Here is a 115,343-nt window from a genome sequence, read left to right as displayed (position 1 = left end):
AGCGTCGGCTTGCCGGGCTTCACGTTGTCGAGCCCGACCCCTTCGGCGACGACGGTGAACTCCGGCGACTGCATGGTGCGCGAGGCCTCGCGGACGCCGCCGTAGTAGGGGTCGCCCGCCAGCGTGGCCGTCATGATGCGCAGCGTGTAGGAGCCCTCGCGGAAGGCCGGGGTGGTGTTGGTGCGGTCCGGCAGCGGGATGTTCACATCGAAGCTGCCGTCGTCGCGCGCCTCGATCACGTACCAGATCGTCTTGTTGGTCGTGCAGGCGTCCGCGGCGCACAGGCCGGTCTCCCGGCCGAGTTCGGCGTTGAAGACCTTCGCCGAGGCGCTGCCCTTGTGCGAGAAGGCGCCGTCGTTGATCTTGATCGCGATGTAGGAGCCGCGGCCGGTCACGGTATTGCACCACTTCTGGCCGGTGAGCCGGATGGTCCCGCCCACGTTCGCCGCGGGCACCGCCATCCCGGGGGCCAACTGGTACACCGCCTCGCCGGGCGCCGCGGTGCAGCCCTCGGTGACCGGAGCGGTCCAGGGCGTCCCGTCGACGGTGAGCGGCTTCGAGGTCCACTCGCGCGCGACATCGCCACGCGGCGTGCCGTCGTCCTCGCTGCGCAGTTGCACGGCCAGGTAGGAGCCCGCCGTCACCGAGGCGGGCAGGTCGATCCGGGTGTCGAGCACCCCGGTGGACCGCACGTGGACGCGCTGCCACACCGTGGGGTCATCGGGGTCCGCGTGCGGATCCTCCGCGGTACCCGCACGCCGGTAGTGGCCGCCGTTCTCGTTGGTCAGCCGGATCTCGACGACCGAGCCGGCCGCGTGGTCCTTGGTCAGCCAGCCCGTCCCGGTCAGCGGCACGGGCAGCCCCGAGTCGGCGGTGCTGGGCACCCAGGCGACCGCCCGGTCACCCGCCGATGTGGCGGTGAGGGTCTCGTGCGGGTAGATCGGCTCGGCCACCGGGACCTGATCGTTCAGGTCACCGACGACGGTGAAGTACCAGGTGGCGCCGCGCTGGATATCGGGGGGCGTGTTCAGCAGCGAGCCCGACAGCATCCGCACCGCATGCGTGGTGCCCGGGGCGAACCGTCGGTCCAGGTCGGCCTGGGTGAAGTCGGCGATCCCGTCCTGGGCGGGCGACACGGCGCCGACCGACGGCCACGGGATGGTCGCCGTCCAGGTGCCGTCGCCGGAGGCCTGCACCATCGCGTGGGTGCGGCGGTCGTCCACCGGGCTGCCGGTGACCGGATGCGCCACCGGCTGCTTGACGTAGATCGTGCGGGGATCGCCGGAGTAGAGCGCGTCGAGGAAGAAGTTCACCACCGACCCGGTCGCGCCGTCGGTGGCGAGATAGCCGCCGGTCCCCCGGATCACGATGTCCTGGCCGGGCATGACCTTCTCGGGACCGGAGAAGCAGAACCGCTCCCCCTCGTACCCGCTCGGGCCGTAGGAGAGCCCGCAGTATTCGCGGACGTTCTCGCGCGGGGTGACGGTGAGCGAGGCGGCCTGGGTAAGGACGCCCTCGGCGTTGCCCGGGTTGGTGAAGCGCGCCCGGTAGGTCCAGTCGGCGTCGTCGGCGAGCACCGGCTCGATCACGTAGATCGGGCCCAGCGCCCCGCGGATCGCCTCCCAGGTCACCCCGTCACGGCTGCGCTCCCATTGGGTCGAGATCTCCGAGCCGGTCGCGATGGCGGTGAAGCGCGCCCGCTCGCCGGCCTCGGCGCTCTGATCGGCCGGATGCGTGGCGACCCCGATGCCGCTGGCGGCGACGGTGAGGGTCGCGTGCGCGCTGGTCACCGAGCCGGCCGAGTTGGTGAAGACGGCGCGGTACTGGGTGCCGGACGAGGTGGTGGTCACCCCGTCGAGGCGCAGCGTCTCGCCGGTCGCACCGGCGATCGGGGCCCAGGCTCCCGCGGGGGTCCGGGATTCCCACTGCACCGACGGCGCCGGCCGTCCGGACGCCGCGGCGGTGAAGGTTGCGGTGTCGCCGGCGGTCACGGACGCGTCCGCGGGCTGCGCGGTCATCTGGGGCGCGGACGCCGGTTCGGTCGCCGAGCCGACCACCGTGAACCGCACCGAGATGCCGCGCTGGTAGTCGCCGGTCAGCTGCGATCCGCTGAGGATCCGGACGAAGTGCTGGCTTCCCTCGCCCCAGTTCTGGGCGAAGAAGGCGGCGTCCCGGTCGGTATTGCTCGCGTCCGGCCACGGGATCTCCAACCGCCAGCGCCCGTCGGCGCCCGCCTGCACCATGCCGTGCGAGCGGGGGTCGGCGAACTCCTCGCCGGTGGCGGGGTTGATGATGGTGCGGGTGCTGTTCAGCGTATTCGGATCGCCGGAGTAGCCGGCGTCGACCATGACGTTGACCACCGAGCCGGTGCGGCCGTCGGTGTGCAGGTAGCCCTCGCCCTCGATCACGATCGCGCGGCCCTTGACGACGGCGTTCGGCGCGGTCACGGCGAACGGGCTGGGGGCGAAGCCCGGCGGACCGTAGGACTCCCCCCGCACGGTCAGGCGTCCGTTGGTGTCGAGCCGCTCGTACAACTGCAATTGCGCGGGCTGCGACTCGACCGACCCGGCGGCATTGCTGAAGACGGCCCGGTAGAAGGTGCCGTGGTCGGAGGTGGCCACGTCGGCCACCGTCAGCTCCTCGCCGGTGGCTTGGGCCACATCGGCCCAGGTCGCGCCGTCGGGATCGCCGTTGGGCAGCGCCGTCTTGGTGGACTGCCAGCGCACGTTCATCGGGCCCTCGCTGGACGCGGCGGCGCGGAAGGTGGCGCTCTGGCCGGCGCGTACCGTCTGACCGGCCGGCTGCCGGGTCATGGTCGGCGCAGGAAGGATGGTGAGCTTGACCGCCCTGGTGGTGGCGGTGGTGCCGTCCGCATCGGTGAACACGGCGCGGTACCACCGGTTGCCCTGGTGCGGGGTGGCTCCGGCGTTGAAGGTGAAGGTCGGGGTGACCGCGCGGTCCAGTCCGCTGGTCGTCCAGCGGGTGGGCTCGGCGGCCGCGCTCAGCGTGGTGCTGCGCTCCCATTGCACCGTCACGGGCGCGGTACCGCCGCTCGACAGCGCCGAGAGCCGGACGTTGCCGCCCTGGGCGGCGCTGACATGCTCGGGCTGCTGCGCGATGCTGAGCCGCTCCGCGGCCAGCACGCCGACGCGCGCGGCGTCCGTGGCGGGCCGCGAGGCCACCGGGGGCGTCTCAGACGCCGGCGTGACCACGGCCGGGGACGAGTCCCGCACCGGCTCGGCCTCGGCGCTGGGCGACGCTGCGTCAGCATCTTCGGCCACCGGCACGGACCCGGGCTCGGATGCCGGGGCGTCCGCGTCCTCGTTCGCCTCCAGGCCAGCGGGGGTGGGGGTGGCCGTCTCGCCGGACGCCACCGGGGTGGACGCCGCAGGGCTGGGCGTGGCGACGTCCTCGGCGCTGGCGGCGCTCGCGCCGCCGGCCAGCAGCGTCAGCGCGATCACCGCGGCGACCGCTGATCTCAGCCGCGCGCTCACAGCAGCGCCTTCTCGACGAATTCGATGATTCCGGTCATCAGCAGCGGGCCGCCGGTCGAGGTCCACAGCGACCCGTCGACCAGGATCACATGCCCGTCGCGGTAGGCGTTGAGCTCGCGGAAACCGGGCACGCCCTGGGCCTCCTGGTAGGCCTGTTCGGCCCCGCTGAGGTCGGCGGTGCCTCCGGCCACCGGGTTGCTGGCGCTGGACCCGCCCAGGGTGCCGAAGAACATGTAGTCGGCGTCCGCGTCGGCGAGGTTCTCCAGCGAGATCGGCTCCGAGTGGCCGCGTCCTTCCTTGTCCTGGGCCGGCGGGCGACGCAGGCCGATGGTCTCCAGGGCCATGCCGGGGGGAAGGTCCTTCAGGATCAGCGACGCGTTCGACCCTTGCCAGCGCACGATCGAGAACGTTTTCTCGCCGTAGCCGGCCGCGTACAGCGCGTCCTTGACCTTCTGGGCGTAGGCGTCGAACTTCTCCAGCTCCTGCTCGGCCTGGCCGGCCTTGTTGAGGGCGTTCGCCACGTTGCGGAAGGTCGTCTTCCATTCCGCACCGGCGTAGCCGACGAAGTACACCGGCGCGATCTGCTTCATGATCTCGATCGTCTCGGGATTGTTGCCGCCGGAGGCGTAGGTGAGGATCAGGTCGGGCTTGAGCGCGGCGATCGCCTCGTAGTTGAACTGCGCCACCGAGCCCACCGCCGGGATTCCCTCGGCCTTGTCGAGCAGGTAGTTCGGCATGGTGGTCTGGCCGCGTCCGTTGACCGATCCGACCGGCCGGACGCCGAGGGCGAGCGCGCCGTCCAGCGTCGGCTCGCTGAGCGTCACCACCCGCTGCGGGTCGACCGGAACGGCCACCGCGTCGTGCTTGACGTCCTCGATGACCCGGAACGGCGTGCCGTCGGCGAGGCCGGGAATTCCCTGCGCGACCCCTTCGCCTCCGACGGCGACCCCGTAGGCCCCCGCCGGCGACTCGGTGGGCGCGCTGACGCCGCCGTTCGCGCAGGCACCGAGCAGGAGCGTGAGCGCGAACGCCCCGATCGCCCTCAGCAACACCCGTGGCTTCATTCAGCAGCTCCCTTTCGCACGCAGACTTAGATAAGTTTACCCTTACCTAATTTTAAGTGGTGACCCCGCGCTCGCCATGCGGGATTCCTCGATGGCCCTCGCCACGGCCCGGCATCCCCGGCCACGTCGCCGCCGCGCCTGGCGGCACGCGCACGGATTACAGTGCGTTCATGCGTCCCGAACACCTGCCCCTGTTGGTCACCGTGGGGGCACCGACCGTCCATCCCGAGGGAGCCTTCGCGCTCGTCGCGGCGTCCCGGGCCAGTTTCGAGGCCGACGACTACACCTCGCAGCTGTGGCGGGTCCCGATCGCCGGCGGCACACCCCGCCGGCTGACCCGCGGATTCGCCGACTCCGCGCCCCGGATCAGCCCCGACGGTCGCCTGGTCGCGTTCCTGCGCCGCGAGCCGGACGCCCGCGCGCAGCTGTTCGTCGCCCCCGCCGAGGGCGGCGAGGCCGCGCAGGCGAGTGACGCGAAGCTGGGCGTGAGCGAGTTCTGCTGGTCCCCCGACTCCCGCACCCTCGCGTTCGTCGCGCGCGTGCCCGAGGACGGCCGCTACGGCACCTGGGAGGGAGTCGGCGCCGGGCAGGAGGATGCCCGGCGGATCACCGGCAACCAGTTCCAGGCCAACGGCCTGGGCTGGTCCCGTGACCGGGCCAAGCAGTTGTTCATCGTCGCCGCCCCCGACCCGTGGGACGAGCCGCCCATCAAACCGATCGGGCGCGCCGCGCGGGCCACCGGCACCGCCACGAGCGGTATCGCCGCGGCGTCCGCCTGGAAGGTGCCGCCGGCGCGGCAGCTCACCGACGGGCCGTGGGATGTCGGCCAGCCCGTCTTCACCCCCGACGGCGGCCAGATCGTGGTCACCTCGCGCCGCGGTGACGATGCCGACGACCATCTGCGCAGCGCCCTGCACCGCGTCGATCTCACCACCGGCGAGAGGGCGGTCGCGCTCGCCGACGCGCGGGTGTCGTTCTCCTCGGCGTGCTACTCCGGCGACGGCACCCTGTTCGCGCTCGGCGAGGACCTGGGCACCGACGGCCTGCAGTTCGTCGCCACCAACGACGCGCTCTACGTGGTGCGCGACGGCGCCCCGGTCCGGCTCACCGACCCCGAGACCGTCGAGCTGACCGGCCCACTCGCCATCGCGGGCGAGGACGCCGTGCTCGCCGTGCGCGCCCACCGCGGCGGCGCCGAGGTGCTTCGGGTGGACACCGCCGGCGCGGTCCGCACCGTGCATGCCGGCACCCCGGCGGCGCTCGCCGTCGCGTCCGTGCCCGGGACCGGCGCTGTCGTCGCCTCGGTGCTGCCGGCCGACTCCGCGGGCGAGGTCGCGCTGATCGCGGACGGGGCGGCCCGCACCCTGACCGATTTCGGCGCCGCGCTCCGGGACCAGACGACGATCGTGCCGGCGTCCGAACTCACCGCCACCGCGCCGGACGGCTACCCGGTGCACGGTTGGGTATGGGTGCCGCAGGGCGACGGCCCGCATCCGGTGCTGCTCGCGATCCACGGCGGCCCGTACTCCCACTACGGGCCCGAGTTCTTCGACGAGTTCCAGACCTACACCGCGGCCGGATACGCGGTGGTGGCCTGCAATCCGCGCGGGTCGGCCTCCTACGGGCAGGCGCACGGCGCCGCGATCACCGGTGACTTCGGCACCCTGGACACCGCCGACGTCCTCGCCTTCCTCGACCACGCACTGGCCACCGTCGAGGGTCTGGACGCCGGCCGCGTCGGCATCCAGGGCGGCAGCTACGGCGGCTACCTGACCGCGTGGATCATCGCCCACCATCACCGGTTCGCGGGCGCGATCGTCGAGCGCGGTTTCCTCGACCCGGCCTCGTTCCTGGGCTCCTCCGACATCGGCTGGTTCTTCATGCCCGCCTACAACGGCCGCGACCGGGCCAGCCAGGACCGGCAGTCCCCCATGCTGGTCGCCGGTCAGGTACGCACACCCACCCTGGTGGTGCATTCCGAGGACGATCTGCGCTGTCCGATCGCGCAGGGCCTGCGCTATTACGCCGAACTCAAGGCGTCCGGAGTGCCGACCGAACTGCTGGTGTTTCCCGGCGAGACGCACGAACTGTCCCGCTCGGGCACGCCGTGGCACCGGCGGCAGCGCTTCGAGGCCATTCTCCAGTGGTGGGCGCGGCACCTTCCGGTAGGCGGCGCGGGGGCCGGCGGGTAGTCTCGCCCAGGTGAGAACCCCCGCGCGCGCCGCCTTGGTCGCGCTGGTGGCGATGGTCGCGGCGGCGTGCTCGCCGGCCGGATCCACGCCGCCGGCGTCGCCGGACGCGCCCGCCTCCGAGGGTTCGGCGACCGCGACCCCGGTACCGTCCGGCGGTGCGGCCAGCGCGTCCGCCACCCCCACGCCCGGCCAACTCGACCTGACCGTCCCCGGCACCGCCGAGGAACTGGTCGCCCGCCTGGTCGAGGCCGCCGGCGGCAGCGACGTGCTCATGGTCACCGTCACTGCCACCGACGCCTCCGTGGTCGTGGTGAAGAACGGTGCCGCCCAGGCCTGGGCGTGGCGCGGCGGCCGGATCCAGCAGATCCCCTCCGACGTCACCTACGTCGCCCAGCGCGCGTTCGATCCGGCCGACTTCTCTTTTCACGACCTGGGGGCGCTGTTCCGGCTCGCCGAGTCGGTGTCGGGCTCCCGGCAGGGCCAGTCGCTGCAGATCGTCGACTATTCGGCCGGCCTGGTCTCGATGTCGGTGTCGACCAATCCCGAGTCGCGGCCGGTGTTCTTCCAGCCCGACGGCACGCTGCTGCCCACCCTCGACTTCACCAGCGAGTGGGGGCTCACCGAGGGCTACCGGGACGTCGTCGGCCCGCGCGTGGGCGCGTCCTCGATGGGTTTCGGGTCGGCCACCGGCGTCTACCTCGATTCGGTGCCGGACGCCGGCGGCTCCTTCCAGCGCCGCCAGCGGATGGCGCGGACGCCGGTGATCGCGACGCCCCGCACCGCGTCAGAGACACTGCGCCGGTTCGATCCCGGACGCGTGCAGCCGGCGGTGGTGTGGTCGGTGCTGCAGGAACTCCGTGAGGACGGCGCGTTCACCCTGGACACGCCGTGGACCTGCGTCGTCGAGGACCGCGCGGGCACCGGCACCCCGCTGATGTACTTCACCGTCGGCGAGCGCAGCTTCGTCACCACCCTCAACGGCGTCCGCCGCTGAGGTTCGCTCGCGGCAGGCGCCCCTCAGCGCCGGGTGAGAGCGTCGGCGGCGAAGGTGGTGCACTGGTTGGGGTCGCCGGTGGAGAAGCCGCGGTTGAGCCAATAACGGCGCTGCTCCGACGAGCCGTGCGTCCACGACTCGGGCCGGATCCGGCCGGTCTGGGTCTTCTGGATGTGATCGTCGCCGACCGCCTGGGCGGCGTCCAGAGCGGTGTAGAGGTCGGACCGGTTCACCTCTTTGATGATCCCGTTCGGGTCATTGGCCGCGTACGCGATCCAGGTGCCGGCGTAGCAGTCGGCCTGCAGTTCCAGGCGCACCTGCGGCGAATCCGGGCCGGACTGGTTGCCCGCCGACTGCACCTTGGCCATCATCCCGGTCAGATTCTGGATGTGATGGCCGTACTCGTGGGCGACGACATAGGCCTCGGCGGCCAGCCCGCCCTTGGCGCCCATCCGGGGCAGCATCAGCTCGAAGAAGCTGTCGTCGAAGTAGACCGTCTCATCGGCCGGGCAGTAGAACGGCCCCAGGTCGGAGGACGCCTGCCCGCAGCCGGTGCTCACCGCGCCGGAGAAGACCACCGTCTTGGCCGGCCGATAGCCCGACAGCACCTGCCCCCAATAGGCCTGGATCGAGTTCGTGTACGCCACCCAGCGGCAGTCGGGGTTCTGGGCGATGTCGGCGCCGGTGCGACAGCCGGCGAACCGGGTGTCCGACTGCGCGAGACCACCGGGTTGACTCCCCGCCCGGGTCTCGGCATGGTACGGGTCGGACGCCGCCAGCAGCTCGGCGGGATTGAAGCCGAAGATCACCGCGAGGATCAGCACGACGATGCTCGCCCCGCCGCCGACCGCGATGGTGCCGCCGCGGCGTCCACCACCACCGCCGCCCATTTGCGAAGGATCGAGTGAAGCGTTCGGGTTGAACTGCATGATGGCCTCCAGTCGCCGCGCCCCGTGGGCTACGAGGATAGTCGGACTAGACTGGACAGATGGAGATTGTGGGGGTTGAGATTCCGGGCGGCGCCCCGGCGCTCTCCTTCACGCTCGGCCACGGCGAGGATCCCTACCAGGTGGCGTGGGAGGCCGGATACCGGGTGCTGCGGCCCTTGTCGGCGTCCGGCACCCTCGAAGACCTCGTCGTCACCTTGCTGATCACCCGGCACGGACGCCGCATCGTGCCCCGCGGCCCGCAGCGCGTCCGCAACAGCCTGCGGCCCGGCCTGGACGTGGGCGAACCGGTGGTGCGGCAGCGGCTGGCCGCCTACGCGCTCGTCGTCTCCGACCGCGGCTTGCTCGCCACCGAGTTTTCCGACCGGACGGCCGTGCCCGGCATGTGGGGCCTGCCCGGCGGCGGCATCGACCCCGGCGAGAACCCGTCCACCACCGTGCAGCGTGAGGTCTTCGAGGAGACCGGCCAGGTGGCCGAGGTGACCCGCTTCCTCGACGTCCAGTCCGACCACTGGATCGGGCACTCCCCCACCGGCGTCGTGGAAGACTTTCACGCCGTCCGGCTGATCTATGCCGCCCGCTGCGAAGACCCGGGCGACCCCGTCGTCCACGACCGGGGCGGCACCACCGCGAGCTGCCGCTGGGTGTCAGCGGACGCGATGAACGAGGTCGCCTGGATCAACGGCTCCCGCGCCCTGCTCGGCAAGCACGCCTCCTCACTGCTGCGCACCGTCCCCCGCCGGGCGAGCGCCTGACCTTACCCACCTCCGACAACGCAGAGTCCCCGCCCGGAAACCCGGACGGGGACTCTGTTGGTTCGGATCAGGTCAGTTCGACCGGCTGAGCTCCTGCTCCGGTCGACTAGTTCGACCGGAAGTACGACAGGATGCGCAGCAGTTCGGTGTAGAGCCAGACCATCGTGACGGTCAGGCCGAAGGCGCCGCGCCACGACTCGGAGGCCGGCAGGCGGTTGCGGACGCCCTGCTCGATGTAGTCGAAGTCCATGATCAGGTTGGCCACGGCCAGCACGACGGCGACCAGCGAGATCAGGATCGCCATCGCGTTGAAGCCGCCGCCCACGGTGCGCACACCCAGGTTGATGCCGAACAGCGACAGCACGAGGTTGACCAGGACGAGGCCCGCGAACGCGAAGGTCGCCATGGTGACGATCCGGCGGAACTGGTTGGTGACCCGGACCCGGAGCACCTTGTAGGCGGCCAAGGTGGCGCCGGCGGCGACGAAGGTGGCCAGCACCGCCTGGATCACGATGCTCGGGTCGAACATCATCGCGAACAGCAGGCTGAACGCGCCGATGAAAACGCCCTCGATCGCGGAGTAGGCCAGCACGAACGCCGGGTTGATCTTGCGGCGCAACGACACCATCAGCACCGTGACGAAGCCGACGATGCCGCTGACGATCAGCGCCGGGTACAGCAGCGCCTGCGGGATGAACATGAAGGTGATCGCCGCCGTGAGGACGAGCACGCCCATGGTGACCGCGGTCTTGGTGATGACATCGTCGATCGTCATCACGCCTTCGGGCGCGGTCTGCTGTGGCGCGGGCTGCGCCCACGGCTCGGGACCGTAGCCCGGCTGGCCGTAGGGCTGCTGGCCGTAACCCGACGTGGGGTAACCCTGCGGCGCGGGCTGGGTAAAGTTCTGGCTCCGCGTGAAGACGGGGTTGGTGCTCTGCATGGAAGGTCTCGCCTTTCTCGGTGGACTCACCGTCCACTATAGGCAACGCTCCCAGCCGGTCGGGCTATTCCTCGCCGAGCACGCCGCGGGGATGCCCCGCGCCACCACCGAGGCGGGGTCGCGCCGGACCGATCCGGCGCGACCGGACACACCTCAGGCGTCCAGGGTGAGGACGCCGTCCGCCTCGGTGTAGGTCTCGCCGGTCTCGGGGCAGCGCCAGTGGCCCTCGCCCTCGTCGACGAGCGGGAAGCCGGCGCGGCCGACCCACTTGAGGCGGCGTGCAGGAACGCCCGCCACCAGCGCGAAGTCGGGCACGTCCTTGTTGACGACCGATCCGGCCGCCACGGTCGCCCAGCGGCCGACCGTCACCGGGGCGATGCACACGGCGCGGGCGCCGATCGAGCAGCCTTCGCGCAGCGTCACGCCGACGCACTCCCAGTCCTCGCCCGACTTCAGCGACCCGTCGGGATTCACCGCGCGCGGGAAGAGATCGTTGGTCAGCACGGCCGCCGGACCGACGAACACGCCGTCCTCGAGGACCGCGGGCTCGTACACGAGGGCATAGTTCTGCAGCTTGCAGTTGGCACCCATCTGGACGCCGGGGCCGACGTAGGAACCGCGGCCCAGCGTGCAGCCGGCGCCGACGACGGCGTCCTCGCGGATCTGCGCCAGGTGCCAGACGACGACGTTGTCGCCGAGGGTTGCGCGGTCATCGACATCTGCGCTGGCTGCGATGCGTGCCATCTCAGTGCTCCATTTCATGGTTGGGGTGGGGACGGGTCGCATCCGGCCGACCCGCGGTATGGCTCGCACTCTCCCACGCGTCGACCGCGGACGCCAAGCCCAGCGTGGCGTACCCAAGCACCAGCGCGGAAGCCACCGAGGCGAGCGTGGCCGCCGCGAGCGCACGCTCGGGCGCGAAGCCCGGAACGAGGCCGCCGTTCGTCAGCAGCAGCGCCGCGATCCCCGCCGAGGCGAGCGCCACGAGCAGCAGCGCAGTCGCCCCGCGCGAGCCGACCGAGGCGGGCATCACCGGCGAGATCACCGCGACGCAGGCGCGCGCGACCAGCACCCAGGCGATCGTCACCGTCATCGCGATCACGATGTCGGCGGCATCGTGCCAGCGGGAGGCGAGGATGCCCACGCACATGCCCACCAGCAGAACCCCGGCCACCGCTGTGCCCAGCGGTCGGCGCCGTGGGCTCACCGCCAGCACGATCGCGACGAACGCCGAGGACGCCATCGCCACATGGCCCGACATCTCCCGGGTCTGGTCGATCCGGTAGGCCGGGAACGCCAGGTACCCCAGCTTGATCGCCTCGACGGTCACGAAGGCTCCTGCGGCGACGACCGCGGCGGCGTAAGCCGTTCTGCGGCGTCCGCCGCGGACCAGGGCCACCAGCATCGCGAGGACGCCCACGGCCACCACCGGCGGCGAGAGCCACTTCAGGCCTCCGCGCAGGATCCGCCAGCCCCCGTGCTCCCACCCGCCGACCGCGACCTGGACGGCGCGCGTCCACTCGTGGGCCGGCTCGGTGGCGAACAGCAGCCCCGCGGCCAGCGGCAGCGCAGCGCCGGCCAGCGCCACCACGACGAGGGCCGCCAACCGGCCCGCCGAGGCGCGGGCGCTCCCCCGTTCGCGCTCACCGGTGATGTCGGTGACCGCCATGTCGCCACCGATCACAAAGTGATCCGCTCGACCGCTGCGACCTTCTTGATCTCACGCGAGGCCGCCGCCTCCGCGTCCGCCCAGGAGAAGCTCTCCAGCGACGGAGCGACGGCGAGGCCGCGCTGCACGAGCATGAGTGCGATCTGCTCCTGGTGGTCGTCGATGTGCTCACCGAACCGCTGACGGCGGACGAGCAGGACCGGCGCCTTGCCCACGTCGAGCGCGGCCAGCGCCGACCCCACCCCCGCATGCACGAAGACGACGTCCGCCTCACGCATGAGCGCGACCAGATCGCTGGACGGGAACCAGTCCTGCGCCCCCTCCAGCCCGGCGGCGGGGGTCGATCCGGTCTGCCAGACCACCTCGACGCCCTCGGGCACGGCGGCCCGGATCCGCTCGATCGCGCGCGGGAACGGGAAGCGCTCCCCGCCCAGCGACACCACCACGCGACGAATCTCGGGCGTCGTGCGGGGCTCGGCCATGTAGCCGTCGAACACCGAGGCCAGCCGCCGCCACCGGGGGCCCAGGACCGGCTGGGCCTGGCAGTACAACCGCACGCGCGGCAGCGCCGCGGCGATGCGCCCCGTCAGCGACGGAGCCACCTGACGCGCCGCGCTCTCGATGAACGTGATCGGCAGCCGGAGCAGGGCACCGGCGAGCATGTAGGGAACAGCCATGGCCGCGCCCGTGGTCACCACGTGCTGAACCTTGTTCCGCCGCAGCGCACGCACGGCGCCGGGGACGGCGGCCAGCGCACGCCCCAAATGACGAGGACCGATATGGGCGACGAACTCCACGTCACGTCCTTGCAGACGGGAACGGGTTTGCGCCGACTCGGCGGTCATCCACAACACCGGCGTATCGCCGGTATCGATCTGTTCCTCAAGTCGTAGGAGTTCGTCGATATGCCCGCCCGAACTCGCAATGAATAGATAACACCCCTGCGCGCTTCCCGCACGCACGCCAGATCGTTGCACCGAGTAGCCTCCCCCCAAGCTCCTGTACGAGAACGAGGGTATAGCGACGACACACATCACGTAAACGCATGCTTGGTGATGGGCAGAACATGAGACGCGGTTTGCATCAACGTGCACGACCGGGCACGATCAAGCGACCAACCGACTGTGACCGTGATCAGCACGGCCGACGGAGGACACCCCGTGCCTACTAGCTTCGTGACCGACGCCTCGACGGCGGACGTGAGCGTCATCGTTGTCACCTACAACAACCACGCCGAGATCGATTCTCTGCTGTCGTCGCTGCGACACGAGGCCGAGCAGCTGAGGATTCGGGTGGTGATCGCCGACAACGCCTCGGCCGACGGCACTCTCGACGCCGTCCGGCGGCACCCCGACGTGGTGGCCGTCGAGTCGGGCGGCAATATCGGCTACGCCGGCGGCATCAACGCGGGACTGCGCGCCATGGGCCCGACCCGGGCGGTGCTGATCCTGAACCCCGACCTCGAGGTCGTCCCCGGCTGCATCCGGGCACTGCTGGCGCGGTTGGAGGAGTCGGACGCCGGCGTGGTCGTTCCGCGCATCGAGGACGCCGACGGCCACCGCTACCCGTCCCTGCGGCGGGAGCCGTCGCTCACCCGGGCGATGGGCGATGCCGCACTCGGGCGGCGGGTTCCGCACCGGCTGACGGCCTGGACCGAGAACATCCACGACCCCGAGCCGTACCAGACGGCGCACCAGATCGAGTGGGCGACCGGGGCGGCCCTGCTCATCGACGCCGAGGCCGCGCACCGCATCGGGCCGTGGGATGAGCGCTTCTTCCTCTACTCCGAAGAGACCGACTTCTTCCGGCGGGCCCGCGACCTCGGCTACGCCGTCTGGTACGAGCCGACCGCCGTCGTCCGGCACGCCCAGGGCGGCTCCGGGTCGGCCCCCGAGCTGGACGCCCTGCGCGCCGTGAACCGGGTGCGCTATTTCGCCAAGTACCACGCCCCGCTCCCGACCGCGATGTTCTACGCGGTCACGGTCGTGCACGAGGGCATCCGCGCGGTCCGGCCGCGCCAGCGCCGGGTCGCGCGCCTGGTGGCCGACCGCCGCGGCTGGCCGAACCTGCCGCATGCCACCCGCGAGGCCTCCCCCGCGCGCATCGCCGCCGCCCGGGGGTCGATCGTGATCCCGGCGCACAACGAGGCCGCGGTGATCGGCCGGACGCTGCGCTCGCTGGGCCCGCTGCTCGGCGCACCGGGCATCGAGGTCGTGGTGGCGGCCAACGCCTGCACCGACGACACGGTCGCGATCGCTTCCTCGTTCGAGGGCGTGCAGGTGATCGACACACCCGAGGCGTCCAAGCCCGGCGCGATCAACGCCGCCGAAGCCGTGGCCACGCAGTGGCCCCGGCTCTACCTCGACGCGGACATCGAGATCAGTCCGGCGGCCGTGCTCGACATCCTGGACGCGCTCGCCTCCGGCGATCCGCTGGCCGGCCGTCCGCCCTACCGATGGGATCTGTCCGGGACCACCTGGCCCGTGCGCACCTACTACCGCGCCCGCGGCCGGATGCAGCGCGGCGAGGTCGCGCTGTGGGGGGCGGGCGCCTACGCGCTGTCACGCCAAGGCCGTGAGCGCTTCGGCGCCTTTCCCAAAGTGACCGGCGACGACCTCTTCGTCGACCAGCAGTTCTCCTCCGACGAGAAGCGGATCATCCAGACCGACGCGGTCGTGGTCCGGGTTCCGCGGACGAGCAGCAACCTGATGAACATCCTCCGGCGGCAGAAGCGCGGCGGGGCCGAGCTCGGCGTCTCGTCGGCCGGCAGCACCGTGAGGGATCTGCTGCGCACGGTCTCAGGACCGGTGAGCGCCTTCGACGCGGCCGTTTATGCGGCCTTCGCGATGTGGTCGCGGCGGTCGGCCCGCGCGTCGTCGGGGGCATGGGAGCGGGACAGTTCCAGTCGTGTCGCCGACCAGGACGCCGCGGGCGACGCCTGATCCTGATCGGCGACCCGGCCGGGTCGATCGAGGCGGCCTAGGAGACGACGACGCGTCGGCTCGCGGCGAGACGACGACGCAGGCGCCAGCGATCGATCAGGACCGCGCTGGAGAGGGTGCCGATCAGCCCGGCCGCGGCGACGGCAGCGAGCGCACGGATGGTGCCCTGGTCGTTGGACCCCACGTAGTTGACCTTCGGCCGAGCCGCGATCGGGGATGCCGTGATCCGTGCGTCCCAGGGGACCCCGGCCTCGTCCTGGACCTCGTTCGACAACCGCCGCAGTTCCTCCACCGTCTGGTCGTGGAGGGCGATCAGGGCGTCGGGATCGTTCCCGTTCACCTCCACCGACAGCGCCGGGCGCAGAAAGGCGTTCACCCACTGATTGCCGAGGTTCGGCAGGGTGACGAACACGCCCTCCCGCTTACCGGCGCCGTACATGGGCGCGTCGGGACGGCTGAGCCGGAACACCGGCCCACGGTTGTACCGGCGCTCCACCACCGCGGCGAATGCCGCCAGTTCCTGGGTCACCGCGTCGTCGGCGGGGCTGGCCAGCGTGGCGCCCGGGGCGACGAAGACGAGATCGTTCTGGATCGAATACGACGGCTGAGGCCACGCCATCCAGACGCCGGTGAAGACGGTGAGGATCACGCCGACCACGACGACACGCCAGCGGCGGCGCAACACGGCACCGAGGGTCACGACGCCCGCCCCTCGGCCCTGACGCCTGCACGCTGTCGGTATTCGGACCTCACGGCGGCCACCCTATCAGCAGCCCGAACCTGGGCTCCGTCAGCCAACCCTTGCCCAAACATGTAAAGATGGGCTCAGCATAATTTGGGGGGGTTATGGAGATTCGTGACATCGTGGCGAGCCTGGTTCGCCGTTGGTATGTCCTCGTGGCCGGCATCGTGATCGCCGCCGCAGCCGTTGCCGGGGTGTCCACCAGCGTTCCGGCGAGCTACACGCAGATATCGAGCGCGGTGCTGATCCCGGCCAAGGGCGTCTTCCCCGAGGGCGGGAACCCGTTCCTGTATCTCGGCGGTCTTACCCAGCAGCGCGACCTACTGGTGCGGACGATGCTGTCCGACGACGTGATGAGCCGGGTCGTCAACGGCGATCCGCAGGCTGAGTTGGTCGTGGAGATCGACGGCACCACCGCCGGCCCGGTCGTCGTCCTGCAAGCGACCTCGTCGAGCCCGGACGGGGCGACCAGCCTGCTGCAGCGCGCGAACGACGCCCTGGTCATCGAACTCGGCCGCCTGCAGGCGGAGGTGGACACACCGCCGTCGGCGCAGACCACGCTGCTGCCGCTGGCGCAAGACGCCGAGCCGGATCGCTCCCTCAAGGCCCAGCTTCAGCTGTCGGTGGTGGTCGGCGGCGGCATCCTGCTCATCACGCTGATCGCCGCCGTGTGGCTCGACGGACGCAGTCCGCGCCGCGTGGCACCCTCGGACGAGGAGTCCGGGGACTCCCGGATCGCCGACCCGGTCACCCGATCGTGACCACTCCGGCGCGGTCGGTATCGCCCGTAGCCAAGAAGAAGAAACACCCCTTCGATGCCGTGTCGCTGCTGACCATCTATCTGGTGGCGCTGTATGCGTTTCCGTCGGCGGGGGCGATCGCGGCCATCGGCTCGGTCGGACGTCCGTCGACGCTGATCGGGCTGGTGTGCCTGGCCTGGTGGATCCTGGCGACAATCCAGCGCCGCCGGCCGCGTCTGGGCCCCGCACAGCCGGTGCGCATCGCGCTGGCGGTCTTCTTGATCATCGCGCTGCTCAGCTACGCGGCAGCGCACGCGCGCGGGCTGCCTCCGGGCGAGACGACGGTCACCGACTCCGGCCTGATCCGCCTGGCCTCCTTCGCCGGCGTGGCGCTTCTCACCATGGACGGCATCCAGTCGAAGGAGCGCTTCCTGACGCTGTTGCAGCGGGTGGCGATCGGCGGGGCCGCGACGGCGACCCTGGGCATCCTCCAGTTCGCCACCGGCGAGCAGCTCCTGGCCGGCGTGGCGCTGCCCGGATTCACCAGCAACGGGTTCGGGCTGGAAGAGCGTGGCGACCTGATTCGTGCCAGCGCCATGGCGGCGCATCCGCTCGAGTACGCCGCCGTGCTGGGCTGCGCTCTGCCCCTGGCACTCAATCGCGCGCTGTTCGTGTCGACGGCCACCGCCGCCGTCCGGTGGTACTCGAGCGCGGCGATCCTGGTGGCCTCGCTGTTCGCCGTGTCACGCTCCGCCGTCTTGTCGGTGGTGCTGGGCGTGGCCTTCTTGTTCCCCTCCTGGCCGAAGAAGACCCGCGGGTATCTGATGATCGCCGCCGTCTTCCTGCTGGGTGTGGTGTATGTGCTGGTGCCGGGCATGTTCGGCACCCTCCGCAGCCTGTTCGCCGGCAGCGACGCCAGCACCAACTCACGGCTGCACAGCTGGGGCCCGGCCCTCGAGATCTGGAGCGCGCACCCGTTCATCGGCCGAGGATTCGGCACGCTCCTGCCCCGCTACCGCATCCTCGACAACGCCTACTTGGGCTTGCTGGTCGAACTCGGCGTCCTCGGGCTGGCGGCATTCGTCGCGCTCGTGGTGGCCGCATTCGTGGTCAGTCTGCGCGCCAGCCGTCGCACCGCCGATGTGGCGTTGCGCACGCAGACACGGGCCCTCACGGCCTCACTCAGCGTGGCGGCCCTTCTGGTAGCACTTTTTGACGCTTTTTCGTTCACGATGGCCGCCGGAACTCTGGCCTTGATCGTCGGTCTGTGCGGTGCATCATCGGTTGTCTGCGCCACTTCGCGGCCCGCATCAAAAGACACGAATCACGGCGGGACAGTTCCCACGTCTTGATGTCCACGCACAGGCCAGTTTGACATCACCCGCGTGCGCTCCTGCATACTCTTAGGGCACCTGGGGGGGAGAGCAAACGACTGTCGAAAGGCCAGCCAGTGCGCAATCGAACCATCCAGAATGACCACCAGGAGACCAACTCTCCGTGTGACAGACCTCGCCGGATTGCCGGCACCCTCTTCACTCTCGGACTCGCGACCACCATCGCCCTCGTGGCCACCGCACAACCCGTGTCAGCGGCCACCACATCCGCTTTCAGCGACAATGTCCGCCCGCAACTCGCAGCAGATCCCGAAACTCGCTGGGTCGAACTCGGGTTCCGTTTCAGCGTGACCAAGCCGGTGACTGCCCTCGGCGTCCAGGTCCCGTTCGCAGAACGCCACCACCAGCGGAACCACCGCCACGTTGTGGGACGCGAACGGCACCCGCCTCGCGCAGACCCGCCTCAGCGGCAACGGCGGTCTCGTCCAGGCCAACTTCGCCACGGGCGTGCCGCTGCAGACCGGGCGCACCTACACGGTGTCCTACACCGCGCCCAAGGGGCAGTACCCGGCTGACGAGCTCGCTTTCACGCGGCCGACGACCAGCGGTGTCTTCAACATTCCGCAGGACGCGGGCGTCTACACCTACGAGCAGGGAAGCGTCCCGACGAACACCTACCGCTCGTCGAACTACCACGTGGACCTCCTCGTGTCCGACACGCCGGGGACCACCACGCCGGCTCCGACCGCGCCTCGGCCTTCGACGCCCGCCAAGCCGACGATGACGCCGTCGCGCACCGCGGACCCCGCGCCGGAGAAGCCTCAGTCCAAGCCGACGGTGCCCAACAACGACGCGACCGCGGCCGGCCTCAACCTGCCGCGCGTTCCCTGGGAAGGCGGCCCCAACTACTGGGCCCAGTTCTCGGATGCTTCGGAGTGGACCGATCCGTCCTTCTTCCCCATCGGCATCTGGCACGAGTCGATCTCGTCCGACGCCGAGGTGCAGTGGGACAAGAGCCAAGGCATCAACTACTACGCCGGCTTGTGGGAAGGGACCGACTTCGGTCTGTTCGAGCGCAACGACATGTACTGGCTGGGCAGCAAGCTCAACAGCACTTTCAAGGATCACTCGCCGAACTGGCCCGGTGTCTTCCTGGACGACGAGGTGGACGGACGCTTCAGCCCGAATGAGGGCACTTCGATGATCCAGAACATGCACAACGAGTGGAAGGGCTCGGGCAAGTTCACCTACGCCAACTACACGCAGCTGGTGACGGGCATCGATATCGATGTCAAGGCGCAAGAGAAGTATGTGAACACGCCGGACGTCTCCTCGGTCGACATGTACTGGTACTCCCTCTACAACTGCGACTGGTCGCAGTTCCGCGGTCACCTCTACGCCGACCCGGTGTCCAAGGAGACCTGCCGGACGTCGTCCAGCTACGGCAAGACGACGAACGCGCTGACGATCCGTGACGCCGCGGACGGACGGATTCAGCCTCGCTGGATGTTCATCGAGAACCTCAACGGGCTGTCCACCGCCGACCAGCACCGTCCGTACATCACGCCCGGCCAGGTCAAGGGCGCCGCGATGAACTCCGTCATCAACGAAGCCCGCGGCCTGATCTACTTCAACCAGTCCTACACCGGCAACTGCCAGACGGCAGGCGCCCTGCGGAGCGCGCAGCGCCAGGGTTCCTCCTTCTGCGGCTACCCGCAGATCAAGGCGATGGGTGAGGTGAACAACCTCATTCACAAGCTGGCGCGGGTGATCAACACGCAGTCCTACGTGTGGACCTTCGGGAGCGGCCTGGACACGATGTTGAAGACCTACGGTGGCGACGCCTACATCTTCGCGATGACGGACGGCAAGACCGGTTCCCGCACGTTCACCCTTCCCCCCGGTGTCAAGGGCACCTCGGTGGAGGTGTACGGCGAGGGCCGGACGCTGAAGGTGACCGATGGTCGCTTCACCGACAACTTCGCCAACGAGTACGACTACCACATCTACAAGGTCTCGCTCGCCTGAGCGATCCTGAAGACGGCTGACGCCGCTGACGACCTGGTCGTCAGCGGCGTCAGCCGTTGTGGTCAGGAATCGAGCAGCTCGATGAAGGCGCGGGCGCGGGCGTCCCAGCCGTGGGTGCGCGCGAACGCGATCCGGTCCGCCTCGCCGGGGTGCGGGCCGGGGTGCCCGTCGGTCTCCTCGATCGCCGCCGCCACCAGCGCGGCGAACCCGGCGGGGTCGCCGGCGATCCGCACATGCGGCGTGTCCAGCCAATGTGAAGCCGGAAGATCGGTCGAGACGACCGGCACGCCGGCGGCCAGGTATTCCAGCGTCTTCAGCGGGAAGCTCGCCTCGTTGAACACCGAGTCGGCATAGGCGGTGAGGCCGACGCTCATCCGAGAAAGCTCCGCGGCGAGTTCCTCGGTGCCGAGAACACCGAGCCAGGTGACGTTCGGGTGCCGCAGTAGCGCCTCGAAGCGCCGGCCGAACTCGGGGTCACGATCGGCGCGCGGACCCATGATGCGCACCCGGACGCCTGCCTCGGCGACAGCCTCCAGGCAGGCCAGGTCGGTGCGTTCGTTGATCTGGCCGACCACCCCGGCCACCGGTTCGCGATGCCCCGGGGAGACCTCCACCACCGGAGCGCCGTTGGGCAGCAGCGCCACCGGCACCTGGTCGTCCAGGCCCAGCTCGCGGGCCTGAGCCACCAGTGGCTCGGTGATGGCGGCGAACCGCTCGCTCTGGGACGCCTTGCGGCCGAGCCGCTCGGTGACCCATCGCGTCGACAGGCCCATCAGCCCGGCGCCGGCGATCCAGTCGTCGGTCACGTAGAGCACCTTGGTGCCCGCGACCCCGGCGGGGAAGGGCCAGATCGGGTTGGCGACCACGACGGCGCGAGGCCGTCCGCGGCCGCGCAGGACCAGCCGCACGCAGCGCGCGGTGAGCAGGTCGGTCAGGTAGCGGATCGGCCAGCGGGTGAAGCCGGGCAGCGCCGGGATGCGAGCGCGCAGCACGCCCGGAGCCACCGATTCGACGGCCGGCGCGGTGCCGCGCAGCCAGCCCCGCCAGGCGTGCTTGCGCGGCGCATCGACCCAGATGACCTCATGCTCGCGCCCCAGCACCAGTACGAGTTGCTTGTCGGTGCCCGGCACGTCGTCCCAGCCGACGCCGGCAACCCAGACGATCGGGCCGCCGGTCATCGCCGGGCGCCCTTCTTGTCCCGGTTGCGCGCGGTGACGGTCCGCGAGTTGAAGTCGTCGGTGCGCTCCCGGCCGATGGCGCGCCGGACGCGCTTGTCGACGAAGTAGCTGGTGTAGCGGGCCAAGGCGGCGAGTTCGGGACCCGCGTTCCCCCAGCCCCGCGGTGCGGCACAGGCGCGCTCATAGAGTTCCAGCTGCCGCTCCGACGCCCGGGTGAGCGAGAAGCGCTCGCGCACCGTGCGCAGACCGAACGCGCCCAAGCTGGCACGCCGTTCCTGCTGCGCCAGCAGCGGGCGGAGTTCGCCGGCCAGGGTCTGCGCGCCGTGTGCGCTCCCCTCGCCGATGCCGTACCACCCGGTCCACAGGAATTGGTCGAGCGTTTCGGGGGTGAGCGTGCGCCAGAATCCGCGTTCGCCCTGGACGATGAGCGGCTTGCCGTAGGCCAGCGCGCGCAGCGCCGAGCCTCCCATGCCGATCGAGATGTCCGCAGCGGCGTACGCCGGACGGGGATCGTCGAGGCGTCCGACCAGCACGATGGTGCCCGCCCCGGCCCGTGCGTTCACGCGCGCGGCGGCGTCCTCCACCTCGGCGCGGGCGGGGCCGTCGCCGACCACCACGAGCCGCACCGGCAGGGTCGCGGCCAGATCGCCGATCACCTCGATCGCGGTCAGCAGACCCTCGAGCTTGAGTTCGTGCGCGAGCCGGGAGACCGACACGACCGCGACCTTCCCGTCGTCGAGGCCGTACCGGCTGCGGAACTCCTGCCGCCCCGGGTCAGCGTCGATGTCGTTGAAGCTCAGGTCGACCGGCGGTTCGATGGTCGTCACGAGCGAGCGATGGCGTTCGGCGTCCTCGATCTCTTTCGTGCCGACGACCAGTGGCGTGTTCGACGGGATGAAGGGCGGAACCGACATCGACATGACGGTACCGACCGTGGCCGCACCGCAGCGGTGCGAGGCCAGCACCGAGTCCAGGATCGGCGGCCACTCGTAGCCGTGGAAGACATCGAAGCCGCGCTCACGGGCCAGCCGGGTGAGGGCGGCCGCGGTCGGCAAGGACGGACGCTTGCCCTGCGGGGGTGCCTCGATGAACTCCAGGCCCAGCTGGCCGATGCGCTCGAGCAGGTCGCCGGGGCGTCCGAACACGGCCACTTCGTGCCCCAGATCGCGCACTCCTGCCGCGAGTTCGATCGCGTTGAGCTGGCTGCCGCCGATCTCGAGCGTGTGCGGATAGACGAGCACCCTCATGCCAGGGCCTCCTTCGGCTGGTCGGTGGTGGCCGGGGCAGGGTTGCGCCAGGCGACAAGCACCTCACGGAAGGCCTTGCGATCCAGCAGAATGGCGACGGCGAGGGTGACCAGGCCGATGGCGAAGCACACCCCGAAGGCCGCCAGGGCATCCGGGACGGTCGCCGACACGATCAAGGCGGCTGCGAGTCCCGCGCCACCCACGAGCAACGAGGGAAGGCTGCGCGCCAGCGCGCCCATCAGCGCCACACCACTGCGGTGGACGCCCCACAGGTAGAGCGGGAGCACGATCACGACGCCGATGACGAGCTGGGCCGCCGCGATCCCGGCGATGCCGGACTGCGCGCCCACCCAGACCCCCGCGCCGAGGGCGAGGATCCAGATCAGCTGAACGGTGAGCACCCAGCCGGTCTTGCGCACCACGACCAGGAAGTCGTAGGAGAGCTCGAACATGATCCGGACGGCCGCGAACCCGGCGAGCCATTGCAGCGCGACGGCGGCCGGAAGCCATTCCTCGCCGTACACGATGGCGATGATCGGCTCGGCGCTGCCGGCGATCACCAGACAGGCCGGGATCGCCAGCGCGGCCATCGCGCGGAACACCACCTGGAAGTTGGCGCTCAGCGCCGCGGGGTCGTCCTGGATGCGCGCGAACGCGGCCGGGGCGACCGCGCGCAGCGGCTGCGAGAACATCGTCACCGGCCAGCTGGCCAGGTTGAACGCCAGCACGTAGTAGCCCAGCGCGACGGTGCCCAGGATCGCGCCCGCCGCGATCTGATCGACGTAGCCGATCAGGAACACCGCGATGCTGGCGCCGGCCAGGGGCAGGCCGAAACGGATCAGCTTGCCGGCCACCTCACGGTTGTAGCCGAAGCGCACCGGGAGCGGCGACGCGACCACGAACATGACGCCCGAGACCACCGACCCGACGATCCGTCCGGCCGCCAGGCTCATCGCGCCCCAGCCCAGCAGGGCGAGCACGATGGACACGGCCGCGCCGAGCCAGGTGTTCACCTGGTCGATCGCCGTCCGGACGCCCTGGCGGAACTCGCGCTGGAGCAGGGCGGCCGGGGCCGCCACCACCCCGTTGACCACGACCGCGACCAGGAGCCACCGCACCACGGGCGTCGCCTCCGGCGATCCCATCATCGACGAGAACGCCGGTGCCGCGAAGTAGCCCGCCGCGTAGAAGGCCAGGCTGGCGAGCACCGAGATGGTGGTCACCGTCGGCACGATCTCGCGCGGATCGGAGCGCCAGCGCACGATGGCCAGGCTGACGCCGAGCTCGCTGAAGCTGAGCACCGCCATCAGGGCGACCATCGCGACGGCGAAGGTACCGAACTGCTCGGGCCCCAGGAGCCTGGCGAGCACGATACCGATCGCCATCCCGCCGATCTTCGAGAACGCGGTGTTGGCGAAGCTCCACACCAGCGCGCGCGCCGGCGAGCCCGGCGCTTTCGGACGCCGTGCCACGGGCGCGCCTCTCAGGCCTTCGCGCCCGAAGCCACCGATGCCCGCAGCACCTCGACGACGCGCTCCTGCTGGGCGGCGGTCAGGTGGGGGAACATCGGCAGCGACAGGATGCGTCCCGCGGTGCTCTCGGCGACCGGGAACTGGCCCTTGACGTAGCCGAGGTCGCGGTAGGCATCGGTGAGGTGCAGCGGGGTCGGGTAGTGCAGCGCGGCACCCACGCCCGCCTCGTTCAACTCGGCGAGCACGCGGTCGCGGTCGTCCACCTGGACGACGTAGAGGTGCCACACATCGGTGTTACCCGGGCGCGAGGCCGGCACCGTCACACCGGGGACGTCGGCCAGCAGCGCGGCGTAGCGGGCGGCGGCCTCACGGCGGGCCTCGTTCCAGCCTTCGAGGCGGCGCAGCTTGGCCCGCAGCACCGTTGCCTGGACGGCGTCCAGGCGGGAGTTGAAGCCCACCACTTCGTGCACGTACTTCACCGCACTGCCGTGCGCGGCCACCGTGCGGACGAAGCGGGCGATCTCGGGATCGTCGGTCGTGACCGCGCCGGCGTCGCCCGCCGCACCCAGGTTCTTGCCGGGGTAGAAGCTGGTCGCCGCCACCCGTCCGAGCGCGCCCGCACGGCCCGCGCTGGAGGAGGCGCCCTGCGACTGCGCGGCGTCCTCGACGATGGCCAGGCCGTGCTTGTCGGCCAGCGGCCGCAGCGCTTCGACCGGGGCCGCCTGACCGTACAGGTGCACCGGCACGATGGCGCGGGTCCGCTCGGTGACGGCCGCCTCGACGGCGTCGGTGTCGAGGAGGAGGTACTGGGGGTCGCAGTCGACGAGCACCGGCGTGGCACCGATGCGCGAGGCGGCCTCGGCGGTGGCGATGAACGTGTTGGCCGGGACGATCACCTCGTCGCCCGCCTGCACGCCCACCGCACGCAGTGCGAGCTCGACGGCGTCAGTGCCGTTGGCGACGCCCACGCAGAACTGGGTGCCGATGTATTCGGCGTACTCGGCCTCGAAAGCGGACACTTCCGGCCCGCCGACGAAACCGGCAGACAGCAGCTGCTCCTGCCAACGGGGCAGCACTTCATCGGCGATCTCGGCGGACTGCGCCGCCAGATCCAAGAACGGAACCTTCATGATTGACCTCCCAAAGAACGGGCCGGCACTCCGGCCCACGTCTCGCCGTCGGGAACATCCGACAGCACCACGGCGCCCATCCCTACGACGGCGCCCCTACCAATGGCCCGTCCGGGCAGAACGGTCGCGTTCATACCCAGATAGGCGTTTTGTCCTACATGCACGCTGCCGCCGAGGCTGACTCCCCCGGCGAAGGTCGCGCCTTCGTCGATCACGCAGTCGTGCGTGAAGATCACATTCGGCATCGCCACCACCGACGCACCCATGCTCACGTCCGCGGTGAGCACGACCCCGGCGAACAGGATCGAGCCCGCGCCGATCGGGCACCCGGCCGGGTTGCGCACCGACGGGTCCACCACGGTGAGGTAGCGGGACTCCTCGACGCCCAGCGCCTCCAGCCGGGCGCGCACGGCGGCGCGACCGGGGCTGGAGCCCACGCACAGCACCAGGTCGGTGCCGGCGTGGGCGACGACATCGTCGATGCCACCCAACAGGGGAAGCCCCGCGTACGTGCCCCCCAACTGGGCGTGCCGGTCGTCCAGCACCCCGATCGGTTCGATAGCGCGCTCCCGCAGCAGCGGTAGTACCTCGCGCGCCAAGCCGCTGGCGCCGACGATGAGCGCGGCCATGTCAGCCTTGCCCGGCGCTGACGATCACCGCCACCACCCGCTGGAGGTCTTCCTCGGTCAGCTGGTGGTAGAGCGGAAGGATCAAGGTGTTGTCGTTGAGATGCTCGGTGACCGGCAGCGGCATGTCGCCGGTGTCGCGATCGGCGTAAGCGGGCTGGCGGTGAGACGCCATGATCCCGCGGCGCGCCGACACCCCGGCCTCGGCCAGCGCGAGAAGCAGCCCCTCGCGGTCGAGCGGGTACTCCGGACCGACCTCCAGCCACAGCGACTGGTAGTTGCAGGTGCCCCACTCCGGGTCGGCCACCAGACGGATGCCGGCGACGTCGGCCAGCAGCGCGCGGTAGCGATCAGCAAGCTCACGGCGGCGTGCGGTGACCTCGGGCAGCTTGGCCAGCTGCACGAGCCCCACGGCGGCCTGCAGGTCCGTCATGCGGTAGTTGAAGCCGACCTCGCCGTACTCCTCAGGAGGAGACACCAGGCTGGCGTGGCGTTCCGCCGCCGACACGCTCATCGCGTGCTCGCGCAACCGCCGGGCGCGCGCCGCCCACTCCTCGTGCTGGGTGGTGAGCATCCCGCCCTCACCGGTGGTGAGGATCTTGCGCGGATGGAACGACCACGCGGCCACATCCGCGCCGGCACCCACCGGGCGTCCGCGGTAGGTCGCGCCGGCGCCACAGGCCGCGTCCTCGACCACCACGATCCCCCGCGGGTCGCACACCTCACGGATCGAGCCGAGATCCACCGGAACGCCACCCTGATCGACGACGATGACCGCGCGCGTGGCGGGCGTCAGCGCCGCCTCGACCGTCGCGGCGGTCAGGTTGCCGGTCAACGGATCGACGTCGGCGAACACCGGACGCGCCCCGACGTAGGTGGGAGCATTCGCCGTCGCGATGAACGAGAAGGAGGGCACGACCACGTCGTCCCCGGCCTCGACCCCGGCGACCACCAGTGCGAGGTGGAGCGCGGTGGTGCAGTTCGAGGTGGCCACCGCGAAGGGGGCCTCGACCGCCTCGGCGAACGCCTTCTCGAAGGCCACCACGCGGGGGCCCTGCGCGACCCAGCCGGACGCGATGACCTCGGTCACCGCGTCGGCCTCTTCCTGGCCGAACCAGGGCTTCATGACATTGATGCGGGGCAACTCGCTCATGCAGACACCCCGCGGGACGCCGCGATCTCCTCGCGCAGCGGCCGCCACCACTCCACCAGCTCCGCCAGGCCCTGTTCCAGGCCGATGGTCGGCTCCCAGCCGAGGTCGCGGCGAGCAGCGGAGATGTCGGCGATGCGGCGCACCACGCTGTTGACCGAGCGCTCGGGGCCGTGCTCGACGCCGAGGTCGGAGCCCATCACGCGCAGCAGCGCCTCGGCCAGCTCGAGCAGGCTGGTCTCGGACTGGCTCGCGATGTTGTACACGCCGTCGACGACGTCGCTGGACGCCGCCAGCACGTTGGCGCGGGCGATGTCGGGCACGCAGACGAAGTCCATCGTGGCCTTGCCGTCGCCGAAGATCAGCGGCGCCTTTCCGTCGGCGATGCGCTCCATCCAGCGCACCAGCACCTCGGTGTAGAAACCGTGCACATCCATGCGCGGGCCGTACACGTTGAAGTAGCGCAGCACGACGTAGTCGAGGCCCTTCATCGCGCGGAAGCTGCGGATCAATCCCTCGTTGAAGGACTTCGACGCGCCGTAGAGGGTGTCGTTGTTGTGATGGTGGTGACGTTCGGTGGTCGGGAACTCCTCGGCCATGCCGTACACGGACGCGCTGGAGGCGGCGATGAGCTTGTCCACGCCGTGTTCGGCGGCGGCCTCGACGACATTGAAAGTGCCGTCGACCAGCACCTCCAGGGCGAGGCGAGGCTCTTCGGCGCACTGGGTGATCCGAATGGCCGCCTGGTGGAAGACCAGGTCCTTGCCGCGGGTCAGGTCGTGGACCAGGTCGCGGTCGCGGATGTCACCCTCGACGAGGGTCACCTTGCCGGAGGCGAGCGCGCCGTCCAGATTGGCGCGGCGTCCGCGGACGAGATTGTCGATGACCTCGACATGCCCCACACCGGCCTCGACCAGCTGGTCCACCAGCGTCGATCCGATGGTCCCCGCACCTCCGGTGACCAGGACGTTTGCTCCCTTGAGCTGACTCATGCGCGTGCTCCGTTCATCGTTGCCGTGGCTTCTTCAAGGACGCGGAGGACCCGCAGACCGGCCTCACCGTCGGTGCGGGCCGGTCGCCCCTCGCGGATCGCGGCCGCAAATTCGTTCACCATCTCCCGCAGCGCCTCGCGCTCCGGGAGGGCCGGCGACCAGGTGTCGCCCAGGCGGTAGGACACCTTGGCCGCGGCCTTGGCGTCGCCGTCGAGTTCGGTGGCGGACTGGCTTTCCAGCGTCACGCCGCGGTCGAACACGCTGAGCCGCTGAACCGGGTTGAGATCGTCCCAGATCAGCGTCCGGCGCGAACCGCCGATCGTCATCTGGCGCACCTTCGTCGGGCTGAGCCAGTTCACATGCACGCTGGCGACGGCACCGTCGCCGATCGGCAGGACCAGGTGGCCGACACAGGCCTTGCCCGCGCCGATCGGGTCACCACCGTGGGCCGCGACATACTCCGGCTTGAGCCCGCCGGGCAGCACGAAATCGAGAATGGACAGGTCATGGGGCGCGAGATCCCAGAACACGTCCACGTCGGGCTGGACCAGCCCCAGGTTGATCCGCACGGAATCCACGAACAAGATGTCGCCGAGATCGCCGTTCTCGATCAGTTCGCGGATCTTCGCGACCACCGGCGTGTAGCAGAAGGTGTGATCGGTCATCAGGACCAGGCCGCGGCGCTTGGCCTCGTCGACCATCTCCTGAGCCTTCTCGATGCTGTCGGCGATCGGCTTCTCGACCACCACGTGCTTGCCGGCGCGCAGCGCGGCCAGCGTCAGCGGATGGTGCGTGGCGGCCGGCGTGGCGATCGCCACCGCGTCGAGATCATCGCGCGCGAGCAGCTCGTCGACCGACGTCTCCACGTCGACGTGCCCGACCGCGGCGGCCAGCTTCGACGCGCGCGCCTCGTCACGGTCGCACACCGCGACCAGCGTCCACTCCGGCGACGCGGCAAAGTTACGAGCAAGATTCGGACCCCAGTAGCCTGCGCCGATGACGGCGACCCGAGGCGTAGTGGCAGTATCCATATTTAGCTTTCCCCCCTCTGGCACCATTCGGACCACCGGATCATGATCCGCTCTCTGTGTGCCAAAACCCGCAGGTTAGAATAGGTGCGCCGCGAGCCGGTCCGCAAACCCTTCCTTAGAGCGAGACAGCAACGCGCGTGAGTCCGATAAACTGAGTGCGATGACCGCGTCGCGCTATGCGGTCAGGCGCACCGTAGTGGGGAGCTGCGGGCGCAAGAAGGGGGAATCATGCGCAAAACCATGCCCATTCTTGCTCTGACTGGGACAGTCGTTGTCGCATTCGGGATCACCGCCTGCAGCGCTGCGCTACCGGCGCCGGGCGACCCGCGGGGCCCCTCGCCCTCGCCGAGCATTCCCGTCGTGCAGGGCAGCAGCGGCGGCCAGAGCGGCGGCGCCGGCAGCGAGGTCCTGCCGCTCCCGGCCAGCACGCCGCAGCACCTCAGCGAGCTGATCGACGAGCAGGCCGGAGCAGGCGCCTTGACCGAAGCGCCGCCCGGCGGATCCGCCGATCGCCTGGTCGACGGCTTCCCGACCGAGGTGATCGCCATTCCTGAGGACTTCACCGTGCGTACCAGCGAGGTCAGCACCGACTCCGGCCGGGCGCAGGTGACGCTCACGGCCGGCACGGCCCGCGCCTGCGCTGGAGTGCTCGTCGACTACCGCGGCTGGTTCACCCGCGGCGGGTTCACCGAGTCCGCCACCCACGAGCGTCCGGCGGGGGCACGCGTCGCCTTCGACCGTGATCACGACCGAGTCACCGTGACCACCACGCCGGACGGCGACGGGTGCGCCATCGCGCTGCTCGCCGCGCTGGAAGTCGGTCGCCGATGACCCCCGAACCAGCCACGGCCGCAGCCCGTCCGGCCCTCGGAGCAGGCTCCGTTCCCGACTCGGAACCCGCGCCGGCCACCGCCCGGCGCTCCTCGGCATCGACCAAGGGCCGGGTCTCCTCGACCGTGGTCAGCCTCGGCGTCGTCTCGCTGATGACCGATATCTCCTCCGAGGCGGTCGCCGCGATCCTGCCGCTGTACATGACCGCGGCGCTCGGGTTGTCGACGGTGGCCTACGGCTTCGTCGACGGCATCCTGCAGGGGGCGAGCTCGCTGGTCCGGATCGCCGCCGGATGGGCGGCCGACAAGGGCGGGCGACCGAAGTGGGTCGCGTTCGCCGGGTACTTCCTCTCGATGCTGACCCGGGTGGGACTGCTGCTCTTCACCAGCGCGGGCGCCATGGTGGCCCTGATCACCGCCGACCGGATCGGCAAGGGCATCCGCACCTCACCCCGCGACGCGCTGATCGCCGCCTCGTCGACTCCGCGGACCATCGGCCGGTCCTTCGGCGTCCATCGCGCCCTCGACACGGCCGGCGCGGCGCTCGGCCCGCTGCTGGCCTTCGTCATCTTGTGGCTGATCCCGGACGGCTACGGCACCGTCTTCGTCGTCTCGCTGGGCGCGGCGGTGATCGGTGTCGCCGTGCTGCTGCTGATGGTGCCCGACCTGCAGCCCCGCCGGGCGTCCTGGCTGGCCAAGCACCGTGACCGCCAGGAACGCAAGCTGCCCAAATGCAAGGGATGCAGCTGCGACGCTCCCGGGCTGGAGCTGGTCTCCGGTCCGCGGTTCTCCTGGTCCTTCCTGCGCGATCCCGCCATGCGCCGGACGATCGTGGTCGCCGGCGTGCTCGCGCTCCTCACCGTGGGTGACGGGTTCATCTACCTGTCGCTGCTCGAACGCGACGGCTTCGCCGCGCAGTGGTTCCCGCTGCTGTACGTCGGCACGAACGCGTTCTATATGGCGCTGGCCGTCCCCTTCGGTCAGCTCGCCGACCGCTTCGGGCGCACCCGCGTCTTCGTCGCCGGGCACCTCGCGTTGTTGCTGGCCTATCTCGGCGCGGCGGTGCCCGGCTCGTGGCTGCTGTCGCTCGGCGTCCTGGCGCTGCTCGGTGCCTTCTACGCGGCCACCGACGGCGTCCTGGCGGCGCTCGCCGGCGCGATGGTGGCGCCGCAGGTGCGGGCGTCCGCCATCGGCACCGTGCAGACCGCCGTCGCCGTCGGACGGCTGCTGTCGTCGGTGGCCTTCGGATTGCTGTGGTACACGCTGGGTCGCGGGGAGGCGCTGATGACGGTGGCCGTGCTGCTCGCACTCGCCGTCCCGGTCGGCTACCTGCTGCTGCGCCGCTTCGCGCATGCGGTCTACGACCCCGCCGAGTCCCAAGACACGGCACCGTCCTTCGCGCGTCCGGACGCCAACGCGTGAGGGGCCGCAGTCGCGGCGTCCTGCTCGCCGCCATCGTGCTGGTCGTCGTCGTGGCGGTGGTCATCGTCGCCGTCAACGAAGGCCGCCGGACGCACGCCGAGATCAACGCGCCCACCGACGTGACCCGCGCCGCGGCGGGCGCGTTCGACGGCCGCCCCCGGATCGTCTTCCGGAGCACCGCACCCGGGCAGCTGTTCGGCAAGGTGTCCGTGGTGGCCCTGGATGACCCTCAGGGCCCGCGCGACGTCACCGACGTCGCGTGCGACCGGGTGGACGCCATCGATGGGCGCGCCTCATGCCTGCGCACCGAGCGCAGCGTCCTCACCAGCTTCGCCGCGATCATGCTCGACGGATCCTGGCAGGAGGTGTCGCGCTGGCCGCTTCCGGGCATCCCCAGCCGCACACGGTTGTCGCCGGACGGAACACGGGTGACCACCACCGCCTTCGTCACCGGTCATTCCTACTCGACCGCCGGATTTTCCACCGAGACGGTCATCCATGGGCTGGAGGATCCCGCCGCCCCGCGCGATCTGGGCAACATCGAGTTCTACACCTTGACCGTCGACGGCGCGACGATCGCCCCGGTCGACCGGAATATGTGGGGCATCACCTTCGTCGACGACACCACCTTCTATGCGACCACGCAGTCGACGACGCTGGGCAAGACCTGGCTGGTGCGCGGCAATGCGGCCGACCAGACCCTGGAGGCCATCGCCGAAGGGGTGGAATGCCCCTCGCTGTCGCCCGACCGCACCCGGCTGGCCTTCAAGGCGACGACCGCCACCCGGGGCGGAACCCCGCATTGGACGCCGGCCGTGCTCGATCTCGGCACGGGACAGGTCACCGTCCTGACCGGCGAGCGCACCTCTCTCGACGACCAGATCGCCTGGCTCGACGACGACACGATCCTCTACGGTCTGCCGCGCGCCGACCAGGCCGGCGTCACCGACGTCTGGGCGCTGTCGGCGACCCGGCCGGACGCCACGCCTGAGTTGTTCCTTCCCCAGGCGTGGTCGCCCGCGATCATCCGCTGAGCACCCCGGTCGCCGAACTCACGGCGCGGGCGTGAACACGATGTCGGTCCAGTAGGCGTGCGCCGAGGTCGCCGACGGGAAGCCGGCGCCGTACACGTAGGTACCACCGCGCTCGAGCGATTGGACCGGCCCGGCACTGACCGGGAACTCCAGCCCCTTCGAGGTGAACGCGTAGTGCCCTCGCGGCGCCACGTAGGACACGACGAGTTCGGTTCCCGCGCTCACCGTCACCGGCGTGCTGAACGCGAGCGTCTGCCAGCCCGAGGCCGTCTCACCGGTGAACGTGCCCGAGGCGAGCAGGCGTCCGTCGATCGACCACAGGTTGCCGACGTGGGTGCCCGTGTTGCCCTCGCCCTTGTAGAAGCGCATGCCCGGGATCGTGCCGTCCTGCGTCACCTTGAGCCGGGTGCCCACCTGGACGTAGTCGGTATCCGTGCTGGCGGCTACGGCGGGAACGTCGTCGAGCGACCACAGCCCGCGCCCGGCGAGCACCGGGGCCGGTCCTTCGGTTCCGGTGCCTGGATCCGAAGCCGGTTCCAGCAGCAGGTCGACCCAGAAGCTGTGCGGCGAGGTGCCGGTCGGGAAGGCCGTCGACCCGTAGGCGAAGACGCCGCCGGGAGCCAGCGAGGTCAGCCCGTCCACCGACCGCTGACGCGCGAGCGCCTCGGCGGTGACCGCGTAGTGCCCGTTCGGGGCGTAGTAGGACACGACGAGTTCCGTGCCCGCGGTCACCTCCACCGGTGTGCCGAGCTGCAGGGTCTGCCAGCCCTCGGCGGATTCACGGGTGAAGGTGCCCGAGCCGAGCAGCTGGCCGGATGCGCTCCACACGTATCCGGTATGGGTGCCGGTATTGCCCGCACCCTTGTAGAACCGGACGCCGGCCACCGTGCCGTCGACTTCCACCCTCACCCGGGTGCCGACCTGGATCGCCGCCGAGTCGTCCCAGCTGGGGACGGCCGGGGTGTCGGCGTCCGACCACAGGCTCTGCAGGTCGGTGTAGACCCGCGTCTGCCCGGTGGTGAAGGTCCAGCTCGCCAGCGTCTCGCCAGCCAGCGTCACGGTGGCGGTGAACGTCGTCAGCTCGGCCAATTGGCCCGCGGGCGTGAAGGTCACCGACTGGGTGCCCGAGTCGAAGCTGCTCGTGCCCGCGACCGGCTGGTTGGCGGCCGTCAGCGCGATCTGTGGCGTACTGCCCACCGGCAACTGGCTGAGCCGGGCGGACACGGTCGCAAACCGGTCCACCCCGGTCTCGCCCTGCGCGGGGGCCTGGTCGACGACGCTCAGTTCCCCTTCGGTGAACACGGCGTCGACGTAGTAGTTCGTGCCGTTCCAGGAGAACACCGGGAACCCGCCGCCGTAGACGTAGCGGCCCGCGCCGGCCGGGGTGCGGAACGGCCCGACCGCGCGCTCGGCGGTGAAGTAGGCCGCGTCGGCGGAGTAGTGGCCCTGGGGCGCCAGGTAGGACACGACGTAGGTCCGTCCCTTGACGACCGCGACAGGGTTGTCGAACGAGGCGGTCTGCCAGCCGGACTGAGTCTCGTTGGAGAACGTCGTGGTGGCCAGCCGGTTCCCGCCGCCGTCCCACAGCGAGCCGGTGTGGGTACCGGTGTTGGCGGCCGACTTGTAGAACCGCACGCCGGTGATCCATCCGTCCCGCTCGGGAATGAACGTCATGCCCAGTTCGGTGGCGGCACCGTCATTCGAGTCGACCCCCTGTGGGGTGACCGAACCGAATCCGGTGCAGGGGCACTGCCCCGGCGGCGCCGCGGTGGTGAAGCTCCATTCGGTGGCCGGGAACGCGGCACCGTCCTCGGCGCGCTGGCCGGTGAAGGCGGCGTGGTAGGTCGCCGACTCCCCCAGCGGACGCTTCGGCACGAAGGTGACGGTGCGGCCGTCCGCGCTCGTGCTGGTGGTCCCCTCCACCGCATGATCGAGGGCATCGACGAGGGTGAGGGTCGCCCCCGGGGCGAGCGGCGCGGACACCTTGACCGTCAGCTGACTGGAGGCGGGCACGTCGATGGCGCCGCGCGACGGTGTCAGCGACAGCACCGACGGCGCGGCCTCGACCGGGGTGTAGAGCACGTCCACGAGGTAGGAGGTGGAGACCTGGGCATCGGGGTAGCCGGTGCCGTAGGTGAAGCCGCCGGCCTTCTCGGGCGTGCGCAGCAGCCCGGCGGTGACCGGCGTGGAGAGGCGCCCGAGCGTGACCGGGTAGACGCCCGCAGACGTCCGGTACCCCACGGTGTACTCGGCGCCCTCGGCGATCACGACCGGCGTGTCGAACAGGACGCGCTGCCAGCCGGCGGCGACCTGATCGGTCACCGGCGCCGAGGCCAGCACGGCGTGGTCGGGCCCCCACAGGAAGACCGTCACGTCGCCGTTGTCCGCGGCCCCCTTGTAGTACTCGACGCCGGACACCTCACCCGCGTTCGACGCGATGAAGCGGGTGGCGACGGTGAGCGGACGCCCGTCGTTGGCGTCGGCCATCCCGGGCACCTCGGATTCGGCGAACAGCCCGCAGGGGCAGGCGTCCGAGTCCGGGCGCTGGGTCCGGAAGCTCCAGGTGCCGCCCTCGGCGATCGGCTGGCCGTCCCCGGTGGTGGTGGCGGTCACGCTCGCCCTGAACTCCACGAAGGCCGCCAGCGGGGAGGCCGGCGTGAAGGTGGCCGTGCGGGTCGGCGCGTCGTAGCTCGTCGTCCCTTCGACCGCGCGATCGGCCGAATCGACCAGCGTCATCGCGACCGATGCCGGGTCGACATTGCGGGACAACGTGACGCTGACCGTGCTGGCCGGGGCCACGCTGACCGCGCGATCGGCGGGCGCATGACCGAAGGCGGTGAGCGGGGAATCGTCGACCGTGCTGAACTGCACGTCCACGAAGTAGGACGGCCGGCCGTAGGAGCGGTCCGGGAACTGCCCCGGGGCGCTGAAAACGCTGGCCACCTCCGAACCGAAACCGCCGGAGACGGTCAGCACGCCGGTGTCGATGCCGTCGTAGTAGAACACGTCCTCGGAGGCGGCATACCCGCCCGCGGGCGCGGTGTAGGAGACGACGAGCTTCTGGCCGGCCGACACCGCGACCGGGCGGCTGAACCGGGCCACCTGCCAGCCGGTCGCCGTCTCGTCGGTGAACGTGACCGAGGCCAGCTGCTGGCCGGTCGCGCTCCACAGCCGCCCCACGTGCGGGCCGGTGTTGGCCGGCCCCTTGTAGAACCGGACGCCCTGGACGTACCCGTCGACCGACGGGGTGAAGCGGAGGCCCAGTTCCAAGGCCCCCGGATCGGCCGTCGAGGGCCGGTCGGGCACCTGCTGGCCGTAGATGCTGGTGGGTCCCGCCACGGTGACCGCCACCTCGGCGGGCGCGCCGAGGTTGACGCTGTCGTCGATAGCGCGGGCCCGGATCGATCCGGCCCCGATTCCGTTGATCAGACCGGTGTAGCTCCAGTTCTGGCGGCCCTCGGCCGGATGCCAGGTGCGGCCGCCGTCGAGCGACACTTCGACTCCGGCCACCTTGCCACCCACGTCGGCGGCCGTGCCGGTCACGGTCACGGCGCTGCCGCTGGCGAGCGAGGTGCCGGCGGCCGGCGCGGTGATGGTCGCCGTCGGGGCGGCGGCGTCGGTGGTGCGGGTGGCCGCGACCAGATCGTCGGCCAAGGTCGCCGGCTGGACGCCCATATCAGCGAACAGGTTGAGCGTCGCCTGCCGCATCCGGACGTCGGCGGCCGGGCGCTCGCCATCGTGCATCGAATCCAGGCCCCAGCTCCACTGGACCGACCCGGCCGAGAAGACGAGCGCCCCGCTGGTCGCGCGGTACAGCGTGATGTGGTGGGTGGTCTCCCCCGGCGCCACGACGCTGCCGAAGTCTTGGAGGTATTCCGAGACCATGCCCTTGGTGGTCGACATCCGGATCAGCCCGGCCGGCCGGAAGCCGTTGTCGATGTCCTCGTCCGATTCGTACCCCACCGTGTGCGGCGTCAGGGCGGTCGACGTGCCCGGGGCCTGGGCATCCAGGCCGGTGTTGCGCCACAGCCGGAGCTTGCCCTCCTCGTCGTTCACCGTGACGGGCAGGTCGGAGTAGTTGACCATGTACATGGTTCCGGTCAGGGCGTTCTCCGGCACGCCACCGCCGTCTGCCTGGTTGGAGAACCGCGGGTCGCGGAAGGTGCCCGTCCACTCGGTCGACGGGTCGATCTTGCGATGGTTGAAGGTCTCCTTGTAGGAGACGAAGGTGCGGTAGTCGGTCGGCGTACCGGCGACCGACGGCTCCCACCGTCCGCGCCAGTACATCTCGTTGCCGCTGAAGAATGCGAGGTTGACCCCCGCATCCCGCGCGGCCTCGACGTTGGCGCGCTGGCGCCCGGACCAGTATTCGTCGTGCCCGATCGAGATGAACGTCTTGTGGTTGAGCAGTCGCTCGCCGCTGCGGTCGGTGTCGACCCCGGCGATGTAGGTGACGTCGTAGCCGTTCTGCTCCAGGAAGCGCACCATCGGATACTCGGCGCCGAAGTAGAAGTCGCGCTCCTCGATGCCGCCGCGGGTGGCGAACGGACGGTTGTAGCTCACCTTGTAGGCACGGCCGTTGATGGCGCCCTGGTAGAAGTCGGAACCGCCGTAGGTGTTGTAGGCATGCCAGGTGGTGTCGGAGGTCTGCAGCACCATGTCGGCGGTGGATCCGTCATCGCGCACCACGAAGGTGATGTGGCTCGAACCGCCCGTATCGGTGCGGATGAGTTTCGCCACATAGACGCCCGACACGGCATTCGCAGGAACGTCCCAGTGCGCGGAGACCGCCCAGGCGCCGCAGTCGTACAACTCGGTGCTCAGATCGTTGAGGCATTCCGGCTGGTTCTGCGGCAGCGACACATCGGGGCGGACCGAACCCCACAGCCGCGCACCCAGGCCCTGGTAGTAGCCGGTGCGGTAGATGTCGATGCGGTAGTCGGTCGCGTCGGTATCGATCTTGAAGTCGATCCGGTGTCCCGCGTCCACGCTGATCTCGGTCGAATACCCCTGAATCGAGTGGTCGCCGACGCCCGAAATGTCCCACACGTCCGCGTGCACGCCGGGCTTGGCGTTCTCGCAGACGATGGCATTGCCGCCGTCCTCGCACGGCGCAGCGGCGGCGGCGGTGAGGCCGGTGACGATCGCGCTCGCGAACGCCAGCGCCACCGCGAGCACCGTCACGAGCGGCCGAGACGACCGGCGCTTAGACGGACGCGGATGCATTGAATCGAACACGAGAGATCCTCCCCCAGATCCTCACACGCGCCACCGGAATGGGCACGGGATATCGATACTTGCAGCATAGACATTTAAGTCTTGAAAGGTTACGCCGTATCGCGCCCTCAGGCCTGATTTCACACTTTCGATGTATTTCAGTTTTCAGTTCCGCCGAGCGGTGTGGGGCGGCAAGGAGCCTTCAGTTTTCAATTCCACCGGCTGCGAAGCCGGCGTGGGAAGCTTTCAGTTTTCAATTGCACCGAACGCGAGGCCAATGGGGGACGATTTTCAGTTTTCAATTGAGCGACCGGCCGGACTGGGCTTGGCAAACGAATCGGGAGCCCTCAATCTGAGAGCTCCCGAGACGCATCGATGAATCGCCGCCTATCGCCGCCAGGGGCGCAGCGGGTCAGACACGACCGTCAGCTGGTCGCCCACCTCCAGGCGGCTGCCCTCGGGGCTTTGCGAGGTCTCCAGCCGGATGGCCGGCTCGGCGAGATAGGAGGCGAGCTCGGGGAAGCTGGAGTAGTGCGGACCGATGATGTGCGCCGAACTCGCCAGCAGGTACAGGTCGACGAGCGAGGCCTGCAGCGCCTGAAGGCTGTTGTACGCACCCTTGTCGCCCAGCCCGACCGAGCCGGGGAAGGCCTCGCGGACCGCAGCCTCGCCGGCCACGGTGTCTGCGGAGACGTAGAACGGAATATCGCCGTGCTCCCGGCGGATCTGGGCCAGGCGCTCCAGATACCACTCCAGGGGAGAGTCCTTCAGGGTGTTCTCGTGCGACACGGAGTGGGTGCGGACCATCACCCCCACGTAGGGACGGCCGCGCAGATGCTCATCGAAGACGGCCATGATCCGCTCCTGGATCTCGGGCACCGGCACTAGGCCGCGCAGCAACGGGTGCCACTCATCGATGCCTTCGGGGAAGGCGATCGGCTGCGACGTCCTGATCTGCCACAGGTTGTCGCTGGTCGCCGTGGGCAGCCAATCCAGCGAAGCATCGCGGTAGGGATGCCTGCGCGCCAACAGCCACGAGCGAGCCGGCGAGATCCGCCGCTCGTCCACCTGCCACAGCTGGTCCAGGCGGGCGCCGAAATGGCGCCCGGTCGGCCAGACGTAGGCGAAGGACCGCCCGTGACGTTCGGCCAGCAACTGGCCCGAGAGCACCACCCTGATCCTGTTCCCCAGGCCATGGTAGGGCCTCGTCACCATGACCACTCCAGGTCGCTTCACCGTCCGGCCCTCCCCTTGATCCCGTCCCGCAGCCCCCGCGCGAGCGCGATCCAAGGCCCTGCGGCCTTCAGCGCTCCGCGGCGTTCGCCGCCCCACACGGTCTGCACCCCCGCGCGAAGACTCGACCGGCGCCACGCACGACGGGCGTCCGGGTCGAGGTTCTTGCCCGCGTACAGCAGCCGGTTCCTGATGTTGTAGTAGTAGAACAGGTTGGATCGGCGCTGGGCGCTGTCGGCCGTGCGCTGCGTACCCCCCTCATCATGGGTGGCCAGAATCGAATGATCGACGACCAGCTCCCCGCCCGCGGCCAGCACCCGGTAGGAGAGATCAACGTCCTCCCAATAGAGGAAGTAGTCCTCGTCGAATCCACCGATCCGGCGCCACAGCTGCGCCGAGATCGCAAAGCAGGCGCCCGAGAGCCAACGCCGCCGCGGCCTGCCTGGGTGCCGCGCCCGGAACCTCTCGGCGGCGATCGAGCCGTCGTCGAGATGCAGGTCCATCGCCTCTGCCCAGGTGCTGCCATCCGGGCGCACCACCCGCGGCGCGACCATCGACATCGGCTCGCGGTTCACGGCCTCGATCAGCCCGAGCACCGCGCAGCGATCGAGAACGGCATCGGGATTGAGCACGAGAAGCACCTCCGCGCCTCGCGACAACGCCAGTTCGGCCCCGCGGTTGACGCCGGCCCCGAAACCCACGTTCTCGCTGAGCAGCACGGGATGCCATCCGCACCCTTCGGCCAGGTCTCCGACCGCCGCCTGCTCCGCTTCGGTGGAAAAACAGTCGACAACATAAACCGCGATCTCGGGCACCGCCGTGGAAACCGCACGCAAGTTCTGGCGCAGGAGTTCACTCGAGCCGTAGTTCACGACGATCAGTGCGCTATTCGGCACAATCCACCTCACCGACGATCGGATTGCCGGCCGACAGCCCTAATACTTGACGACATCCAGCCTTGCCACACGCCACTCGCGCAACTACCACCAGCTCCCCCTCTGTGTCCAATCCGGCCCGCCACAGCGCTGAGCGCTCGGAAAACCTCGTCGGGACTATATAGTAACGGCGATACTCATTAACGTTGTTACCCGAGGAGCAGACAAGCGTGGCCAACACGAACCTGCGTGTGATGCACTCATTCCGCCGGCCCCGACCGACGTCGAACCCCTACATCCACATGCTAGACGAGGCGCTCGTCAACACCCCCGGTTTGGATCATCTGCGATTCTCTTGGCGGGAGGCGTTCTTCGGGCGCTACGACGCTATCCATTTCCACTGGCCCGAGGTGTTCCTGGGCGGCCGCACACGACTGCGGCGCGTGGTGAAAGCCGCCAGATTCCAGTTGCTGCTGTGGCGACTGCGCATCACCCGGACGGCGATCGTCCGGACGGTGCACAACCTGGAATTGCCCACCGATCTCAACGGCTGGGAGACGCGGATGCTCCGCTTCATCCAGCAGCGGCCGGCCATGAGCATCACTCTGAACGACCAGACGCAGGTGGCCGCGCCCACCGCGCTGATCCCCCACGGGCACTACGTCGACTGGTTCCGCGATATGCCGCAGAATGAGGCCATTCCTGGTCGCATCGGGTTCGTCGGCCTCGTTCGCCGCTACAAGGGCGTGGAATCGCTGCTCGCCGCATTCGAGGAACTGCGCCAGCAGCGAGACGACGTCACCTTGGCGATCTCCGGGCGTCCGACCTCGGACGAGATCCGGCAGGAGCTCGAAAGCCTCGCCGCGCGGGCGCCGGGCGTCTCGTTGCGGCTGGAATACCTGTCCGAGGAAGACTTCGCCCAGGCGGTCACCGGATCGTCGCTGATCGTGCTGCCGTACGTCCATATGCACAATTCCGGCTCGGCGCTCGCGGCGCTCTCGCTCGCACGTCCGGTCCTGGTTCCCGACAACGCCGTCAATCGCGCCCTGCGCGAGGAGGTGGGTGAAGGCTGGGTGCACCTGTTCGCCGGCACGCTCAGCGCTCAGGACGTCGACCAGGCCCTCCAGTCCGGGATTCCCGGTTCGCTGCCGGACCTGTCGGCGCGAGGATGGTCCGAGGCGGGCACCGCCCATCGGGACGCCTACCGGCGCGCCGTCGAAGCGACGAGGACCAAGCGGTGACCACCCCGGCCCCAGCACGCCCCGTCCTGGTGGCGATCACCACCTACCGGCGCATGCCACTGCTCCCGCCGCTCGTCGAGGTGATCGGTGCGCAAGCCGAGGCCCTGGGCCGCCGGTGCGCCATCGCCGTCATCGACAACGACCCGGAGCGCTCGGCTGAGGAGACCGCCCGGTCGCTGGGTGTGCGCTACGTTCACGAACCCACCCCTGGCATCGGCGCCGCGAGACGAGCGGCGCTGGGCAGCGCGGATGACGACGATCTGCTGGTCATGGTCGACGACGACGTCATGCCCGAGGAGCGCTGGCTCGCCGAACTGGTCGCCACCTGGGAGGCCTACCGACCCTCGGTCGTCAAGGGGTGGGTGCGCTATGCCTGGCCCGCCGACTGCGACCCGTGGATCAGCGCGGGCGGTTTCATGCGCCGTGACCGGCACGCGACGGGCACGCGCCTGACCAGCCTCTCCACCGGCAACGTCCTCATCGACGTCGCCGACGTGCGCCGGCGCGGCGTGGATTTCGATCCGGGCCAAGGGCTCGCCGGCGGTGAGGACACCCTCTTCGGCGAGGCCCTGCTGGCCGCTGGGGGAACCATCGTCGCCTCGGCGGACTCCATCGTCCTCGACGAGGTCCCCCGCGACCGCGCCACCGTGGCGTTCGTCCGCCGGCGCACGATCGCACACGGCGTCACCCATTCGTCCCTTCGGCTTCGCGGACGGTCCGGACTCGCGGCCGTCCGGGCCCGCGCTGCGGCCCTGGCCGGCGGTGCGGTGCGGATGGTGGCGTTCCAGGCCGTCCATGTCGTGGGCAAGCTGACCCGCAACGTGTCGATGGACGCCGTCGGCAAGCGCCGCTACTGGTTCGCGATCGGACGCATCAAGGGTGCGCTCGATGTGCGCGTGGATGAGTATGCGCGAGGCTGAGCTGAGCCTCGCCCCCACCGCCGCCTAGGCGGGAGCGGCGGCGCTCCGCACGGTCAGATCACCTAGCGAGCGTCGTGGTGGCCCCAGGGCGGGCTCATCCGCCATCGGGGCGAGCATCGCGAGCGCCAGGACGATCATGCGCACCGTGGAGGGGTAGAAGGGCCCGAAGAAGATCTCCCAGATGACCAGGATCGCGATCAGGACCGCCAGCCCGCTGGCGCGGTTGCGCGCGACACGGCTCAGGACTCCGCCGAGGATGACGACCAGGAACGCCACGACCAGGATCAGCCCGAACACTCCGCACCGCAGCCACAGGTCGCCGATGATCGAATGGACCTCGAATCCGTTGCCGAACATGTAGCGCTCGACGTAGCCATTGTTCGGTTCGTAGTGCAGCGACGCCATGCCCGACTTGGCCACGTAGACGTCTCGGGAGTTCGGCACCGCCCCCAGGCCGTAGCCCATCGGCTTCTCCAGCAGCAAGGCGAACGTGGCTCCCATCTCCGGGCGTCCACCGAGCAGCAGCGACCCGCTGGTGCGCAGCTGCGACTCGCTGCGCTCGAGTGCGTCCTGACCCAGGTATCCGTCGAGGATGAACGCCTGCATCATGAAGTACGAGCCGGTCGCGATGATCGCCAGCACCAAAGCGACGCGCAGCGGTGTCGATTGCCTCTCCAGCGCCGTCCTGAACCGTTGCCACACCACGATCGCCAAGGTCATCGCCGCCATCGACGCCGCCGACCTGGAATCGTTCAACGCCGAAACGCCGATCAACCCCAGCAGCACCGCGACCTCGAGCTTGAAGCTCCGCCTCCACCACGCGACGGAAAGGCAGCACACCGCCACCGGCAGGAAGAGGCTGAACTTCCAGGGATTCGTGGCATTGAGACCGCTCAGCACCTGGCTGGCCAGGACGCCGATGCCGAAACTCAGCCCGGCAGCAGGCGCTCCCACCACCTTGCGCACCCAGTACAGGGCTCCGGCCGCGACCGCCACCTCCAGCACGAAGGCGATTTGAGCCCGTGTCTGGTTGCCTGAGATCACATGCATGGGAGCGGACGCCTCGTTGAGCAGAAGCCCGTTTCCGATCGCGGCGACGCCGATCGCGGCGACGACCCTGAGGCTGGTCGGCGTGCTGCGCATCCACACCGGCGCCAGGGCCAAGGGGGCGAGCAACGCGAGCGACAGCGGCCCGGTCAGCCTCAGCTGCGAACCGATCGCGAAGGCGAGCGCGACCGCGACCACGGCGTCCAGCGTCGACTCACGCGACGGCATCAGGGGCGTGGCGCGCGGGGGGTGCGCGGTCATGACGCCTCGCTCTGCCACAGCCTCGCCCGGTTCCGGTGAATGTAGATGCTGAACGGGATCACCTGGGCGAACACAACGCAGACCACATTGCTCAGCAGCGGGCCGATGGCCCCCATGGTCGGAGTCACCAGGATCGACAGGAACAACGAACTGAAGGCCATGATCAGGGTCGGGGCGACCTGGAACCGGATCCCCTGAACGTCCATGATGAACATGCCCAGCGGATACAGCGCCGCCTGGGCGATGAGCATCAGGCTGAATGCGATCGCCGTGCTGGCCTGCACGTGCACCTCACCCTTGGTGGTGAACCAGAACACCGGATCACGGACGAGGAAGAACATGGCCAAGGCGGCGGTGCAGGCAACGGCGAAATAGATGCTGAGCCGGTAGGGGCTGGTCCGCAGCGTCCCGGCCGCCCGCTGGCGCGCGAACGACGGCCACAACGCCACTCCCGCCGCCGAGATCATCCCCAGCAGCGAGAGATAGATCTGCGCGGCGGCGGTGTACTCGGCAACCTGGACGGTGGTCGCGGACTGCGCGAGCACGTAGCGCTGCGCCGAAATCGACAGCGGAGTCGACAGCATCTGCGCCATCATCGGCCAGCCGACATCCATGACCCGCACGCCCGGGTAACGCTTCGGGAACCACACCTGCCGCACGGCCAGCAGGCTGGCACCCCAGATCTGGCGAACAGCCACGGCCAGGCCTGTCACCGCGACCACGAAGGTGGACAGGTAGGTGGCCATGCCCGCGAACGCGTACATCGCGGGGCCCCCTTGCAGGATCAACCAGACGAAGACGAAGTTGAGCGGCGGGATGACCCCCTGGATCAGGATGATCAGATAGTTCTTGTTCAGCCCCAGCAGCACCCGCTGCCAGATGCCCATCGGCACGCTGATCGCCCAGACGGAGATGCAGGAGAAGGCCGCCAGCCGCGCCCCGTCGAGGCTTCCCGCCTCACCGAGGACGAAGCTCCAGCCGCCGGTGAGGAAGAGAACCAGGTTCACGATCAGGACGACGCCGGAGAAACAGATCATGATCCGCCAGACCGACATCAGGGTGGAGGCGATCGCCTGCTCCGGATCGCCTTCCTTCCTCGTCGCGATGGCGTTGACCAAGGCGGCCCCCGCACCGAGATCCTGAAACTGCATCAGCGCGGGAAGCGTGGTGATGAGCGCGTAGAGGGCGAAGAACTCGATTCCGGCGTCGCCGAGGATCATGCGCGCGGTCAGGATCCCCATGACCGCGGACAAGATCGTTGTCAGCCCACGCGCGGCCAGTGCTTGGAGCATGGGCCGTTACCGCCCCCGACTGTCCGACTTGCCGTTGCCGTAGGTGGCCGGACGGCTCGACGGCAACCAGGGCCGCTGCTTGGCGTTCTGCCCGTAGGTGCCGTGGTAGCGGCTGTCCACCGTCATCACGGCGCCATTGAGCACCAGCCCGAGCACGGCCGTGCCCGTTGCGGCCATCGCGCTCAGCGCGGCACGGATGGCGCGGCTGGGCGTCTTACTCGCTCGCGCGACGAGAATCACACCGTCCGAGGACGGCGCGAGCCACATGGCGTCGCTGACCGGAAGAACGGGCGGAGTGTCGATGATCACCGCGTCGTACTCACCCCGCGCGATAGCGATCACTTCAGCCAGCCGCCCCGAGGAAATCAACTGCCCGGGATTGGGAACCAGCGGCCCGCCCGCGAGCACGTGCAAATTCTCGTGCCCCCACGGCTGGACGGCCTCTTCGAAGTCGCAATCGTGCAGCAGAACGGTGCTCAGGCCGATGCCGGGCTCCACGCCGGTGAGTCGCGCGATGGACGGATTGCGCAGATCGGCATCGATCACCAGCGTCCGCCGGCCCGCCTCGGCGAAGGTCAGCGCCAAGGCAGCAGACACGCTCGTCTTGCCGTCCGAGGGCCGGGCCGATGTCACGATCAACGTCTGAACCTGCTGGTTGACCGACACGAACCGCAAACTCGCCGCGAGCGCCCGCAGGCCTTCGGCGACCGGTCCGTCGGGCGCCTTCAGCATGGCCGAGGGCAGATTCGCGCTATCGCGGGGAAGACGGGGAATCTCGCCCAGCACCGGGAGGTCGGTGAACTCGGACAGATCATCGGAGTTCCGCGGACGCGAGCGAAGGAACTCGCGCAGAAAGGCCGCCAGGACGGCCACGACCAGGCCCGCAGCGCCACCGCTGAGCGCATAGATTCGATTGTCCGGGGACACGTGCGACACCGGAAGGCTGGCGGGCGAAATCAGCGTCAGCCGCACCGAGGATTGATTGCCGATCCTGGGCGATAGTTCGCTGACCGCCTTGATCAGCGACCGGGAGACCGCCTCGTTCTTGGCCCGCGCCTCCTCGGGCGAGCCTGCGGTCACGGCGAGCTCAAGGATCGTCGTGTTGAGCGGGGTCTCCACGATGACGCTCCGCGCGAGTTGGATGGGGGTCTCCTCCAGCCCGAGTTCATCGATCACCGGCTGCAGCACGTACGGCGACGTGGCCAGCAACGCATACGATTCGACGATGCCGGCGACATAGTTCGACCCCTGAACGATCTCAAGCGTGGTCTGTCCTTGCTCGGGGACGACCATCACCGAGGAAAAAGACCGGTAGAGCTTGGGGAGCGTATTCGCGTACAGGTAACTGCCCACACCACCCAGCAGCACGAGGATGAAAATCAGAAGCACATGCCGCTTCAGGACAGTCAGGTACTGGGCCACTGTCAATGGAGGACTCCCGTCCGAGCGAAAAAACAATCTTGGCGCCGAAGGCCGCGCCCGATCATATGAGTCGATTGTGGACGGCGGTCAGCTCGATTGTCCGAGTCTAGCCGACCTGAAGACGCCCGCTTGACCACGTTCACCGGCGCCACAACCAGCGCGAAGGCGGGTTCTCCGTGGCACCGATCGGTACCACGGAGAACCCGCCTTCGATAAGCAATCCGGCTGTTAATTCTCCCCAGCGAACGCGCCGGTCAGTGATGCGCTGACATCATCGGCCGAGTGGCGCCATTCAGGACTGACGAGGGTTCGGCGCCTCGCCCGGTGCGGCCTCCACCGACCGGACACCCTGGAACGCCGCGTCGGCGACTCCGGCACCCTTCACCGTGGCGCTCCAGTTGTCGATGCGGTAGCGCGAGGATCCCTTCGCAGCACCGCTCTCGTAGGCGATGACGCCTGTCGACCCCGCGGCCTGAAGACTCGCCGCATTGTCGGCCACCACGATCTGCCAGTTCGAGGGCTCGGCGGAGTTCACCGGCCAGGCCTTGGCGCGCACGGTGGTGGACGCCGTTCCCGTGACCTCGACCTTCATGTTGTAGACGGCCCCGGGGGTGAACTTGCCCGCGACCGGTGCACTCTCGCCCAGGCCCGTGTCGTGACGCAGCGCGTACAGACGCGCCGACCCGTCGGCCGAGACCCGCAGGTGCGCGCCGTAGTAGGCGGAGCCGATCTGCCGGCCGACCAGGGTGATCCCGGACGTGCCTTGGGTCTGCAGGCGATCCAGCGAGACCTGAGCGCTCACGACCGCCGACGTGCCGCTGGGAGACCGCAGCGAGGCCGCACGCGTGTCACCAGGGGACAGATCGATGGCGCCGACGCCACCCGACACCGAGAACGCTGCGTTGCCACCGGACAGCGCCCACGTCTCACCCGTATCGGCGCCGCCCCACGTGTTGCTCAGGTTGCGCCCGAACGTATCGGTCGTGGTCTTGGACGACTCGGTCGGAGGCAGCGGCGCGACGGGATCGGTCGGAGTCACCGATCCGCCGCCGGTGATGCGGCCCACGGCGCGGGTACCCGCCGAGACACCCAGCAACTGAGCGACATCCGAGGGCAGCGGGGTGGCGACCGAGCTCAGCGCGCTCGCGCTCACGGTCGATTCGGGGTTGGCGACACATCCGCTCGCCTGAAGGTTCTTCCACGAGGCGTTGCGCCGGCTGATGTCGGCCGGAGACTGCATGAAGTCGTACTTGTCCCGGCCGAGGCCCCACAGCATCAGGTTCAGCTCGGGATTCTGGCGGCGCGCACTGAACAGGTTGCCCGTGGTGGTGAGATTGAAGGTCTCCGCAGAGGAATTGCCGGTCTCGTCGTTGACGAACACCTGGAACCTGGTGCCGCAACCGAAGACGTTGTTGACGATCTGGTTGTTCCGCGTCCGCATCGCGAAGTCCGCCGGGGCCTTGCTCGGACGATTCGTGACCCGATCGTCCTGCGCGACATAGATGCCCATCAGCGAGTAGCCGCTGATCTTGTTGTTCATCACGCGCAGACCCTCGGTGGCCCGCACGTCCATGCCCTTCCGGCCGCCGACGATCTCATTGTTGGCCACGATGCCACGCTTGCTGAGCTCGATGTTGACCTGAAGTTCGCCGTTGTCCTTGACGACGTTGCTGAGCACCATCGGGTCGGTGCTGAACTCGTCGAACCAGACACCGGTCGCGAGGAAGGTGTCGGTCACCAGGTTGTCGGCGACCTTCACGTTCGCCGAGGTGGTGATCTTGATACCCGCGGCGACCGGCTGGACGGGGAATCCTTCGATGTTGTTGTGACGCACCACGGACTTGGTGATGGACGAGTTGCTGGAACTGTCCATGTTCATGCCCATCATGCCGTTGCGTTCGAGCGTGACCTGGCGGACGTTCTTCCCGTTCGCGTGCAACCACAACCCGACCGTGGCGTTATCGGAGACGACGAGGTTCTCAATCGTGCCACCGCGCGCATCGTTGACGATCGCGGCCCGCGCATTGGCGGTGGTCGAGTAGCGCCGGACGCCGAACCCACGGAGGGTGACGTCGGGGGCGATGATGTTCATGGCCTGCTCGAGGTCGCTCGACACCACCTGCTTGCCACCCGGGTCCGTCCCGATCACCAGGCGCCTATTGGCGGCATCGGCGAAGAACGTGCCGCTGGTGACCGCGCCGGCCGACCCGACCTGCTTGAGCGCCTGCCCGTCCACGAACAGCTGGTTGGGGTAGTTCGCAAGCGGGTATTCGCTGCGCACACCGCCCCAGTACGACTGCGCGCCGTAGATCTTCGACCACGGAGCCGTCCAGACGTTGCCCGAGCGCGTCCAGTTGGACACCACCGACGAACCGTCGAACCAGACGACCTCGCCGGGGTAGTTCTGGATCGTGACCTGCTTATCGACATGGACCGACTCGTGATACTGCCCCGCGCGCAGCACGATCGTGCCACCCGACCGGGCCACCACGAGCGCACGCGCGACCGTCTTCACCGGCCTGCTCTGGGTGCCCGGATTGGCGTCGGAACCGCTGTTGCTGACGAAGACGGCGTCCGAGGGCGGGGCGTACGACGCCGAGCCGAGGACCGTTCCTCGGCCCTCGACGCGAGAGCCGACGTAGTTGTCGGCGGCCTGCGCCGCGACCACCGCCGGTCCGAACGTGAACGATGCGGCGGCCAAAGCCGCCGCCGCTGAGATCGAGGCAAGTCTGGTGACCGCCCGACGAGTTGAACTCTGATTCATGGGGGGAAATCCTGTGTCTAGATGCCAGCTCCAGGGGGGGTGGAGCCGAGACCAGATCGTAGCAGGATTCTCTCAGAAACTTATGTAACTCTCAGTAAACAGGTCGTGGTCCGTAGTCAGAGGGCCTTCAGGCGCCCCATCGTCGGACGAGATGCGGGTCAGACCACGCTCGCCAACCGCTCGGCCACCGACTCCATGGTCTCGCGCAGCAGCCGGTAGGCACTCCGGTAGGTGCGCAGCGACCGTCCGGTCGGATCATCGATGTCCATGTCACGAGCAGGAACACTGTGGTAAGGACGAGCACGCAAGGCGGACTGGCGCACGCTCTCGACCGGCTCCAAGCCGTCCCCCTGATGCTGCCCGGTCAGGAACACGAGCTCCCGCATCGAGAAGGTCTTCGACAGCGACCTCGGCGAGGCCTTGACGACCTCCGTTCGCTGAGCCGCGGTCGCGGTCAGGATCAGACCAGCCGCCTCGACGTCCTCACGCCCCAGCCGGTGCGAGCGGAAGCCCTCGCTCTGGATGCCTTCCTCCGCCAGAAGGGAGGCCATCAACCGGTCGATCCCGGTGCCTTGAGTGGCGCGAAGGCCAGCGCTGGCGATCGGCACTCCCCGGACGCCGCGACCCTCGCATTCTTGACGAAGAATCAGCTCGGCGACCGGCGAGCGGCACACGTTTGCCGTGCAGACAAGCAGTATGCCGCCGCCGAGTCGCTCCGCCATCGTCGTCCTTTCCTTCACACGTTCACCATGCCACAGGGCTGATGTGTCAGCTACGAACCTGGTAGTTCTTGAAGCTCAGCACCCGGTTCGACGTCGAAGGACCAGGCGAATACGCCTTCACCCCCACACTCCCCGGCACCTGCAGAGCCGCCGTGCTATCAGTACCCACCAACTGCGGGCTAGTCGGCACAGACGTCCCCTCCACCCAAATACTCGCCGCAACCTTCGTCGGATTCGTACCCGTCACATCCAGCGACACATTCAACACATCACCCGGACGGTAGCTGTAACCAGGAATCACATAACTACCCGCCAGCGCAGTCGTATCACGAAGAACATGCATCCGAACCACACCACCGGACTCGATCCGCACCGAAGCCCCATACACCGAGCTACCGACCTTACGACCGATCAACGTGATCGACTGAGTACCACCAGCGAAACCAGTATCAGACGAGAAACCAATCACACTCCGCGTGCTCGTCGACTGCACCGAAGGAAGCATCGCCTCCCGCGTCCACGACGGCTGCAACAACATCTTGCCGGCACCATCAGCCACCGAGAACGCAGCAGCGCCCCCACTCGTGACCCACGCACCACCAACATCAGCACTACCCCAACCACTCGCCACCGAACGCTCAAAACCGTCCGTGACCAGCGTCTCGCTGCTGGCCGGGGCCTGAACCGTGACCGACTCCGTCACGCTGTGCGTCGCACCCGCGTTATCGGTCACCGTCAACCGCACCGTGAACGTCCCAGCGGCCGCGTACGTGTGCGACGCCTGAGCGCCACTCCCCGTCGCACCATCACCAAAGTCCCACGCATACGACGCGATGCTGCCATCAGGATCAGACGACGCCGAACCATCAACCGACACCGCCAAACCATCAACCGACGAGGTGAACGACGCCACCGGAACCACATTGCCCGCCGGCGGAGCCTTGACCGTCACCGACTCCGTCACGCTGTGCGTCGCACCCGCGTTATCGGTCACCGTCAACCGCACCGTGAACGTCCCAGCAGCCCCATAGGTGTGCGAAGCCTGAGCACCCGTCCCCGTCGAACCATCACCAAAGTCCCACGCATACGACGCGATGCTGCCATCAGGATCAGACGACGCCGAACCATCAACCGACACCGCCAAACCATCAACCGACGAGGTGAACGACGCCACCGGAACCACGTTCGCCGCGGCGGGATTCGGATCGAGGATCTGGTAGTTCTTGAAGCTCAGCACCCGGTTCGACGTCGAAGGACCAGGCGAATACGCCTTCACCCCCACACTCCCCGGCACCTGCAGAGCCGCCGTGCTATCAGTACCCACCAACTGCGGGCTACTCGGCACAGACGTCCCCTCCACCCAAATACTCGCCGCAACCTTCGTCGGATTCGTACCCGTCACATCCAGCGACACATTCAACACATCACCCGGACGGTAGCTGTAACCAGGAATCACATAACTACCCGCCAGCGCAGTCGTATCACGAAGAACATGCATCCGAACCACACCACCGGACTCGATCCGCACCGAAGCCCCATACACCGAGCTACCGACCTTACGACCGATCAACGTGATCGACTGAGTACCACCAGCGAAACCAGTATCAGACGAGAAACCAATCACACTCCGCGTGCTCGTCGACTGCACCGAAGGAAGCATCGCCTCCCGCGTCCACGACGGCTGCAACAACATCTTGCCGGCACCATCAGCCACCGAGAACGCAGCAGCGCCCCCACTCGTGACCCACGCACCACCAACATCAGCACTACCCCAACCACTCGCCACCGAACGCTCAAAACCGTCCGCGGCGATGACGCGCAGCGCGTTGACCGTGACCGTGCGGGTCGTGACGGACTCGGCACCGTCGTCGTCGGTCACCTTGAGGGTGACGATGAAGGTTCCGGACGCCGCATACGTGTGCGACGCCTGAGCGCCACTCCCCGTCGAACCATCACCGAAATCCCACGCATACGACGCGATGCTGCCATCAGGATCGGACGAAGCCGAACCGTCCACCGACAGCGCGAGGCCGTTGGTGTGCGTCGCGAAGCTCGCGCTGGGCACCTGGTTGGGCGGCGCGACGACCTTGACGGTGCGCACCACCGTGGAGGCACCTCCGCGGTCGTCGGTGACGGTCAACGTCACCTCGTAATTGCCCGCGGCGGCGAAGGTGTGACGCGCCGTCACCCCGTTGGCGAACGAACCGTCACCGAAGGCCCACGAGTAGGACTGGAGGGTGCCATCGGCATCCTGGCTTCCCGAGGCGTCGAAGTCGACGTTGAGGTAGTCGGCGGTCGTGGTGAAGTCCGCAGTGGGAAGCTGGTTGGGCGCAGTGGCGACCACCGACAGGGAGTAGGTGGACACCCCACCGCGATCGTCGGTGACCGTCAGGACCACCGTGTAGGCGCCCGGGGTCGCGTAGTCGTGCTCGACGCTGGCGCCGCTGCCCGAGGTGCCGTCACCGAAGTCCCACAGGTAGCTGACGATCGTCCCATCCGAATCCTGCGACGTCGAGGCGTCGAAGGCCGCATGCTGGTCGGTCACCTGGCTGGCGAAGTGGGCAACCGGCAGGGTGTTGATCGAGCCGGCCGTGCCCAGCTGGTAGTGGTCCGAACACTTCCTGGGAGGTGAGCGTCGCGCGGTAGACGGCCACCTCGTCGATCGCACCGGTGAAACCGGCCGCGCCCGCCCAGGAGACGTCGCCGCCGACCCGCCAGTAGCCGTTGAACTGCAGGGCGTCCTGCACGTCGTTCTGCCCCACCAGGGCGCCGTCGACGAAGAGCTGCATGCCCGCCGACGACTGCTGCGCCACGAAATGGTGCCACTGCCCGTCGTTCAGCGCCGCAGTGGACGTGATGGTCGAGGCCTCACCGGACCACGCGCCGAAGGACAGCTTGCCCGCCGCGTCCAGGTAGACGTGACGATCGTAGAGCGTGCTGTTGGCCGCACCGGCGCTGTCACCGAAGCCGACGATCTTTCCTCCGGTCGCGGAGGTCGTATTGAACCAGCCTTCGAGCGCGTAGGTGCTCGGTCCCTGAGTCATCCGCTGGGTGACCAAACGCCCGGTTCCATTGAAGCGGACGGCGCGGTCGTCGACGCCGCTCAGGGCGCCGTTCTGCTGACGGGTGGTGGAGCCGGAGAAGACTCCGGCGGACTGAAAGATACCGCTATCGAGGGCCGACGTCGCGGCCTGGGTGTCGTTCAGCCTCCAGTAGAGGTCGGGATCGAGCGAGTACACGCGATCGCCGTACGGATCGCCGGGCGTCGGCGGGATCAGCGAGGCGCGGCCCGACGCCACCCAATGCTCGTCGATCTCGCGGCGGTCCAGCACACGGTCGTAGATGGCGACATCCTGGATCGTCCCGTTCAGGTAGGCCGACGTTCCCGCATTCGGCCAGTTGCCGAGGGTGTCGCCGCCGAGGCGCCAGTATCCCGAGTAGGCCTGTGCGGACACCACATCCACATTGCGGCCGACCAGCTTGCCGTCGAGCCACAAGGACTGTCCGTCCTTGCCGAGGGAAGCCACCACATGGTGCCACTGGCCGTCGTTGAAGCCCGCCGCGCTACTCACGGTCTTGATCGCACCGGGGTAAACACCGAAGGTGACCCGGCCGTTGTTGCTCAGGTAGACGTGACGGTCGTAGCTGCCCGAGGATCCGGTCATCGCGTTCCCGAAACCGATGAGCTTGCCGCCGCGGGTGCTCGTGGTGCGGAACCAGGTCTCCACCGTGAACTCCTGCGGGCCATCGGTCGACTGCGTGGTGGACGCGGTCGAGCTCGAGGCGCCCCCGAACGCCGCCGCGGTCGCGGTGGAGTTCTGGTGGTGGCCCTGCTGCCCGAAGGTGACGCTCCGGGTGGTCAGGTCGTCCGCGCCGGCCCAGTCCATGCCGACCGCACCGCTGGCGTCATTGAGCGGCCAGTAGTGCTGCGGGGTGTCGCCGAGGACGGCGTCCGCGTAGGCCGTCGGCTGGCCGGTGGCGGTCACCGTGACCGGGGTCCAGTCCGTCCAGGTGGCGTTGCCCTCCGGGTCGGTCACCCGGATGCGGTAGTTGTAGGTCTGACCCGGGGTCAGCTCGGCGTCGGTGTAGGTCAGGCCGGGTCGCTTGAAGAAGGTCGACTTCGACGTGAAGGTGTGCAGAGGAGCGTTGTTGCCCCGGTCCTGACGCAGCACCTCATACTTCAGTTCGGAGTTGTCCCGGTCGAAGTTGGACGGCCAGGTCAGGCGTGCCTGACCGGCGATGAACGAGTTGACGTTCAGCTTGTAGGCACCGCCTTGGACCTGCGGTCCGGACTTCTTCGGAGCGATCGATCGCATCGCGAAGCGCACCAGGCCCTGCTGGCTCACGCCGTTGACCGCGGGGAACTCCCCACCGAAGACCACGTAGCGGTCGTTGCCGGAGACCGACCATGCCGCCTGGGCCTGGCCGGTGAACGTACCGGTGCTCCAGCGCGGGTACCAGTTGAGCGGACGCGGCGCCTGGATACCGGTGAAGCTGGCGTAGCCGTAGATGTCCGGCGTGATCAGCTGGCCGGTCGGCTCCTTCGAGAACGCCAGCGTGTGATGGAACTCCCACGGCTGGCTGGTCTGAGGGAAGCCACCGATGTTGCCGCAGTAGTGCGGGTGACCCGCGATGAAGACGGCGCCGGCCACGGAGGCGACGTCATAGGTGTCGCCGTGGCAGTCTTCCAGCCACACGATCGAGCCGTCGTTCCACGACATGCGAACGGACCCCTCGAGGCCGTCCTCGTCGGTGCCGTAGAAGTCCCAGGCGGTCGCGTACACCGAATCGCCGTCGGACGAGAGGCTGTACATGCCGGCGTTCTTGTCGGCGTTACGGACGACCGCGTTGGCCGCCCACGGCAGCGAAGCACCGCTGGACGCATCGAGCGCGGCCAAGCCGCGGCCCGGATTCGTGGAGCCGTTGACCGAGGTGAAGTCACCGCCGATCACGACCTTGGCGCCGTCGGGCGAGACCACGACACCGCGGGCGCCGTAGCCACCGAGCACCTCGGCGTTGAACGGGAGCAGCGCGCCGGTGACGGCGTCCACCGCGGCCACCTTGGTGCGCGCCACGCCGTTGACCGTGGTGAAGTCACCGGCGAGGTAGACGACGTTGCCATGCCTCTTCGCGCTGTACACGCGGGCGTTCATGATCGGCTGCCAAGGCAGCAGGTTGCCCGTCGCGGCATCCAGGGCCGCCGCACGGTAGCGCGCCTGGCCGTTGACCTGCGTGAAGATGCCGGTCACGTAGATGACCGAACCGTCGGGCGACACGCTCACGCCCCGCACCGCACCATTGGTGGTCGGAGCCCAGGACGGGTCCAGGACGCCGGTCTCGATGTTGTAGGCCAGCAGATTGCCGCGAGGGGACAGGTTCTGCCCCGCACTCGCTCCCGCAGGCCTGGCGTTCGAGAACTCGCCGCCCACGTAGACCTTCGATCCGCTCACGGCCTGCGACCACGCGACGCCGTCGATCTGTGTGGTCGGCAGCGGATCGGCGGTCACCGGCGGGTCATCGAAGATATGCCCTGATTCCGCGGCGCTGGCCACCTGTGTCGGCCCCACGACGAGATAGCCCAGAGCCATCAAGACGGCGAGGACAATCGATGTCACCGCACGGGTTTTCGGGCGCACTGAAGCGCAAGTATTAGTCACAGTTCCCCCTAAACCGCACTACCCCCCTTGCCGGCATCATCTCGATGTGCCGGCCCCCCGGAAGTATTACGGTTACCTTTTTATTTTCCCCCGGAACGAGTAACCAGACTCGTGCCGTAATCATTCTAGGATGGGACCGGACGCTTGGGAAGCCTGCACCCGTCCGTCTCACCCTGAGATTCTCGTTAACTCCTCAGGTCGGTATGACCTCGGCGAGGCCGACCTAGATACCACCATCCGATGGCCAAACGGGCGCACGCCAGCCCGCCGTACCTCGTACGACGAAATATACCGCGCGCCCGTCAGAGGTCAGCGTGCGTCGCCCCGGAACACCGCGGCCGGGCGGCCCTGGCCGGTGTCCACCGCGACGGTGACATCCGAGGACGCCTCCGGGTACAACCGGAACAGATAGACGCCGCGGGATTCCCCGTCGGGGGCAAGCGACCCTGAGAACGGGCTCCCCCCCGGGGCCGTCAGGGTCTCCAAAGGCGTGAGCGCCTCGCCGTAATAGCCGTTGACCACCACGGCATCCAACGCGGCGCTCTCAGAGCCTTCGTTGTGGATCAGGACGGTCAGCCGCAGGGCTTCGCCCGCGACCTCACCGGGCAGGCGTGCCTCGCCCTGCACCTTTTCGATCTTCTCCAGCGACACGGTCAGGCGTCCGGGCAGCTCCGAGTCGGAATCGAGCCCCACCGCGGGCATCTCGGGGAGCACGCCGGCCACGGGCGATGCCGACGGCGCGACGGGATCGACCGCGGGCCGACCCGCGGGATCGTTCGCCGGCGGCACCGCATCAGAGGACGCCGCGGGCGTCGACGTCTGGCCACCGGCGTCGGGAACCTGGGCGGAGGACGGGCTCGGCGAGGCGGGCGCCGCACCGGGCCGCCCGGACCAGACCGCCCAGATCCCCACCGCGAGGACCGCGGCCACGAGAATCCCGATCAGAACACGACGCCGCACCACGACCTCATTCGACTTCTGCTGTTCGTCCACCGCACCGCTCCATTTCCGTTCTACCCCACCCGACTCCAACACGATCCTTCAGTATTGAAGTTCCGAACTCTCGCATCGCGCCTCGAACAACCGGGCAATGCGAAAGCAATTTCGCGGTACACGCATCATGCAATACCAGCCAGCATGCATTGTATGGGCTATCTACCCCGCACACCAACCATCATCCACGCGTGGCGAAAGACGGAAAAGAGGTGAATCGTCAGGCCCGGGCCGACGTGAGCGAACGCACGTCACGGAACCACTTCGGCAGCGCCAAAAGCAGGAAGAAGACCGTGGCGAGGGTGAGGAGACCATAGATCGCGACGAACACGCTCGTGGCCCCGTACAACGCGAACGTCAGGCAGAGAATCCCGTAGTCGGTGGGCAGAACCAGGACCGAACGCAGCCATGGCATCCGTCCGCCGGAGGCCGCCTTCGAAGTCACCCCGTGCGCGCGGCGCAACTGTTCGGTCAGGATCATCCCGAAGAACAGCACCGAGGAGACGGCCGCATTGACGAGCGGAACCAGCAACCAGATCGGTTCGATCGCAGCGAATCGCCACAATCCGATCAGCATGCCCAAGGGCAGGGTGACCACCTTCAGCGCGTCGACGATATGGTCGAGCCATTCGCCGGCGGGGCTACCCAAACCGGTCAAGCGGGCGACCTGGCCGTCGGCGGAGTCCCACGCGTAGCCCAGCACGAGCAACACCATCACGACGAGGCCGAGCCACCACGACGGGGGTAGGGCGATGAGGAGCGCAATGCCCGTGAACGTGTGCAGGGCGCTCACCCCGGTGACCTGGTTCGGGGTCATCCCCGCCTTGTAGGCCGCCGCGGCGAGGTAGCGTCCGATCTTGCGATTGACGAACCTCGAGTAGGCGGGCGCGCTGCGCGCCGCACCCTTCTGTGCGCTAGCCAGCCTTGAAACCACCGCGCCATACGATTCGGTCACGCGTCCACCTCACTTACCAAGTACTTCAATTTGCCTCCGGGGGACTCCAGTGAGTCCACGTACCGGATAGTCACGGGCACCAGATCGCGGAGTTGCCGCCGGAAACCCTCGATGACCCGCTCGATATTCTCTTCCGCGTTCTCCTCGTCGCCACGGACCACGAGGACCTCGATCGAGTAGTCACGGGCCTGCCGCACCTGGAACATGCGGACCGCACGCGGATAATTGCCGAACATCCCCATGATCCCGTGGTTGGACCCACCGCCGCCGGGCAGCCTGATCAGGTCGGTGGTCCGGCCCTGCACCGGCTCCATCACCGGCAACCCGATGCCGCATGGGCAGGGCCCCTCGCGCAAGATCCCGCGATCGCCGAGGCGATAGCGGATGATCGGGAACACTCTGTTGGCCAGATCGGTGATCACGATGTCGCCGAGCGTGCCCGCCGGCACCGGCTGACCGTTCTCGTCGACGATCTCGAGCATCCGGGCGTCGGCGAAGATGTGCAGACCGTTCTGCTCGCGGCACTCCCCCGCCATCCAGTTGACCTCGGAACCGCGGTACTCGTCGTAGACCGGAACGCCGTAGACCGACTCGAGGCGCTGGCGCACGCTCTCGGTCAACGGGGCCGCAGTGGTCGCGATGGCGCGCAGGCTGGGCACCCGCAGGTCGTGCTCGTCCAGGAAATCCGCGAAGGCGACCATCGCCCCGACGTAGCCCTCGAGGAGGGCCGGCCGGGTGCGGAGAAGCCGCCGGTGGAAGTCCGCCATCGAGGCCGGATCGAAGTACTTGGCATCGAGGTAGACCTGCGAGGAGGGCCACCACGACAGCGTCGACTTGACCGAGTCGAGGCGTCCGAACCCCCAGCGGCCGATGCGCGCCAGGTTGTCCCACGGCTCGATGCCCCACCAGCGGTACATGCGCCAGGCCAGGGCCAACAGCGGCACCCGCGCGTCGCGGCGGATCCGCAACGGCTCGCCGGTGCTCCCACCGGTCAGGCCCACGACGGCATTGCGCGGCGTCGCCTCGGCGCTCAGCACCTCGGACTCATGCTCGCGCAGGCTCGCGCGATCGGTGATCGGTATCCGCGCCCATTCCGCGGGCTCCTCGATCCGATCCAGATCGACGCCGGCGTCCTTCAGCAGACGGGTGTAGTAGGGCGACTGCTCGGCGGCGAACCGTGCGATGGACGCCGCGCGCTCCCGCTGCAGCGTCAGAACCTCCGCGGGCGTGAGGCGCTCGTGCGCCAGAAGCTCTCGAAGGTAGTCGCCCGAGCGGTGCTTGATGGTTCGGCTTTTCGCGACGAACGCGAGCTCGGCGAGACTCGGCATATCAGCCGTTCTCCCCGCGTCCGGGTCGCCGCCGCCGCGTTCCCCACCAGGGCCCGCTGACCTCGCCGGCGACGAGCCGGCGCGCCAGGTCCTCGTAGCCGTCGGCCACGTGATCCCAGTCGTAGGCGCGGGCGCGCTCCTGGAGCCGTTCCCCGCGGCTGAGCTGATCGTCGACGTCGGCCTCCGCCCGCTCGACCGCCTTCGCCACATCGGCGGGATCGCCGAAGAACAGCCCGTCAGCACCCACCACCTCGCGGTTGAATGCGACGTCGAACGCGGTCGTCGCCGCCCCGGCACCGATCGCGCGCAGCAGCGACGGATTCGTGCCGCCCACCGAATGCCCGTGAAGGTAACTGAGGCAGTGTGCGTACATCTGGTCCAGCAGGTCCTGATCCCAGACCCCGCCGAAGAAACGCACGCGCGGGTCACCCTCGGCGAGCGAGCGGACCTTCGCCACGTACCAATCGGCATAGGGCGCCGACCCGACCACGACCAGCGGCCGGGTCGCGGAGGAGCGCAGGTACCCCTCGACGATCATGTCGACATGATTCTCGGGCTCGAACCGGGCAACGACCAAGTGGAACCCGTCCGGGGACAGGCCGGCCTCGGCCAGCTTGTCGGAGGCCACGTCGGTGAGGATGGGCGCCCCGTAAGTGATGAGTTCGGTCGGGACGCCGAACTCCTCTTGGTAATAGTCGGCGATTCCCTGCGCGTCGGCAATCAGCGCATCCGACATCCACACCGAGGCCGTCTCGGCCCCGCGGTAGTAAGCCTGTCCCTTGGGCCCCCACTTGGCGCGCTTCCATTCCAGTCCGTCCACATGCGTGGCCACCGGGATGCGCGCGGCGCGGATCACCGGGAGGAACGGCGCGTTGGCGGCGTTGAACAAGAAGGCTGCATCGGTGCGGTGCGTTGCGAGATGAAGCGCGGAAAGGCCGGTGTGGCTGAGCGTCTCAAGCGCACGATGACGCAGAGCAGGCAGCGTCACCAGTTTCATGCCGCGGTAGGAATCGGTCACCTCGGAATTGCCGGTGCGGCAATAGACGCGGATGTCATGCCCCCGCTCGACCAGGCGGGTCCCGATTTCTTCGATGGCGGTTTCGAAGCCCCCGTAGCGCGCCGGGGCGCCGCGGGTACCGACCATCGCAATCGACAGCGCTCGGCTCATGAGGCGGCCTGGCCGAGCTCGGCGGTGTTGCCTCGGGTCAGGAACTCCCGCAGCATGGTCGAGGACGTCCCCGCCGTGTACGGCAGGTAGAGCACCCGGGCGCCGACCTCGGCCATCTCGGCCTCGAGCTGGGCGCCCTTCGGCGTCCCCAGCCAGTCGTCGCCCTTGAAAAGTACGTCGAACGGGTGCCGCCGCCAGGCTTCGCGCTTGTCCTGCGACACATCCGTCACCACGTCATCGACGAATCGCAGGTGTGCGACCAGTTCCATGCGCTCACGATGCGGCACCACCGGTGCACGGTTCTTCATCGCGATCAGCGCCTCGTCGGTGGCCACGCCCACGATGAGGCGGTCGCAACGTTCCCGTGCCGCGCGCAAGATATTCAAATGCCCGATGTGCAGCATGTCGAACCCGCCCGGCACATAGCCGACGACGGTGTGTGAAGTCGTCATTCTTTTCCCATCCCCCGATGAAAATTCTCGAGACCCTTCCGCAACCGGCAGTGTCTCCGTTTCACGCCCCCATGCCCGCAACGCTCGAACGATCGTCTACGGGGGGCGCTTTGAACTATCCTAGCCCCGAATTCCCCTAAGGTGAGAACTGCCACCATGTGGAGGGCAGCCGTACCCGGTGGTGACCTATGCCCCCCGACACGATCGGAGACCCCATGCCTGAATCCGTCCGCGACACCGTTCTGCTCGCGCATCCTTCGCCGGATCTGTACGGTTCCGATCTTCAGATGCTCGAGACCGTCACCGGTTTCGTGGACGACGACTGGCGGGTGGTGGTCGTCCTGCCGAAGGAGGGCCCGCTGCTGCCGCTGCTCGTCGAGCGCGGCGCCGAGGTCCGCATCATGCGGTTCCCGGTCGTCAGCCGCTCCCTGCTCCATCCGCGCCGGTTCCTGGGGTTCGTGGCCGACACCGTGCGCGCGCAGATCGGCGCCCACCGCGAGATCCGGCGTGTGAGGCCGTCGGTCGTCTGGGTGAACACGGTGACCTGCCCGGTGTGGCTGTCGGCGGCTCGCAGCGCCGGCACCCGCGCCGTGGTGCACGTGCACGAGGCGGAGGAGGACGGCAGCAAGCTGGTGCGGATGGCCCTGGTCTCGCCGCTGGCGTTGGCCCGGACGATCGTGGTGAACAGCCGCGCGGCGTCCCGTGCCATCACCGACGCGCTGCCTTTCCTGCGCGCCAAGATCGATCTCGTCTACAACGGCGTCCCCGGGCCCGAGCACGAGCCGGTGCCGCCCGCGCCGCACCAGGGCACGACCAGGATCGCGCTCGTCGGCCGGCTGAGCCCCCGCAAGGGCAGCGACACCGCCCTGGAGGCCACCGCGCTGTTGCGCGCCGAGGGCCTCGACGTCCACCTTGACCTCTACGGGGCGGTGTTCCCCGGGTACGAGTGGTTCGAGACCGAATTGCGCGAGCGCGCCGCGCGCCCGGACCTCGACGGTGCCGTCACCTTCCATGGGTACGTCCGTCCGGTGTGGCGGTCGCTGGAGGCCGCCGACGTGGTCATCGTGCCGTCGCGGGTGGAGCCGTTCGGCAATGTGGCGGTCGAGGCTCAGATGGCCTGCCGTCCCGTGGTCGTCTCGGCGGTGCAGGGGCTGACCGAGATCGTCAGCGACGGCGACAACGGTCTGCACGCCCAGACCGCCTCGGCCGCCGACCTGGCACGTGCGGTCGGTTCGGTGATCCGCTCCCCCGAGCTCGCCCATCGGCTCGCGCTCGCCGGCCGGCGCAACGCACTGGACCGGTTCACCGTCGAGCGCTACCGCAGCGAGATCGCGCGCGTGCTGGACGAGGCGAACTCCTAGGCTCGCCGGCGCGGCCGAGGCGTCGCTCCGCGACGCTGCCGTGCCCCCGGCGGGACTCGAACCCGCACTGAAGCGGGTTTAAGCCGCCTGCCTCTGCCGATTGGGCCACGGGGGCAACGCCGGGCCTGGACCCGAGTCTAGTGTTGGGCCGGCCCGGCTCAGGCCAGCAGGGCGGCCACCAGGCCGTCCAGGATGTCCGCCTCGCTGACCCGCAGGTCCACCGGCATCCGGACGCCGACCCGGTGACAGATCAGCGCACCGGCGCAGATCACGTCGGCGCGACCCGGCACCATGGTCGGGATCTGGAGCACCTGCGCCACCGGCTCGACCAGCAGCCGGGCCGACAACTCGGCCAGATCGGAGCGCGCCAGCAGCGACCCGTGCACGCGCGCGCGGTCGTAGACGTCCAGGCGCTGCACGATCGCCGACAGCGAGGTGGCGGTGCCGCCGACGCCGATCCAAGTGCGCTGGCGGTCGAAGTCGATGCCGGAGGCGTCCAGCAGGTCGTCGATGAACTCGCTCGCCTCCGCGATCTCGTCGGGGCGCGGCGGGTCGCCGAACAGGAACCGCTCCCGCAGCCGCACCGATCCCATGTCGAGCGAGATGCCCCGCAGCGGCGCGCCGGGGCGGCCCGAGACCAGCTCGGTGGAGCCGCCGCCGATGTCCATCACCAGGGCCGGAGTCTGAGCGTCCGGGATCGCCGACAGCGCCCCGTCGAAGGACAGCCGGGCCTCTTCGTCGCCGGAGATGATCTCGGCGTCCACGCCCAGGCGTGCGCGGACGCCGGCGTAGAACTCGTCGCGGTTGCGCGCATCCCGCGCGGCGGAGGTGGCCACGAACCGGACGCGCCCCACGCCGAATTCGCCGAGCATCGCGGCGTACTCGTCACAGGCCGCCATGGTGCGCGCGAGGGCATCGGGGTGGAATTCGCCGGTGGCGTCCACGCCCTGCCCCAGCCGGGTCAGCCGCAGGTCGCGGTGCACTTCCCGGAAACCGCCCGGCTGCGGCGCCGCCTCGGCGACCAGCAGGCGGATCGAGTTGGTGCCACAGTCGACCGCAGCGACGCGGGTGCTCATGCTTCCTCCAGGCAGGGACGGGTCCAGAACTCACCGAGGGCGTCCAGCACCTCGTCGCCGAGCGGGTTGACGCCGCGCCCGGCCGCCAGCGCGTGCCCGGCGAGGACGTGCAGGCACTTGACCCGCCCCGGCATGCCGCCTGCGGAGACGCCCGCGATCTCGGGCACCTCGCCCAGCGCGGCCCGGTCGGCCAGGTAGGCCTCGTGCGCGGCGCGGTAGGACGCGGCCAGCGCCTCGTCGGTGGCCAGCCGCTCGGTCATCTCGGCCATCACGCCGGACGACTCCAACGTCGAACAGCCCGCGACCGCGCGCGGGCAGGTCAAGTAGTAGGTGGTCGGGAACGGCGTCCCGTCGGGCAGTCTCGGCTCGGTGGCGACCACGCCGGGCTTGCCGCACGGGCAGCGCCACGCGATGCCGGCGATGCCACGCGGCGTCCGGCCGAGCTGGTCGGCGAGCACGGCGACATCGGACGCCGTAGCGGTCTCGTAGGTGGGCACCCGCCCCACCCTACGCTCAGCGCGCGGGGCCATCCACCCGGTCGGCTTCCTTCATGGACGCGGCGACGCGGTCCCACCAGCGCTCCTCAAGGCCGCTGACGTGGGCTCCGCCGACCCCGTCGATGCCCTCGGTACCCGACAGCATCGACCCGTCGGCGCCGATCACCCGGTAGCCGACCTCGCCGGGCATCACCCAGCCCAGCCGCGAGCGCGCCTGCGCGCTGACGAACGCCGGGTCGTTCCAGCGGACGAGTTCATCCTCCAAGGCGGCGATCTGCTGGTTGCGCTGCTCGATCTGGGCGTTGGCCAAGGCAAGCTGCTGTGACTGCATCAGCCACACGCGCAGCGCGCCCGCGAACGAGAACACCAGCAGCACCACGACGGTGAACACGGCGAGCGCCCGCCGGGTGAACCCCAACCGCGGACGCCTCCCGCGCGCAGCCTGCGGCGTCCGGGAGGCCCGGGCCGGCCGGGGTGCCTCCGCCGCCTCGACCGACACCGGGGACGCCGGCGATGTGCGGGGTCGGCGGGTCGACCGTCCGCGCCCGGACGGCTGACGGTTCAGCCGGTTGTCACCCAAGGAAGAACGCCTCTCGTGCGCGAAGTGGTGGTCTCGAAACACCAGGGTAGGCGCAACGGCGCCACAATCCAGATCCGACACCCCGCCGGTGAACGTGCGAGACGGCCGGCCCCCACAGGGGACCGGCCGTCTGGCGTGGTGACTGATCAGCCCTTGAAGCGCGGGAACGCGGCGCGGCCCGCGTAGACCGCGGCGTCCTCGAGCTGCTCCTCGATGCGGATGAGCTGGTTGTACTTCTCGACGCGCTCGGAGCGAGCCGGGGCACCGGTCTTGATCTGGCCGCAGTTGGTGGCGACGGCCAGGTCGGCGATGGTGGTGTCACCGGTCTCACCGGAGCGGTGCGACATCATGCAGCGGTAGCCGTTGCGGTGCGCGAGCTCGACGGCGTCCAGGGTCTCGGTGAGCGAGCCGATCTGGTTGACCTTGACGAGCAGGGCGTTGGCGGTCTGGGTGTCGATGCCGCGCTGCAGGCGAGTCGGGTTGGTGACGAACAGGTCGTCGCCGACCAGCTGCACCTTGTCGCCGAGGGCGTCGGTGATCTTCTTCCAGCCGTCCCAGTCGGACTCGTCCAGCGGATCCTCGATGGAGACCAGCGGGTACTTCTCGACCAGGCCGACGTAGTACTCGATCATCTCGTCGGACGACTTGGAGGCGCCCTCGAAGGTGTAGGAGCCATCGTTGTGGAACTCCGAGGCGGCGACGTCGAGCGCGAGGGCGATGTCCTTGCCCGGCTCGAGACCGGCGGCCTTGATCGCCTCGACGATCAGGTCGAGCGCGGCGGCGTTGGACTCCAGGTTCGGCGCGAAGCCGCCCTCGTCGCCCAGGCCGGTGGCCAGGCCACGGTCATGCAGCACCTTCTTCAGCGAGTGGTACACGGCCGCGCCGAGCTGGACGGCCTGCACGAAGGTCTCCGCGCCGATCGGGGCGATCATGAACTCCTGGATGTCAACGTTGGAGTCGGCGTGCGACCCACCGTTGAGGATGTTCATCATCGGGACCGGGAGCACGTGGGCGTTCGGGCCGCCGACGTAGCGGTACAGCGGGAGGCCGGAGGATTCGGCGGCGGCGCGGGCCACGGCGAGCGAGACGCCGAGGATGGCGTTGGCGCCGAGCTTGCCCTTGTTGTCGGTGCCGTCGAGGGCGATCATGGCCGCGTCGATCTCACGCTGATCGGTGGCGTCGAGCCCGAGGACCTCTTCGGCGATGGCCTCGTTGACGTTCTCGACAGCCTGGAGGACACCCTTGCCCCCGTAGCGGCTCTTGTCGCCGTCGCGCAGCTCGACGGCCTCGAACGCGCCGGTCGACGCGCCGGACGGAACCGCGGCGCGGCCCTGCGAATCGTCGTCGAGGAGAACCTCGACCTCAACGGTGGGGTTGCCGCGGGAATCCAGGATTTCGCGGGCGGTGACGATGTCGATGCTTGCCACAGTGACTACCTTTCGTCGTTGTCTGGGCTTGGCTCACACCCTAGCGCCGATGACGTGTGCGCGCGGGTTTGCTTGCGTTGTTCTTCTCAGGGTTTGGATCGTTTTTCTGCTGCGTTCACCGCGCGTTCGCGCGCGCCGCCTCGCGGCAGGCCCTGCTCAGGCTTGGATTTGTGTGGGCTGCGACAGCGCACCGGAGGTCAGGCCGAGTTCGACCGGATCCCAGTTGCCGTAGCGGGGGTTGAACGTGATGGGGGTCTTCGCCAGTTCCTCGCGGAACTGGTCGCTGCCGACCTCCTGCAGCAGCGCGTAGGTGGTGCCCACCGCGTCCGCCCACGGTGCGCCCTCCGGTGTGCCGGCCACCATCTGGGCGGCCTGGTTGCCCTCGATCACGGCCTTCTTGCCGGCCTCGGACAGGGTGAGACCCAGGCGGTCCGCGATCTGCCGGGAGGCCTCACCGAGGGTGAGGTCATAGGCAGCCTGCCGCAGCGAAGCGGACGCCTCAGCGCCCGTCACCGCGGTGATCGCCCCGGCCACGGCCTGGGCCTCGCTGTCGGGGACGCGTTGGCCACCCACGACGGCGGCGGCGTTCGGCGGTGCCGAGCATCCGGTCAGCAGGATCGCCGCGGCAGCGGCGGCGGCAACAAAGCGCGCGGGCTTGTTCATCTTCTTCGAGGTCTCCTCGGCCGTGAATGGACGCCTCGATCCTAGCCCGATCCCCCGCCGCCCGCCGGTACGGCGATGCCCGCGCACCGGCGTCCGGTGGCACCTTCGGGTCTGGAGTCAGCTACCCAGCAGCAAGGCGTTCACCGCGGCGGTGGCCCACTCCAGCAGGGCGGCGTCGGTCAGCGGCTTGCCCGCGATGGGCGCGGTCATCGGACGCGGCAGGAACAGCTGCCCGGTCGCCTTGTTGATCCGCGAGCCCGGGTAGAGCCGCTGGCGGCGCATATCGCGGCTCTCGGGCAGCGATACCGGGGAGAACCGGATCATCGTGCCCGCGCTGAGCACCTCGGTGATGCCGGCCTCACGGCACAGCAGCCGGAACCGGGCGACGCCGAACAGGTTCTCCACCGGTTCGGGCAGCGGGCCGTAGCGGTCGAGCAGTTCGGCGCGGACCGCGTCCAGTTCGGCCGGCGCGCGCACCGCGGCCAGCCGCTTGTACATCTCCAGGCGCAGCCGCTCGGATTCGACGTAGTCGACCGGCAGGTGGGCGTCCACGGTCAGCTCGATCTTCATCTCGGGCTCGGGTTCGGACGCCTCACCGCGGAAGTCGGCGACCGCCTCGCCGACCAGCCGGATGTAGAGGTCGAAGCCGACGTCGGCGATGTGCCCGGACTGTTCCTCGCCGAGCAGGTTGCCCGCGCCGCGGATCTCCAGATCCTTCATCGCGATCGCCATGCCCGCGCCCAGGTCGGTGTGCGCGGCCATGGTGGCGAGCCGGTCGTGCGCGGTGTCGGTGAGCGGCTTCTCCGGCGGGTACAGGAAGTAGGCGTAGCCGCGCTCGCGGCCGCGCCCGACGCGTCCGCGCAGCTGGTGCAGCTGAGAGAGGCCGAGCAGGTCGGCCCGCTCGATGATCAACGTGTTGGCCGAGCTGATGTCCAGCCCCGCCTCGACGATCGTGGTGCAGACCAGCACGTCGGCCTCGCGCTCCCAGAAGTCGACCATCACCCGCTCCAGCTGATGCTCGTTCATCTGCCCGTGCGCGACCGCGACGCGCGCCTCGGGCACCAGGTCGCGGATGTGCGCGGCGGCCTTCTCGATCGTGTTCACCCGGTTGTGGATGTAGAACACCTGGCCCTCGCGGGCCAGTTCGCGGCGGATCGCGGCACGGATCTGGGCGTCGTCGCTGGGCCCGGCGAAGGTGAGCACCGGGTGGCGTTCCTCGGGCGGGGTGGCGATCACGCTCATCTCGCGGATGCCGGTGATCGCCATCTCCAGCGTGCGCGGGATCGGGGTGGCCGACATGGCGAGCACGTCCACGTTGAGGCGCAGCTTCTTCAGCGCCTCCTTGTGGTCGACGCCGAAGCGCTGCTCCTCGTCGATGATGACCAGGCCGAGATCCTTGAACTGCACCTCGTTGCCAAACAGCCGGTGCGTGCCGACGACGACGTCGACCGAGCCGTCGGCGATCCCGTCCATCACTGCGCGCGACTGGGCCGGGGTCTGGAACCGGCTCAGCGCGGCGACGGTGACCGGGAAGCCGGCGTACCGGTCGGCGAAGGTGGCGTAGTGCTGCTGGACCAGCAGCGTGGTCGGCACCAGGATCGCGACCTGCTTGCCGTCCATCACCGCCTTGAACGCGGCCCTCACGGCGATCTCGGTCTTGCCGTAGCCGACGTCGCCGCAGATCAACCGGTCCATCGGCACGATCTGCTCCATGTCGCGCTTCACCTCGGTGATCGCGCCCATCTGGTCGGGGGTCTCCACGTAGGAGAAGTTGTCTTCGAGTTCGCGCTGCCACGGGCTGTCCGGCCCGAACGCGTACCCCTGCGAGGCCTGCCGGGCGGCGTACAGCTTGATCAGCTCGGCGGCGATCTCACGGACGGCCTTGCGGGCGCGCGCCTTGCGCTTGTTCCAGTCCGCGCCACCCATCCGGTCCAGCGAGGGGGCCTCGCCGCCCACGTAGCGGGTGACCTGGTCGAGGGCGTCCATCGGGATGAACAGCCGGTCGCCGGGCTGGCCGCGCTTGGACGCCGCATACTCGATGACCAGGTATTCGCGGGTGGCGCCGCCGACGGTGCGGGTCATCATCTCGACGTAGCGGCCCACGCCGTGCGCGTCGTGGACGATGTAGTCCCCCGGCTTGAGCTGCAGCGGGTCGATGGCGTTCTTGCGGCGGGCCGGCAGTTTGCGTTCGGCCTTGTCGGCCGGGCCCTTCGCCCCGGACAGGTCACCGGAGGTGAAGACGCGCAGGTTGAGCCGGTCCAGCCGGAAACCGCGGGGCAGGTCGGCGACCATGATCTCGGCCCGGCCCGCCAGGTCGTGCTCGGCGAGCACCTCGCCCAGGCGCTGGGCGCGTCCGGCCGAATCGGCGACCAGCACCACGGTGGTGCCGGCGGCGACGGCGTCCGCGATGGCCTTCACGGCCGCTTCGAGGTCGCCGCGGAACGGCTCGTTCTCCTCGGCGGGGATCTGGCGGGATTCCGGGTCCTCGGCGAACGGCGACAGCGTCCACCAGGCCTGGCCGCGATCCAGCGCGCCGCCGCGCACCTCGGCCAGCTGCCGGTAGGCGGACGCCGCCAGGTCGATCGGCGCCTTGCCGCCCTCGGCCGCCGCCGACCAGGACGCCGCCAGGAACTCCTGGCTGGTGGCGTGCAACTCAAGGGCGCGGGTGCGCACCTTCTCGGGATCGCTGACCAGCACGGTGGTGTTGGCCGGCAGCACGTCGGTGAGCAGTTCGAGCTTGTCGACCAGCGCGGGGGCGAGGGCCTCCATGCCGTCGACGGCATGGCCCTCGGCGATCCGGGTGAACAGTTCGCGAAGCTGATCGGGGACGCCCGCGCGCGCGGCATGCGCAGCGGCCCGGGCGCGCACCTGCTCGGTGAGCAGCATCTCGCGGCACGGATCGGCGGTGACCTCGTCGAGGGTGTCCTCCAGCGAACGCTGGTCGGCGACCGCGAACGGGCGGATCTCCTCGATGGTGTCGCCGAAGAAGTCGATGCGGACCGGATGCTCCAGCGTCGGCGGGAACACGTCGACGATGCCGCCGCGCACCGCGAACTCGCCGCGGCGCTCGACCAGGTCGACGCGCACGTAGGCGGCATCCACCAGGGCGCGGGCGATGTCGTCGACGTCGTGGTCCTCGCCGACGGCGATCCGGACCGGCCGCAGCTCGCCCAGCCCGGCGACCTGCGGCTGCAGCACGGCGCGGACCGGCGCGACCACGATGCGCGGGGCCGGCTGCGGGGCATGGCCGGCCAGGCGGCGCAGCACGGTGAGGCGGCGTCCGACCGTATCCGAGCGTGGGCTCAGCCGCTCGTGCGGCAGCGTCTCCCAGGCCGGGTAGTAGGCGACGGCGTCCGCACCGATCAGCGAGGCCAGCGCGTCGCGGGTGTTCTCGGCCTCGCGATAGGTGGAGGTGACCACCAGCAGCGGACGCCCCCCCTGGCTGCTCAGCGCCGCCGCGAGCAGCGGGCGCACCGCGGCCGGGCAGACGGCGTCCAGCGTCGGCTCCGCGCCTGCGCGCGCGGCGTCGATCAGCCGCGCGAGGGTGGGTTCGGAGGCGACGAGCTCGATCAGGCCCGCACTATTCACCCCGACAGTGTAGTTCGCGCCGGATCAGCCGATCAGGCCGTGCCACTCCTGCAGTGAGCGGACACCCTCGGTGCCGCGGCGGTGCGCGGCGATGCCGATCGCGGCGGCGTAGGCGCCGGAGGTGGTGGTCATGTACGGCACCTTGGCGCGGATCGCGGCCTTGCGGATGTAGCTGTCGTCGACCTCGGACTCCTTGCCGGCCGGGGTGTTCACCACGAGTTGGACGCGGCCCTCGCGAACGTCGTCGACCATATTCGGAGTGCCCTCGTGCAGCTTCTCGACCACCATCGCGTCGATGCCGTTCTTGGCCAGGAAGGCCGCGGTGCCCTGCGTCGCCGCGATCTGGAATCCGCTCGCCACGAAGGTGCGCGCCGCGGTCAGCACATTGGCACCCGGCGTGCCGGGCTGGGTGCCGACCCGGTCGCGGGCGGCGACCGTCATCAGCACCGTGCCTTCGGTGGGCAGCGGCGACTGGATCGCCTCCTGGCTCTTGAAGAAGGCCAGCCCCGGGTTGGAGGCCAGCCCCAGCACCTCACCGGTCGAGCGCATCTCGGGGCCGAGCACCGGATCGACCTCGGGGAACATCGAGAACGGGAACACCGCCTCCTTGGCGCCGAAGTAGGGCACCGCCCGCTTGGTCAGGCCGAGCGAGGCCAGCGACTCCCCCAGCATCAGCCGGGTCGCCAACGAGGCCATGTTGACGTCGCACACCTTGCTGACCAGCGGCACCGTCCGGGATGCGCGCGGGTTCGCCTCCAGCACGTAGACGACGCCACCCGAGATCGCGTACTGGATGTTCATCAACCCGACCACGCCGAGTTCGACGGCGATCCGGCGGGTGTAGTCCTCGATGGTGGCCAGGTGCTCGGCCGGGATCGTCACGCTCGGCACCAGGCAGGCCGAATCGCCCGAATGGATGCCGGCGTACTCGATGTGTTCCATCACCGCCGGGACGAAGGCGTCCGTGCCGTCGCACACGGCGTCCGCCTCGCATTCGAGCGCGTTCTCCAGGAAGCGGTCGATCAGGATCGGGCGATCCGGGGTGACGCCCTCGGCGGCGTCCATGTAGCGGCGCAGACCCTCGTCGTCGTGGATGATCTCCATGCCGCGCCCGCCCAGCACGTAGCTCGGCCGCACGATCACCGGGTAGCCGATGCCGGACGCCACCGCGACGGCCTCGGCGGTGGTGACGGCCATGCCGGCGGCCGGCATCGGGATGCGCAGCCGGTCCATGATGGCGCGGAACTGGTCGCGGTCCTCGGCCAGGTCGATGGTGGCCGGGGAGGTGCCCAGGATCGGGACGCCGGCCTCCTGCAGCGCGCGGGCGATGTTCAGCGGGGTCTGGCCGCCGAACTGGCAGACGACCCCCTCGGGCTTCTCGCGCTCGTAGATGGCCAGCACGTCCTCGACGGTGAGCGGCTCGAAGTAGAGCTTGTCGGAGGTGTCGTAGTCGGTGGAGACGGTCTCGGGATTGCAGTTGACCATGATCGTCTCGAAGCCGGCCTCGCGCAGCGTGTAGGCGGCGTGCACGCAGCAGTAGTCGAACTCGATGCCCTGGCCGATCCGGTTCGGGCCGCCGCCGAGCACCATCACCTTGCGGCGATCCGAGACCGGCTTGGGCGCGGGCAGCGGGTTCGGTTTGGCGGGGTCCTCGGGCAGGTAGGTCGAGTAGTAGTACTCGGCGTCCTCCACCCCCGAGACCGGGACGGCCTCGTAGCGATGCACGATGCCGTCGGCGATCCGGCGCGCGCGCAACTCAGCCTCGGCGACGCCAAGGATCGCGGCCAGGTAGGCGTCGCCCAGGCCGGCCTGCTTGGCGGTGCGCAGGGCCTCGGCGGGCAGGTCCGCCAGGCGTCCGGCGTAGGCCTCCACCGCCTGCTCGGCGGCCAGGATCGCGGCCATCTGCTCCAGGAACCAGGCCTTGATGTGGGTGAGCTCGGCCAGCTGCTCGATGCTCGCCCCGGCGCGGAGCGCCTCGTACAGCAGGTACTGCCGGTCCGAACTCGGCTCGGCGAGCCGGGCCAGCAGCGCGTCGAGGCCCAACTCGCGGAAATCGGAGGCGTTGCCGAGGCCGGAGCGCCCGTTCTCCAGGCCGCGGATCGCCTTGCCGAAGGCCTCGTTGTAGCTCTTGCCGATGCTCATCACCTCGCCGACCGCGCGCATCTGCGTGCCCAGCTTGTCGATCGCGCCGGGGAACTTCTCGAACGCCCAGCGGGCGAACTTGGCCACCACGTAGTCGCCCTCGGGGGTGTAGCGCTCCAGGGTGCCGTCGCGCCAGTACGGGATCTCGTCGAGGGTGAGGCCGGCCGCGAGCAGGGTGGAGACCATCGCGATCGGGAAGCCGGTCGCCTTCGAGGCCAGCGCCGAACTGCGCGAGGTGCGCGGATTGATCTCGATGACCACCACCCGGCCGGTCTTCGGGTTGTGCGCCAGCTGCACGTTGGTGCCGCCGACCACGCCGATCTCGGAGACGATCTTGTGCGCGATGCGTTCCAGTTCTTCCTGAAGTTCGGGAGCGATGGTCATCATCGGGGCGTTGCAGTAGGAGTCGCCGGTGTGCACGCCGACGGCGTCCACGTTCTCGATGAAGCAGACGCTGATCAGCTGGTCCTTGGCGTCGCGGACCACCTCGACCTCCAGTTCCTCCCAGCCGAGGATGGACTCCTCGACCAGGATCTGGTCGATCGGGGAGGCCTGGATGCCGCGGAACGCGATGGTGCGCATGTCCTCGTCGTCGTAGACGAAGCCGCCGCCGGTGCCGCCCATCGTGTAGGCCGGGCGCACCACCATCGGGTAGCCGACCTCGGCGGCGAAGGCGAGGGCGTCCTCGACGCTGGTCACCGTCTTCGAGCGCGGCATGTCGACGCCGATCTCGGCCATGGTCCGCTTGAAGGTCTCGCGATCCTCACCGCGCTCGATCACATCCTGGGTGATGCCGATCATCGCCACGCCGTTCGCCTGGAGAATCCCTTGGCGATCCAGCGCCGTCGACAGGTTGAGGCCGGTCTGGCCGCCCAGATTGGGCAGCAGCGCGTCCGGCTTCGACTTCTTGATGATCTTCTCCAGCGTCGGCACATTGAGCGGCTCGATGAAGGTCTCATCAGCCATCAACGGATCGGTCATGATCGTCGCTGGGTTCGAGTTGACCAGCGCCACCTCGTAACCGAGCCCGCGCAGCGCCTTGCAGGCCTGGGTGCCTGAATAGTCGAACTCGCACGCTTGGCCGATCACGATCGGCCCCGATCCGATGATCAGAACCTTGCTGATGTCGTCGCGCTTGGGCATGCGGTGCCTACCTCCGTTGGTCGGGATCGCCAACAACCCTAGTGCCCCGGCCCGCTCAGTTCGGCCGGTCGCCGCAACCCGGGCGGTCTCGCTACACGCCGACGACCTTGACGTGCCCCTCGCACAACCGGCTGAGATCTCCCGGATCGGACGTCATCAACGCGACGGGGCGCACTTGGCGGGAGGCCAACTCCGCGACGACCGCATCGATGGCATGAGCATGCCCGTGCAATCCCGCGGCGACCAAGAGCGCACTGGCCGCTCGCGCCGATCGATCGGTCACCGGCTCGATACGCACGCGGGATAGGACCCAGTCGAGACGACGCCGGTCGAGCCGTCGGTGTGTCACCTCGAGAATGGTCATCGCCGAAACAACGACATCCGCTTCGCGACGATGCGCGGCCCTCAACAGCGCCAGGATTCGCCGGTCTTCAACGAGCCAGCCGGACAGGCCCTGGGCGTCGAGCACCACCGTTCCACCCGCAGCGTTCACGCCGCTCCCGCGCTTGTCTTCTCGCCGAACAACTCTCCCTCAGCAGCGGCGATATCGGCCTCGCTGAAGAAACCGTGCTCCTGCTCATGACGATCGAGTTCCTGCCCCAGCAGCGCATGACGGATCTTCGCCGCGAGAGCCTCGGCCGCATAGCCGGACAGGTTGTCCGTCAGCCCGCGGGCGGCCTCGACCAACTCCTCCGGGAGCGTGATCGTGATCTTCTTGGTCACCATCACCGCACCATACTGCGATATGGCGTTCGTGCCTAGAGGGGCGCCCCAACGATCAGGAGTTGAAGCGGTTCTGGGCGGTCGCGAGGTCGTGGTTGATCAGGCATTCGACGGCGTCGGCGGCGCGGGACGCCTCGACGGCGTAGTCGGCGCGCAGCGCCGAAGGGATCGGGGACAGCACGTAGTCGGCCGGGTCCTGGCGGCCCGGGGGGCGTCCGATGCCGAAGCGGACCCGGAAGAAGTCGCCGGTGCCCAGCGAGGATCGCATCGAGCGCAGGCCGTTGTGGCCGTTGTCGCCGCCGCCGGATTTGAGGCGCAGCTGGCCGAAGTCGAGATCGAGCTCGTCGTGGATCGCGATCACCTGGGCGGGCTCGATCTTGAAGAAGGCGCACGCCTTGGCGACGGCGGCACCGGAAGCGTTCATGAAGGTGCGCGGCTTGAGCAGGACGACGCGTTCGGCGTCCGCCCCGACGCCGCCCATGCCGGCGGCGGTGAGCCGGGTCTCGCACACGTCGGCGCGCATGCCGCGCGGCGCCGTGAAGGGCGCGCGCGCCCGCGCGGCCAACTCGTCGGCCACCATGAAGCCGACGTTGTGCCGCGTGGACGCGTAGGTCGGGCCCGGATTACCGAGCCCGACCACTAGCCATGTCGTCAAGACAGGATCACTCCGCCGCGGCCTCGGCACCCTCGGCCTCGTCGCCGGCCTGGGCCGCCGCGCGAGTCTGGGTGATGGAGAGGATCAGGTCGTCGGGCTCGCCGGCGTAGACGGCACCCTCAGGCAGCACCAGCTCGGCGGCGGTCAGCTGCGCGCCGATCTCCAGGCCGGACACGTCGACGGTGATCTCGCTGGGAATGTGGGTGGCCTCGACCTCGAGGGTCAGCGTCTGCTGGTCGATGACGAGGACGCGGTCCTCCTTGTCGGCGCCGGTCACGACCAGCGGAACCTCGACCGACACCTTCTCGCCACGCTTCACCACGAGCAGGTCGACGTGCTCCAGGAAGCCCTTGATCGGGTCACGCTGCACCTGCTTGGGCAGGACGAGCTGGGCGGCGCCACCGTCGACGCTGATCGACAGCAGGGCGTTGGCGGTACGCAGCGCGAGCAGCGTCTCGTGGCCGGGCAGCGCGATGTGCACCGGGTCGGCGCCGTGGCCGTAGACGACGGCGGGAACCTGGCCGGCGCGGCGCAGACGGCGGGACGCGCCCTTGCCGAACTCGGTGCGGGCACTGGCGGCGAGCTTGATCTCGTGAGCCATGGGTTGTTCTCCTCAAAAACCTTGCTGACAAAGCACTCTGGGCCTGGCAAGGGAGGGCCTTGTCGATCACGGGACCATCGCGGTCCCCTCGCCAAGCAACCCGCCCAGCCTACCGGACGCCGCGGCCCCGGACCGAATCGGGTCCGGGGCCGCGGCACAGCGACAAAGAAGGCGCTACAGGTTGGTCCCGTCGAACAGGCTGGTCACCGAACCGTCCTCGAAGACCTCGGTGATCGCCTTGGCGATCAGCGGCGCCACCGACAGCACGGTCATCTTCGGGATGCTGATCTCATCGCTGATCGGCAGCGTGTTGGTGACGATGATCTCCTCGAACGCCGACTCGTTGAGGCGGCGCGCCGCCGGCCCGGACAGGATCGGGTGGGTCGCCGCAGCGATCACCGTGGCCGCGCCGTGGTCGCGCAGCGTCTGCGCGGCGGCGCAGATGGTGCCGGCGGTGTCGATCATGTCGTCGACCAGCAGGCAGACCCGGCCCTCGACGTCGCCGACGACCTCGCCCACGGCGACCTCATTGGCCTTGTTCGGGTCGCGGCGCTTGTGGATGATCGCCAGCGGCGCGCCGAGGCGGTCGGTCCAAGCGTCGGCGAGACGGACGCGGCCGGCGTCCGGCGACACCACGGTCAGGTTGTCCAGCGGGAACTTGTCGAGCACGTACTCGACCAGCACCGGAAGCGCGATCAGGTGATCGACGGGCCCGTCGAAGAAGCCCTGGATCTGCGAGGCGTGCAGGTCGATCGACATCAGCCGGTCCGCACCCGCAGTCTTGTACAGGTCGGCGACCAGTCGCGCCGAGATCGGCTCGCGCCCGGCGTGCTTCTTGTCCTGGCGTCCGTACGGGTAGGACGGGGCGACCACGGTGATCCGCTTGGCGGAGGCGCGCTTGAGCGCGTCCACCATGATCAGCTGCTCCATCAGCCACTCGTTGACCGGCGCGGGATGCGACTGGATCACGAAGGCGTCCGCGCCGCGCACCGACTCCTCGAAGCGGCAGTAGATCTCGGAGTTGGCGTACGTGACCGCACGCGTGGGCACCAGATCGACGCCCACCAGCGCGGCGATCTCCTCGGCGAGCTCGGGATACGCGCGTCCCGATGCGAGGATGAGGTGCTTCTCGGACTGGCGCTTGATACCCGTCACGGCTGGGTGGTCCCTTCGTTGTTGCTCGCCTCGACTGCGGCACGGTGCGTCTTGGTCCCGGCGCGCCGGCTCTCTACCCAGCCGGGAATATTACGCTGCCGACCCCGCGCGATGGCGAGTTCGCCCGGCCCGACGGTGTCGGTCAGCGCCGAGCCCGCCGCGACGTAGGCTCCGTCGGCGACCTCGACGGGCGCGACGAGCACCGTGTTCGAGCCCACGAAGCTGTGCCGCCCGATGCTGGTCTTCGACTTCAGGACGCCGTCGTAGTTGGCGAAGATCGTGCCCGCACCGATGTTGGCGCCCTCCCCGATCTCGGCATCCCCGCAGTAGGTGAGGTGCGGGACCTTGGCGCCCGCACCGATCTGGGCGTTCTTCGTCTCGACGAAGGTGCCGATCTTGCCGCCCGCGCCCAGCACGGTGCCGGGCCGCAGGTAGGCGAACGGCCCCACCGACGCCCCGGTGCCGATCACGGCCAGGCTGCCGTGGGTGCGGACGACGTGCGCGTTCTCGCCGACCTCGACGTCGATCAGCGTGGTGTCCGGCCCGATCACCGCACCCGAGCTGACCGAGGTGGCGCCCTCCAGGCTGGTGCCCGGAAGGAGGGTCACGTCGGGGGCCAGGTCGACGCTGGCGTGCAGCCAGGTGGTGTCGGGATCGATGACGGTGACGCCCTCGCGCTGCCACTTCTCGACCAGGCGGCGGTTGTACTCCTTGTTGAGCCGCGCCAGTTGGACGCGGTCGTTGACGCCCTCGGTCTGCGCCTGGTCATCGAGCACGCAGGTGTGCACCGACTTGCCCACCGAGCGGGCGTACTTGACCACGTCGGTGAGGTACAGCTCGCCCTGGTCGTTGTTGCTGGTCAGCGACTCCAGCCCGGCGCGCAGCACGCCGGCCTCGAAGACGTAGATGCCGGCGTTGATCTCGCAGATCTCGGCCTGCTCCGGCGTGCAGTCGCGCTGCTCGACGATCGCGGCCACCTGGTCGCCGTCGTCCTCGCGGACGATGCGGCCGTACCCGAACGGGTCGTCCAGCACCGAGGTGAGGATCGTGACGGCGTCACCGTTGGCGCGGTGCACATCGAGCAGCCGCACCAGGGTCTCGCCGGTCAGCAGCGGAACGTCGCCCATCGTCACCACGATCTCGCCCTCGGCGTCCCGCAGCGGCGCGAGGCCACAGCGCACCGCGTCCCCGGTGCCGTTCTGGTTCTCCTGGACGGCGGTCACCACGTGCGGAGCCACCTCGGCGAGATGGGACTCGACCTGCTCGCGCTCATGACCGACGACCACGACGAGGCGCTCGGGCATCAACGCGTCCGCCGCGTGCACCGCGTGGCTGATCATCGACCGTCCGGCCACCTGGTGCAGCACCTTCGAGGTGCGCGACTTCATTCGCTTGCCCTCGCCTGCCGCGAGGACCACGACCCCTGCGACGCCCTGCCCACCCATGCCTGTCTCCTCATCGTTGGTGGCCTTAGCGCACCCCGGGTAGGAGTCGAACCTACTTCGCTTGTCCTGATTCAAAGTCAGGCGGGCCCTGCCGAAAGACCAACCGGGGTTCGTCCACAACAGCGGACTCGCCCATCCTAGCGGCGCGGCATGCCGGGGCGCAGACCGGACGATCCGCTGGTTATTGGCGCGCGGCGGCGTCCTCGCGAGACACTAGCCCGGTGACGTCCCCGCACCCGACCCAGTCACGCACCCGGCGTGGGCGCGTGCGCATGCCCCGCGCCGAGCGGCGCGAGCAGTTGATCGAGGTGGCGCGCGGACTGTTCGCCGAGAAGGGCCTGGAGGGCACCTCGGTGGAGGAGATCGCGACCTACGCCGAAGTCAGCAAGCCGGTGGTGTATGAGCACTTCGGCGGCAAGGAGGGGCTGTACGCGGTCGTGGTCGACCGCGAGGTGCGCCGCCTGCACGACTCGATCTACGACGCCATCTCGCGCCCGCACACCGATCCGCGTTCCCTCATCGAACTCGGCACGCTCGCCCTGCTCGACTACATCGAAGAAGAGCCGGACGGCTTCCGGATCATCAGCCGCGACTCCTCGCCCTACTCCCAGGGCGGCAACTTCCAAACCATCCTGTCCAGCATCGCCAGCCGCGTCGAGGGCCTGCTGGCCATGCAGTTCGAGCGCCGCGGCTTCGACCCGGGCACCGCACCCCTGTATTCGCAGATGCTGGTCGGCCTGGTCGCCCTCGCCGGCCAGTGGTGGGTCGAGTCGCGCGACACCACCACGCTCAGCAAGCCGCAGGTGGCCGCGCACCTGGTCAACCTGACCTGGCACGGCATGCGCCACCTGCAGCCGCAGCCGTCCTTGCGCGTCGGCGAGGAGCCGGCCGAGGCCGACGAGCCTGACGACCTCAGCTCAACCGGGTGATCGTCACCGTCACGGTCAGATCGGCCTCGGCGTCGCCCAGGTAGACGCCCTTGAACGGCGCCACGTCCTCATAGTCGCGCCCGCGCGCCACCGTGATGTGCCCCAGCCCGACCGGACGCCGGTTCGTCGGGTCGATCCCGCACCAGGCCCGGCCGTCCCACCACTCCACCCAGGCGTGGCTTTCGGCGGCCAGCGACGTGCCCAGCGGCGCGTCGGCGTCCGGCATCAGGTAGCCCGACACGTAGCGGGCCGGGACGCCGAGGCCGCGCAGCGCGCCCAGGGTGACGTGCACGAAGTCCTGGCAGACGCCCTTGCCGGCGGCCCACGCGTCGGCGGCCGCGGTCGTCGCCTCGGTGACACCGGCCTCGTAGTCCAGGTGGGCGCCGATCGCCTCGACCACCGCCTCCACCGTCGCGGCCGGGTCCAGGCCGGACGCCGGGGCGGCGAAGGCTTCCACCACCTCGGCGGGCAGATCGGTGCGCGGCCTGGTCTGCAGGTACTCGTAGAGCAGGTCGCGGGTCTGGGCGGCGCGCAGCGACTCCCAGGTCACCGGCTCGCAATCGGCCGCGATCTCGTCGCGCTCGACGGTCGAGATCGCCTCCAGCACCAGCGCCTCGTGCAAGCCCGAGGTCTCCAGCGCGGTGACGTGCGTGCCCCAGTAGTCGCGGTAGGTCGTGCTCCACGACAGCGGACGGATGCGCAGCCGGCTCTCCAGGGTGGTCTGGCCGGGCTCGGTCAGCGGGGTCATCCGGACCTCGTTGTGCGAGGCGCTCACGGGCGCGGTGTAGTGATAGCTGCTGGTGTGGACGATCCGGTAGCGGCAGGTGGTCACTTGATTTCCTCCGTCCAGGATTGTTCCGGGCCACCCGGGAAGTAGCGTTCGCCGACCGAGACCGCCACCTCGGTGACCATCCGCTGCACCCGCGCCATCTGCGGGCCGAGTTCGCGGATCACATGGTCGGGCTGGCGGTATTCCAGCGAGGTGCGGATCCGGCCGAGCAGGCGGCGTCCCTCGACGGTGAAGCCGACCGGCGTCCGTTCGGGATCGAGCCGTTCCAGCGCGGCCTCGGCCTGGATGATCGCGTACATCACCGAGCGCGGGAACTGCCGGTTGAGCACCAGGAACGTCGCCACCGCCTCATCGGTGAACACGCCCTGGGAGGAGCGCATGAACCCTTGAGTGCCGCCGCAGGACGACAGCACCGACTGCCACGACAGCCCGCCGATCGGCAGCGTGCCGGCGTTGAGGATGCGCGCGGTCATGTCGGCGCGTTCCAGGTAGCGGCCCAGCACGAGGAAGTCCCAGGCCTCATCGTGGCTCATCGTCGAGTCGGCGATGCCCGCGATCAGGATCGAGCGTTCCCGCGCCCAGGACAGATGCCGGGCGGTGCCGTCCGGCGCGCCGAGGCGTCCCCAGCGCAGCCAGGCGGTGTTGATGCCCTCCCACAGGTCGGTGGACAGCGTCTCCCGCGCCCGGCGGGCGTTCTCGCGGGCGGCGTTCCACGAGCCGGTGACCGAGGACGGGTTGCTCGCGTCGAACACGAGCCGGTCGCGCAGTTCGGCGTAGCTGACCCGCTGCTGAGTGCGCTCCCCCATCACCGCGTTGAGCACCATGTGGGCCGAGTCGTCGCTCGCACCCAGGCCGCCCTCCAGCATGGCCAGGCGCACCACGTCCACCAGCCGGGCGGTGCCGTCGACGCGCTCGACGTAGCGCCCGATCCAGAACAGCGATTCAGCGATGCGGCTCAGCATGTGCGCCCCTCCTTTCCGGACGCCGCGGGCGCGGCCTGCTGTTGCTGCTTCTGCTGCTCCTTGACCGAGCGGATCGGGTCGGGGCTGAACTCGTCGGGCGCGGTCATCACGATGATCTCGGTGGCGGGACGTTCGGCGTCCTCGGCCGGCTCGGCGGGACCGGCCGGGGCGAGCACCCAGGTGTCCTTCGAGCCGCCGCCCTGGGAGCTGTTCACCACCAGCTCGCCCTCGGGCAGCGCCACCCGGGTCAGGCCGCCGGGCAGCACGGTGACGGTCTCGCCGTCGTTGACGGCGAAGGGACGCAGGTCGACGTGGCGCGGTTTGAGGGCGCCCTCGATCAGGGTCGGGACGGTGGACAGCTGCACCACGGGCTGGGCGATCCAGCCGCGCGGGTCCTCGACCAGACGCTCGCGCAGCGCATCCAGGGTGGCGCCGTCCGCCTCGGGGCCGATCACCAGGCCCTTGCCACCGGAGCCGTCGACCGGCTTGACCACCATCTCGTCCACGTGGGCCAGCACATGGGCGAGGTGGTCGGGTTCGACGCAGCGGAAGGTGTCGACGTTGGGCAGGATCGGTTCCTCGTCGAGGTAGTAGCCGATGAAGTCGGGCACGTAGGAGTAGACCAGCTTGTCGTCGGCCACCCCGTTGCCCACCGCATTGGCGACCGTGACGCGTCCGGCCCTGATCGCGTTGATCAGGCCGGGGACGCCGAGCACCGAGTCGGGCCGGAACTGCACCGGATCGAGGAAGTCGTCGTCGACGCGGCGGTAAATCACGTCGACGCGCCGGTCGCCGCGGGTGGTGCGCATCCGCACCGTGCCGCCGGTGCAGATCAGGTCGCGGCCCTCGACCAGTTCGACGCCCATCATCCGGGCCAGCAGGGAATGCTCGAAGTAGGCGGAGTTGTAGACGCCCGGGGTGAGCACCACCACGGTCGGGTTCGGGTTGCCGCCGGGCGCCGCCGCGCGCAGGGCGCGCAGCAGGTGGCGGGGGTAGTCGTGCACGCCGCGGATCTTCAGCGCCGAGAACGCCTCGGGGAACGTGTTGGTCAGCGCACGCCGGTTGCTGATCACGTACGAGACGCCCGAGGGCACCCGGACGTTGTCCTCCAGCACACGGAAGGTGCCCTGCTCGTCGCGCACCAGGTCGATGCCCGACACGTGCACCCGGACGCCGTTGTGCGGCCGGATGCCCACCGCGGCCCGGTGGAAGTGGCTGGAGCTGAGGATCACCTCCAGCGGCAGGATGCCGTCGCTGACCACGCGCGGCAGGCCGCCGTCGCGGGCGTACACGTCGTCGAGGAATGCCTCCAGCGCCCGCACCCGCTGCTGGACGCCGCGGTCGATCACATCCCACTCATCGGCCGGGATGATCCGCGGCACCAGATCGAGGGGGAAGGCCCGCTCTTCGCCCGCATAGTCGAAGGTGACGCCCTGGTCGACGTAGGTGCGGGCCAGCTGGTCCGCGCGGCGGGCGAGTTCGTCCGGGCCGAGGCGGCTCAGCGTGTCGTGGATCACCTCGTACTGCGATCGGGGCAGGCCACCGCGGTCGATCATCTCGTCCCACGCGCGGCCCTGCGGATAGGCGGCGAACAGCGTCATGCAACCACGGTAAGGCGCGCCGGTTACGGTGATGTGAAACGCGTTACGGCCGTGTGACGACCTCAGCCGAAGAGGCGGGCTCCGGGAACCGGGCCCGAGGCTCGGCGGATGGCGCGGCAGACACCCAGGCCGGCCAGCGCGCCGGAGAGGCGGACGGCGGCGTCCTCGTTGGCGGTCAGGAACGCGCAGGTGGGGCCCGAGCCGGAGACGATCCCGGCCAGCGCGCCGGCGCCGACGCCGGCGTCCAGCACCTCGGCCAAGTGCGGGCGCAGCGACAGCGCGGCGGGCTGCAGGTCGTTGACCAGGTGCTCCGCGACACGGCGGACGTCGCCGCTGGCCAAGCCTTCCAGCAGGCCGGGCGGGACCGGCGGGGCGGCGCCGGCGTCCGGGTTGAGTTCGTCGAAGCGGCGGAACACCGCTGGCGTCGAGAGCTCGACCTCGGGCAGGGCGAGCACCCAGTGGTAGCCGCCGCGGCTGAGGATCGGCACCAGCACGTCGCCCCGGCCGCGACCGAAGGCGGTCGAGCCGAGCAGGCAGAACGGGACGTCGGCGCCCAGTTCCGCGCCGAGCGCCTCCAGCTCCGAGGGGCTGATGTCGATATGCCACAGGTGGGCGCAGGCGACCAGCGCGGCGGCGGCGTCCGCCGACCCCCCCGCCATGCCACCGGTCACCGGGATGGTCTTGCGGATCTCGAACGCGACGCCGTAACGGTCCTCGCCGCCGTGGCGCGACGCGAGCAGCCGGGCAGCCCGCAGCGCGAGGTTCGAGTCGTCGGTCGGCACCAGGTGGGCCTGGTCACCGAGGGTCTCGATCCGGTACTCCCCCGCCGGTGCGAGCAGCGCGGTGAGATCGTCGAACAGCGACAGCGCCTGGAACACCGTGTTCAGCGGGTGGTAGCCGTCCGGACGCGCCCCGCCCACCCGGAGCGCCAGATTCACCTTGCCCGGCGCGCGCACCTTCACTCGGTCATCGCTGCGGGCGGTCGGCTTCATACGTCCTTGTCTATCAGCCGCTCGGCGATCCTCGCGAAGTCCGCCACCCCGAGCACCTCGCCGCGCGCCTGCGGATCCACCCCGGACGCCTCGAGCGCGGCCGCCGCCTGCGCCGAGGAGCCGAACAGCCCCGACAGCGCTCCGCGCAACATCTTGCGCCGCTGCGCGAAAGCGGCGTCGATCACGCTGAACACCTCTTCGCGGGACGCCGAGGTCACCGGCGGCTCGCGGCGGGTCAGCGCGACCAATCCGGAGTCGACATTGGGCACCGGCCAGAACACCTTCGGCGGCACCGTGCCGATCCGCGACGAGGACGCGTACCAGGCCAGCTTCACGCTCGGCACGCCGTAGGTGCGCGACCCGGGACCGGCGACCAAACGATCGGCGACCTCCAACTGCACCATCACCAGCCCGCGGGTGATCGAATCCCAGCGGGCGAGCACATGCAGCAGCACCGGCACACTCACGTTGTAAGGCAGATTCGCCACCACCGCCGTCGGCGGCGGTCCGGGCAGATCGGTCACGTCGAGGGCGTCCGCCTCGACCACCCGCAGCCGCTGCGACGCCTCCGGCAGGCGCTGCTGCACCGTGCGCGGCAGCCGCCGGGCCAGCGGCGGATCGATCTCGATCGCGGTCACCTGCGCGCCCGTCTCGAGCAGGCCGAGGGTGAGCGAGCCCAGGCCGGGGCCGATCTCCAGCACGACGTCGTCGGCGGTGACCCCCGAGGCGGCCACGATGCGCCGGACCGTGTTCGCGTCGTGCACGAAGTTCTGGCCGCGCTGCTTGGTCGGCCGCAGATTCAACTCCGCCGCGAGCGCGCGCAACGTGCGCGGGTCGAGGAGCGCGTCAGCCATCACTGCCCCCATCATCGGCCGCACCAGCGGGTTCGGTTCCCCCACCACCGGCCACGCTTGCCGGTTCGGTTCCCCAGTCACCGAACAGTGCCGTGGCATTGGCGTCGATCGCCGCGCAGAACTCCTCCAGCGGTTCGCCGCGCAACTCGGCGAGGAAGCGCACCGTGTGCGGCATCAGGTAGCTCGCGTTGGGGCGTCCGCGCACCGGGATCGGCGTCAAATAGGGGGCGTCGGTCTCGACCAGGATGCGGTCGAGCGGAGTGATCCGGGCGGCCTCGCGCAGGGCCTCGTTCGCCTTGAACGTCACCGTGCCGGGAAAGGACAGGTAGGCCCCGGCGTCCAGGCAGCGGCGCGCGAAGGCGGCATCACCGGAGAAGCAGTGCATCTGCACCCGCTCGGGCCAGCCCTCGGCGTCCAGCACCTCGGTGAGCGCCTCGTGGGCGTCCCGGTCATGGATCACCAGCGCCAGACCGTGCGCCTTCGCCCAGCCGATGTGCGCCGCGAACGCCGCCCGCTGGGCGTCGCGGCCGCAACCGTCCTTGACCCAATAGAAGTCGAGCCCGGTCTCTCCGACGGCGCGCACGCGATCGCTGGTGCCGAGCAGCCCCTCCAGCGCGCGCATCGCCTCATCGAGCCCGTCGCCGAGTTCGACCACATCGTGGGGATGGATCGCGAGCGCCGCGATCACCTCGTCGTGCTGCTCGGCGAGCGCCATCGCCGCGCGCGAGGACTCCACGTCATAGCCGACGTCGACCAGCCGCCGGACGCCCACCCGCCGGGCGCGGGCCAGGGCATCGGCCGGCTGCAACCCGGACTTCCGGGCGGTCGTGCCGAGATGGGTGTGCGCGTCGGTCACCGCCACGGGCAGTGGCTCGGGAGGCGCAGGCAGATCACGCCCGGGCGCTGGCGCGGGCGATGCCCCGGGCGCGGCGGAGATAGTCACCGCGTCAGGATAGGCGTTCACCCGAGCACCCGGCGCGCCAGCACGTCACGGGCCCAATCCTGATTGACAGAACGTGGGATCACAGCGGGTGATCGGAAACTCTGGGGGAAGTGACCTGGCCACGCCGCCCGGGTTGGTCACGTTCGCCCGGGTTAGTCACCATCGCCCGGGTTAGTCACGTTCGCCCGGCCTGTCGCCCGGTGTAGTCACCGTCGCCCGGGTAGGAAACAGGGCGACAGCACCGAAACCGGGCGACGTGCGGCACCTTCGACCAAAGCGCCGGCCGCGGGATGGAGAGATCAGGTGCCGGGAAGCACCACGCTTTGACGCCCAGAAGCACCGTCAATGGAGAGACGTGGCGAGTAGACGCACCACGACTTTGCATTGATGACGCGAACACCGTCGTGGTGTTGAAGCGTACGTGTGACGACAGTTGTGTCGGCCACGATCACCACGGTGCTGACGCACCACGCCGTTCGCGCTGATTTCGCACGCCCGCCAAGGATCACCTCCGACGGCCTCTCGTGGCGTCGGCGCCTCACGCCCCGCCCCACCACTCACGCGCACGAGTTGCACGGATACGCACGAAATTTCGTAGGCAACGGTGCAACTCGTGCGCAACAGCGAACACGAGCCGCTCCAACCGCCGAGCGGACGCGCCGATCGGTGCGTCCGCGTGGGCTGGTCCGACGACGAGTCAGCAGGTGGTCATCCGCGCGCCTGGAGCGCCTGGTTGTACAGCGCGCCCTTGGCCAGGCCGGTGGCGGAGGCGACTGCGGCGGCGGCGTCCTTGAGGCGTTCGCCCGACTCGACGCGGGCCAGCACCTCGGCGACGGCGTCCTCGGCGCTGATCGAGGGCCCGGACGCACCGGCGACCACGACGGTGATCTCGCCGCGCACCTCGCCGGTCGCCCAGGCGGCCAGCTCGCCGAGACCGCCGCGGATCACCTCCTCGTAGGTCTTGGTCAGCTCGCGGCACACCGCGGCCGGACGGTCGGCGCCGAAGGCGTCCCGGGCATCGGCGAGGAAGGCGGCCAGCCGGTGCGGCGCCTCGAAGAAGACCATGGTGCGCTCCTCGCGGGCCAGCGCACCCAGGACGCGGCGGCGCTCGCCGGGTTTGCGCGACACGAAACCCTCGAAGCAGAACCGGTCGGTGGGCAGCCCCGAGACGGCGAGCGCGGTGAGCACCGCGGAGGGTCCCGGCACGGCGGTGACCCGGATGCCGGCGGCGATGGCCGCCTGCACCACCCGGAACCCGGGATCGGACACCGAGGGCATGCCCGCGTCGGTGGCGACCACCACCCGCTCGCCGGCGTGAAGCGCATCGATCAGGACGCCGACCCGGCTGGCCTCGTTGCCGTCGAAGTACGACACGATCCGCCCGGTGAGTTCGATGCCGAGGCGACGGCACAGGTCGCGCAGCCGGCGGGTGTCCTCGGCGGCGATCACGTCGGCGCCGGTGAGGGCGTCCAGCAGCGCCGGCGAGGCGTCGGCCATGTCACCGATCGGGGTGGCGGCCAGGACGAGGACGCCCGAGGCGTCCGGTTCAGCAGGGGTCACCGCCCCAGTATGGCCAACCGTGTTCGCCGGTGGACCGGCACCGCGTCCGTTTCGGCGCGCCCCCTACCATGGCCGGGTGACGACTCCCCCGGCGCTCAGCACCCTCGATCGCCTCCGCGACGGCATGCGCGAACCGCGCCTGCTGAGTTGGGCGGTGACGCTCGGGATCGGCCTGCTGGCGTTCCTGATCCGGATCATCGGGGTGGCGAACCCGCCGTCGCTGATGTTCGACGAGACCTATTACGCCAAGGACGCCTGGGCGCTGCTGCAGCAAGGCTACGAGGGCAATTGGGCCGAGTCGGCCAACGCGGCGATCGAGGCCGGTGACGTGTCCGGGCTGAGCGAGACCGGCTCGTTCATCGTGCATCCGCCGGTCGGCAAGTGGCTGATCGCCTCGGGTGAGGCGCTGTTCGGGATGAACCCGTTCGGCTGGCGGATCGCCGCGGTCGTCTTCGGCGCCCTGCTGGTGGTGGCGACCATCCGGCTGGCGCACCGGCTGTCCCGCTCGCTGATGATCGGCGCGCTGGCGGGCATCCTGCTCACCTTCGACGGCCTCGCCTTCACGATGAGCCGCATCGCGCTGCTCGACATCTTCCAGGCCACCTTCCTGGTGGCCGCCGTCGCCGCGCTGGTCGCCGACCGCGACCATCACCGGCACACACTCGCCGACGCGATGGACGCTGCCGGGCTGCGCACCCTGGGCGGCTCGTTCGGGCCGCTGCTGTGGCGGCGTCCATGGCGCTGGAGCGCCGGCGTCCTGTTCGGTCTGGCGATCGCCACCAAGTGGAATTCGCTCTACGTGCTGGCCGTGTTCGGCCTGCTCAGCGTGTGGTGGGACGTCGGCGCGCGGCGCCTGGCCGGTGCCGGGTTCCTGGCCTGGACGTCCGTGCTGAGGGAAGGCGTCCTGGCGTTCGTGTCGCTGGTCGGCACCGCGGCGGTCGTCTACGTGGCCTCGTGGACGAGCTGGCTGACCACCTCGGGCGGCTGGGGGCGCGATTGGGGCGCCCAGCACCCCGACCACCCCTGGGTGACCACCCTCGGCGAGGGATTCGCCTCCCTGCTCAACTACCACCGCGAGATCTACGCGTTCCACACCGGCGACTACATCCGTGAGCAAACCCACGGCTATGACGCGCACCCCGGTGGCTGGCTGCTGATGCTGCGCCCGACCGCCTTCTATGCCAACTACGACATTCAGCCGGGCACGAAGGGCTGCCTAGGCCCCGAGACATGCGTCGAGCGGGTCAGCGCGCTCGGCACCCCGTTGCTGTGGTGGATGGCCGCGGCGGCCCTGGTGGTGGCGCTGATCTGGTGGCTGGCCGGGCGCGACTGGCGGTTCGCGGTGCCCGCGCTCGCCGCGCTGGCCACCTACCTGCCCTGGTTCGCCTCGACCGACCGTCCGCTGTTCTTCTTCTACACGATCACGATCATCCCATTCACCACGATCGCGCTGGCGATGACGATGGGTCTGTTGCTCGGCCCCGCCCGGGCCCCCGGACGCCGCAGCGGCGCGATCATCGTCGGCGTCGCGAGCGGGCTGGTCGTGGCGAACTTCGCCTACCTGTATCCGGAGTTCACCGGGCAGGTCCTCACCGATGCCGCCTGGCGGGCCCGGATGTGGCTGGCCACCTGGGTCTAACCGCCCCCGGAGCCGCCGTGGGTCTCACGGTGCCATGGACACCGGCCGGACGCCCCGGTTGCAGAACTGTGACCTGCGCGTCCGAATCGTGATCTGAACCACGATCGGGGCGTCCCCGATCCCGTCTAGGGTGAACGTCACCCCGGCTCCGCCCCACGACTTGGAGGACACCAGTGAAGACGCTGCGCCTCGGAGCGTGTCTCGGCACGACTCTGGCGATCGTCCTCACCGCGGGGTGCACCACACAACAGCCGCCGGTGCCGTCGAACACCCCGATGGTGCCCGCGAACGCGCCCCACGACGTCAACGCCACCTCGCGCGACCGGATCAGCGACGGCGGTCTGCTGCGGTTCGGCGTCCGCTCACTGCCGGCACAGTGGAATCCGTTCCACGCCGAGGCCGCCGACGCAGACACCCAGCGCGTCCTCGCCCCGCTGGCGCCCACCCATTTCACGCTGGATCCCGCGGGCCGGGCCACGCCGAATCCCGACTTCATCACCGGTGCGGACGCCCGGCACGACGGCAACACCGTCGTCACGCTCCAGCTGAACGCGAACGCGGTCTGGGGTGACGGCGAACCGCTGACGGCCGCCGACTGGGTGGCCACCTGGGAATGGGCCCGATCCGGGCAGGCGTCCCCGGCTGCCGTGCCGGGATGGGCGCACGTGACCGAGGTGCGCCCGGGCTGGTCGCCGCGCGAGGTGGTGCTCACCTATGCCGGCATCGAGCCCGACTGGGCCGAGCCGCTGGTGCGGGGCCCGCTGCGCGCCGGCTCGCTGCAGGCGGCGTCCTGGACCGACTACACGTCCGCCCACTACGCCTCGCCGTTCGTGGTCGCCCACGTCGATCGCCCGCAGGGGCTGGTCACCCTGGAGCGCAATCCGCGCTGGTGGGGGGATGCGCCCAAGCTGGAACGGATCATGTTCCGCACGGTGCAGCCCGAGGCCTTCTCGGCGGCCTTCCTGCACAACGAGCTCGACCTGTGGGAGACCGGGCTGTCGGCCGATGCGCTCCAGCAGTCGCGGGCGGCCGCCGACACCAGCCTGCGCACCGCGCCCGGCACCCGCGGTCGCGCGCTCGCGGTGAAACCGCGCGGTCCCTTGGCGGACGCCGGCGTGCGGCGCGCGCTGGTGCAGGGCCTGGACCGGGCCGCTCTGCTCACCGCGGCGCTGCCGTCGGAGACGTCGGCCGCCACCACCGCCGTGTGGTCCAACCCGCTGCTCTTGCCGACCCAGCCCGGCTACGTCGATCAAGCCCGCGCGACCGGGCTGACGGCGGACCCGGCGGCGGCCGCCCGCGCCCTCGACGAGGCCGGCTGGACGCTCGAGGGCGGCGTCCGCACCAAGAACGGCCAGCCGCTCACCCTCACCTTCGAGGCCGCCGAGGGCGACGTCCGGGCCTCCGCGGAATTCGAGGAACTCCTCGATCAGTGGGCCGGCCTCGGCGTCACCCTGAACGCGGTCGCTTCGGACGCCGACCTGGCCCCGCGCAGCCTGCCGATCAGCCCGTTCCCGCTGGCGACACTGCCCGCCGAGGCCACCGCCACCGCCACCGGGCGCGAGTTGAGCGACAAGGTCTCAGCCGAGGTAGACCCGGTGCGCCGAGCCGACACCGCCAGCCAACTCGCCCGGCTGCTGTGGCAGGAGGCCACCCTCGTCACGCTCTACCAGGAGCCGCAATATGTGGCGGTGCGCGCCGGGCTGGCGAATCTGGGCGCGCCAGGGTACGGCACGACCGAGTGGGAGGACGTCGGCTGGACCTCCTAGCCGGAATCGCTGAATTCACCCGGTCGCGGACGCTACAGTGCGGGCGTTTGCGCGGACGGATGAAGGGCACAGGCCAATGGCCATATGGAAGCTGCACGGCAACGGAACCCTCGAACCCGGGGCGGTGGTCGCCCCCGACGAGCGGCTCACCTGGGGCAAGACGATCGGCCTGGGCACCCAGCACGTAGTGGCCATGTTCGGCGCCACCTTCGTGTTCCCGCTGCTGATGGGCCTCAACCCACAGCTCGCGGTGATGATGTCGGGCATCGCGACGCTGATCTTCCTCGCGGTGGTGCGCGGGCGGGTGCCGTCCTACCTGGGCAGTTCGGCGTCCTTCGTCGGGGTGTCGACCGCCATCTACGCCGCCGGCGGCAACCCCTCTCATGTCTCGGGCGCGATGTTCTGGGTGGGGGTGCTGCTGCTGATCGCGGGCGTGATCATCCATGCCGCCGGGGCGCGGGTGATCCACCGTGCGCTGCCGCCGGTGGTGACCGGCGCGGTCGTGATGCTGATCGGTTTCAACCTGGCGCCGGTCGTCGCCAAGACCTACTGGCCTCAGGACCAGTGGGTCGGGTTGATCACCATGCTGATCGTGGTCGTGCTCAGCGTCGGCGTGCGCGGCTTCGTGAGCCGGATCGCCATCTTCGTCTCGCTGATCGCGGGCTACGTGCTCAGCTGGGTGCTCGACCTACTCACCGGCCCGATCACCTCTTTCGCCCCCGCCGCGGGCGAGGCGACCACGCATCTGCGCGTCGACTGGTCCGGGGTGGCCTCGGCCCCGTGGCTGGGCCTTCCGCCGGTGACCGACCTGGGCAGTTGGACGCTGCACGGGGCGTCCAATGTGGTCGGCTTCCATGCGCCGTCGTTCAACATCGCCTTCGCGCTGGTCGCGCTGCCGGTGGTGATCGCGCTGATCGCCGAGAACACCGGGCACGTCAAGGCGGTCGCCGAGATGACCGGCGCCGACCTGGATCAGGAGATGGGCAAGGCGATCGGCGCCGACGGCGTCACCTCGATGCTCGCCACCGCCGCGGGCGCCTGCCCGACCACCACCTACGCCGAGAACATCGGCGTGATGGCGGCCACCCGGGTGTACTCCTCGGCCGCCTACGTGGTGGCCGCGTTCGTCGCCATCTTGTTCGGCTTCTCGCCCAAGTTCGGTGCGATCATCTCCGCGACGCCGGGCGGCGTGCTCGGCGGCATCACCGTGGTGCTGTACGGCATGATCGGCCTACTCGGGGCGAAGATCTGGAAGGAGAACCGGATCGACTTCGGCAACCCGATCAACCTGGTTCCGGTGTCGGCGGGCATCATCATCGGCGTGGGCGACGTCAGCCTCACCGTCGGCGACTTCACCCTGAGCGGCATCGCCTTCGGCACCCTGGTCACCGTGGCCGTCTACCACCTGGCGCACTGGCTGGCGCCGGCCGAACTGAAGCACGACCTGCAGGGCGCGGTGCTGATCGTCGACCGTCCCGGCGCCTACCTCGACCCGGACGCCGACGACGACTGAGCATCAGGGCCGCGGACTAGACTCGGGCCCGCAGCCGCCGGCCGGAGTCCATCGCAGCATCGAGGTTTTTTCGTGAGCAGCACGTCGCCGTCATCGTCCGCCACCCGCCGCGCGCCGTCCACCGGCGCGCTCCTGGGGGTGAGCGGTGCGGTCGTCGCGGCCTACGTCGCCGTCTGGCTGACCGGGCTCGACCTGGCGGTGCGGCCACCGCTGCCGGCCCGCATCCAGGCCGACGACGTCACCGGGCTGATCTCGCTGATCGGCGATCTGACCGCGCGCCTGGCCGCGCTGGGCACCCTCGGCGTCCTCACCGCGATCGTCGGCTTCGCGCCGAAGAACGACGACGACACCCTCACCGAAGCCGGAGGGCGCCTGCGCGGCTGGGCCGGGCGGCTGGCGCAGGTGTGGTTCATGGCGTCGGTGCTCAACACCTTCGCCAACCCGGCCTATGTCAACGGCGTCCCGATCGGGCTGACGTTCACGCCGGCCTCGTGGTGGACCTTCGTGTGGGCGTCCCCCTCAGGCCTGGCCTGGCTGGCGTCCGCCCTGGTCGCGGCGGGAATCACCGTGGCCTGCTATGTGTCGAGGCATTGGGCGGCGAACCTGATCGGGCTGGTCGCCGGCGTGCTCGCGCTGTGCTTCGTCGCGGTCACCGGCAATGTGACCGTCGGGTTCAATCACGACTGGGCGACCGATGCCGCCATCGTCGGCACCTTCACCGCGATCCCGCTGGCCGCGGCGTCGCTGGGCGCCTGGCTGGCCGGCGACGCCGCGTCCGTGCGGCGCTACCAACGACTGGTGCCGCCGCTGCTCGCCGTCGCGGCCGGGGCGCACGCGGTGATCACCTGGCAGCAGATGGCCGGCGTCCCGCTCACCGCGACGCCGTACGGGCTGTGGAGCCTCGCGCTCGCCGCGGTCGGCGTCCTGTACGGCCTGATCTGGCTGGTACGGCAGTTCTGGGGCGGACGCGGCACCTCGCTGATCGCGGTGGATATCGTGCTGGCCATCGCCTTCACGGCCATCACGACCGCGACCAATCACGTGCCGCCGCCGCGCTTCCTGGAGCCGCAGAACATCCAGGTCAACTACCTCGGCTACGAAGTCGTCCTCGCCCCCACCATCGAGCGGCTGGTCACGCTGGGGCGTCCGAACCTGCTGTGGGTGTGCATCGTCGTGTTCGCGCTCGGCGCCTACGCCGCCGGCGTGGTGAAGGCGCACCGGCTGGGCCGGCGCTGGCCGCTGGGGCGTAGCGTCGCGTGGGCCGCCGCCTGGCTGCTCACCCTGTTCCTGGCCGTCACCGGGCTGTGGGAGTACTCGACCGTCCAGTACAGCTGGCACATGGTCGTGCACATGACCGTCAACATGCTGGTGCCCGTGCTGGGTGTCCTGGGCGCGCCGCTGGCGCTGATCCGGGCCGGGTCGGCGTCCGCCAGCACGCATGTGACGCTCGGCGACGCCATCGACTCGCTGGACTCGCACCGGCTGTGGCAGTTCGTCACCAGCCCGGTGGTGGCCTGGCTGGCCTATGTGGGCAGCCTGTTCGCGGTCTACTTCACCCCCGCGTTCCCGTGGCTGATGAAGTACCACTGGGCGCACCAGCTGATGCTGCTGGTGTTCATGATGACCGGCTACTTCTTCTTCACCCTCATCATCGGCGCCGACCGCACCTCCAAGCAGCTGCCGCACCTGCTCAAGCTGGCGCTGGTCATCTCGATCATGCCGTTCCATGCCGTGTTCGCAGTCGGCATCTTGTCGAGCCAGTCCCTGATCGGCGCCGACTTCTACCAGACCATCGCCGTCGGCTGGCTGGCGGGCCACGATGCGCTGATGGCCGACCAGAACATCGCCGGTCAGGCGTCCTGGTTCCTGGGTGAGATCCCGCTGTTCGTGGTGATCATCGCGCTCGCCTCGCAGTGGTTCCGCGCCGACTCCAAGGACGCCGCCAGGATCGATGCGCGCGCCGACTCCGGTGAGGACGATTCGCTCGACGCCTACAACGACATGCTGGCCGAGTTGGCCAAACGGGACGCCGAGCGCGCCCGCGAGACCGTGGTGAAGAGGCTCGAACCGTGACCCAGACCGAGACCGGCCAGCCGTCCAGCGGCCTCGACCAGCGGGTCGAGCTCGACATCTCGGGGATGACCTGCGCCGCCTGCGCGTCCCGGATCGAGAAGAAGCTCAACAAGATGGACGGCGTCCGCGCCACCGTCAACTACGCCACCGAACGCGCCGTCATTCTCGGGTTGCCGCCTCAGAAGGCGCCGGACGCCGTCGGCGTGGTCGAGGCGGCCGGCTACGGGGCTTCGCCGGTCGTGGACGGCGAAGAGGGCACCGGCTACGCCGACCGGGTCAAGATGCTGCGCAACCGGCTCATCGTCGCCGCGCTGCTCACCGTGCCGTTGGGCGACGTCGCGATCGTGCTGGCGCTGGCGCCGCAGATGCGGTTTCCCGGCTGGCAGTGGGTGCTGCTGGTCACCGCGCTGCCGGTGGTGTTCTGGTGCGCGTGGCCCTTCCACCGGGCGGCCTGGCGGAACCTGCGGCACGGCTCGACGTCGATGGACACCCTGGTCTCGCTGGGGATCCTGGCCGCGTTCACCTGGTCGCTGGTCTCCACGGTGCTGGGCACCGACGACACCACCGGATACTGGCTCGGCTACGGCATCGCGCCCGCCGGAGCCGATTCGCTGTATCTCGAAGTCGCGTCGGCGGTGACCACCTTCCTGCTCGGCGGGCGCTATATGGAGGCGCGCTCGAAGAAGTCCGCCCGGGGGGTGCTGTCGGCGCTCGGCAAGCTGGCGCCCTCGACGGTGCGGGTGATCCGCGACGGCCAGGAATCCATCATTCCCATCGGCGAGCTCCGGGTCGGCGACCGGTTCGGCGTCCGGCCCGGCGAGCGGATCGCCACCGACGGACGCGTCGTCGTCGGGGCGTCCGCGATCGACACCTCGATGATGACCGGCGAACCGGTGCCGCGCGAGGTCGCCGAGGGCGACCTGGTGCTGGGCGGCACCATCAACACCACCGGAGCCCTGATCGTGCAGGCCGAACGCGTCGGTGCGCACACCCAGCTGGCCCAGATGGCGGCCACCGCCGAACAGGCCCAGGCCCGCAAGGCCTCGGTACAGACCATGGTCGACAAGGTCGTGTCGTGGTTCGTGCCCGCCGTGTTGGTGATCTCCGCGGTGACGCTGGCGGCCTGGTTGCTCGCCGGCGGCGGGCCGCGTTCCGCGTTCAGCGCGGCGTTGAGCGTGCTGATCATCGCCTGCCCCTGCGCGCTCGGACTGGCCACTCCGACCGCCTTGATGGTGGGTGTCGGACGCGGCGGCCAGCTCGGCATCCTGATCAAAGGCCCCGACGCGCTGGAGGCGTCCGGCGTGATCGACACGGTCGTGCTCGACAAAACCGGCACCCTGACCACCGGTTCGATGAGGGTGGACGCGGTGCATGCCCTGGGCGACGACGACCGCCAGTCCATGGAAGTATCGGCCGCCGGCCGCCGGGGTATCACCGCGGTGTTGGCGACGGCTGCCGCCGTCGAGGCGCAGTCGGAGCATCCGCTGGCGAAGGCGATCGTGGCGCGGGCGTCCGCTGATGAGATCGCGGTCGAGCGGGCCGACGAGGTGCGGGCGATCCCGGGGCGTGGCGCGGTCGGGTCGGTGGCCGGCGAGGTGGTGCTGGTCGGCAATCCCGAGCTCTTGACCGAGAACGATGTGGCGTTGCCCGCCCAGGCCGTACATGCCGTCGAGGACGCGGCGTCCGTCGGCGCGAACGCGGTGCTGGTCGCGCGCGGCGGCGCCCTGCTGGGATGGATCATCGTCAGCGACACCATCAAGGAGTCGGCGGCCCCTGCGGTGGCGCGGCTCAAGGCGATGGGCTTGCGCACCGTGCTACTGACCGGCGACCGGCAGGCCGCGGGCGAGGCGGTCGGCGCGGCGGTCGGTGTCGACGAGGTGATCGCCGAGGTGCTGCCCACCGACAAGTCGGCGGTGATCGAGCGGTTGCAGGCCGACGGACGCCGGGTCGCCATGGTCGGCGACGGCATCAACGACGCCGCGGCGCTGGCCTCAGCGAACCTCGGTCTCGCGGTCGTCTCGGGCACCGACGTGGCGATGAAGTCGGCCGACATCATCCTGGTCCGCCGCGATCTGTCGGTGATCCCGGACGCCATCGCGCTGGCCCGGCGCACGTTGCGCACCATCAAGGGCAACCTGGTCTGGGCCTTCGGCTACAACATCGCCGCGATTCCCCTGGCCGCGTTCGGACTGCTCAATCCCTTGATCGCCGGCTTCGCGATGAGCCTGTCGAGCGTCTTCGTGGTCACCAACTCCACCCGGCTTCGCCGGTTCACGCCGGGCAACTGAACCGGGGTCCCACGAAGCGGATTCACGCGCAGATGGGGCGTTACCCCGTCGTCAATGTAGAGATGTGGCGAATAGACGCACCACGATTTTGCATTGATGAGGCGTCCAAGCCGACAGACCGTCCGGCATGGGCACAATGAGGGCGTGATCGATCAGCAGAGCCTCTGGGACGCCGAAGCCGCCCGGAACTACGACACACCCGGCGAAGGGGCGTTCGCCGAGGGCGTCCTCGGCCCGGCCGTGCGAGTTCTCGCCGAGCTTGCCGGGGAAGGCCAGGCCGTCGAGTTCGCGATCGGGACCGGGCGGGTCGCGATCCCTCTGGCCGAGGCCGGCGTGGACGTCAGCGGTATCGAGTTGTCGCACGCGATGGTCGCGCGGCTGCGCGAGAAGGCCGACGAACGCCGCATCCCCGTCGTGCAGGGCGACATGACCACGACCAGCGCCGGCACCGGGTTCACCCTGGCGTATCTCGTCTACAACACCATCGCGAACCTGCTCACCCAGGACGAGCAGGTCGAGTGCTTCCGGAACGCGGCCCGGCACCTCGCACCCGGAGGACGCTTCGTCATCGAGCTCTGGGTGCCCCAGTTGCGCGCGCTCGCCCCCGGTCGCGGCGGAACCGTCGAGGTGAGCCAGCCGGGGTACCTGCTGGTCGACACCTACGATCCCCTCCACCAGCAGGTGATCTCACACCACGTCCGCTTCGGACCCGATCTCGCCGACGGACGCGAAGCCCGGATCGAGCGCACACCCCACCGCTACATCTGGCCGAGCGAACTAGACCTGATGGCACGGCTGGCCGGCTTCGAACGCGAACACCGCTGGGCCGACTGGAACCGCACCGAGTTCACCGCCGACTCCCCCAGCCACGTCACGGTCTACCGCCTCGCAGCCCCGTCAATGTAGAGATGTGGCGAATAGACGCCCCACAATTTTTGCATTGATGAGGCGTCAGCATCGTCGATGCGCTCTCAGGGACGGCGGGCGGTCTCCGGCATCCGCCAGTAGGCGACCGCGGAGACCAGGCACAGCACGACGATCGCCGTCTCGAAAAGCCAGAACACGCCGGCGCTCAGCGTCCAGGTCGCCATCACCGGCGCCAGGCCGCCGAACAAGGCGACGGCGATGCCGTACGGCAACGAGATGCCGGCGGTGCGCACCTCGGGCGGGAACTGCTCGGCCATCACCGCGGCCAGCGAGCCACCGTCAGCCGGCCATCAGCACGCAACTCACCGAGGCCGCGACCAGCGCGCTCGACAAGGTGGTGGTGACGGTGGCGAGCAGCGGCACGAAGCTCACCGCGGAGCCGAGCGCGAAGAACAACAAGACGGGGCGGCGTCCGAACCGGTCGGAGAGCGTGCCGGCCACCGGCTGCAGAACGGTGAACAAGGCCAGGCCCACCATCGCGGCCACCTGGGCGTCGCGCAGTTCGATGCCGGTCTTGAACTGCAGGATCGTCGGCAGCGCCACCATCCAGAACTGGGCCAACGCGGTGCCCGCGCAGATCATCGCGATGACGAGCAGCACCGCGCGCGGATGCTCGCGCAGCACCGACCGCAGCGGGGCGCGCTCGAGGCGTCCCTGATCGCGGGCTTGGGTGAAGGCCGCCGTGTCGGGCACCGCGATCCTCAGCCACAGCCCGATCAGGCCGAGGACGGCGCCGAGCCCGAACGCAATCCGCCAACCCCAGGTACCGACGAATTCGGGCGGAAACACCGTGAACATGATCGAGGCGACGGCCGAAGCCAGCAAGGTGCCCGCGCCCACCGACACCTGTTGCCACGACCCCGCCCAGGCGCGGTGGCCGGGCGCGGCGTTCTCGACGAGGAACGCCGCCGAGGTGCCGAATTCGCCACCGGCCGAGAATCCCTGCACGCAGCGGGCGACCACGAGCAGGACCGGCGCGAGAATGCCGACCTGGTCATAGGTGGGCAGCACCGCGATCATGGCGGAGGCGCCGGCCATCAGCAAAATGGTCAGCGTCATGCCCGCGCGGCGTCCGTGCCGGTCGGCATACGAGCCGAGGATCGCCCCGCCGAGCGGGCGGAAGAAGAACCCGACCGCGAACACGGCGAGCGCCGACAGCGTCCGGGCCGCGGCATCGCCTTGCGGGAAGAACGCGGAGGCGAAGAAGGGAACGAAGAAGCCGTAGACCGACCAGTCGAACCACTCCACGAGGTTGCCGACCGTGCCGGCGAACAGGGACTGACGCCGCTGCCGTTCCACCGTAATCGTGGCGCTGATGATGAGACCTCCTGCTTCCCGAACCTGAGTCAGGGTAGCCGTCCGGGCTGTGTGACGATACCCCTCCGGGTCCGGACGCCGTGGCCGGCGGCCGCGCGGCGGTCGGCAGACCCGCCCGGGCGACGCCCCTCACCCTTGCGCGGCCAAGCCGGCGACGGCCCGGCGATCCACCTTTCCGGTGCGGCCCACCGGCAACGCGCCGACATGGACGACGCCGCGGGGGCGCGCGGCGGGGGGCAGTTGCGCGGTCGCAGCCCTCACCTCAGCCGGCGTGGCGGACGCCGTGCCGACCGCCACCACCCGCTGCCCCCACTCGTCATCAGGGACGCCGACGACGACCCATTCGCCGCCCAGCACCGCGAGCGCGGCCTCGACCTCGTGCGGGTTGACGTTCACTCCCCCGGAGATGATCACATCGTCGGCGCGGCCGCGGACGATCAGCCGCCCCTGGCCGCGCCAGGCGCCGAGGTCGTGGGTGGCGAGCAGCCGGCGTCCGTCGCGGATGACGAACGGCTGCTCGGCGGTGTCGAGATAGCGGGTGGCGAGGGTTGGCCCGGCGAGATGGATCAGTCCGTCGATCAGCTCGATCTCGACGCCGTCGAGCGGGACGCCGTCGTAGACGCACCCGCCGCAGGTCTCGGTGGCGCCGTAGCTGGTGACGATCCGGACGCCGGCGTCCGTGGCGCGGGCGGCCAGGCCGGGCGCGAGCGCGGCACCGCCGACGAGCACGGCGTCGAACCCGGCGAGGGCGCGCGGGGCGGCGTCCAGTGCACGGTGCAGTTGGGTGGGAACCAGCGAAAGGTAGTGCCGGACGCCCGGATCGAGGGCCGCCGCACACCGCGCGAACAAGGCAGCATCGAACCCTCCGCCGGGCGCGAACACGACAGGCCGGACGCCGGCGAGCACGCTGCGCAACACCACCTGGAACCCAGCCACCCCGTGCACGGGCAGCGAGGTCACCCACTGCCCGGGCCCGCCGAGCCGGGTCAGCGTGGCCCGCGCGGACGCCACCAGCGCATCCCACGACAACCCGACGAGCCGCCCATGCCCATCGGTGCTTCCGGAGGTGCGGATGATCACGTCCACCCCGTCGAGCGGCTGCGTGATCCGCCCCCGGGACGCCTCGAACTCGGCGCCGTCGGTGGCCATCAGTAAGGGAACCTCGGAACACTCCCCGTCTTGAAGCTCGCCCAGGCGGCGGGCCAGCCGCGCCTCGAGCGCGTCGTAGAGCCGCGCGACGGCGTCCGCCCCGGTGCCACCCGGGCCGTAGGAAAGTTGCACCTTCGCCCTATCCACCGAGCACCCAGGAGCCGAATCGCTTGCGGTCCATGGTCTTGAAATAGCCGAGCTTCAAGGCCCGCTCGGCGCTATCACGCTGGGTCGAGAAGAAGTCTCGTTCCGACACCGAAAGCCCGACGGTTTCGATCTTCTTGCGAACCAGCGTCAGGGTGCAGCACAGGTCGGCAGCCTGGAAAAGGCTGTACTCCGACGGCATGACCTTGCGAACCTCGACGGTGCTCAGATGAGCATTGAAGACACTGTTGACGAGGTTGGTCAGTTCCTTCTGGCCGTTGTCGTAGTAGATGACGATACGGTCCCAGGACTGGAAGAAGACGTAGTTGTCCCGAATAAAGGCTCCGAGCTCGCGGGACATGATGCTGACCAGCGCATCCGCGTCACCGACTTCCTTCTTCGTGAACACCCACGAGTGGTGGCTGATGTTGGCGATACGGACGAAGTCGACGAGGACACGGAAGATGGAACGACGCTCCCGAACGTCGAGCCACCGATAGTCGTGCTCGCGGCGGATCAGCGGCCCGGTGTGGATGCCGTGACTGGCAGACAGGCCCCGAACGACGAGTGCCTGGTGGATCTTGTCGAGATGGCTTGTGATGTCGTCGCTCTGGTCGTGGAAGACGAGGCTGATGACGTAGTACGGCGAGTGGGCCTCAACCGGGCCGAAGTCACCCGACTCGTCGATGAAGATGCTCAGTTCACGCAACGGGCAGTCCTGACAAACGACTTGAGGCGGGCTACACCCGCCTCAAGGTTGCGGCGAGGGATGTCCTCGCCTAAAGGGTGGACCAGGGCCTTGCGGCCAGCCCAGTTCCACCAGGCTAGCACGCTGTTTAGGCGTAAGGCAGGCAGCCAAACAGCAGTTTGCCCCCGGTGGACGACAGGCGGTGGGCATGCCCGCTGCGATCGAGTGGGCTGAATTCCCGCCTCTCGACAGAGCGGTTCTCAGAAGTAGTAAGGGTACGGCGACCAATCAGGATCGCGACGCTCGACGAACGCGTCGCGGCCCTCCTGGGCCTCCTCGGTCATGTAGGCGAGCCGGGTCGCCTCGCCGGCGAAGACCTGCTGGCCGGCGAGGCCGTCGTCGGCGAGGTTGAAGGCGAACTTGAGCATCCGGATCGCCTGCGGGGACTTGGTGGCGATGATCCGGGCGTACTCGAGGGCGAGGTTCTCGATCTGGTCGTGGTCGGCGACCTCGTTGACCACACCCCAGCGTTCGGCGTCCTCGGCGGAGTATTCGCGCGCGAGCAGGAAGATCTCGCGGGCACGCTTGTCACCGATCTGGCGCGACAGCAGCGCCGAGCCGTAGCCGGCGTCGAAGGAGCCGACGTTGGCGTCGGTCTGCATGAACCGCGCATGCTGCCGGGAGGCGATCGACAGATCGCAGGTCACGTTGAGCGAATGCCCGCCCCCGGCGGCCCAGCCGCTGACCACCGCGACCACCACCTTGGGCATGGTCCGGATCAGGCGTTGCACCTCGAGGATGTGCAGGCGTCCGGCCCGCGCCGGGTCGATCTGCTCCCGCCGCGTCGCCGGGTCGGCGAGGGCGTCGGCACCCTCGGTCTCGTAGCGGTACCCGTCGCGGCCACGAATCCGCTGGTCGCCGCCGGAGCAGAACGCCCAGCCGCCGTCCTTGGGCGAGGGACCGTTGCCGGTCAGGATCACCGTGCCGACGTCGGAGGTCATCCGGGCGTGATCGAGCGCGCGGTACAACTCGTCCACGGTGAGCGGGCGGAAGGCGTTGCGCACCTCGGGACGGTTGAACGCGACCCGGACGCAGCCGAGGTCGTTCCCGGCGGCGTCGATCGCGCGGTGGTAGGTGATGTCGGTGAAATCGAAGCCTTCGACGACGCGCCAGCGGGCCGGATCGAACGGGTTGTCCATGGTCCTTGAGGATAGCGAGGTGAGCATTTCGCTTCACTGAATGCACGCTCACTCATCACGGCTAGGGGTGACGCAGGCGCCGGTCCCGTTGAGTGAAGCAATTTACTCTCTTCGGACGCCACACCGCTCCCGATATCGTGGGGGCCATGAGCGAGAGCCCACGTGACCGGCACCTGCGCATCGGCCATCCGCAGCGCGACCACGCCCTCGACATCCTGCGCAGCGCGGCCGCCGATGGACGCCTGGAGTTCGACGAGCTTGAGCACCGCACCACCCGCGCGCTGGCCGCGGTCACCCGGGCCGATCTGGCCGAGGTGCTCCACGATCTCGTGCCCTCGGCCGAGCTCGACAACGAACTCGGCGCAGGCGTCCCCATCGGCGAGGGTCCGGGCTACTCGTGGGACGATCCCCTTCTGCTGCGCGGCGACCAACAGCCGGTCCGGGTCGGCGGGCCGTGGGTGGCGCCCCCGTTCATCGAGGTCGTGTGCGGGTGGCGCAGTTCGCTCATCGACTTCACCCAGTCGCACCCGACCTCGCCGGTGATCGACATCGTCATCGGCGGGCAGTGGGGCGGGTTGACGATCATCATCCCCGACGGCTGGGGCGCCGACCTGCAAGGGATTCAAGCCGACGGTTCCTCGTACACGACCAGTTCTGTTCCCACCCGGCCCCGGCGCGGGCTGACCCGCCTGGTCGTCCGCGGCCGCAGCACCGGCGGTGTCGCGGTGCGGACACCGACCGCTCGCGATCTGCGCCGGGCGGCATCCGGCAAGCTCCGTCCGCCCGCCGAGCAGGTCGCACTGCCCCCGGCGTCACCGACGCCGTAGCGTACGCTGGCTGTCCGTGACGATCACTGGCACGGAACTGCGGACCACCGCGCGCCCGGCCCTCGGATTCTCAGCGACGCACCACTCCCGATCGCCGGTGGCGCGGCCATGATCGCCGTCTATTCGGTTCCGTTGCGCGAACGCTTCCGCGGCATCACCGTGCGTGATGGGGTGCTGTTGCGCGGCCCGGCCGGGTGGGGCGAGTTCTCCCCGTTCTGGGACTACGACGACGCCACCTGCGTGCCCTGGCTGCGCGCCGCCGTCGAGATGGCGACCGCACCCTACACCGCGCCGGTGCGCGGCGAGGTGGCCGTGAACGCGACCGTTCCCGCGGTCGCCCCCGAGCGCGCGGCCGCGATCGTGGCGGCGTCCGGGTGCGGCACGGTGAAGGTCAAGGTCGCCGAGCCGGGCCAATCGCTCGCCGACGACCTCGACCGGGTGGCAGCCGTCCGCGCCGCCCTCGGGCCGCACGGATCGATCCGGGTGGACGCCAACGGCGCCTGGCCGGTCGAGGACGCCGTGGCCGCGCTCACCGCGCTCGACCGGGCCGCCGGCGGCCTGGAATACGCCGAACAGCCGTGCCGCAGCGTCGAAGAGCTGGCGGCCGTCCGGCGCCGGGTGAGGGTGCCGATCGCCGCCGACGAGTCGATCCGGCGGGCGTCCGATCCGCTCGCGGTGGTGCGCGCGCACGCGGCCGACGTGATCGTGATGAAGGTCCAGCCGCTCGGCGGCGTGCGCGCCTGCCTGGAGCTGGCCGAAGAGGTGGCCCTGCCGATCACCGTCTCCTCGGCCCTGGACAGTTCGGTCGGCCTGGCCGCCGGCGTCGCGCTGGCCGCCGCCCTGCCGGGCACCCCGAACGCGTCCGGGCTGGCCACCGGAACCCTGCTGGCCGGCGACGTCACCCGCGCGCCCCTGGTGCCCGCCGACGGTGCGCTGCCGGTGCGCCGGGTGGACGCCGACGCCATCCCGCTCGCGTCCGCCGAGGTGGACGCCCGCTGGCGCGCCCGCCTCGGCCGGGTGGCCGCCCTCGCCGGGATCGACCTGAACCAGGCGCTGTCGTGACCGCCACCGCGATGGCCCGCGCGCTGGTGACCGAGCTCGCCGCCGCAGGGGTCGGCGACGTCGTGCTCGCGGCCGGTTCACGCTCGGCGCCGCTCGCCTACGCGGTGGCGGACGCCGAACGCGCCGGCTGGCTGCGCGCGCACGTGCGGATCGACGAACGCAGCGCGGGTTTCCTCGCGCTGGGGCTGGCGAAGGCGTGGCAGCATCGCGGCGAACCGCGCCCGGTGGCGGTGGTGACGACCTCGGGAACGGCCGTCGCCAACCTGCACCCGGCGGTGCTGGAAGCCTCGCACGCTCCCCTGCCGCTGCTGGTCATCTCGACCGACCGGCCGCACGAATGGCACGGCACCGGCGCGAACCAGACCACCGCACAGGCCGGGATCTTCGGCTCCGCCGTTCGGCTGGCGGGCGAGTTGCCGGCGCGGGCAAACCCGGCCGCCGCCCGCGGGCAGGTCACCCGGCTGGTCGCGGCCGCGCTCGGCACGCTGACCCGCGACCCGGGACCGGCGCATCTCAACGTCGCCTTCGGCGAACCGCTCACCCCCGAGGGGCGCTGGGAGTGTGGGGCGCCGCCCACACCGATCGCGGTGGCCGCGACTCCTCCGAGACCCTCGTTCACGCTGCCGGCCGGCGTGCGCACGCTCGCCGTCGCCGGCGACGGCGCGGGTACGGAGGCCGCCCGCCTGGCCCGGGAGGCGGGCTGGCCGCTGCTGGCCGAACCATCCTCGGGGGCGCGGATCAGTGCGGAATCGGTGGTGGGTTACCTCGATATGCTCGGCCGGGGGTTGGCCGATGATGCCGAACGGATCGTGGTTTTCGGGCATCCGACCTTGTCGCGACCCATCACCTCGCTGCTCGGCCGACGCGACGCCGAGATCATCGTGCTCTCACCCACCGCCCGGTGGACCGACGTCACCGGTGCCGCCTCGGCGGTGGTGCCCGTGGTCGACGTGAGCCGACCTGCTGCGTCTGATCTCGCCTGGCGCGAACGCTGGCGCGAGGCCGCCGCTGCGCCGGGCTCGGCTCCGAAGCCGATCGAACGCGCCGCGTCGGCGATCTGGGCGACCGATGAGATGCTGTTCCTCGGGTCGTCGAATGCCGTGCGCGCCTTCGATGCGGTCGCACCCGGCACACCACGCGGAGCCCGCGTGCTCGCCAACCGGGGACTGGCCGGCATCGACGGGCTGATCGCGACCGCGCGCGGTCTCGCCACCGGGCTCGGCGAGCCCGTGCGCCTGGTGCTCGGTGACCTGTCCTTCGTGCACGACCTCGGCTCGCTGGTGCGCGGCGACCACGAGCCGGAGGTGGATCTGCAGGTGATCGTGCTCGACGATCACGGCGGCGGCATCTTCGGCACGCTCGAACATCGCCACGCCCCCGACGAGGTGTTCAACCGCTTCTTCGCCACGCCGCAGCACCTCGACATCGCCGCGGCGTCCCGCGGACTCGGCCTGCGCGCGGCACGGGTGAACGTCAACGATCTGCCTGCCGCGCTCGCCGCACCGGTGCGCGGCACCTCGGTACTCGTGGTCGGCCTCCCCCCGGCCACCCGCGCATAGACGCCCTCGGCGCGACCCCTCCGGACGCTCGTCAGCACTGACCGCGCGGTCAGCCATCAAGGTCGTAGCGCAGAGGCGCCCTCGGCCCCCTCTGTGGGCGCCCCGCCGACACCACACGACGAGAACTTCGACACTCTCCGGCACACCGCCGGGCAGTTGCGCGCCCTCGGGTGGTCGATTTCTATGTCCAGATCGGGACCACCTCGCGAAACCCCTAGTGGCGAAGGGTCGCTCTCAATCTGGACATAGAAATCGACCACGGCACCGCGACAGCCCTCGGCCCCGGCACACCGAACGACTCGCCACGACGCCGAGCGGAGCGGTGCCGCCCACCCTCGGACGGCGTGAACCCGCTGAACGAGGAGGCGCGGCTTGCAGTTGCGCGCCCGCGAAGCGCGGCATTGGGTCGCCGTGGCCGGCCTCGGCCCCGGGAACAACCAACCCGACGAACCGAAACCGCATCGAGCGCCCGTGATCATGACCCAGGCACCCCTCCTTGTGCTACTGTATTACTGACTTAATACAGGAGGACATGATGGACTTCGACGCGGGGCAGCCGATCTGGCTCCAGTTGGTCCGCGAGTTCACGCGCCTGATCGCCACCGGGGACTGGCCCGCGGGGCAGCGGGTTCCCAGCGTGCGCGAACTCGCCGCCGAACTGGGCGTCAACCCCAACACCGTGCAGCGCGCACTAGCCGAACTCGAACGCACCCGGCTCGCCGTCGCCGAGCGCACCGCCGGCCGCTTCGTCACCACCGACACGACCCTGATCACCGACGCCCAGCTCGGCCTCGCCCAGGCCGCCGCCGACGCCTACATCACCCAGGCCCACGGGCTGCGCCTCACCCAGGACGCCGCCGTCACCTTGATCGCCCAGCGCTGGAATCTGGGCACCGACAACCCCACCGCTCCCACCAAGGAGGACCGATGAGCACCACGCCCGCCCTCGAGATCCGCAACCTCACCCGCCGGTACGGCACCGTCGCCGCATTGGACGACCTCAGCCTCACCCTGGAACCAGGCCGCATCGTGGCCCTGTTCGGCGAGAACGGTTCGGGCAAGACCACCTTGCTGAAGGTGATCAGCGGCCTGCTCGCCGAGTACACCGGCGAGGTGCTCGTGCACGGGCACCGCCCCGGCCCCGAGTCGAAGGCGATGGTCTCGTTCCTGCCCGACCAGAGCTTCCTGCCCGACACCATCTCCGCCGCGACCGCGGTCGAGATGTTCAGCGACTTCTTCGCCGACTTCGACGCCGCCCGCGCGACCACCCTCATCGCCGACCTCGGCGTCGACGCCACCCGCAAACTCAAGACGCTGTCGAAGGGACAACGGGAGAAGGTCCAGCTCGCCCTCGCGATGAGCCGCCGGGCCCGGATCTACCTGCTGGACGAGCCCATCTCGGGTGTCGACCCGGCCGCCCGCGAGGTGATCCTCAACACGATCCTCGCCCAGTACGACCCGGATGCCCTGGTGGTGATCTCCACCCATCTGATCGCCGACATCGAGGCCGTCGCGGACGCCGCCGTGTTCCTGCGGGGCGGCCGGGTGCTGATGGCCGGCGACGCCGACGATCTGCGCGCCAGCCATGGCCAGAGCCTCGACCAACTGTTCCGCACCGCCTACCAGACCACCAGGAGCTGATCATGTACGCCGCACTCCTCAAGCACGAAGCCCGCCTCCAGACCCGGCCCCTGCTGGCCTATCTGGGCATCGCGTTGGCCGTCTTCGCCGGCGGCATGGCGCTCGCCCTGCTCCGCATCCCGGCGGTGTCGCAGATCGGGGCGCTCGCCACGATCAGCGCCTGCGTTTTCCTGGCGCTCAGCGTGCCGGCTGGGGTCCTGATGCGCTACTACACCTCCATGTACGGCCGCGAGGGCTACCTGACCCACGCGATCCCGGCCAAGCACACCACCTTGTACGCGGCGAAGTTCACCTGGGCGCTCGCGGTGTGGCTGATCGCGCTCGTGGTCGCGATCGGGATGGGCGTGGGCTTCTTCGTGGCCCAGACGGTGGCCTACGGCGGCACCGTGGCGGACGCCTGGACGAGCCTCACCGAGGCCCTCGCCGGGCTCGGCACCGCGCCCACGATCGCGCTGGTCGGCTGGTGCCTGATCGGGGTGGTCATCTATGTCGCGCAGTTCGGCTGGATCGTCACCTTCGGTATGGAGGACCGCTTCCGCGCGCTCGGCGTCGGCGGCCCGGTGCTGGTGTGGTTCGCGAGCTACCTGGTCCTGCAGGTGCTGACCATCGTCGCGATCCTGCTGATTCCGCTCGGCGTCAGCCTCGATCTCAGCGAGTTGGTGTTCACCACCTTCGCCAGCGAACTCCCCAAGGCGTTCGCCAATGAGGATCCGTCCTTCATCCCGCTGGGCTGGCTTCCCCTGCTGCTCGCGACGCTGCCGGTCTACGTGGTCTGGACGCTGCGCTCGCTCAAGAAGCACACCTCGCTGCGCTGAACCACGACGGGCGGGCCAGCGCGATCACGGCGGGCCGTCACACCCCGTCGCCGGCCAGGCCGGCGAGGTCGGCGGCCAGCGCGTCGGCGTCCGCATCATCGAGATCGTGGACGGTGAGCCGCAGGTGGTGCGACGGGCCGCCGGAGGCGTCCAGCCGGAACTCGCCGCCGGTGCGGACCAGCCAGCCCCGCTTCCTCAGCCGCACCCCGGCCTCCTCAGCGGGAACGGGAACCGGCACCCACAGATTGATCCCATCGCCCGCCGCGGCTTCCAGGCCGTGGCGGGCGAGCCGCGCCGCGAAGGCCCGGTTCCGTTCGGCGTAGTGGACGCCCGCACGCTCGATCGCGGCACGGGCCCCGGGGTCGGCGAGCAGGGCGTGCGCGGTGCGCTGCAGCAGATGGCTGACCCAGGTGGTGCCGGGACTGAGCCGCATCGCCAGCCGGGACGCCGTCTCGGCGTCCGAGGCCACCAATGCCACGCAGATATCAGGACCGATGAACTTCGACACCGACCGCACCAGCGCCCAGCGCCGGTGCCCGGGCGCGACGATCGAGCGGAACGGACGCCGCGACAGCAGCGAGTAGTAGTCGTCCTCGATCACCAGCACGTAGGGGTGGCCGGCGAGCACCGCGCGCAGTTCGCCGGCGCGGCGTGCGCTGAGCGAGACGCCGGTCGGGTTCTGCGCCCGCGGGGTGCAGATCACCGCGCGGACGCCGTGGGCGAGCGCCGCCTTCAGCCCGTCGACGGTCATTCCCTCCTCATCGACCGGCACCGCGACGGCACGATAGCCACCCAGGCGGGCGAGGTGAATGCTGGCCAGGAAGCAGGGATCCTCCAGGGCGACGGCGTCGTCGCGGGTGAGCGCCTGGGCGAGCAGGCGTTCGACGGCGTCCACGGCCCCGCTGGTCACGGTCAGCCGGAAGCCGGCGGGCACGTCGGGCGCGAACCAGTCGCGCGCCCAGGCTTCGAGGCCGGCGTCGATCACCGGCTCGCCGTAGAGCACCGGACGCCCCACCGCGGCCCGCAGCGCCGGCCCCACGTCGGGGATCAACGAAGCCGACGGATTGCCGGTGCCGACATCGCGCACAACCGCGGCGGCCGCCCCGGGCGCGCCATCGCCGGTCTCGCCGCCGGGGCGGCCGCCTTGGCACGCCGCCCCCTCCTGGGGAACTGGCCGGTGCCCGGCGATCCGGGTTCCGGCCCGCCCCTGCCCGATCACCGCGCCGGAACGGGCCAGCAGCCCGTAGGCCGCGACGACGGTGTTCCGGTTCACGTCGAGTTTCTGGGCGAGCGCTCGCACCGAGGGCAGCGCATCTCCGGGCACCAGGACACCGGCCTCGATGAGGTCGCGCACGCTGTCGGCGATCTCGGCGGCGGTGCTGCCCGTGATCGCCGGTCCCGCGAGGTCTGCCACGAGCGCGAGTCTACGGGGGCGACCCACCACCCGTGCTAAGTTTTGGCCTAGGTCAAAACGAGAACGGGCGAAGGGCGTCCGAGCGAAGGAGACATGATGAGCACCACCACCGGCACCGACCGGGTGAAGCGCGGTCTGGCCGACATGCTGAAGGGCGGCGTGATCATGGACGTCGTCACCCCCGAACAGGCTCGCATCGCCGAGGACGCCGGCGCGGTGGCCGTGATGGCGCTGGAGCGCGTCCCGGCCGACATCCGCGCCCAGGGCGGTGTGGCGCGGATGAGCGATCCCGACCTGATCGAGGCGATCATCGCCGAGGTATCGATCCCGGTGATGGCGAAGGCGCGCATCGGGCACTTCGTCGAGGCGCAGGTGCTGCAGGCGCTCAAGGTCGACTACATCGACGAGTCCGAGGTGCTCTCGCCGGCCGACTACGTCCATCACATCGACAAGTGGCGCTTCACGGTGCCGTTCGTGTGCGGCGCAACCAACCTCGGCGAGGCGCTACGCCGGATCAACGAGGGCGCGGCGATGATCCGCTCCAAGGGCGAGGCGGGCACCGGCGACGTGTCCGAGGCGACCAAGCATCTGCGCACCATCACCGCCGGCATCAACGCGCTGCGCTCGATGACCAAGGACGAGTTGTACGTCGCCGCCAAGGAGTTGCAGGCGCCCTACGACCTGGTCGTCGAGGTCGCCGAGAGCGGACGCCTGCCCGTCGTGCTGTTCACCGCGGGCGGCGTGGCCACCCCGGCGGACGCCGCGATGATGATGCAGTTGGGTGCCGACGGCGTGTTCGTCGGCTCGGGCATCTTCAAGTCGGGCGGGCCGGCCAAGCGGGCCGCCGCGATCGTGAAGGCGACCACGTTCTACGACGATCCGGCGGTGATCGCCGAGGTGTCGCGCGGGCTGGGCGAGGCGATGGTCGGCATCAGCGTCGCCGACGTGCCCGCACCGCACCGGCTCGCCGAGCGCGGGTGGTGAGCGGGCCACACGCCGGCGTCCTGGCTGAGGCGAGGTCCGGCCCGGCGAGTGGGCCGCGCGTCGGCGTCCTGGCCCTGCAGGGGGACGTCCGCGAGCACGCGGGCCTCCTGTCGGGCCTGGGGGCGCGGGTCACGCGGGTGCGGCGCCCGGACGATCTGGCCGTGATCGACGGCCTGGTGCTGCCGGGCGGCGAGTCGACGGTGATCGACAAGCTCGCCCGCCTCTACGGTTTGCGCGATCCGATCCGGGACGCGATCGCCGCGGGCCTACCGGTGTTCGGCACCTGCGCGGGGCTGATCCTGCTCGCCGACCGGATCGTGGGCGCGATCGAGGGCCAGCAGACGTTCGGCGGCCTCGACGTCACCGTGCGCCGCAACGCGTTCGGCGGCCAGGTCGACTCCTTCGAGACCGATCTCGACGTGCCGGCCCTCGGCGCGCCGCCGGTGCACGCGGCGTTCATCCGGGCGCCGCTGATCGACCAGGTCGGCCCGGACGCCCTCGCGCTCGCCGCGCTCCCAGACGGGCGGGTGGTCGCGGTCGAACAGGGCGCCCTGATCGGCACGTCGTTCCATCCCGAGGTGACCGGCGAAGCGCGTTTTCACCGCCGTTTCCTCGATCACGTCATCGCACGAAGCTGACGCAGTGATGGACGCCGGGACGATCGGGCCGCTCCCCTTCGAATACTGGGAGGGAATCGCAACTCCGCCCGGGGAGGCAGTCCGGCCACGCAGCCGGTGTTGATCACGCCCGTCCGCGGTCAGCACGTTCGCCGGGGTGGGCGGTGCACAACGTACTGCTCAATCCCTGCCGAGCGTCAAGAACATCAGTCCGACTGGTGTTTTCCCGATCCTGACCAGATTGAACAGTACGTTTTATCCCGATCCGGAAACCAGCCACCGGGCCTACGAACGGAGACGACCTCATGAACGACCACGCCGACCAGACCACCATGCGCCGCGCGCTCGCCGAGCCGCTCGCCGGGGTCCGGATCGAGTCGGCGCCCCGGCCCACCCCGGCGCCGGGCGAGGTGCTGGTGCGCAGCACGCTGGTCGGCATCTGCGGGTCGGACACGCATGCGCTGGCCGGGCATCACCCCTTCCTCACCGCCGCCTATGTGCCGGGGCACGAGGCGATCGGCATCGTCGCGTCGTCCGGCCCGGGCGCCGAAGGGTTCACCCCCGGGCAGCGGGTGTTGCTCAAGCCCAACGTCGCCTGCGGTGATTGCCTCAACTGCCGGGCCCAGCGCAGCAACGCCTGCGAGACCCTGGCCTGGATCGGCTGCGACCCGTCCCGCACCTTGTCGGGCGCGATGGCGGACGAGTTCGTGGCGCCCGCGCGCAATCTGTTCGCGATCCCCGAGGGCGTCGACGACGATACGGCCGTGCTGATCGAATGCCTGGCCACGCCGGTGCACGCCGCCCGGATCGCCGGCGACCTGCACGGTGCGCGGGCGGTGGTGCTGGGGGCCGGCACGATCGGCGCGCTGTGCGTGATCGCGGCGCGGGCCGCGGGGGCGGCGTCCGTGGTGGTCACCGATAGGGAGCAGGCCAAGCTGGATCGCGCGGTGCGCATCGGGGCGGACGCCGGCGTGCTCGCCTCCGATCCGGACGCGACGGCGAAGGTGATCGACGCCCTGGGCGGTCGCGCCGACGTGGTCTTCGACTGCGTCGCGATCGAGGCCTCGCTGGCGCAGGCGGTGAGCCTGCTGCGCCGTGCCGGAACACTGCTGATCGTCGGCGTGCCGCCGCGTCCGGCACCGCTGAATCTGCCGATCATCCAGGATTGGGAGATCCGGGTGCAGGGCTGCGCCGCCTACACCGAGGCCGACATCCTCACCTCGATCGAGATCGCGGCCGGCGGCGGATTGCCCGCGTCCGAGATCATCTCGGGCCGCTTCCCGCTCAGTGACGCCGCCGCGGCCTTCGAGCAGGCTTCGGCCGACAGTTCCGGCAAGGTGGTGATCACCGTCGGCTGATCCCGGGCCTACTCAGGATCGCGGGCGGGTGTCGTCGGCCCGCCAGATCGTGTAGGGGCCGGCGGTGCCCTCGGGGACGAACCGGTCGTGGATGAGGTCCTGGTTGGCCTCGTTCAGGCGCTTCCACGCGGCCTCATCGACGATCGCCACCTCGCTGTTCGCCAACTCGGCGGCGACCTGGGCCTGGTAGACCTGGGCGAACGGCGCGGAGGTGTCGAACTCAGCATCGGCGACGCCGAGTTCCCGCAGCACGGTGGCGTAGACGTCGATCGTGGTCGGGCACTGCTGGCGGGTCTGATCGTCGGCCACGTCGGCTTCGAGCAGCACCTCGGGGGTGGGCGCCCAGACGCAGCGGGGGCCGTCCACGCCGGCCGCCTCCTGTTCGAGCCGGTCGACGACCGACCAGTCGCGGGCCGCGTGGAGTCCGGGGCCGATCTGGCGGGTCGACATCACCACGAGCACGAGCGCCACCGCCACCCCGAAGCCGGCAACACCGCGCCGGATCACCGGCCCGCGCTCCTCGATCCGCAGCCGCTCGACCAGGAACTGGGCGGCGATCCCCGCCACCAGGCAGAGGGCGGGCGCGGCGGCCAGGGTGTAGGTCGGGTAGAAGCTGGGGGCGTTCAGCAGGACGAGCACCTGCGCGGTGGCCAGCACCAACCAGCTGGTGGGCTCCCAGGTGCGTAGCGGCACCGCGCGGGCACGGGCGAGGGCCACCACCGCGACGACCGAGACGACCAGGGCCGCCAGACCGACGGCGAGCCAGACGGCGTCCGGCAGGCGGTCGGGGGCGAGCAGGCTGCCGTTGAAGTAGGCCAGCCGGGTGCCCCAGGACACAGGCGCTTCCGGCCGTCCGATCTGGAAGCCGACCACGTCGCGCCAGACCGTGGCCGGGCCGGCGACGACGAGGAAGGGCGTCATCACCACCGCGACCGCCGCGATGGCGGCGCCGCCGAAGGCCACCGCCCGGCCCCAGCCGAGCCGGTTCGGGCTGCGCACCAGCAGCATCAGGGCGAGCACCGCCAGCGGCACCGCCGCCCACAGTTTGACGGTCAGGCCCAGCCCCAGGATCGCACCCGCGGTGGCCGTGCGCCGCAGGGACGGCACCGTCGCGGGGGCGGCGTCCTTGCCCAGCAACAGCAGTGCACCGAGGACGCCGACGGCGAGCAGCGGTTCGAGCAGGATCGCCCACTCCGACCACACCGTGGCCGACCACACCGCGTAGAGGACCGATCCGGCCACCGCAGCGGCACGGCCGTAGCGGCGCAGCAGCAGGGCCACCAGCACCGCGCTGGTCGCTCCCAGCGCCGAGATCGCCGTGCGGGCGATGCTGGCCGCGATCGCGTCCGGAATCACGTTGGCCAGCGCAGCGAAGGGGGTGAGGAAGAGCACGATCCCGGGCGGGTGCACCAGCAGGAAATCGGCATAGGGCCACACGCCGTTGATCAGCTTCTGGCTGGCGACCATGTAGACGCCCTCGTCCCAGCTGAACTCGCCGGCCCATCGTCCGGTCACCACCAACGGCAGCTGCCGCACGGCCAGAGCCACCAGCCACAACCCGGCCAGATAGCCCGTCCATCCACCGGACGTTCCGCCCGTGCCACGCATCATCGATTCGCTGTCCCCTCAAGCGTCGTCCGGCCAAGGTTAGCCGTACCTAACTTAAGTGACGGGGGGCGTCCCCGCTTCGGACACTAGCGCCGGCTCCGGCTAGGCCCGGCTCGGGTGCAGCGCCACCTGGGTGGCCTTGATCACGGCAACGACCTGGTCGCCCTCGGCCAGGGCCAGGTCGACCAGGGCTGCCGGCGTGACGTCGGCGTGGATGCGCTGGCCGGCCACGGCGAGGCTGACCCGCTGCACCAACCCGCGATCCTCGACGCCGGCGACAATGGCGGGCAGCGCATTGCGCGGGCTGCCGCCGGGGGCTTCACCGAAGATGCTCACCGCGTCCGGCCCGAACACGGCCCGGGCGGGGCCGCCCGGCAGCGGCGACTCGGCCAGGCCGGCCACCACCCCACCTCCATCGAGCCGGACGGCAGCCTCACCCGCGGCGGTGCCGTGCAGCAGGTTGAGGCCGACGAAATCGGCCAGGAACGGGGTGGCCGGGCGCTGGAACACGTCCTCGACGGTGCCGGTCTCGCCGACGCGCCCGCCCTCCAGGGAGGCGACCCGGTCGGCCAGCACCAGCACGTCGAGCGGATCGTGGGTGACCAGCAGTGTGGTCAGCCCGCGCAGCCGGTCGCGCAGCACGCGGCGCAGCCCGGGGGTGGCGCTGGCATCGAGCGCGGCGAACGGTTCGTCCAGCAGGACGACGTCAGGATCGAAGGCCAGCGCCCGAGCGATCGCCACCCGCTGCGCCTGCCCGCCCGACAGTTCCCGCGGACGCCGCCGCTCGAATCCGTCCAGGCCGACCGCGGCCAACTCCTCGCCGGCGCGGCGCCGGGCGTCCGCTTTCGCGACCCCGCGCGAGCGCGGGCCGTAGGCGACGTTGTCGATCACCGACAGGTGCGGGAAGAGCAGCGGACGCTGCTCCAGGTAACCGATCCGGCGCCGGTTGGCGGGCACGAAGAGGCGTCCGTCGGCCATGGTCCGCCCGCCGATCCTCACCGTGCCGGCGTCGGGGCGCAGGGCTCCGGCAGCCAGCTGGATCGAGGTGGACTTGCCCGCCCCGTTGGGGCCGATCAGCGCGACGATCTCCCCCGCCGCGGCCTCCAGGTCGATCCGGACGCCGCGGGCCGCGACCGTCGCGGCGATGCTGAGCGGTTCAGCCATGGCTCCCCCAGGCGCGGAAATGGGTGGCGAGCCAGACGACCAGCCCGGCTACGGCGAGCAGCACCACGGCCAGCGCCAGCGCCAGGTCGGAATCGGATTCGCGGAGCAGGTAGATCTCCAGCGGTAGCGTGCGGGTGACGCCCTGCAGCGATCCGGCGAAGGTCAAGGTGGCGCCAAACTCGCCCAGCGCGCGGGCGAACGACAGCGCGGTCCCGGACGCCAGCGCGGGAGCCGCCATCGGCAGCGTCACCGTCAGCAGGGTGCGGGTCGGTCCGGCGCCGAGGAAGGTGGCGGCGCGTTCGTAGTCCTCGCCGGCCGAGCGCAGCGCTCCCTCCAGCGAGACGACCAGGAACGGCAGCGCCACGAAGGTCTGGGCGATCACCACCGAGACGGTGGTGAATCCGATCTCGATGCCGATCACCGACAGATGCTGACCGATCAGGCCGCGGCGTCCCAGCGTGGTCAGCAGCGCGAGACCGGCCACCACCGGCGGCAGCACCATCGGCACCGTGACCAGGGTGCGGGCCGCGGTCGCCCAGCGTCCGCGGGTGCGGGCCAGCACCAGGGCGGTCGGGACGCCGAGCACCAGCACGATCCCGGTCGAGATCAGGCAGGTGGTCAGGCTGAGCCCGAGCGCATCCAGCGAGCGCTCCGAGGCCAGCAGGGCGGGCAGCCGCGCCCAGTCGGCCCGCACCAGCAGGCCGGCCAGCGGCAGCCCAAGCAGAATGAGCGCCAGCGCCATCGGCGCCAGCGCCCACCTGGGGTAGCTCGAACTCAGCCTCACTGCGGCGGGCCGAACCCGAAGGTCGCGAGCGTGGTCTGGCCCTCACCGAGGATGCGGGCGACGAAGGCGTCCGCACCCGCCTTGTTGGGGGCGCCCTTGACGACGCCGATCCAGTAGGTGTTCGGGTCGTTCTTCGCGCCGGGCACGTCGAGCACCTTCACCTTGTCACCGGCACCCGCGGCGTCCGTGGCGTAGACCAGGCCGGCGTCGGCCTCGCCGCCGGTGACCTTGCCGAGCACGTCGGTGACGTTGTTCTCCTCCGAGACCGGCTTCAGCGTCATTCCGGCGCCCTCGGCGGAGCGGGCGGTGGCGGCGCCGCAGGGCACCTCGGGAGCGCAGACGACGAGCTTCTTGCCATCAAGGGAGGCGTCGAATCCGGTGATGCCGCCCGGGTTGTCGGCCGGCGTGACCAGCACCAGGTAGTTGGTGGCGAACATGGCCGGGGTGCCGTCGATCAGCCCGGCCTCCACCGCCTTGTCCATATTCTTCTTGTCGGCCGAGGCGAACACGTCGGCGGGTGCGCCGCCCTTGAGCTGATCGACCAGGCCGGAGGATCCGTCGAAGGAGTACTGCGCATTGAGGCCCGCGGACGCCGCGGGGAACGCCTTGTTCAGCGACGCGGCGGCGAACACGATGATCGGGCCCTCGGACGCCGACGCCGCGGCGCTGGTGGACGGGGACGGTTGCGCCGGGCTCTGGCCGCACGCGGCGAGCAGAAGGGTGGCGACGAGCAGCGCGAGACGCTTCATGCCCGCTTCCTTTCGATGGTGACGTTGGTGGCCTTGATCACCGCGGTGGCGACGACGCCCGGCTCAAGGCCGAGTTCGCGCACCGCCTCGGTGGAGATGAGCGACACGATCCGGTACCGGCCGCACTGCAGTTCGACCTGGCTCATCACGGTGTCGGAGAGGACCTTCGTGACCAGCCCGGTCAGGTGGTTGCGGGCCGAGCGGACGCCGGCCCCGCCGTCGAGTTGATCGAGCGCGTCGTCGGCGAGTTCTTGAGCCAGTGCGGCGAGTTCGGCGCCGTCGATGGCCTGGCGGCCGGCGTCGTCGGCGACGGCGTGCAGGCGTCCGGCATCGACCCAGCGGCGGACGGTGTCGTCGCTGACACCGAGGAGACTCGCGGCGACCGCGATCCGTATATGCGTCATTTTCACAGATTATCAGTAGAAATTGCGGTTGTGGGCGATCTGGGTAGGCTTCCCGGGTGAGCTATCCCGCTGCCGTCATCACCTGCTCCGACCGCGCCGCCGCCGACATCTACGAGGACCGCTCCGGTCCCGTGCTGCGCGACGGACTCTCCGCATTGGGCTTCGCCGTAGCAGCCCCGGTGATCCTGCCGGATGATCCGGTTCTCATCGCGGCCGCGATCACCGACGCCGTGGACGCCGGCGCCCGCGTCGTGCTCACCACCGGTGGCACCGGCATCAGCCCGCGGGATGTCACCGTCGAGGCGACGCGCCCGCTGCTGGCCTACGAGCTTCCTGGGATCGCCGAAGCCGTGCGCGCGGCCGGCTTGGCCAAGACGCCGCTGTCGTGCCTGTCACGCTGCCTGGCCGGGGTGATCGAGCGCGACGGTCCTCGTGCGTTCGTGTTCAACGCCCCCGGCTCGCGCGGC

At 69.9% G+C, this 115,343-nt stretch carries 92 protein-coding genes and 2 tRNA genes (2 of these 94 running past the window's edge); 30 read left to right on the top strand and 64 right to left on the bottom strand.

Translation table 11 applies throughout. The annotated features are described in order from the left end of the window. Both QM708_RS11570 and QM708_RS11565 read right to left on the bottom strand, forming a co-directional pair. Positions 1-3,494, bottom strand: partial view of a hypothetical protein gene (locus QM708_RS11570; RefSeq protein WP_415108444.1) — the 5' portion only. 916 nt of this gene lie to the left of the window's left edge; the window shows 3,494 of its 4,410 coding nt (coding positions 1-3,494); the start codon lies at positions 3,492-3,494; its stop codon lies beyond the left edge, outside the window. Next, on the bottom strand, positions 3,491-4,558 hold the full coding sequence (locus QM708_RS11565) for an iron-siderophore ABC transporter substrate-binding protein (protein WP_415108441.1): 1,068 nt from the start codon (positions 4,556-4,558) through the stop codon (positions 3,491-3,493). The genes QM708_RS11570 and QM708_RS11565 overlap by 4 nt, the downstream gene beginning before the upstream one ends. A 170-nt stretch (positions 4,559-4,728) precedes the next feature. Here QM708_RS11565 and QM708_RS11560 point away from each other — a divergent pair, with 170 nt between their 5' ends. Both QM708_RS11560 and QM708_RS11555 read left to right on the top strand, forming a co-directional pair. Continuing rightward, a complete protein-coding gene (locus tag QM708_RS11560; RefSeq protein WP_415108438.1) occupies positions 4,729-6,750 on the top strand; it encodes a S9 family peptidase in 2,022 nt (673 codons plus the stop codon). Between the two features lie 10 nt (positions 6,751-6,760). After that, complete coding sequence (locus QM708_RS11555) at positions 6,761-7,744, top strand: hypothetical protein (protein ID WP_415108435.1); 984 nt, start codon at positions 6,761-6,763, stop codon at positions 7,742-7,744. A gap of 23 nt (positions 7,745-7,767) precedes the next feature. On the opposite strand, the gene QM708_RS11550 is transcribed toward QM708_RS11555, so the two are convergent. After that, positions 7,768-8,673, bottom strand: a complete 906-nt coding sequence (locus QM708_RS11550; RefSeq protein ID WP_415108432.1) for a neutral zinc metallopeptidase — start codon at positions 8,671-8,673, stop codon at positions 7,768-7,770. A 59-nt stretch (positions 8,674-8,732) separates the two neighbouring features. Between QM708_RS11550 and QM708_RS11545 the strand changes: the two genes are divergently transcribed. Continuing rightward, a complete protein-coding gene (locus QM708_RS11545) occupies positions 8,733-9,446 on the top strand; it encodes an NUDIX hydrolase (RefSeq protein WP_415108429.1) in 714 nt (237 codons plus the stop codon). A 106-nt stretch (positions 9,447-9,552) separates the two neighbouring features. Here QM708_RS11545 and QM708_RS11540 read toward each other — a convergent pair whose 3' ends face one another. The 4 genes from QM708_RS11540 to QM708_RS11525 form a co-directional block, all read right to left on the bottom strand. Further along, positions 9,553-10,386: a Bax inhibitor-1/YccA family membrane protein gene (locus QM708_RS11540; protein WP_415108426.1), complete on the bottom strand. Its 834-nt coding sequence runs from the start codon at positions 10,384-10,386 to the stop codon at positions 9,553-9,555. 153 nt (positions 10,387-10,539) lie between these two features. Continuing rightward, positions 10,540-11,130: an acyltransferase gene (locus tag QM708_RS11535; protein WP_415108423.1), complete on the bottom strand. Its 591-nt coding sequence runs from the start codon at positions 11,128-11,130 to the stop codon at positions 10,540-10,542. A gap of 1 nt (position 11,131) precedes the next feature. Further along, positions 11,132-12,055, bottom strand: coding sequence for a hypothetical protein (locus QM708_RS11530; RefSeq protein WP_415108420.1), 924 nt, complete (start codon positions 12,053-12,055; stop codon positions 11,132-11,134). Positions 12,056-12,066: 11 nt separating this feature from the next. Beyond that, the gene (locus tag QM708_RS11525) at positions 12,067-12,852 is read right to left on the bottom strand and encodes a hypothetical protein (RefSeq protein ID WP_415108417.1); all 786 of its coding nucleotides are present in this window, start codon (positions 12,850-12,852) and stop codon (positions 12,067-12,069) included. 363 nt (positions 12,853-13,215) lie between these two features. Between QM708_RS11525 and QM708_RS11520 the strand changes: the two genes are divergently transcribed. Then, positions 13,216-14,997, top strand: a complete 1,782-nt coding sequence (locus tag QM708_RS11520) for a glycosyltransferase family 2 protein (RefSeq protein ID WP_415108414.1) — start codon at positions 13,216-13,218, stop codon at positions 14,995-14,997. Between the two features lie 37 nt (positions 14,998-15,034). Here QM708_RS11520 and QM708_RS11515 read toward each other — a convergent pair whose 3' ends face one another. Then, on the bottom strand, positions 15,035-15,697 hold the full coding sequence (locus QM708_RS11515) for a hypothetical protein (protein WP_415108411.1): 663 nt from the start codon (positions 15,695-15,697) through the stop codon (positions 15,035-15,037). A gap of 164 nt (positions 15,698-15,861) precedes the next feature. Here QM708_RS11515 and QM708_RS11510 point away from each other — a divergent pair, with 164 nt between their 5' ends. The 3 genes from QM708_RS11510 to QM708_RS11500 all read left to right on the top strand — a co-directional run bounded on the left by QM708_RS11510 (position 15,862) and on the right by QM708_RS11500 (position 19,841). Continuing rightward, a complete protein-coding gene (locus QM708_RS11510) occupies positions 15,862-16,500 on the top strand; it encodes a hypothetical protein (RefSeq protein WP_415108408.1) in 639 nt (212 codons plus the stop codon). Then, the gene (locus QM708_RS11505; RefSeq protein ID WP_415108405.1) at positions 16,497-17,831 is read left to right on the top strand and encodes an O-antigen ligase family protein; all 1,335 of its coding nucleotides are present in this window, start codon (positions 16,497-16,499) and stop codon (positions 17,829-17,831) included. The genes QM708_RS11510 and QM708_RS11505 overlap by 4 nt, the downstream gene beginning before the upstream one ends. 345 nt (positions 17,832-18,176) lie before the next feature. Next, positions 18,177-19,841 (top strand): DUF4082 domain-containing protein, encoded by a 1,665-nt coding sequence (locus QM708_RS11500; RefSeq protein ID WP_415111407.1) that lies wholly within the window; start codon positions 18,177-18,179, stop codon positions 19,839-19,841. A gap of 62 nt (positions 19,842-19,903) precedes the next feature. Here QM708_RS11500 and QM708_RS11495 read toward each other — a convergent pair whose 3' ends face one another. The 8 genes from QM708_RS11495 to QM708_RS11460 are packed head-to-tail and all read right to left on the bottom strand — an operon-like array spanning position 19,904 to position 28,667. Beyond that, on the bottom strand, positions 19,904-21,019 hold the full coding sequence (locus QM708_RS11495; RefSeq protein WP_415108402.1) for a glycosyltransferase: 1,116 nt from the start codon (positions 21,017-21,019) through the stop codon (positions 19,904-19,906). After that, positions 21,016-22,266 carry a glycosyltransferase family 4 protein gene (locus tag QM708_RS11490; RefSeq protein WP_415108399.1) on the bottom strand — a complete coding sequence of 417 codons (1,251 nt, stop codon included), beginning with the start codon at positions 22,264-22,266 and terminating at the stop codon, positions 21,016-21,018. Before QM708_RS11490 ends, QM708_RS11495 begins: the two co-directional genes overlap by 4 nt. Beyond that, entirely contained in the window at positions 22,263-23,738 is a 1,476-nt protein-coding gene (locus QM708_RS11485) for an oligosaccharide flippase family protein (protein WP_415108396.1), read from the bottom strand. The genes QM708_RS11490 and QM708_RS11485 overlap by 4 nt, the downstream gene beginning before the upstream one ends. Positions 23,739-23,749: 11 nt before the next feature. Continuing rightward, positions 23,750-24,868, bottom strand: a complete 1,119-nt coding sequence (locus QM708_RS11480; protein WP_415108393.1) for a DegT/DnrJ/EryC1/StrS family aminotransferase — start codon at positions 24,866-24,868, stop codon at positions 23,750-23,752. After that, positions 24,865-25,497 (bottom strand): NeuD/PglB/VioB family sugar acetyltransferase, encoded by a 633-nt coding sequence (locus QM708_RS11475; protein WP_415108390.1) that lies wholly within the window; start codon positions 25,495-25,497, stop codon positions 24,865-24,867. The genes QM708_RS11480 and QM708_RS11475 overlap by 4 nt, the downstream gene beginning before the upstream one ends. A 1-nt stretch (position 25,498) precedes the next feature. Next, the gene (locus QM708_RS11470) at positions 25,499-26,647 is read right to left on the bottom strand and encodes a DegT/DnrJ/EryC1/StrS family aminotransferase (RefSeq protein WP_415108387.1); all 1,149 of its coding nucleotides are present in this window, start codon (positions 26,645-26,647) and stop codon (positions 25,499-25,501) included. Then, positions 26,644-27,636, bottom strand: coding sequence for an NAD-dependent epimerase/dehydratase family protein (locus QM708_RS11465; RefSeq protein WP_415108384.1), 993 nt, complete (start codon positions 27,634-27,636; stop codon positions 26,644-26,646). Before QM708_RS11465 ends, QM708_RS11470 begins: the two co-directional genes overlap by 4 nt. Further along, positions 27,633-28,667, bottom strand: coding sequence for a Gfo/Idh/MocA family protein (locus QM708_RS11460; protein ID WP_415108381.1), 1,035 nt, complete (start codon positions 28,665-28,667; stop codon positions 27,633-27,635). The genes QM708_RS11465 and QM708_RS11460 overlap by 4 nt, the downstream gene beginning before the upstream one ends. A 360-nt stretch (positions 28,668-29,027) precedes the next feature. Between QM708_RS11460 and QM708_RS11455 the strand changes: the two genes are divergently transcribed. The 3 genes from QM708_RS11455 to QM708_RS11445 are packed head-to-tail and all read left to right on the top strand — an operon-like array spanning position 29,028 to position 31,953. Then, on the top strand, positions 29,028-29,498 hold the full coding sequence (locus QM708_RS11455) for a hypothetical protein (RefSeq protein ID WP_415108379.1): 471 nt from the start codon (positions 29,028-29,030) through the stop codon (positions 29,496-29,498). Further along, a complete protein-coding gene (locus tag QM708_RS11450; RefSeq protein WP_415108376.1) occupies positions 29,495-30,919 on the top strand; it encodes an MFS transporter in 1,425 nt (474 codons plus the stop codon). Before QM708_RS11455 ends, QM708_RS11450 begins: the two co-directional genes overlap by 4 nt. Further along, a complete protein-coding gene (locus tag QM708_RS11445) occupies positions 30,916-31,953 on the top strand; it encodes a hypothetical protein (RefSeq protein ID WP_415108373.1) in 1,038 nt (345 codons plus the stop codon). Before QM708_RS11450 ends, QM708_RS11445 begins: the two co-directional genes overlap by 4 nt. Before the next feature lie 18 nt (positions 31,954-31,971). Here the strand turns inward: QM708_RS11445 and QM708_RS11440 are convergent, their stop codons facing one another. The 3 genes from QM708_RS11440 to QM708_RS11430 all read right to left on the bottom strand — a co-directional run bounded on the left by QM708_RS11440 (position 31,972) and on the right by QM708_RS11430 (position 39,299). Further along, positions 31,972-37,191, bottom strand: a complete 5,220-nt coding sequence (locus QM708_RS11440) for a DUF4082 domain-containing protein (RefSeq protein ID WP_415108370.1) — start codon at positions 37,189-37,191, stop codon at positions 31,972-31,974. Positions 37,192-37,557: 366 nt separating this feature from the next. Continuing rightward, on the bottom strand, positions 37,558-38,385 hold the full coding sequence (locus QM708_RS11435) for a hypothetical protein (RefSeq protein ID WP_415108368.1): 828 nt from the start codon (positions 38,383-38,385) through the stop codon (positions 37,558-37,560). A 17-nt stretch (positions 38,386-38,402) separates the two neighbouring features. Then, complete coding sequence (locus QM708_RS11430) at positions 38,403-39,299, bottom strand: glycosyltransferase family 2 protein (RefSeq protein ID WP_415108365.1); 897 nt, start codon at positions 39,297-39,299, stop codon at positions 38,403-38,405. Between the two features lie 209 nt (positions 39,300-39,508). On the opposite strand from QM708_RS11430, the gene QM708_RS11425 reads away from it, so the two are divergent. Then, positions 39,509-40,519 carry a glycosyltransferase gene (locus tag QM708_RS11425; protein ID WP_415108362.1) on the top strand — a complete coding sequence of 337 codons (1,011 nt, stop codon included), beginning with the start codon at positions 39,509-39,511 and terminating at the stop codon, positions 40,517-40,519. After that, the gene (locus tag QM708_RS11420; RefSeq protein WP_415108359.1) at positions 40,516-41,439 is read left to right on the top strand and encodes a glycosyltransferase; all 924 of its coding nucleotides are present in this window, start codon (positions 40,516-40,518) and stop codon (positions 41,437-41,439) included. The genes QM708_RS11425 and QM708_RS11420 overlap by 4 nt, the downstream gene beginning before the upstream one ends. A gap of 24 nt (positions 41,440-41,463) precedes the next feature. Here the strand turns inward: QM708_RS11420 and QM708_RS11415 are convergent, their stop codons facing one another. From QM708_RS11415 to QM708_RS11360, 12 genes are all read right to left on the bottom strand, one after another. Continuing rightward, entirely contained in the window at positions 41,464-42,747 is a 1,284-nt protein-coding gene (locus QM708_RS11415; RefSeq protein WP_415108356.1) for an O-antigen ligase family protein, read from the bottom strand. Further along, on the bottom strand, positions 42,744-43,988 hold the full coding sequence (locus QM708_RS11410) for a hypothetical protein (RefSeq protein ID WP_415108353.1): 1,245 nt from the start codon (positions 43,986-43,988) through the stop codon (positions 42,744-42,746). Before QM708_RS11410 ends, QM708_RS11415 begins: the two co-directional genes overlap by 4 nt. Before the next feature lie 57 nt (positions 43,989-44,045). Then, positions 44,046-45,461 carry a polysaccharide biosynthesis tyrosine autokinase gene (locus tag QM708_RS11405; protein ID WP_415108350.1) on the bottom strand — a complete coding sequence of 472 codons (1,416 nt, stop codon included), beginning with the start codon at positions 45,459-45,461 and terminating at the stop codon, positions 44,046-44,048. Between the two features lie 292 nt (positions 45,462-45,753). Further along, a complete protein-coding gene (locus QM708_RS11400; protein WP_415108347.1) occupies positions 45,754-48,225 on the bottom strand; it encodes a right-handed parallel beta-helix repeat-containing protein in 2,472 nt (823 codons plus the stop codon). 158 nt (positions 48,226-48,383) lie between these two features. After that, complete coding sequence (locus tag QM708_RS11395; RefSeq protein ID WP_415108344.1) at positions 48,384-48,947, bottom strand: hypothetical protein; 564 nt, start codon at positions 48,945-48,947, stop codon at positions 48,384-48,386. Positions 48,948-48,993: 46 nt separating this feature from the next. Next, positions 48,994-51,492 (bottom strand): PKD domain-containing protein, encoded by a 2,499-nt coding sequence (locus tag QM708_RS11390; protein WP_415108341.1) that lies wholly within the window; start codon positions 51,490-51,492, stop codon positions 48,994-48,996. Continuing rightward, positions 51,407-54,562 (bottom strand): LamG-like jellyroll fold domain-containing protein, encoded by a 3,156-nt coding sequence (locus QM708_RS11385; RefSeq protein ID WP_415108338.1) that lies wholly within the window; start codon positions 54,560-54,562, stop codon positions 51,407-51,409. Before QM708_RS11385 ends, QM708_RS11390 begins: the two co-directional genes overlap by 86 nt. Positions 54,563-54,913: 351 nt before the next feature. Then, positions 54,914-55,597, bottom strand: coding sequence for a hypothetical protein (locus tag QM708_RS11380; RefSeq protein ID WP_415108335.1), 684 nt, complete (start codon positions 55,595-55,597; stop codon positions 54,914-54,916). 220 nt (positions 55,598-55,817) lie between these two features. Further along, positions 55,818-56,552 carry a CDP-alcohol phosphatidyltransferase family protein gene (locus tag QM708_RS11375; protein WP_415108332.1) on the bottom strand — a complete coding sequence of 245 codons (735 nt, stop codon included), beginning with the start codon at positions 56,550-56,552 and terminating at the stop codon, positions 55,818-55,820. Next, positions 56,549-57,880 carry a phenylacetate--CoA ligase family protein gene (locus QM708_RS11370; protein ID WP_415108329.1) on the bottom strand — a complete coding sequence of 444 codons (1,332 nt, stop codon included), beginning with the start codon at positions 57,878-57,880 and terminating at the stop codon, positions 56,549-56,551. The genes QM708_RS11375 and QM708_RS11370 overlap by 4 nt, the downstream gene beginning before the upstream one ends. A 1-nt stretch (position 57,881) precedes the next feature. Next, positions 57,882-59,048 carry a DUF1972 domain-containing protein gene (locus QM708_RS11365; RefSeq protein WP_415108326.1) on the bottom strand — a complete coding sequence of 389 codons (1,167 nt, stop codon included), beginning with the start codon at positions 59,046-59,048 and terminating at the stop codon, positions 57,882-57,884. Beyond that, a complete protein-coding gene (locus QM708_RS11360) occupies positions 59,045-59,500 on the bottom strand; it encodes an adenylyltransferase/cytidyltransferase family protein (protein ID WP_415108323.1) in 456 nt (151 codons plus the stop codon). Before QM708_RS11360 ends, QM708_RS11365 begins: the two co-directional genes overlap by 4 nt. Positions 59,501-59,715: 215 nt before the next feature. On the opposite strand from QM708_RS11360, the gene QM708_RS11355 reads away from it, so the two are divergent. Then, positions 59,716-60,861: a glycosyltransferase family 4 protein gene (locus QM708_RS11355; RefSeq protein WP_415108320.1), complete on the top strand. Its 1,146-nt coding sequence runs from the start codon at positions 59,716-59,718 to the stop codon at positions 60,859-60,861. A gap of 41 nt (positions 60,862-60,902) precedes the next feature. Here QM708_RS11355 and QM708_RS11350 read toward each other — a convergent pair. The 15 genes from QM708_RS11350 to QM708_RS11280 all read right to left on the bottom strand — a co-directional run bounded on the left by QM708_RS11350 (position 60,903) and on the right by QM708_RS11280 (position 76,666). Continuing rightward, positions 60,903-60,976: transfer RNA gene (locus QM708_RS11350), tRNA-Leu, on the bottom strand. 43 nt (positions 60,977-61,019) lie between these two features. Next, positions 61,020-61,937: an exopolyphosphatase gene (locus tag QM708_RS11345; RefSeq protein WP_415108318.1), complete on the bottom strand. Its 918-nt coding sequence runs from the start codon at positions 61,935-61,937 to the stop codon at positions 61,020-61,022. After that, positions 61,934-62,434, bottom strand: a complete 501-nt coding sequence (locus QM708_RS11340) for a DUF501 domain-containing protein (RefSeq protein WP_415108315.1) — start codon at positions 62,432-62,434, stop codon at positions 61,934-61,936. The genes QM708_RS11345 and QM708_RS11340 overlap by 4 nt, the downstream gene beginning before the upstream one ends. Before the next feature lie 16 nt (positions 62,435-62,450). Continuing rightward, positions 62,451-63,014: an FtsB family cell division protein gene (locus tag QM708_RS11335; protein WP_415108312.1), complete on the bottom strand. Its 564-nt coding sequence runs from the start codon at positions 63,012-63,014 to the stop codon at positions 62,451-62,453. A gap of 146 nt (positions 63,015-63,160) precedes the next feature. Next, positions 63,161-64,441 carry a phosphopyruvate hydratase gene (eno, locus tag QM708_RS11330; RefSeq protein WP_415108309.1) on the bottom strand — a complete coding sequence of 427 codons (1,281 nt, stop codon included), beginning with the start codon at positions 64,439-64,441 and terminating at the stop codon, positions 63,161-63,163. A 156-nt stretch (positions 64,442-64,597) separates the two neighbouring features. Then, on the bottom strand, positions 64,598-65,104 hold the full coding sequence (locus QM708_RS11325; RefSeq protein ID WP_415108306.1) for a hypothetical protein: 507 nt from the start codon (positions 65,102-65,104) through the stop codon (positions 64,598-64,600). Between the two features lie 117 nt (positions 65,105-65,221). Then, positions 65,222-68,692, bottom strand: a complete 3,471-nt coding sequence (gene mfd, locus QM708_RS11320; protein WP_415108303.1) for a transcription-repair coupling factor — start codon at positions 68,690-68,692, stop codon at positions 65,222-65,224. Between the two features lie 24 nt (positions 68,693-68,716). Next, positions 68,717-71,977 (bottom strand): carbamoyl-phosphate synthase large subunit, encoded by a 3,261-nt coding sequence (gene carB, locus QM708_RS11315; RefSeq protein ID WP_415108300.1) that lies wholly within the window; start codon positions 71,975-71,977, stop codon positions 68,717-68,719. 91 nt (positions 71,978-72,068) lie between these two features. Then, positions 72,069-72,446: a hypothetical protein gene (locus tag QM708_RS11310; RefSeq protein ID WP_415108297.1), complete on the bottom strand. Its 378-nt coding sequence runs from the start codon at positions 72,444-72,446 to the stop codon at positions 72,069-72,071. A 20-nt stretch (positions 72,447-72,466) separates the two neighbouring features. Continuing rightward, the gene (locus tag QM708_RS11305) at positions 72,467-72,703 is read right to left on the bottom strand and encodes a type II toxin-antitoxin system CcdA family antitoxin (RefSeq protein ID WP_415108294.1); all 237 of its coding nucleotides are present in this window, start codon (positions 72,701-72,703) and stop codon (positions 72,467-72,469) included. Between the two features lie 52 nt (positions 72,704-72,755). Continuing rightward, a complete protein-coding gene (gene pth, locus QM708_RS11300; RefSeq protein ID WP_415108291.1) occupies positions 72,756-73,355 on the bottom strand; it encodes an aminoacyl-tRNA hydrolase in 600 nt (199 codons plus the stop codon). Between the two features lie 7 nt (positions 73,356-73,362). Then, a complete protein-coding gene (locus QM708_RS11295) occupies positions 73,363-73,956 on the bottom strand; it encodes a 50S ribosomal protein L25/general stress protein Ctc (RefSeq protein WP_415108287.1) in 594 nt (197 codons plus the stop codon). Positions 73,957-74,130: 174 nt separating this feature from the next. Next, positions 74,131-75,111 carry a ribose-phosphate diphosphokinase gene (locus QM708_RS11290; protein ID WP_415108284.1) on the bottom strand — a complete coding sequence of 327 codons (981 nt, stop codon included), beginning with the start codon at positions 75,109-75,111 and terminating at the stop codon, positions 74,131-74,133. Continuing rightward, entirely contained in the window at positions 75,108-76,556 is a 1,449-nt protein-coding gene (gene glmU, locus QM708_RS11285) for a bifunctional UDP-N-acetylglucosamine diphosphorylase/glucosamine-1-phosphate N-acetyltransferase GlmU (protein ID WP_415108281.1), read from the bottom strand. Before glmU ends, QM708_RS11290 begins: the two co-directional genes overlap by 4 nt. Before the next feature lie 31 nt (positions 76,557-76,587). Further along, a tRNA-Gln gene (locus QM708_RS11280) sits at positions 76,588-76,666 on the bottom strand. Between the two features lie 162 nt (positions 76,667-76,828). Between QM708_RS11280 and QM708_RS11275 the strand changes: the two genes are divergently transcribed. Next, positions 76,829-77,485, top strand: coding sequence for a TetR/AcrR family transcriptional regulator (locus QM708_RS11275; RefSeq protein ID WP_415111404.1), 657 nt, complete (start codon positions 76,829-76,831; stop codon positions 77,483-77,485). Here QM708_RS11275 and QM708_RS11270 read toward each other — a convergent pair. The 7 genes from QM708_RS11270 to rsmI form a co-directional block, all read right to left on the bottom strand. Next, a complete protein-coding gene (locus QM708_RS11270) occupies positions 77,469-78,317 on the bottom strand; it encodes a transglutaminase family protein (RefSeq protein WP_415108278.1) in 849 nt (282 codons plus the stop codon). The genes QM708_RS11275 and QM708_RS11270 overlap by 17 nt on opposite strands. Beyond that, on the bottom strand, positions 78,314-79,237 hold the full coding sequence (locus QM708_RS11265; protein WP_415108275.1) for an alpha-E domain-containing protein: 924 nt from the start codon (positions 79,235-79,237) through the stop codon (positions 78,314-78,316). Before QM708_RS11265 ends, QM708_RS11270 begins: the two co-directional genes overlap by 4 nt. Next, positions 79,231-80,838, bottom strand: coding sequence for a circularly permuted type 2 ATP-grasp protein (locus QM708_RS11260; protein WP_415108272.1), 1,608 nt, complete (start codon positions 80,836-80,838; stop codon positions 79,231-79,233). Before QM708_RS11260 ends, QM708_RS11265 begins: the two co-directional genes overlap by 7 nt. A 62-nt stretch (positions 80,839-80,900) precedes the next feature. Further along, positions 80,901-81,830 (bottom strand): 4-(cytidine 5'-diphospho)-2-C-methyl-D-erythritol kinase, encoded by a 930-nt coding sequence (locus QM708_RS11255; protein ID WP_415108269.1) that lies wholly within the window; start codon positions 81,828-81,830, stop codon positions 80,901-80,903. Next, a complete protein-coding gene (gene rsmA / locus QM708_RS11250) occupies positions 81,827-82,684 on the bottom strand; it encodes a 16S rRNA (adenine(1518)-N(6)/adenine(1519)-N(6))-dimethyltransferase RsmA (protein WP_415108266.1) in 858 nt (285 codons plus the stop codon). The genes QM708_RS11255 and rsmA overlap by 4 nt, the downstream gene beginning before the upstream one ends. Next, a complete protein-coding gene (locus QM708_RS11245) occupies positions 82,677-83,627 on the bottom strand; it encodes a TatD family hydrolase (protein ID WP_415108263.1) in 951 nt (316 codons plus the stop codon). Before QM708_RS11245 ends, rsmA begins: the two co-directional genes overlap by 8 nt. 708 nt (positions 83,628-84,335) lie before the next feature. After that, entirely contained in the window at positions 84,336-85,124 is a 789-nt protein-coding gene (rsmI, locus tag QM708_RS11240) for a 16S rRNA (cytidine(1402)-2'-O)-methyltransferase (protein ID WP_415111401.1), read from the bottom strand. Between the two features lie 187 nt (positions 85,125-85,311). Here rsmI and QM708_RS11235 point away from each other — a divergent pair, with 187 nt between their 5' ends. From QM708_RS11235 to QM708_RS11210, 6 genes are all read left to right on the top strand, one after another. Next, the gene (locus QM708_RS11235; RefSeq protein WP_415111398.1) at positions 85,312-86,826 is read left to right on the top strand and encodes a dolichyl-phosphate-mannose--protein mannosyltransferase; all 1,515 of its coding nucleotides are present in this window, start codon (positions 85,312-85,314) and stop codon (positions 86,824-86,826) included. Between the two features lie 173 nt (positions 86,827-86,999). Continuing rightward, positions 87,000-88,592 carry an ABC transporter substrate-binding protein gene (locus tag QM708_RS11230; RefSeq protein ID WP_415108260.1) on the top strand — a complete coding sequence of 531 codons (1,593 nt, stop codon included), beginning with the start codon at positions 87,000-87,002 and terminating at the stop codon, positions 88,590-88,592. Positions 88,593-88,668: 76 nt separating this feature from the next. Then, complete coding sequence (locus QM708_RS11225) at positions 88,669-90,105, top strand: uracil-xanthine permease family protein (protein ID WP_415108257.1); 1,437 nt, start codon at positions 88,669-88,671, stop codon at positions 90,103-90,105. Positions 90,106-90,177: 72 nt separating this feature from the next. After that, complete coding sequence (locus QM708_RS11220) at positions 90,178-92,178, top strand: cytochrome c oxidase assembly protein (RefSeq protein WP_415108254.1); 2,001 nt, start codon at positions 90,178-90,180, stop codon at positions 92,176-92,178. Continuing rightward, on the top strand, positions 92,175-94,466 hold the full coding sequence (locus tag QM708_RS11215; RefSeq protein WP_415108251.1) for a heavy metal translocating P-type ATPase: 2,292 nt from the start codon (positions 92,175-92,177) through the stop codon (positions 94,464-94,466). Before QM708_RS11220 ends, QM708_RS11215 begins: the two co-directional genes overlap by 4 nt. Positions 94,467-94,610: 144 nt before the next feature. Further along, positions 94,611-95,372, top strand: coding sequence for a class I SAM-dependent methyltransferase (locus tag QM708_RS11210; protein WP_415108248.1), 762 nt, complete (start codon positions 94,611-94,613; stop codon positions 95,370-95,372). A 65-nt stretch (positions 95,373-95,437) separates the two neighbouring features. On the opposite strand, the gene QM708_RS11205 is transcribed toward QM708_RS11210, so the two are convergent. The 5 genes from QM708_RS11205 to QM708_RS11185 form a co-directional block, all read right to left on the bottom strand. Beyond that, positions 95,438-95,650: a hypothetical protein gene (locus QM708_RS11205; RefSeq protein WP_415108245.1), complete on the bottom strand. Its 213-nt coding sequence runs from the start codon at positions 95,648-95,650 to the stop codon at positions 95,438-95,440. A 22-nt stretch (positions 95,651-95,672) separates the two neighbouring features. Continuing rightward, the gene (locus QM708_RS11200) at positions 95,673-96,692 is read right to left on the bottom strand and encodes an MFS transporter (protein WP_415108242.1); all 1,020 of its coding nucleotides are present in this window, start codon (positions 96,690-96,692) and stop codon (positions 95,673-95,675) included. 147 nt (positions 96,693-96,839) lie between these two features. Beyond that, positions 96,840-97,991 carry an AMP-binding protein gene (locus QM708_RS11195; RefSeq protein ID WP_415108239.1) on the bottom strand — a complete coding sequence of 384 codons (1,152 nt, stop codon included), beginning with the start codon at positions 97,989-97,991 and terminating at the stop codon, positions 96,840-96,842. Between the two features lie 7 nt (positions 97,992-97,998). Continuing rightward, a complete protein-coding gene (locus QM708_RS11190) occupies positions 97,999-98,712 on the bottom strand; it encodes a DUF3800 domain-containing protein (RefSeq protein ID WP_415108236.1) in 714 nt (237 codons plus the stop codon). A 239-nt stretch (positions 98,713-98,951) separates the two neighbouring features. After that, complete coding sequence (locus QM708_RS11185; protein ID WP_415108233.1) at positions 98,952-99,890, bottom strand: 1,4-dihydroxy-2-naphthoyl-CoA synthase; 939 nt, start codon at positions 99,888-99,890, stop codon at positions 98,952-98,954. Between the two features lie 146 nt (positions 99,891-100,036). Here QM708_RS11185 and QM708_RS11180 point away from each other — a divergent pair, with 146 nt between their 5' ends. The 6 genes from QM708_RS11180 (at position 100,037) to QM708_RS11155 (ending at position 105,794) form a co-directional block, all read left to right on the top strand. Beyond that, positions 100,037-100,717, top strand: coding sequence for a DUF1707 SHOCT-like domain-containing protein (locus QM708_RS11180; RefSeq protein ID WP_415108230.1), 681 nt, complete (start codon positions 100,037-100,039; stop codon positions 100,715-100,717). Positions 100,718-100,825: 108 nt separating this feature from the next. After that, on the top strand, positions 100,826-101,779 hold the full coding sequence (locus QM708_RS11175) for an o-succinylbenzoate synthase (RefSeq protein WP_415108227.1): 954 nt from the start codon (positions 100,826-100,828) through the stop codon (positions 101,777-101,779). 11 nt (positions 101,780-101,790) lie between these two features. Then, positions 101,791-103,338 (top strand): 2-succinyl-5-enolpyruvyl-6-hydroxy-3-cyclohexene-1-carboxylic-acid synthase, encoded by a 1,548-nt coding sequence (menD, locus tag QM708_RS11170; RefSeq protein ID WP_415111395.1) that lies wholly within the window; start codon positions 101,791-101,793, stop codon positions 103,336-103,338. Positions 103,339-103,873: 535 nt separating this feature from the next. Continuing rightward, positions 103,874-104,269, top strand: coding sequence for a GntR family transcriptional regulator (locus QM708_RS11165; protein WP_415108224.1), 396 nt, complete (start codon positions 103,874-103,876; stop codon positions 104,267-104,269). Next, a complete protein-coding gene (locus tag QM708_RS11160; protein ID WP_415108221.1) occupies positions 104,266-104,979 on the top strand; it encodes an ABC transporter ATP-binding protein in 714 nt (237 codons plus the stop codon). The genes QM708_RS11165 and QM708_RS11160 overlap by 4 nt, the downstream gene beginning before the upstream one ends. A gap of 2 nt (positions 104,980-104,981) precedes the next feature. Beyond that, positions 104,982-105,794: a hypothetical protein gene (locus tag QM708_RS11155; protein ID WP_415108218.1), complete on the top strand. Its 813-nt coding sequence runs from the start codon at positions 104,982-104,984 to the stop codon at positions 105,792-105,794. 37 nt (positions 105,795-105,831) lie between these two features. Here the strand turns inward: QM708_RS11155 and QM708_RS11150 are convergent, their stop codons facing one another. Beyond that, positions 105,832-107,208, bottom strand: a complete 1,377-nt coding sequence (locus tag QM708_RS11150; protein WP_415108215.1) for an aminotransferase class I/II-fold pyridoxal phosphate-dependent enzyme — start codon at positions 107,206-107,208, stop codon at positions 105,832-105,834. Positions 107,209-107,301: 93 nt separating this feature from the next. On the opposite strand from QM708_RS11150, the gene pdxS reads away from it, so the two are divergent. From pdxS to QM708_RS11135, 3 genes are all read left to right on the top strand, one after another. After that, the gene (gene pdxS, locus QM708_RS11145; protein WP_415108212.1) at positions 107,302-108,192 is read left to right on the top strand and encodes a pyridoxal 5'-phosphate synthase lyase subunit PdxS; all 891 of its coding nucleotides are present in this window, start codon (positions 107,302-107,304) and stop codon (positions 108,190-108,192) included. Further along, positions 108,189-108,830, top strand: coding sequence for a pyridoxal 5'-phosphate synthase glutaminase subunit PdxT (pdxT, locus tag QM708_RS11140; RefSeq protein WP_415108209.1), 642 nt, complete (start codon positions 108,189-108,191; stop codon positions 108,828-108,830). The genes pdxS and pdxT overlap by 4 nt, the downstream gene beginning before the upstream one ends. A 284-nt stretch (positions 108,831-109,114) precedes the next feature. Further along, on the top strand, positions 109,115-110,167 hold the full coding sequence (locus QM708_RS11135; RefSeq protein ID WP_415108206.1) for a zinc-dependent alcohol dehydrogenase: 1,053 nt from the start codon (positions 109,115-109,117) through the stop codon (positions 110,165-110,167). 12 nt (positions 110,168-110,179) lie between these two features. On the opposite strand, the gene QM708_RS11130 is transcribed toward QM708_RS11135, so the two are convergent. From QM708_RS11130 to QM708_RS11110, 5 genes are all read right to left on the bottom strand, one after another. Further along, a complete protein-coding gene (locus QM708_RS11130; protein WP_415108203.1) occupies positions 110,180-111,778 on the bottom strand; it encodes a hypothetical protein in 1,599 nt (532 codons plus the stop codon). A gap of 99 nt (positions 111,779-111,877) precedes the next feature. Further along, a complete protein-coding gene (locus tag QM708_RS11125) occupies positions 111,878-112,939 on the bottom strand; it encodes an ABC transporter ATP-binding protein (protein WP_415108200.1) in 1,062 nt (353 codons plus the stop codon). Further along, complete coding sequence (locus tag QM708_RS11120) at positions 112,932-113,681, bottom strand: ABC transporter permease (RefSeq protein WP_415108197.1); 750 nt, start codon at positions 113,679-113,681, stop codon at positions 112,932-112,934. Before QM708_RS11120 ends, QM708_RS11125 begins: the two co-directional genes overlap by 8 nt. 38 nt (positions 113,682-113,719) lie before the next feature. After that, on the bottom strand, positions 113,720-114,472 hold the full coding sequence (gene modA, locus QM708_RS11115) for a molybdate ABC transporter substrate-binding protein (RefSeq protein ID WP_415108194.1): 753 nt from the start codon (positions 114,470-114,472) through the stop codon (positions 113,720-113,722). Continuing rightward, positions 114,469-114,876: a TOBE domain-containing protein gene (locus tag QM708_RS11110; protein ID WP_415108191.1), complete on the bottom strand. Its 408-nt coding sequence runs from the start codon at positions 114,874-114,876 to the stop codon at positions 114,469-114,471. Before QM708_RS11110 ends, modA begins: the two co-directional genes overlap by 4 nt. Positions 114,877-114,932: 56 nt before the next feature. Between QM708_RS11110 and QM708_RS11105 the strand changes: the two genes are divergently transcribed. After that, positions 114,933-115,343, top strand: partial view of a MogA/MoaB family molybdenum cofactor biosynthesis protein gene (locus tag QM708_RS11105; RefSeq protein WP_415108188.1) — the 5' portion only. 102 nt of this gene lie beyond the right edge of the window; the window shows 411 of its 513 coding nt (coding positions 1-411); the start codon lies at positions 114,933-114,935; its stop codon lies beyond the right edge, outside the window.

Origin of the sequence: Propioniciclava sp. (assembly GCF_047602245.1) — a bacterium.
GTDB lineage: Bacteria > Actinomycetota > Actinomycetes > Propionibacteriales > Propionibacteriaceae > Propioniciclava.
Note: the sequence above shows the minus strand (reverse complement) of the source record. Positions and strands in the feature narration are given on the sequence as shown.

What these genes read in the sequence shown, in the direction of transcription:
- QM708_RS11565 (WP_415108441.1), bottom strand. Translation starts at nt 4,558, where the DNA reads ATGAAGCCACGGGTGTTGCTGAGGGCGATCGGGGCGTTCGCGCTCACG.
- QM708_RS11560 (WP_415108438.1), top strand. Translation starts at nt 4,729, where the DNA reads ATGCGTCCCGAACACCTGCCCCTGTTGGTCACCGTGGGGGCACCGACC.
- QM708_RS11550 (WP_415108432.1), bottom strand. Translation starts at nt 8,673, where the DNA reads ATGCAGTTCAACCCGAACGCTTCACTCGATCCTTCGCAAATGGGCGGC.
- QM708_RS11545 (WP_415108429.1), top strand. Translation starts at nt 8,733, where the DNA reads ATGGAGATTGTGGGGGTTGAGATTCCGGGCGGCGCCCCGGCGCTCTCC.
- QM708_RS11540 (WP_415108426.1), bottom strand. Translation starts at nt 10,386, where the DNA reads ATGCAGAGCACCAACCCCGTCTTCACGCGGAGCCAGAACTTTACCCAG.
- QM708_RS11535 (WP_415108423.1), bottom strand. Translation starts at nt 11,130, where the DNA reads ATGGCACGCATCGCAGCCAGCGCAGATGTCGATGACCGCGCAACCCTC.
- QM708_RS11530 (WP_415108420.1), bottom strand. Translation starts at nt 12,055, where the DNA reads ATGGCGGTCACCGACATCACCGGTGAGCGCGAACGGGGGAGCGCCCGC.
- QM708_RS11495 (WP_415108402.1), bottom strand. Translation starts at nt 21,019, where the DNA reads ATGACCGGCGGCCCGATCGTCTGGGTTGCCGGCGTCGGCTGGGACGAC.
- QM708_RS11490 (WP_415108399.1), bottom strand. Translation starts at nt 22,266, where the DNA reads ATGAGGGTGCTCGTCTATCCGCACACGCTCGAGATCGGCGGCAGCCAG.
- QM708_RS11480 (WP_415108393.1), bottom strand. Translation starts at nt 24,868, where the DNA reads ATGAAGGTTCCGTTCTTGGATCTGGCGGCGCAGTCCGCCGAGATCGCC.
- QM708_RS11475 (WP_415108390.1), bottom strand. Translation starts at nt 25,497, where the DNA reads ATGGCCGCGCTCATCGTCGGCGCCAGCGGCTTGGCGCGCGAGGTACTA.
- QM708_RS11470 (WP_415108387.1), bottom strand. Translation starts at nt 26,647, where the DNA reads ATGAGCGAGTTGCCCCGCATCAATGTCATGAAGCCCTGGTTCGGCCAG.
- QM708_RS11465 (WP_415108384.1), bottom strand. Translation starts at nt 27,636, where the DNA reads ATGAGTCAGCTCAAGGGAGCAAACGTCCTGGTCACCGGAGGTGCGGGG.
- QM708_RS11460 (WP_415108381.1), bottom strand. Translation starts at nt 28,667, where the DNA reads ATGGATACTGCCACTACGCCTCGGGTCGCCGTCATCGGCGCAGGCTAC.
- QM708_RS11450 (WP_415108376.1), top strand. Translation starts at nt 29,495, where the DNA reads ATGACCCCCGAACCAGCCACGGCCGCAGCCCGTCCGGCCCTCGGAGCA.
- QM708_RS11435 (WP_415108368.1), bottom strand. Translation starts at nt 38,385, where the DNA reads ATGGTGACGAGGCCCTACCATGGCCTGGGGAACAGGATCAGGGTGGTG.
- QM708_RS11415 (WP_415108356.1), bottom strand. Translation starts at nt 42,747, where the DNA reads ATGACCGCGCACCCCCCGCGCGCCACGCCCCTGATGCCGTCGCGTGAG.
- QM708_RS11410 (WP_415108353.1), bottom strand. Translation starts at nt 43,988, where the DNA reads ATGGGGATCCTGACCGCGCGCATGATCCTCGGCGACGCCGGAATCGAG.
- QM708_RS11400 (WP_415108347.1), bottom strand. Translation starts at nt 48,225, where the DNA reads ATGAATCAGAGTTCAACTCGTCGGGCGGTCACCAGACTTGCCTCGATC.
- QM708_RS11395 (WP_415108344.1), bottom strand. Translation starts at nt 48,947, where the DNA reads ATGGCGGAGCGACTCGGCGGCGGCATACTGCTTGTCTGCACGGCAAAC.
- QM708_RS11370 (WP_415108329.1), bottom strand. Translation starts at nt 57,880, where the DNA reads ATGCCGAGTCTCGCCGAGCTCGCGTTCGTCGCGAAAAGCCGAACCATC.
- QM708_RS11365 (WP_415108326.1), bottom strand. Translation starts at nt 59,048, where the DNA reads ATGAGCCGAGCGCTGTCGATTGCGATGGTCGGTACCCGCGGCGCCCCG.
- QM708_RS11360 (WP_415108323.1), bottom strand. Translation starts at nt 59,500, where the DNA reads ATGACGACTTCACACACCGTCGTCGGCTATGTGCCGGGCGGGTTCGAC.
- QM708_RS11355 (WP_415108320.1), top strand. Translation starts at nt 59,716, where the DNA reads ATGCCTGAATCCGTCCGCGACACCGTTCTGCTCGCGCATCCTTCGCCG.
- QM708_RS11345 (WP_415108318.1), bottom strand. Translation starts at nt 61,937, where the DNA reads ATGAGCACCCGCGTCGCTGCGGTCGACTGTGGCACCAACTCGATCCGC.
- QM708_RS11325 (WP_415108306.1), bottom strand. Translation starts at nt 65,104, where the DNA reads ATGAACAAGCCCGCGCGCTTTGTTGCCGCCGCCGCTGCCGCGGCGATC.
- carB (WP_415108300.1), bottom strand. Translation starts at nt 71,977, where the DNA reads ATGCCCAAGCGCGACGACATCAGCAAGGTTCTGATCATCGGATCGGGG.
- QM708_RS11305 (WP_415108294.1), bottom strand. Translation starts at nt 72,703, where the DNA reads ATGGTGACCAAGAAGATCACGATCACGCTCCCGGAGGAGTTGGTCGAG.
- QM708_RS11295 (WP_415108287.1), bottom strand. Translation starts at nt 73,956, where the DNA reads ATGGCTCACGAGATCAAGCTCGCCGCCAGTGCCCGCACCGAGTTCGGC.
- glmU (WP_415108281.1), bottom strand. Translation starts at nt 76,556, where the DNA reads ATGGGTGGGCAGGGCGTCGCAGGGGTCGTGGTCCTCGCGGCAGGCGAG.
- QM708_RS11275 (WP_415111404.1), top strand. Translation starts at nt 76,829, where the DNA reads ATGCCCCGCGCCGAGCGGCGCGAGCAGTTGATCGAGGTGGCGCGCGGA.
- QM708_RS11265 (WP_415108275.1), bottom strand. Translation starts at nt 79,237, where the DNA reads ATGCTGAGCCGCATCGCTGAATCGCTGTTCTGGATCGGGCGCTACGTC.
- QM708_RS11260 (WP_415108272.1), bottom strand. Translation starts at nt 80,838, where the DNA reads ATGACGCTGTTCGCCGCCTATCCGCAGGGCCGCGCGTGGGACGAGATG.
- QM708_RS11255 (WP_415108269.1), bottom strand. Translation starts at nt 81,830, where the DNA reads ATGAAGCCGACCGCCCGCAGCGATGACCGAGTGAAGGTGCGCGCGCCG.
- rsmA (WP_415108266.1), bottom strand. Translation starts at nt 82,684, where the DNA reads ATGGCTGACGCGCTCCTCGACCCGCGCACGTTGCGCGCGCTCGCGGCG.
- rsmI (WP_415111401.1), bottom strand. Translation starts at nt 85,124, where the DNA reads ATGGCCGACGCCTCGCCGGCGCTGCTGGACGCCCTCACCGGCGCCGAC.
- QM708_RS11235 (WP_415111398.1), top strand. Translation starts at nt 85,312, where the DNA reads ATGCGCGAACCGCGCCTGCTGAGTTGGGCGGTGACGCTCGGGATCGGC.
- QM708_RS11225 (WP_415108257.1), top strand. Translation starts at nt 88,669, where the DNA reads ATGGCCATATGGAAGCTGCACGGCAACGGAACCCTCGAACCCGGGGCG.
- QM708_RS11205 (WP_415108245.1), bottom strand. Translation starts at nt 95,650, where the DNA reads ATGGCCGAGCAGTTCCCGCCCGAGGTGCGCACCGCCGGCATCTCGTTG.
- QM708_RS11185 (WP_415108233.1), bottom strand. Translation starts at nt 99,890, where the DNA reads ATGGACAACCCGTTCGATCCGGCCCGCTGGCGCGTCGTCGAAGGCTTC.
- QM708_RS11180 (WP_415108230.1), top strand. Translation starts at nt 100,037, where the DNA reads ATGAGCGAGAGCCCACGTGACCGGCACCTGCGCATCGGCCATCCGCAG.
- QM708_RS11175 (WP_415108227.1), top strand. Translation starts at nt 100,826, where the DNA reads ATGATCGCCGTCTATTCGGTTCCGTTGCGCGAACGCTTCCGCGGCATC.
- menD (WP_415111395.1), top strand. Translation starts at nt 101,791, where the DNA reads ATGGCCCGCGCGCTGGTGACCGAGCTCGCCGCCGCAGGGGTCGGCGAC.
- QM708_RS11165 (WP_415108224.1), top strand. Translation starts at nt 103,874, where the DNA reads ATGGACTTCGACGCGGGGCAGCCGATCTGGCTCCAGTTGGTCCGCGAG.
- QM708_RS11160 (WP_415108221.1), top strand. Translation starts at nt 104,266, where the DNA reads ATGAGCACCACGCCCGCCCTCGAGATCCGCAACCTCACCCGCCGGTAC.
- QM708_RS11155 (WP_415108218.1), top strand. Translation starts at nt 104,982, where the DNA reads ATGTACGCCGCACTCCTCAAGCACGAAGCCCGCCTCCAGACCCGGCCC.
- pdxS (WP_415108212.1), top strand. Translation starts at nt 107,302, where the DNA reads ATGATGAGCACCACCACCGGCACCGACCGGGTGAAGCGCGGTCTGGCC.
- QM708_RS11135 (WP_415108206.1), top strand. Translation starts at nt 109,115, where the DNA reads ATGAACGACCACGCCGACCAGACCACCATGCGCCGCGCGCTCGCCGAG.
- QM708_RS11130 (WP_415108203.1), bottom strand. Translation starts at nt 111,778, where the DNA reads ATGATGCGTGGCACGGGCGGAACGTCCGGTGGATGGACGGGCTATCTG.
- QM708_RS11125 (WP_415108200.1), bottom strand. Translation starts at nt 112,939, where the DNA reads ATGGCTGAACCGCTCAGCATCGCCGCGACGGTCGCGGCCCGCGGCGTC.
- QM708_RS11120 (WP_415108197.1), bottom strand. Translation starts at nt 113,681, where the DNA reads ATGGCGCTGGCGCTCATTCTGCTTGGGCTGCCGCTGGCCGGCCTGCTG.
- modA (WP_415108194.1), bottom strand. Translation starts at nt 114,472, where the DNA reads ATGAAGCGTCTCGCGCTGCTCGTCGCCACCCTTCTGCTCGCCGCGTGC.
- QM708_RS11110 (WP_415108191.1), bottom strand. Translation starts at nt 114,876, where the DNA reads ATGACGCATATACGGATCGCGGTCGCCGCGAGTCTCCTCGGTGTCAGC.